86 protein-coding genes and 2 pseudogenes (1 of these 88 cut by a window edge) are annotated in these 92,665 nt (G+C 70.0%); 52 read left to right on the plus strand and 36 right to left on the minus strand.

Features of this window, described 5'->3' with window-relative positions:
- Positions 1–867: the 5' portion of a 4-hydroxybenzoate 3-monooxygenase gene (gene pobA, locus GY170_RS15380; RefSeq protein WP_163895185.1), read on the minus strand. Its footprint begins 303 nt before the window's first position; only the first 867 of its 1,170 coding nucleotides appear in the window; the start codon lies at positions 865–867; its stop codon lies beyond the left edge, outside the window.
- An 83-nt stretch (positions 868–950) separates the two neighbouring features.
- Here pobA and GY170_RS15385 point away from each other — a divergent pair, with 83 nt between their 5' ends.
- Complete coding sequence (locus GY170_RS15385; protein ID WP_163895187.1) at positions 951–1,802, plus strand: helix-turn-helix domain-containing protein; 852 nt, start codon at positions 951–953, stop codon at positions 1,800–1,802.
- Positions 1,803–1,945: 143 nt separating this feature from the next.
- On the opposite strand, the gene GY170_RS15390 is transcribed toward GY170_RS15385, so the two are convergent.
- The 4 genes from GY170_RS15390 to GY170_RS15405 form a co-directional block, all read right to left on the minus strand.
- Positions 1,946–2,611 carry an SOS response-associated peptidase gene (locus tag GY170_RS15390; RefSeq protein WP_163895189.1) on the minus strand — a complete coding sequence of 222 codons (666 nt, stop codon included), beginning with the start codon at positions 2,609–2,611 and terminating at the stop codon, positions 1,946–1,948.
- Entirely contained in the window at positions 2,611–3,801 is a 1,191-nt protein-coding gene (locus GY170_RS15395; RefSeq protein ID WP_163895191.1) for a class I SAM-dependent methyltransferase, read from the minus strand. Before GY170_RS15395 ends, GY170_RS15390 begins: the two co-directional genes overlap by 1 nt.
- On the minus strand, positions 3,798–4,106 hold the full coding sequence (locus tag GY170_RS15400; protein ID WP_163895193.1) for a DnaJ family domain-containing protein: 309 nt from the start codon (positions 4,104–4,106) through the stop codon (positions 3,798–3,800). The genes GY170_RS15395 and GY170_RS15400 overlap by 4 nt, the downstream gene beginning before the upstream one ends.
- Positions 4,107–4,704: 598 nt before the next feature.
- A complete protein-coding gene (locus GY170_RS15405) occupies positions 4,705–6,270 on the minus strand; it encodes a bifunctional metallophosphatase/5'-nucleotidase (RefSeq protein ID WP_163895195.1) in 1,566 nt (521 codons plus the stop codon).
- 148 nt (positions 6,271–6,418) lie between these two features.
- On the opposite strand from GY170_RS15405, the gene GY170_RS15410 reads away from it, so the two are divergent.
- Both GY170_RS15410 and GY170_RS15415 read left to right on the plus strand, forming a co-directional pair.
- On the plus strand, positions 6,419–6,751 hold the full coding sequence (locus tag GY170_RS15410; RefSeq protein ID WP_163895196.1) for a DUF952 domain-containing protein: 333 nt from the start codon (positions 6,419–6,421) through the stop codon (positions 6,749–6,751).
- 59 nt (positions 6,752–6,810) lie between these two features.
- Entirely contained in the window at positions 6,811–7,854 is a 1,044-nt protein-coding gene (locus GY170_RS15415; protein ID WP_163895396.1) for a quinone-dependent dihydroorotate dehydrogenase, read from the plus strand.
- Here the strand turns inward: GY170_RS15415 and GY170_RS15420 are convergent.
- The 3 genes and pseudogenes from GY170_RS15420 to GY170_RS15430 all read right to left on the minus strand — a co-directional run bounded on the left by GY170_RS15420 (position 7,851) and on the right by GY170_RS15430 (position 10,224).
- A complete protein-coding gene (locus tag GY170_RS15420) occupies positions 7,851–9,203 on the minus strand; it encodes an MATE family efflux transporter (protein WP_163895198.1) in 1,353 nt (450 codons plus the stop codon). The genes GY170_RS15415 and GY170_RS15420 overlap by 4 nt on opposite strands.
- Positions 9,204–9,287: 84 nt before the next feature.
- A pseudogene (locus GY170_RS15425) lies at positions 9,288–9,776 on the minus strand (PaaI family thioesterase); the annotation flags it as partial.
- Position 9,777: 1 nt separating this feature from the next.
- Positions 9,778–10,224: a PaaI family thioesterase gene (locus GY170_RS15430; protein WP_163895202.1), complete on the minus strand. Its 447-nt coding sequence runs from the start codon at positions 10,222–10,224 to the stop codon at positions 9,778–9,780.
- 123 nt (positions 10,225–10,347) lie between these two features.
- Here GY170_RS15430 and GY170_RS15435 point away from each other — a divergent pair, with 123 nt between their 5' ends.
- The 11 genes from GY170_RS15435 (at position 10,348) to GY170_RS15485 (ending at position 20,256) form a co-directional block, all read left to right on the plus strand.
- Complete coding sequence (locus tag GY170_RS15435) at positions 10,348–10,734, plus strand: MerR family transcriptional regulator (RefSeq protein ID WP_163895204.1); 387 nt, start codon at positions 10,348–10,350, stop codon at positions 10,732–10,734.
- A gap of 317 nt (positions 10,735–11,051) precedes the next feature.
- Positions 11,052–11,453 (plus strand): MerR family transcriptional regulator, encoded by a 402-nt coding sequence (locus GY170_RS15440; protein ID WP_163895206.1) that lies wholly within the window; start codon positions 11,052–11,054, stop codon positions 11,451–11,453.
- 31 nt (positions 11,454–11,484) lie between these two features.
- Positions 11,485–13,263 carry an acyl-CoA dehydrogenase C-terminal domain-containing protein gene (locus GY170_RS15445; RefSeq protein ID WP_163895208.1) on the plus strand — a complete coding sequence of 593 codons (1,779 nt, stop codon included), beginning with the start codon at positions 11,485–11,487 and terminating at the stop codon, positions 13,261–13,263.
- 92 nt (positions 13,264–13,355) lie between these two features.
- Positions 13,356–13,568: a hypothetical protein gene (locus GY170_RS15450; protein WP_163895210.1), complete on the plus strand. Its 213-nt coding sequence runs from the start codon at positions 13,356–13,358 to the stop codon at positions 13,566–13,568.
- Positions 13,569–13,861: 293 nt separating this feature from the next.
- The gene (locus GY170_RS15455; RefSeq protein ID WP_163895212.1) at positions 13,862–14,503 is read left to right on the plus strand and encodes a glutathione S-transferase family protein; all 642 of its coding nucleotides are present in this window, start codon (positions 13,862–13,864) and stop codon (positions 14,501–14,503) included.
- 22 nt (positions 14,504–14,525) lie between these two features.
- Positions 14,526–15,737 carry an acetyl-CoA C-acetyltransferase gene (locus GY170_RS15460; RefSeq protein ID WP_163895214.1) on the plus strand — a complete coding sequence of 404 codons (1,212 nt, stop codon included), beginning with the start codon at positions 14,526–14,528 and terminating at the stop codon, positions 15,735–15,737.
- The gene (locus GY170_RS15465) at positions 15,737–16,210 is read left to right on the plus strand and encodes a cupin domain-containing protein (protein ID WP_163895216.1); all 474 of its coding nucleotides are present in this window, start codon (positions 15,737–15,739) and stop codon (positions 16,208–16,210) included. The genes GY170_RS15460 and GY170_RS15465 overlap by 1 nt, the downstream gene beginning before the upstream one ends.
- Positions 16,211–16,214: 4 nt before the next feature.
- Positions 16,215–18,422, plus strand: coding sequence for a 3-hydroxyacyl-CoA dehydrogenase NAD-binding domain-containing protein (locus GY170_RS15470; protein ID WP_163895218.1), 2,208 nt, complete (start codon positions 16,215–16,217; stop codon positions 18,420–18,422).
- Positions 18,423–18,587: 165 nt separating this feature from the next.
- Entirely contained in the window at positions 18,588–19,451 is an 864-nt protein-coding gene (locus GY170_RS15475) for an SDR family NAD(P)-dependent oxidoreductase (protein ID WP_163895220.1), read from the plus strand.
- 29 nt (positions 19,452–19,480) lie between these two features.
- Positions 19,481–19,684 carry a twin transmembrane helix small protein gene (locus GY170_RS15480; RefSeq protein ID WP_163895221.1) on the plus strand — a complete coding sequence of 68 codons (204 nt, stop codon included), beginning with the start codon at positions 19,481–19,483 and terminating at the stop codon, positions 19,682–19,684.
- Positions 19,684–20,256, plus strand: coding sequence for a cob(I)yrinic acid a,c-diamide adenosyltransferase (locus GY170_RS15485; protein WP_163895223.1), 573 nt, complete (start codon positions 19,684–19,686; stop codon positions 20,254–20,256). The genes GY170_RS15480 and GY170_RS15485 overlap by 1 nt, the downstream gene beginning before the upstream one ends.
- Positions 20,257–20,259: 3 nt before the next feature.
- Here GY170_RS15485 and GY170_RS15490 read toward each other — a convergent pair whose 3' ends face one another.
- Positions 20,260–21,921, minus strand: coding sequence for an NAD+ synthase (locus GY170_RS15490; RefSeq protein WP_163895225.1), 1,662 nt, complete (start codon positions 21,919–21,921; stop codon positions 20,260–20,262).
- Between the two features lie 161 nt (positions 21,922–22,082).
- Here GY170_RS15490 and GY170_RS15495 point away from each other — a divergent pair, with 161 nt between their 5' ends.
- From GY170_RS15495 to GY170_RS15505, 3 genes are all read left to right on the plus strand, one after another.
- The gene (locus GY170_RS15495) at positions 22,083–23,618 is read left to right on the plus strand and encodes an MORN repeat-containing protein (protein ID WP_394351497.1); all 1,536 of its coding nucleotides are present in this window, start codon (positions 22,083–22,085) and stop codon (positions 23,616–23,618) included.
- A gap of 282 nt (positions 23,619–23,900) precedes the next feature.
- Positions 23,901–24,554, plus strand: a complete 654-nt coding sequence (locus tag GY170_RS15500; protein ID WP_163895228.1) for an ABC transporter ATP-binding protein — start codon at positions 23,901–23,903, stop codon at positions 24,552–24,554.
- On the plus strand, positions 24,538–26,190 hold the full coding sequence (locus GY170_RS15505; protein WP_163895230.1) for a KpsE/RkpR family capsule polysaccharide export protein: 1,653 nt from the start codon (positions 24,538–24,540) through the stop codon (positions 26,188–26,190). Before GY170_RS15500 ends, GY170_RS15505 begins: the two co-directional genes overlap by 17 nt.
- 437 nt (positions 26,191–26,627) lie before the next feature.
- Here the strand turns inward: GY170_RS15505 and glcF are convergent, their stop codons facing one another.
- From glcF to GY170_RS15520, 3 genes are read right to left on the minus strand one after another with little or no spacing between them, the layout of a single operon-like run.
- Entirely contained in the window at positions 26,628–28,004 is a 1,377-nt protein-coding gene (gene glcF, locus GY170_RS15510; protein WP_163895232.1) for a glycolate oxidase subunit GlcF, read from the minus strand.
- The gene (locus GY170_RS15515; protein WP_163895234.1) at positions 28,004–29,083 is read right to left on the minus strand and encodes an FAD-binding protein; all 1,080 of its coding nucleotides are present in this window, start codon (positions 29,081–29,083) and stop codon (positions 28,004–28,006) included. Before GY170_RS15515 ends, glcF begins: the two co-directional genes overlap by 1 nt.
- Before the next feature lie 11 nt (positions 29,084–29,094).
- A complete protein-coding gene (locus GY170_RS15520; RefSeq protein WP_163895236.1) occupies positions 29,095–30,567 on the minus strand; it encodes an FAD-linked oxidase C-terminal domain-containing protein in 1,473 nt (490 codons plus the stop codon).
- A gap of 129 nt (positions 30,568–30,696) precedes the next feature.
- Between GY170_RS15520 and GY170_RS15525 the strand changes: the two genes are divergently transcribed.
- From GY170_RS15525 to GY170_RS15550, 6 genes are all read left to right on the plus strand, one after another.
- Positions 30,697–31,389: a DUF599 domain-containing protein gene (locus GY170_RS15525; protein WP_163895238.1), complete on the plus strand. Its 693-nt coding sequence runs from the start codon at positions 30,697–30,699 to the stop codon at positions 31,387–31,389.
- A 75-nt stretch (positions 31,390–31,464) separates the two neighbouring features.
- Positions 31,465–31,884 (plus strand): Fur family transcriptional regulator, encoded by a 420-nt coding sequence (locus GY170_RS15530; protein WP_163895400.1) that lies wholly within the window; start codon positions 31,465–31,467, stop codon positions 31,882–31,884.
- Between the two features lie 589 nt (positions 31,885–32,473).
- Entirely contained in the window at positions 32,474–33,673 is a 1,200-nt protein-coding gene (locus tag GY170_RS15535; RefSeq protein WP_163895240.1) for an ABC transporter substrate-binding protein, read from the plus strand.
- Between the two features lie 6 nt (positions 33,674–33,679).
- Positions 33,680–34,519: an ABC transporter permease gene (locus GY170_RS15540; protein ID WP_163895242.1), complete on the plus strand. Its 840-nt coding sequence runs from the start codon at positions 33,680–33,682 to the stop codon at positions 34,517–34,519.
- A 238-nt stretch (positions 34,520–34,757) separates the two neighbouring features.
- Positions 34,758–35,534 carry an ABC transporter permease gene (locus tag GY170_RS15545; protein WP_163895243.1) on the plus strand — a complete coding sequence of 259 codons (777 nt, stop codon included), beginning with the start codon at positions 34,758–34,760 and terminating at the stop codon, positions 35,532–35,534.
- A complete protein-coding gene (locus tag GY170_RS15550; RefSeq protein ID WP_163895245.1) occupies positions 35,531–36,559 on the plus strand; it encodes an ABC transporter ATP-binding protein in 1,029 nt (342 codons plus the stop codon). Before GY170_RS15545 ends, GY170_RS15550 begins: the two co-directional genes overlap by 4 nt.
- A gap of 87 nt (positions 36,560–36,646) precedes the next feature.
- Here GY170_RS15550 and GY170_RS15555 read toward each other — a convergent pair whose 3' ends face one another.
- Together GY170_RS15555 and GY170_RS15560 are read right to left on the minus strand one after the other, a co-directional pair.
- Positions 36,647–37,129 (minus strand): gluconokinase, encoded by a 483-nt coding sequence (locus tag GY170_RS15555; protein WP_163895247.1) that lies wholly within the window; start codon positions 37,127–37,129, stop codon positions 36,647–36,649.
- Positions 37,130–37,879 (minus strand): glucose 1-dehydrogenase, encoded by a 750-nt coding sequence (locus GY170_RS15560; protein ID WP_163895249.1) that lies wholly within the window; start codon positions 37,877–37,879, stop codon positions 37,130–37,132. It lies immediately after the preceding gene.
- Positions 37,880–37,994: 115 nt separating this feature from the next.
- Here GY170_RS15560 and gnd point away from each other — a divergent pair, with 115 nt between their 5' ends.
- Complete coding sequence (gene gnd, locus GY170_RS15565; RefSeq protein WP_163895251.1) at positions 37,995–39,437, plus strand: NADP-dependent phosphogluconate dehydrogenase; 1,443 nt, start codon at positions 37,995–37,997, stop codon at positions 39,435–39,437.
- Positions 39,438–39,894: 457 nt separating this feature from the next.
- Here the strand turns inward: gnd and GY170_RS15570 are convergent, their stop codons facing one another.
- From GY170_RS15570 to GY170_RS15590, 5 genes are all read right to left on the minus strand, one after another.
- Positions 39,895–41,115: a lytic murein transglycosylase gene (locus GY170_RS15570; RefSeq protein WP_163895253.1), complete on the minus strand. Its 1,221-nt coding sequence runs from the start codon at positions 41,113–41,115 to the stop codon at positions 39,895–39,897.
- Between the two features lie 171 nt (positions 41,116–41,286).
- The gene (locus tag GY170_RS15575) at positions 41,287–42,498 is read right to left on the minus strand and encodes an MFS transporter (protein ID WP_167803324.1); all 1,212 of its coding nucleotides are present in this window, start codon (positions 42,496–42,498) and stop codon (positions 41,287–41,289) included.
- Between the two features lie 19 nt (positions 42,499–42,517).
- Positions 42,518–43,552: an NAD(P)-dependent alcohol dehydrogenase gene (locus GY170_RS15580; protein ID WP_163895257.1), complete on the minus strand. Its 1,035-nt coding sequence runs from the start codon at positions 43,550–43,552 to the stop codon at positions 42,518–42,520.
- A 173-nt stretch (positions 43,553–43,725) separates the two neighbouring features.
- The gene (locus GY170_RS15585; protein ID WP_163895259.1) at positions 43,726–44,484 is read right to left on the minus strand and encodes a sugar phosphate isomerase/epimerase family protein; all 759 of its coding nucleotides are present in this window, start codon (positions 44,482–44,484) and stop codon (positions 43,726–43,728) included.
- 9 nt (positions 44,485–44,493) lie between these two features.
- Positions 44,494–45,315, minus strand: a complete 822-nt coding sequence (locus GY170_RS15590; protein WP_163895261.1) for an aldo/keto reductase — start codon at positions 45,313–45,315, stop codon at positions 44,494–44,496.
- 142 nt (positions 45,316–45,457) lie between these two features.
- On the opposite strand from GY170_RS15590, the gene GY170_RS15595 reads away from it, so the two are divergent.
- Positions 45,458–46,282, plus strand: a complete 825-nt coding sequence (locus GY170_RS15595) for an aldo/keto reductase (RefSeq protein ID WP_163895263.1) — start codon at positions 45,458–45,460, stop codon at positions 46,280–46,282.
- Between the two features lie 61 nt (positions 46,283–46,343).
- Here GY170_RS15595 and GY170_RS15600 read toward each other — a convergent pair whose 3' ends face one another.
- From GY170_RS15600 to GY170_RS15615, 4 genes are all read right to left on the minus strand, one after another.
- Positions 46,344–47,411, minus strand: coding sequence for a LysR family transcriptional regulator (locus GY170_RS15600; protein WP_163895265.1), 1,068 nt, complete (start codon positions 47,409–47,411; stop codon positions 46,344–46,346).
- 325 nt (positions 47,412–47,736) lie between these two features.
- Positions 47,737–49,644 carry a pyrroloquinoline quinone-dependent dehydrogenase gene (locus GY170_RS15605; protein WP_163895267.1) on the minus strand — a complete coding sequence of 636 codons (1,908 nt, stop codon included), beginning with the start codon at positions 49,642–49,644 and terminating at the stop codon, positions 47,737–47,739.
- Positions 49,641–49,994, minus strand: coding sequence for a hypothetical protein (locus GY170_RS15610; protein ID WP_163895269.1), 354 nt, complete (start codon positions 49,992–49,994; stop codon positions 49,641–49,643). Before GY170_RS15610 ends, GY170_RS15605 begins: the two co-directional genes overlap by 4 nt.
- 99 nt (positions 49,995–50,093) lie before the next feature.
- Positions 50,094–51,080: a DNA topoisomerase IB gene (locus GY170_RS15615; RefSeq protein WP_163895271.1), complete on the minus strand. Its 987-nt coding sequence runs from the start codon at positions 51,078–51,080 to the stop codon at positions 50,094–50,096.
- Positions 51,081–51,462: 382 nt separating this feature from the next.
- Between GY170_RS15615 and GY170_RS15620 the strand changes: the two genes are divergently transcribed.
- The 4 genes from GY170_RS15620 to GY170_RS15635 all read left to right on the plus strand — a co-directional run bounded on the left by GY170_RS15620 (position 51,463) and on the right by GY170_RS15635 (position 56,929).
- On the plus strand, positions 51,463–52,866 hold the full coding sequence (locus GY170_RS15620; RefSeq protein ID WP_203531327.1) for a hypothetical protein: 1,404 nt from the start codon (positions 51,463–51,465) through the stop codon (positions 52,864–52,866).
- Positions 52,867–53,030: 164 nt separating this feature from the next.
- Entirely contained in the window at positions 53,031–54,389 is a 1,359-nt protein-coding gene (locus tag GY170_RS15625; protein WP_203531328.1) for a hypothetical protein, read from the plus strand.
- A gap of 61 nt (positions 54,390–54,450) precedes the next feature.
- A complete protein-coding gene (locus GY170_RS15630) occupies positions 54,451–55,809 on the plus strand; it encodes a hypothetical protein (RefSeq protein WP_163895273.1) in 1,359 nt (452 codons plus the stop codon).
- 61 nt (positions 55,810–55,870) lie between these two features.
- Entirely contained in the window at positions 55,871–56,929 is a 1,059-nt protein-coding gene (locus tag GY170_RS15635) for an alpha/beta fold hydrolase (protein WP_163895275.1), read from the plus strand.
- A gap of 411 nt (positions 56,930–57,340) precedes the next feature.
- Here the strand turns inward: GY170_RS15635 and GY170_RS15640 are convergent, their stop codons facing one another.
- Positions 57,341–58,288 (minus strand): LysR family transcriptional regulator, encoded by a 948-nt coding sequence (locus GY170_RS15640; RefSeq protein ID WP_163895277.1) that lies wholly within the window; start codon positions 58,286–58,288, stop codon positions 57,341–57,343.
- Between the two features lie 213 nt (positions 58,289–58,501).
- Here GY170_RS15640 and GY170_RS15645 point away from each other — a divergent pair, with 213 nt between their 5' ends.
- From GY170_RS15645 to GY170_RS15660, 4 genes are read left to right on the plus strand one after another with little or no spacing between them, the layout of a single operon-like run.
- Complete coding sequence (locus GY170_RS15645) at positions 58,502–59,389, plus strand: dioxygenase family protein (protein ID WP_163895279.1); 888 nt, start codon at positions 58,502–58,504, stop codon at positions 59,387–59,389.
- Entirely contained in the window at positions 59,386–60,348 is a 963-nt protein-coding gene (locus tag GY170_RS15650) for a VOC family protein (RefSeq protein ID WP_163895281.1), read from the plus strand. The genes GY170_RS15645 and GY170_RS15650 overlap by 4 nt, the downstream gene beginning before the upstream one ends.
- A 9-nt stretch (positions 60,349–60,357) precedes the next feature.
- The gene (locus GY170_RS15655) at positions 60,358–61,002 is read left to right on the plus strand and encodes an alpha/beta hydrolase (RefSeq protein ID WP_163895283.1); all 645 of its coding nucleotides are present in this window, start codon (positions 60,358–60,360) and stop codon (positions 61,000–61,002) included.
- A complete protein-coding gene (locus GY170_RS15660) occupies positions 60,999–62,048 on the plus strand; it encodes a maleylacetate reductase (RefSeq protein ID WP_163895285.1) in 1,050 nt (349 codons plus the stop codon). The genes GY170_RS15655 and GY170_RS15660 overlap by 4 nt, the downstream gene beginning before the upstream one ends.
- A gap of 107 nt (positions 62,049–62,155) precedes the next feature.
- Here the strand turns inward: GY170_RS15660 and GY170_RS15665 are convergent, their stop codons facing one another.
- The 4 genes from GY170_RS15665 to GY170_RS15680 are packed head-to-tail and all read right to left on the minus strand — an operon-like array spanning position 62,156 to position 65,503.
- Positions 62,156–63,118, minus strand: a complete 963-nt coding sequence (locus GY170_RS15665) for a YihY/virulence factor BrkB family protein (RefSeq protein WP_163895287.1) — start codon at positions 63,116–63,118, stop codon at positions 62,156–62,158.
- The gene (locus GY170_RS15670) at positions 63,111–64,502 is read right to left on the minus strand and encodes a DUF3619 family protein (RefSeq protein ID WP_163895288.1); all 1,392 of its coding nucleotides are present in this window, start codon (positions 64,500–64,502) and stop codon (positions 63,111–63,113) included. The genes GY170_RS15665 and GY170_RS15670 overlap by 8 nt, the downstream gene beginning before the upstream one ends.
- Positions 64,489–64,890 carry a phage holin family protein gene (locus GY170_RS15675; protein WP_163895290.1) on the minus strand — a complete coding sequence of 134 codons (402 nt, stop codon included), beginning with the start codon at positions 64,888–64,890 and terminating at the stop codon, positions 64,489–64,491. Before GY170_RS15675 ends, GY170_RS15670 begins: the two co-directional genes overlap by 14 nt.
- 1 nt (position 64,891) lies before the next feature.
- Positions 64,892–65,503, minus strand: a complete 612-nt coding sequence (locus tag GY170_RS15680) for a F0F1 ATP synthase subunit B family protein (RefSeq protein WP_163893878.1) — start codon at positions 65,501–65,503, stop codon at positions 64,892–64,894.
- A gap of 302 nt (positions 65,504–65,805) precedes the next feature.
- Here GY170_RS15680 and GY170_RS15685 point away from each other — a divergent pair, with 302 nt between their 5' ends.
- Positions 65,806–66,588 carry a ZIP family metal transporter gene (locus tag GY170_RS15685; RefSeq protein ID WP_163895292.1) on the plus strand — a complete coding sequence of 261 codons (783 nt, stop codon included), beginning with the start codon at positions 65,806–65,808 and terminating at the stop codon, positions 66,586–66,588.
- Between the two features lie 319 nt (positions 66,589–66,907).
- On the opposite strand, the gene GY170_RS15690 is transcribed toward GY170_RS15685, so the two are convergent.
- Positions 66,908–68,542 carry an amidohydrolase gene (locus GY170_RS15690; RefSeq protein ID WP_163895294.1) on the minus strand — a complete coding sequence of 545 codons (1,635 nt, stop codon included), beginning with the start codon at positions 68,540–68,542 and terminating at the stop codon, positions 66,908–66,910.
- A 173-nt stretch (positions 68,543–68,715) separates the two neighbouring features.
- On the opposite strand from GY170_RS15690, the gene GY170_RS15695 reads away from it, so the two are divergent.
- The 8 genes from GY170_RS15695 (at position 68,716) to GY170_RS15730 (ending at position 75,809) form a co-directional block, all read left to right on the plus strand.
- Complete coding sequence (locus GY170_RS15695) at positions 68,716–69,837, plus strand: ABC transporter substrate-binding protein (RefSeq protein ID WP_163895295.1); 1,122 nt, start codon at positions 68,716–68,718, stop codon at positions 69,835–69,837.
- A 111-nt stretch (positions 69,838–69,948) separates the two neighbouring features.
- The gene (locus tag GY170_RS15700; RefSeq protein ID WP_408003756.1) at positions 69,949–70,827 is read left to right on the plus strand and encodes an ABC transporter permease; all 879 of its coding nucleotides are present in this window, start codon (positions 69,949–69,951) and stop codon (positions 70,825–70,827) included.
- Entirely contained in the window at positions 70,824–71,624 is an 801-nt protein-coding gene (locus tag GY170_RS15705; RefSeq protein WP_163895299.1) for an ABC transporter permease, read from the plus strand. Before GY170_RS15700 ends, GY170_RS15705 begins: the two co-directional genes overlap by 4 nt.
- A gap of 1 nt (position 71,625) precedes the next feature.
- A complete protein-coding gene (locus GY170_RS15710; protein ID WP_163895301.1) occupies positions 71,626–72,726 on the plus strand; it encodes an ABC transporter ATP-binding protein in 1,101 nt (366 codons plus the stop codon).
- Between the two features lie 66 nt (positions 72,727–72,792).
- A complete protein-coding gene (locus GY170_RS15715) occupies positions 72,793–73,149 on the plus strand; it encodes an SPW repeat domain-containing protein (RefSeq protein ID WP_163895303.1) in 357 nt (118 codons plus the stop codon).
- 106 nt (positions 73,150–73,255) lie between these two features.
- Entirely contained in the window at positions 73,256–73,939 is a 684-nt protein-coding gene (locus GY170_RS15720) for a DUF2238 domain-containing protein (protein WP_235924181.1), read from the plus strand.
- Positions 73,936–74,451, plus strand: a complete 516-nt coding sequence (gene idi, locus GY170_RS15725) for an isopentenyl-diphosphate Delta-isomerase (RefSeq protein WP_209316618.1) — start codon at positions 73,936–73,938, stop codon at positions 74,449–74,451. The genes GY170_RS15720 and idi overlap by 4 nt, the downstream gene beginning before the upstream one ends.
- Positions 74,448–75,809 (plus strand): aldehyde dehydrogenase family protein, encoded by a 1,362-nt coding sequence (locus GY170_RS15730; RefSeq protein ID WP_163895307.1) that lies wholly within the window; start codon positions 74,448–74,450, stop codon positions 75,807–75,809. The genes idi and GY170_RS15730 overlap by 4 nt, the downstream gene beginning before the upstream one ends.
- Here GY170_RS15730 and GY170_RS15735 read toward each other — a convergent pair.
- The 4 genes from GY170_RS15735 to crtI are packed head-to-tail and all read right to left on the minus strand — an operon-like array spanning position 75,806 to position 80,814.
- Complete coding sequence (locus GY170_RS15735; RefSeq protein ID WP_209316619.1) at positions 75,806–76,936, minus strand: glycosyltransferase family 2 protein; 1,131 nt, start codon at positions 76,934–76,936, stop codon at positions 75,806–75,808. The genes GY170_RS15730 and GY170_RS15735 overlap by 4 nt on opposite strands.
- Complete coding sequence (locus GY170_RS15740) at positions 76,933–77,730, minus strand: lysophospholipid acyltransferase family protein (protein ID WP_163895308.1); 798 nt, start codon at positions 77,728–77,730, stop codon at positions 76,933–76,935. Before GY170_RS15740 ends, GY170_RS15735 begins: the two co-directional genes overlap by 4 nt.
- Complete coding sequence (locus tag GY170_RS15745) at positions 77,714–79,243, minus strand: phytoene desaturase family protein (protein WP_163895310.1); 1,530 nt, start codon at positions 79,241–79,243, stop codon at positions 77,714–77,716. Before GY170_RS15745 ends, GY170_RS15740 begins: the two co-directional genes overlap by 17 nt.
- On the minus strand, positions 79,240–80,814 hold the full coding sequence (crtI, locus tag GY170_RS15750) for a phytoene desaturase family protein (protein ID WP_163895312.1): 1,575 nt from the start codon (positions 80,812–80,814) through the stop codon (positions 79,240–79,242). Before crtI ends, GY170_RS15745 begins: the two co-directional genes overlap by 4 nt.
- Positions 80,815–80,956: 142 nt before the next feature.
- On the opposite strand from crtI, the gene GY170_RS15755 reads away from it, so the two are divergent.
- From GY170_RS15755 to GY170_RS15765, 3 genes are read left to right on the plus strand one after another with little or no spacing between them, the layout of a single operon-like run.
- The gene (locus GY170_RS15755; RefSeq protein ID WP_163895314.1) at positions 80,957–81,820 is read left to right on the plus strand and encodes a squalene/phytoene synthase family protein; all 864 of its coding nucleotides are present in this window, start codon (positions 80,957–80,959) and stop codon (positions 81,818–81,820) included.
- Complete coding sequence (locus GY170_RS15760) at positions 81,820–82,662, plus strand: squalene/phytoene synthase family protein (protein WP_163895316.1); 843 nt, start codon at positions 81,820–81,822, stop codon at positions 82,660–82,662. The genes GY170_RS15755 and GY170_RS15760 overlap by 1 nt, the downstream gene beginning before the upstream one ends.
- Positions 82,659–83,906 carry a hydroxysqualene dehydroxylase gene (locus GY170_RS15765; protein ID WP_163895318.1) on the plus strand — a complete coding sequence of 416 codons (1,248 nt, stop codon included), beginning with the start codon at positions 82,659–82,661 and terminating at the stop codon, positions 83,904–83,906. The genes GY170_RS15760 and GY170_RS15765 overlap by 4 nt, the downstream gene beginning before the upstream one ends.
- A gap of 1 nt (position 83,907) precedes the next feature.
- On the opposite strand, the gene GY170_RS15770 is transcribed toward GY170_RS15765, so the two are convergent.
- Entirely contained in the window at positions 83,908–84,858 is a 951-nt protein-coding gene (locus GY170_RS15770; protein WP_163895320.1) for a LysR family transcriptional regulator, read from the minus strand.
- Positions 84,859–84,989: 131 nt separating this feature from the next.
- On the opposite strand from GY170_RS15770, the gene GY170_RS15775 reads away from it, so the two are divergent.
- The 5 genes and pseudogenes from GY170_RS15775 to GY170_RS15795 all read left to right on the plus strand — a co-directional run.
- Positions 84,990–85,460, plus strand: a complete 471-nt coding sequence (locus GY170_RS15775; protein ID WP_163895322.1) for a TRAP transporter small permease — start codon at positions 84,990–84,992, stop codon at positions 85,458–85,460.
- Positions 85,457–86,752, plus strand: a complete 1,296-nt coding sequence (locus tag GY170_RS15780; protein ID WP_163895324.1) for a TRAP transporter large permease — start codon at positions 85,457–85,459, stop codon at positions 86,750–86,752. The genes GY170_RS15775 and GY170_RS15780 overlap by 4 nt, the downstream gene beginning before the upstream one ends.
- A gap of 41 nt (positions 86,753–86,793) precedes the next feature.
- The gene (locus GY170_RS15785; protein ID WP_163895326.1) at positions 86,794–87,828 is read left to right on the plus strand and encodes a type 2 periplasmic-binding domain-containing protein; all 1,035 of its coding nucleotides are present in this window, start codon (positions 86,794–86,796) and stop codon (positions 87,826–87,828) included.
- Positions 87,829–87,866: 38 nt separating this feature from the next.
- Positions 87,867–89,498: an alkaline phosphatase family protein gene (locus tag GY170_RS15790; protein ID WP_163895328.1), complete on the plus strand. Its 1,632-nt coding sequence runs from the start codon at positions 87,867–87,869 to the stop codon at positions 89,496–89,498.
- A gap of 163 nt (positions 89,499–89,661) precedes the next feature.
- Positions 89,662–89,922 (plus strand): annotated as a pseudogene (locus GY170_RS15795) (antibiotic biosynthesis monooxygenase family protein); the annotation flags it as partial.
- Between the two features lie 45 nt (positions 89,923–89,967).
- Here the strand turns inward: GY170_RS15795 and GY170_RS15800 are convergent.
- On the minus strand, positions 89,968–90,249 hold the full coding sequence (locus tag GY170_RS15800; RefSeq protein WP_235924182.1) for a winged helix-turn-helix transcriptional regulator: 282 nt from the start codon (positions 90,247–90,249) through the stop codon (positions 89,968–89,970).
- A 126-nt stretch (positions 90,250–90,375) separates the two neighbouring features.
- On the opposite strand from GY170_RS15800, the gene GY170_RS15805 reads away from it, so the two are divergent.
- Both GY170_RS15805 and GY170_RS15810 read left to right on the plus strand, forming a co-directional pair.
- On the plus strand, positions 90,376–91,296 hold the full coding sequence (locus GY170_RS15805; protein WP_163895330.1) for an SMP-30/gluconolactonase/LRE family protein: 921 nt from the start codon (positions 90,376–90,378) through the stop codon (positions 91,294–91,296).
- Complete coding sequence (locus GY170_RS15810) at positions 91,296–91,889, plus strand: DUF1989 domain-containing protein (RefSeq protein ID WP_163895332.1); 594 nt, start codon at positions 91,296–91,298, stop codon at positions 91,887–91,889. Before GY170_RS15805 ends, GY170_RS15810 begins: the two co-directional genes overlap by 1 nt.
- Positions 91,890–92,008: 119 nt before the next feature.
- Here the strand turns inward: GY170_RS15810 and GY170_RS15815 are convergent, their stop codons facing one another.
- Positions 92,009–92,467, minus strand: coding sequence for a DUF2267 domain-containing protein (locus GY170_RS15815; protein ID WP_163895333.1), 459 nt, complete (start codon positions 92,465–92,467; stop codon positions 92,009–92,011).
- Between the last annotated feature and the right edge of the window lie 198 nt (positions 92,468–92,665).

Raw genomic sequence — 92,665 nt, forward strand, 5'->3', positions numbered from 1 at the left:
GATATGGGCGGCGTCCCCGCAGAGGAACAGCCGCCCCCACTGCATCGGCTCGCAGACGAAGCTGCGCAGCGGCGCGATGCTCTTCTCGATGGACGGGCCGGTGACCAGTCGCTCCGCCGCCTCGGCCGGGATGCGGGCACGCAGGGCCTCCCAGAAGCGGTCGTCGGACCACTCCTCCACCCGCTCGCTCATCGGCACCTGCACGTAGTAGCGCGACAGGCTCTGGCTGCGCATGGAGCAGAGGGCGAAGCCGGCGTCGGAGGTGGCGTAGATGAGCTCCTCATGCACCGGCGGCGTCTCGGAGAGGATACCGAGCCAGCCGAAGGGGAAGACCTTCTCGACCTCCCGCCGGCGCTCCTCCGGGATCGCCTGCCGGGACGGCCCGTGGAACCCGTCGCAGCCGGCGACGTAGTCGCAGGTGATGGTCTTCCGCTCCCCCTCGTGGAGGAAGGAGATCTCGGCCGCCGCCCCCTCCAGCCCGCCGATCGCCACCTCGTCCACCTCGAAGAGCGTCGGCAGCCCGGCGCCGTGGCGGGCGCCGTAAAGGTCCCGCGTCACCTCCGTCTGCCCGTAGACGGTGACGCCGTGCCCCGTCAGCCCGGCCAGATCGAGGCGGATCATCTCGGCCCCCGCGCCGATCACGACGCCGCCGTGGCGCTCCCCCTCCCGCTCCAGCCGGTCCGCGACGCCGGCCTCGTGCATGAGGCCGATGAAGCCCCGCTCCAGCACGCCGGCGCGGATGCGGGAGAGGACATGCGCCTCCGTCCGCCGCTCGAGGAGGATCGTGTCGATCCCCTCGCGGTGCAGAAGCTGGCCGAGCAGCAGGCCCGCCGGGCCGCCACCGATGATGCAGACCTGAGTGCGCATGGATGTCCTCCCCGCTGGGAGAATAGGCGCAGCACACCCGCGGATACATGGACGAAGCCCACCGCGGCTGGCATGATCGGCGCATGACAGACGCCGGCGCCCTCATTCCCGCCTACGCCCTCTACGGCGAGAGCCGGGACTTTCCCGACGTCCTCCATTGCGAGCGCCTCCGCGACCGGGCCCGCCCCAACGGCTGGGTCATCGCCCCGCACCGCCATCTCGGCCTGCACCAGGTGTTCCTCATCATCGACGGCGGCGGCGAGATGGAGCTGGATGGCGAGCGTCGCCCGGTGGCGGGCGGCGAGATCATCTCCGTCCCGCGCCTCACCGTCCACGGCTTCACCTTCGAGCCGGGGATCGAGGGCTACGTGGTCTCGGTTCCCAATACCGAGATGGCGCGCCTGACGGAGGGCGAGCCGGAGCTCGCCCGCCTCGCCGATGCCCCCCGCCGCCTGCCCGCGCCGCCGCTGGCCGCGCAGGCCTTCACGACGCTGCACGAGGTGCGCCTCGCCCGCCAGCCGGCGCGCGGCCCGCTGCTGCGCGCGCTCGTCCTGCAGATACTCTGCGCTCTCGCGCAGGCGGAGGAGACGGCCCGCCCGTCCCCCTCTCGCCCCCGCGCCACCATCGCCGGCTTCGAGGCACTGATCCGCGAGGACCCGGAGCACCGCTCCAGCATCGCCGCCTGCGCCGCCGCCCTCGGCCTCTCCACCAGCCAGCTCACCCGCCACTGCCGCAGCGCCACAGGCTACTCGCCGCTGGCCTATGCCCAGCTCCTGCTGATGCAGGAGGCCAAGCGCCTCCTCGCCTACACCCGCGAGGACGTCGCCGAGATCGGCTACCGCCTCGGCTTCGACGACCCCGCCTATTTCAGCCGCGTCTTCCGCCGGGTGACGGGCCAGAGCCCCAGCGCCTTCCGGGCGCCGTTCGTGGCATAGCCCGCACACAGCCCCCGGCCCTTCCCTGTTTTCATCTGGCCCAAAATACCCTCGGGGGGGCCGGGGGGCTGGCCCCCCGGTCCCGCAATCTCAACCCGCACACCGCCCGCCCCGACACACGGAACCCTTGAGATGTCAGGTCGCTACCCCTCCAGCGGCTCCAGCAGCCCCGGCCCTTCCGCCCGGTTGGAGTTCACCGCCCGGTCCACCCGGTAGAGCGTCAGCGTCCCCTCCGGCGGCACCTTCATCAGCGTCGCCGCCCCGTGGCCGGCCTCGCCCAGCCAGAGGGGCCAGTCCTCGGGGGCCAGCACCAGCGGCTGGCGGATGTGGATGCGGGACATCTCCTCCCCCGCCGCCAGCGTCACCACCGCGCAGGTCGTGAGCGGGCCGCCCTCGCCCTGCCACTCCTGCCAGAGCCCGCCGAAGACCATCGGCGCGCCGTCGCTGCGGTGGACGAACCACGGCAGCCGGTTGTCGTCCTCGTCCTTAGACCATTCGTAGAAGCCGCTCGCCGGGATCAGGCAGCGGCGGGAGCGGATCGCCTCACGAAAGGCGGGCTTCTCGGCCACCGTCTCGGCCCTCGCGTTGATCAGCAGCGGCCCGCCGTTCGGCGCCTTGTACCATTTCGGCAGCAGCCCCCAGCGCATCGGCCGCAGCCGGCGCTGGCCCTCGGCGGAGGTCACGGCGTGGATGCTGTCCGTCGGGCAGATGTTGTAGTTCGGCGTCGCCGGCAGGTCGTTTGCGGGCACCGCCTCGAAGAGCGAGACCATCGCCTCCTTCGGCAGGGTCAGCGCCATCCGCCCGCACATCAGCGCAGCCCTTCGGAGTAGTGCAGCGCGCCGATGCCGGTGAAGGCGCCCTCCATCCGCTGCCAGAGCGGCAGCGCCTCGTCCCGGTCCATCCGCGCCTCGGCGAAGACCTCCGATAGCCGCCGCCGCCCGTCGACGGCGGAGATCAGCCGCGCCGCCTTCGGCGGCAGTCGGATGGGCATCTCGATACCCGAGGCATTGATCGGCAACGGCCGGGAATTGGCGAGGAGCTTCGTCACCTGGTCCCGCTGGCCGAGCCGCAGGTGGGGCACCGGGTCCCCCTCCGCCGCCGAGGCCGGGGCACGGCCCTCCCCTCGGGCCACCGCGTAGCCGACGTGGGACTTGATGGTGCCGTGGAGCCGCTCGGCCAGCGCCATGCGCGCCCGCGCCCCCATGCCCTCCGGCAGCTCGCAGAGCGGCGCGGGGTCGTAGAGGGCGGGCTGGGTGAAGGAGACGAGCTCCCAACCGGTCTCGTCCATCAGGCCGAGGAGCGTCTGCACATCCATCGCCACGTCCTGCCCGTGGAGGAGGAGGTCGTAGAAGCCAGCGTCGCCGTTCTCATGATCCTTCAGATGCGGGTTGCGCTTGAAGGGGTGGCCCGCCGGCAGCTTCGCCAGCACCTTGCGCGCCGACGCCACCCGCGCCTTCGGCTCCAGCCCCTCGAAGAGCGCGCCGAAGGCCTCCTGCAGCGGGTAGACGCCGCTGCGCCCGTAGGGCGCGTAGACCATGAAGCCGAGGCCCCCGCCCGGCGCCAGTGCGGCGCGCAGCGCCCGGAATCCCTCCGCCGGCTCGGGGAGGTGATGGAGGACACCGCAGCAATCGATGTAGTCGAAGGTGCCGAGGTCGGCAGCGTCCAGCAGCGAGCCGGTGTGGAACGTCACCTCCAGCCCCCGCGCCTTCGCCCGCGCCTCGGCGATCTTCCGCGAGGCCTCGCTGAGGTCGATGTAATGGATGTCATGCGGCTTGCCGGCGGAGGTAAGCACCTGGGCGAGCTGGATCAGCCCGTCCCCCGTGCCGCCCCCCGCCACCAGCGCCCGGAAGGGCTGCGACCAGTCGCGCTGCCCGCCGAAGAGGAAATGGTCGATCTCCACCGGGTGCGATGGCGAGCCGCCGATGAGGCGCTTCGCCTCGTCCTTGGGGTCCCGCTCCGGGTAGGGGAAGGCCTCGTACTGGGCGCGCACGCCCGTCACGAGCCCCAGGCCCTCCGCGCCAGCGCGATCCGCGCCTCCATCATCGACATGTCCTTGAGGATGTCCTGCCGGCGCAGCGGCTCCCCCGTCGCCGCCATCTCGGCGCGCAGGCCCTCCAGCTTGCGCGACAGGGTGACGAACTCCGGCACCGCGCCGTTTTCCGCCATCAGGCGGTTGAGGAGCACGTTCTCCGGGTCGTCATGGCGGGGCAGAGGCTTGCCGGCGCCGGGGAGGTTGTCGAACTCCCCGTTCCGCTCCGCCTCGGCGATGCGGGCGGAGATCAGATCGATCAGCGGATGGTCCATGGCTCTCCCTCGCGGCCGGCCCGGCGAAGATAAGGCGATGCGGCGGGATCGCCAAGCCGGGCCGTCGCGGGGGCCCTGCCCCCGCACCCCCGAGGTATTTCCGGCCAGATGAAGGGGGCCGGGTCGGGAGCCGCGGGAGAGGCCGCTGCCCTGGCGCGCGGGGAGGGCGGGCGGGAGCGCGTCAGGGCAGCGGCCGGCGGCGCAAATGGACAGCCCCCGCCGATTGTGCGGGGGGGCCCTGCCCTCGCCGGGGTCCTTCCCGCGCTCAACTCCGTTGAGGCGGCCTCCATGCTCACCCTCTGGAGAGCGCGCTGGAAGGGCGGACATGGCTCGTGGGGGAGTTCTCCATCGCCGATATCCTGATGGTGGACATCCCGCGCGTCGTGGAGAGGTTCGACGACCTCTCCCTATCCCGCTGCCGCCGCCTACATGAGGTGCGGCACCTACCGGTCGGCCTTTCAGAAGGCGCGGCAGGACCAGCTGGATCACTTCGCGGCCGGCAACACGGCGGTGGGGGCCTGACAAGAAAACGGCCCCCGCCCGGCAGAGGGGCGGGGGCCGCGATGGCCCTTTGGCGCGGGTTACTCGCTCGCGGCGATCACTCGCTGCCCATCATGGTGATGCGCCCGTCGGTGTAGGGCTCGTAGGGCGTGTTGTCGGCGAGGTATTCCGCCGTCACGTCCGCGAGGTCCGGGCCGTAGTCGTAGGCATTCTCGGCATCGACGAACATCGCGTAGCCGTCACCGCCGTTGCGGACGTAGTTGTTGGAGACCACGCCGTACATCGCCTCGGGGTCGATCGCCTCACCGGCGACCATGACGTCGGAGATGCGGCTGCCCACCTCGGCCGAGGGATCGACGGTGAAGGACATGCCCGCGACCTGCGGGAAGCGGCCGGCCTCTTCCTCGATCTGGCTGACGCCGTTCTCGAGCGCCTCGATCATCGTCTGCCCGCTCACCTGGAAGGTGGAGAGCGTATTCTGGAAGGGCAGCACGGTGAGCACCTCGCCCATCGTCACCTCGCCCTCGTCGATGGAGGCGCGCAGGCCGCCCGAGTTGGCGATGGCGATCTGGATGCCCTGATCAGCGACGCGGTCGAGCATGGCGTCGGCGACGAGGTTGCCCATGGAGCATTCCATCGCGCGGCAGACGGTGCGGTCGCCCTCGATCAGGCCGGAGGCCTCGGCCACCACCTCGTTGCGGATCTCGTCGAGCGGCACCGCCAGCTCGGCGATGCGGTCCAAGGCCGCCTGGTCCTCGACCACGGCGGCGTCCATGATGATCGGCGCGCCGCTGGCGGAGATGACGGTGCCCTCGTCGTCGAAGGTCACGTTCAGCTCGCCGAGGAACTTGCCGTAGGCATAGGCGGAGACGATGGCGGTGTCGCCGACCATGGTCGGGTAGGCGCCCTCGGCCCCTTCCATGTCACCCAGCAGGGTGTTGGTGTGGCCGCCCACGATGACGTCGACGCCCGTGGTGTTCTCGGCGACCATCTGGTCCACGCCGTAGCCGGAGTGGGAGAGGACGATGATCTTGTTGACGCCCTCGGCCGTCAGCTTGTCGACCTCGCCCTGCACCGCCTCGGAGGGGTCGGAGAAGGTGATGTTCGGGCCCGGCGAGGCCAGCTCGTCAGTGTCCTGCGGGGTCAGTCCGATGAGGCCGATGGTCTCGCCGCCCACCTCGATGGTGGTGGATTTCTCCAGCACGTCGGCCAGCAGCTCCTCGCCCGAGACGTCGGCGTTGGACATCAGGACGGGGAAGTCGACGGCATCCATGAAGCCGCGCAGCACTTCCGGCCCATCGTCGAACTCGTGGTTGCCGACGGTCATCGCGTCGTAGCCGAGCTGGTTCATGAACTCGGCCGCCATCTCACCCTTGTAGTAGGTGTAGAACAGCGAACCCTGAAACTGGTCGCCGCCGTCGACGAGGATGGAATTCTCGTGCCGCTCGCGGGCATCGGCGATGGCGGTGACGAGGCGGGCCGTGCCGCCGAAGCACTCGCCGGCCTCGTTGTCCTCGGCCGGGCAGGTCGAATCGAAGGCCGAGATCGGCTCGAAGCGGGCGTGGAAGTCGTTGGTGTGCAGCACGGTCAGATCGAAGTCGGCCTGGGCGGCGCCGGCGACGAGCGCCAAGGTGCCGGCGGTCGCGAGAAGGCGAAGGGTCATCGCGATATCTCCCTGTTTATTGGTTATCGGGCCAGCTTGGGCTTCCTGTGTCCAAGCGTCAACGCCCTGCCCTTGCCTGCCCGCGATGACAGGGCCGTGACGCTGCGGGCGCTTGACCACTGCTGAAAGCACAGGCAGGAGCGAAATCATGCAGATCTACAAAATCTTGCGTGGCCCCGAATGGGACGAGCTGCAGGCGAACGGGGCGACCAGGGGCGCCCCGATCGACGTGGCCGATGGCTACGTGCATTTCTCCACCGCCGCCCAGGTCACCGAGACGGCGGCGAAGCACTTCGCCGGCGAGGAGGGGCTCTGGCTCCTGACGCTCGAGTCGGAGGAGCTGTCGCCGCTGGAGTGGGAGCCGTCGCGCGGCGGCCAGCTCTTCCCGCATCTCTACGGCCCCCTGCGGCTGGATGACGTGAAGGAGGCGGTGCCGCTCACGCTCGAGGGCGGCAGCCACCGCTTCCCGCCGCTGGCATGACCCGCCCCGAGGAGGAGCGCGGTTTCTGGGATGATCTCAGGGCGCGCACCGCGAGCTTCATGGATGGCTACGGGCTCGCCCTCTCCCACCGGATGGAGCCGGAGAGGGCTCACAATCTGGCGCTGCGCGCCCTGCGCCTGGGGCTGGGGCCGAGAACAGGGCCCGTCACCTCCAGCCGGCTGACGACGAGCGTCGGCGGGCTGCTCCTGCCCAACCCGCTCGGCCTCGCCGCCGGGTTCGACAAGAACGGCGAGGCGCTCGACGCGCTCGCCCGCATGCCCTTCGGCTTCGCCGAGATCGGCGCCATCACGCCCCGCCCGCAGCCCGGCAACCCCCGCCCCCGGCTCTTCCGCCTCACGGAGGACCGCGCGGCGATCAACCGCTTCGGCTTCAACAACCGGGGGATGGATGACGTCGCCGCCCGGCTGGCGTGGCGCCCGCCGGGGGTGCTTGGCCTCAACATCGGCGCCAACAAGGACAGCGAGGACCGCGCCGCCGATTTCGCCGCCGTGCTGAGCCGCTGCGGCGACCTCGTCGATTTCGTCACCATCAACATCTCCTCCCCCAACACCGAGCGCCTGCGCGACCTGCAGGGGAAAGACGCGCTGGCGGCGCTGCTGGAGCAGGTGATGACCGCCCGGGCGGAGCTGTCGACCATCGTGCCCGTCTTCCTCAAGATCGCCCCCGACCTAAGCGAGGCGGAGCTGGAGGATATCGCCACGCTGGCCGAGCAGACGCGCCTGAGCGGCCTGATCGCCACCAACACAACGCTCTCCCGCGAGGGGCTGACCTCGCCGCTGGCGAGGGAGGCGGGGGGCCTTTCCGGCGCACCGCTCTTCGAGAAGTCGACACGGGTGCTGGCGCAGCTCTCCGGGATGACCTCGCTGCCGCTGATCGGCGTCGGCGGGGTGGCGAGCGCGCAGGACGCCTACGACAAGATTCAGGCCGGAGCCTCGGCGGTGCAGATGTACACCGGCCTGGTCTTCGGCGGGCTGAATCTGCCGGGGGAGATCCTCGAGGAGCTCGATGCCCTCCTCGCCCGCGACGGCTTCGCCAATGTCCGCGAGGCGGTGGGGACGGATCGGGAGCGCTGGCTGGCCTAGGCGGCCTGCCGCCCCATCTCGGGTGGGGCGCCGATCGTCGCCTCCAGCTTGCGGTAGCGCAGGCCCAGCGTGACGGCGCGGGCGACGTAGAAGATCAGCATCGAGGCCCATAGCCCGTGGTTGCCAAAGAGCGGCACGAGGACGCAGAGGACGGCGACGTAGACGAGCCCCGCCTGGATCATCGCGCCGCGCATGGCGCGTGTCCACGTGGCGCCGATGAAGACGCCGTCGAGCATCCAGCTGGCGATGCCGGCCAGCGGCGCGGCGATGACCCACGGCAGGAAATGGGCGCTCGCCTCCCTCACCCGCGGGGCGGTGGTCATCAACGCGATGATGTCCTGCCCGAAGATCCAGAAGGACAGCGCCAGTGGCACCGACAGGCCGAGCCCCCACCAGCTCGCCATGATCGCGGCACGGCGGAAGCGCAGCCGGTCCCCGGCGCCCAGGGCCGCGCCGACCAGCGCCTCGGCGGCGAAGGCGAAGCCGTCGAGCGCATAGGTGACGATGCTGAGGAACTGCAGCAGCACCTGGTTGGCGGCCAGTACCACGTCCCCCTCCCCCGCGGCGAGGAAGAGGAAGGTGGTGATGCCCGCCTGCAGGATGACGGAGCGGATCATGATGTCGCCGTTGACGCTCATCATCCGCCGCAGGCGCTCCCGGTCGAAGATGCGCGCCCAGTCGCGCCACTGTTCGCCGGTAAAGGCGGCGCGGCAGAGCCAGAGGCCGAGCGCCAGCCCCGACCATTCCGCCATCAGCGTCGCCACCGCGACGCCGCCCACGCCCCAGCCGAGGCCGAGCACGAAGAAGAGGTCGAGCCCGATGTTGAGCCCGTTCATCCACAGCTGCAGCAGGAGCACGCCCCGCGTCTTCTCCATCGCGATGAGCCAGCCGGTGACGGCGTAGATGGCGATGGCGGCGGGGGCGCCCCAGATGCGGATGGCGAGATAGCGGCGCGCCAGCTCCTCCACCTCCGCCGAAGCGGGGGCGAGCTTGAAGGCGGCCCAGAAGACGCCGGCCTGCGCGAGGACGAAGACGAACCCCGCCGCCCCCCCGATCATCAGCGCCCGCATAAGCAGCGCGCCGGTCTCGCCGACGTCTCCGCCGCCCCGCGCCTGCGCGACGAGCCCGGTGGTGCCCATCCTGAGGAAGCCGAAGATCCAGTAGATGGACGACAGGATGATGGCGCCGATGCCCACCGCGCCGATGGGCTGCGGCAGGCCGAGCTGGCCCACGACGCCGGTATCGACGGCGCCGAGGATCGGCACCGTGGCGTTGGACAGCACGATGGGCAGCGCGATGGCAAGGATGCGGCGGTGGGTGAGCGGCCCCTCGGCCTTGGAGTCAGCCATGGGTCAGCCGTCGCTCCCGCCCGGGCCATTGCCGCGGGCATCGAACTCGGGCGCCGGGGGCGCCCCCTCTGCCGGCGGGGCAGCGCCCGGACGGTTGGGCATCAGGAAATGGCCGGTGCCCTGCGCGATCAGCCGGGCGCGGTTGTCCTGCCACGCCTCGACATGGACGGAGGCGTAGCGCCGGCCGGAGCGGTTCACCCGCGCCCGCGCATAGGCGTCACGCGGCAGGCCGGCGCGCAGGTAATCGGTCGTGAAGTCGATGGTCTTCGGCAGCCGCGGCGGCGGTGCATCCTCTGCCGTGCTGCCGGCCTCCATCTCCTCCCAGGCGAAGGCCCAGGCCAGCTCGATGATCGCCGTCACCTCTAGGAACGCCGCCGTCACGCCGCCATGCAGCGCCGGCAGCATGGGGTTGCCGATCATCATCTCCTGGTAAGGCAGCACCGCCGTCAGCTCGTCCCCCCGCCGGTCGAAGCGGATGCCGAGGAAGCGCAGGTAGGGCACGCCGGTGACCAGCCGGCCCAGCGCCGCGTCGCGCCGCGCCTTGACGATCTGGACGGGCTCGGGCGAGCGCATCTCAGCCCCGCTCCACGGTGAAGGCGGCTGTGGCGGCGGCGACGGGATCGTCGGCATCCTCGTCGCAGGCCTCGGCCCGCACGAAGGCGACGGTGCGGGTGATGTGGTAGCAGGTGGCCTTCGCCACGATGGGCTGCCCGGGCGTCGCCGAGCGCATGTAGTCGATCCTGAGGTCGAGCGTCGCGGTGCCAGACGGGCAGTCGGGATGCGCCATGACCGCGGCGCCCGCCGTCGTGTCCATCAGGGCGGAGACGGCGCCGCCATGGATGACGCCAGTCGACGGGTCCCCCACGAGGTTTTCGTGCCAGGGCATGACGATCTCCGCCGTGCCGGCGCCGATGGCGCGCATCTTCAGCCCCAGCGCCCGCCCGTGCGGCAGCCCCTCGATGAAGGCCCGCGCAACGCGCTCCCGCCGCGCCTGACCCTCGCTGTCGCCTGTCTCGCTCATGAGGCACTCCTTCGCGCCTGCGACCGTCCTCCATCCCTCGCGCCCCTGCAAGAGCCGCCGACGCGTCGGGGGGCTTGTTGCCGCCGCGACAGGGCGGGGTTAACATTCTCTCGGAGGTGCAGCATGCCCGATGATGACGTCCCCGTCCGCCTGTCGTTCAAGGAGATGTGCGCGCGGTTCGATGTGACCCCGCGCACGCTGCGATATTACGAGTATATCGAACTCCTGTCGCCGGAGCGCGAGGGACGCTCGCGCTACTACGGCCCGAAGGAGGTGGCGCGCATGACGCTGATCCTCCGCGGCCGGCGCTTCGGCTTTTCGCTGGAGGACATCCGCCAGTGGCTGCTCATCTACGAGCACGAGGGCACCGAGGCACAGATGCGCCGGTGGCTGGAGCTGGCGGACAGGCAACTGGAGGAGCTGGCCCAGCAGCGCGCCCAGCTCGACGAGACGATCGACGAGCTGCAGAGCCTGCGAGAGGAAACCTCCCGCTCCCTGCCTGACAGCTGACCCTGCGGCAGGGGGCGGTCACTACTGCCCAGCCCCGGCCCCCCGCGCAAGCAATTGGCGGCACTTTAGGGCGGGACGAATGGTCGCATGCGCTTGGTTCCGCGCGCGCCGGGCGCCGTCAGCCCTGTTTCGCTGACTCGGCGGAAACCTCGAAATTTCAGACGGTTATAACGGCGCTTCGCCGGACGGCCGATTCGTGACCTGAGGTTATGGCCTCCGGAGGGGCCTCCGCTGTTTACGTTCGCGTCAGGCAGCCACTATCTTCCGCCTCAAAAGGTTGTAGACGGGCGACTTTCCGCTGCAATCGAGAAACGGACATGACGGAAGACACCATGACCATCCGCGAGATGTGCGAGGCGTTCGACGTAACACCCCGCACCTTGCGGTTCTACGAATCCAAGGAGCTGCTCGGCCCCATCCGGCAGGGCACAAGACGCCTCTACACCCGCCGCGAGCGGGCCCGGCTGACGCTGATCCTGCGCGGCAAGCGCTTCGGCTTCTCGCTGGAGGAGATCCGCCAGCTTCTGGAGCTCTACTACCTCGGCGACGGCGGCCGCACGCAGACCGCCCAAGCCCTGCAATCCGCGCGCGAGCACCACGCCCGCATGGTGCACCAGCGCGACGAACTGGCCGCGGCCATCGAGGACCTCGAAAGCCTGATCCAACAAGGCGAGAAGGACCTGGAGGGCAAGGGGCCGCCCATCGCCCAGGCCGGCTGAGCCGGCCACGCCTCGCTACGGAGACACACATATGCCGAGCTACAACGCGCCCATCGACGACATGCAGTTCGTCCTCCACGATCTGCTGAAGATCACGGAGAGGGACGTGCCCGGCTATGCCGAGCTCGATCGTGACTTCACCGCCGCCATCCTCGAAGAGGCCGGCAAGGTGGCCCGGGATGTCCTCGCCCCCCTCAACATGGTGGGCGACAGCCAGGGCTGCCGGCTGGAGAACGGCGTGGTGCGCACGCCGGACGGCTTCCGCGAGGCGTTCGACACGGTGCGCGAGGGTGGCTGGACGGCCATCGACGCCGGCGAGGAGTTCGGCGGGCAGGGCCTGCCCTACGTCATGCACACAGCGGTCAACGAGCCGTTCGTTTCCGCCAACATGGCGTTCAACATGTACCAGGGCCTGACGCACGGCGCCTACACGGCGATCCTCGCCCATGGCTCCGAGGCGCAGAAGGCGCTCTACCTGCCGCGCCTCGCCTCCTGCGAATGGACGGGCACCATGAACCTGACGGAGCCTCATTGCGGCACCGACCTCGGCCTCATGCGCACCAAGGCCGAGCCGCAGGACGACGGCTCCTACAAGATCACCGGCCAGAAGATCTTCATCTCCTCCGGCGATCACGACATGGCGGACAACATCGTCCACCTCGTGCTCGCGAAGATCCCCGGCGGCCCCGAGGGCACCAAGGGCATTTCGCTCTTCATCGTGCCCAAGGTTCTGCATGACGAGGAGGGCAAGCTCGGCGCCCGCAACGCTGTCTCCGTCGGCAAGCTCGAAGAGAAGATGGGCATCCACGGTAACTCGACCTGCGTGATGAATTACGACGGGGCGACGGGCTGGCTGCTCGGCGAGGCACACAAGGGCATGCGCGCCATGTTCACCATGATGAACGAGGCCCGCATGGGCGTTGGCCTGCAGGGCTTCGCCCAGGGCGAGGCCGCCTACCAGGCCGCGCTCGCCTACGCCAAGGACCGCCTGCAGGGCCGCGCCGTGACTGGCCCGGCGAACCCCGAGGGCCCGGCCGATCCGCTGATCGTCCACCCCGACATCCGCCGCAACCTCATGGACATGAAGTCCTTCGCCGAGGGCGCCCGGGCGCTCACCTACTGGGGCGCCACGCTCATCGACGCCTCGCACCGGAGCGGCGACGCCGACTCCGAGGCGCTGGTCTCGCTGCTGACCCCTGTCATCAAGGGCTTCCTGACAGACAAGGGTTTCGAGATGGCGACGGCCGCCCAGCAGGTCTACGGCGGGCACGGCTACATCGAGGAATGGGGCATGTCGCAATTCGCGCGCGATGCCCGCATCACCATGATCTACGAGGGCGCCAACGGTATCCAGGCGCTCGATCTCGTCGGCCGCAAGCTCGCCGCGAACGGCGGCAAGACGGTCATGGGCTTCTTCGAGATGGTCAAAACCTTCTGCGCCGAGAACAAGGAGAACGAGACGCTCTCCTCCGGCTTCATCGAGCCGCTGAAAGCCGCGTCGAAGGATCTTCAGGCCGCCGGCATGTTCTTCATGCAGAACGGCATGAAGACCCCCAATGCCGCGCTCGCCGGCTCCTACGACTTCATGCACATGATGGGCCATGTCACGCTCGGCCTGATGTGGGCGCAGATGGCCAAAGCCGCGGCGGAAGCGCTGGAGGCCGGCACCGGCAACCGCGACTTCTACGAGGCGAAGATCGCCACGGGCCGCTACTACATGGCCCGCCACCTGCCGGCGACGAAGATGCACCTCGCCCGCATCGAGAGCGGCGCCGAGCCGGTCATGGCGCTGGCCGAAGAGGCGTTCTAAGCTCTGCCCCGACCCCGTGGACGGGGGCGGACCGCGCCGCCCCTGCCCCAGCCGGGCGGCTCGCCCGCCCGCCAGAGAGCCGGAGCCCGCCGATGCCCAAACGCCTGCGCCTCACCCGCCGCTTCCCCGTCGCCATGACGGAAGACGGCTACCGCCGCCTCAAGCGCTTCGCCCGCGAGGCGGGGCTGGACGAGGGCGAGGCGCTGTCCTTCCTCTTCGAGAACTTCGACAGCGTGATGGACGAGGAGAAGCTCCCCCACCGCCTGCGGCTGTTCAACATAGAGCTGGAAGACCGGAAGCGGTGACCGCTCGCGATCCACTCCCGGCGTCATCGTGGGTGGAGACGTCGGAGCCTCCGGCGGGGAATATTTGAAGAAAAGCGAGAAACAAGGGTGCGCTCAGGCCGCCCCGTTTACTCCAGAGGAGATCAGGGACGGCCCTCGCTTTTCACGGTCATCGGCTTCCCAGCCTGTACCGTAGGACCAGTTTCCCTCAGGTTGGTTTACAGGCGGTAAACGCGGCCCTCGCTTTTCTTCAAATATTCCTCCGGGGGTGCGGGGGTGGAAAACCCCCGCTGTTGAAACAGGAGCCAAACAGCATGACGGCACAGCTCTACTGCTTCGGTGAAAGCGGCCATTCCTACAAGGCGGCCCTGTCGATGACGCTCGCCGGCATTCCGTGGGAGCCGGTCTTCGTCGACTTCTTCAATGGCGAGACCCGCTCCCCCACCTTTCGCGACACCGTCAACGTCATGGGCGAGTGCCCGGTGCTCGTCGACGGCGAGACCCGGCTCAGCCAGTCCGCCCTTATCCAGCTGCGCGTCGTGGAGCAGGCCGGCAAGCTCGGCTGGGCGGACGAGGCGGAGCACCAGGAGGTGCTGCGCTGGCTTTTCTGGGACAATCACAAGATGTCCTCGCAGGCCGGCGCGCTCCGCTACTTCATGAACTTCCTCCCCGAGGAGCATCGCAATGCCGACGTGATCGCCTGGCTTCAGGGCCGGGTTCGCGCCGCGCTGCAGGTGCTGGAGGCAGCGCTGGAGGGGCGGACGTGGATCGCAACGTCACGAGAGGTTTCCATCGCGGATCTGAGCTGTTGCTCCTATCTCTTCTACCCGGAACCGTTCGGCTTCGACCGGGCGGACTGGCCGAATATCGACGCTTGGCTCGACCGGATCGCCGCACTTCCCGGATGGGCGCACCCGTATGAGCTGATGCCCGGCAACCCCTCCGACAGGGCGTGAGCCGGGCGCGAAGGAGGACATGATGACCGACGCCTATATCTACGATTCCGTCCGCACCCCGCGCGGCAAGGGCCGCAAGGACGGGGCCCTGCAGGAGGTCACCTCCGTCCGCCTCTCCGCCGGCGTGCTCGATGCGCTCAAGGAGCGGTCGGGGCTCGAGGGCCATGCGGTGGAGGACGTGATCTGGGGCAACGCCACGCAGGTCGCCGAGCAAGGCGGCTGCCTCGCCCGCACCGCCGTCCTCGCCTCGAAGCTCGACCAGTCGATCCCGGGCCTGTCCATCAATCGCTTCTGCGCCTCCGGGCTGGAGGCGGTGAACCTCGCCGCCAACCAGGTGAAGGGCGGCGCCGGCGCCGGCTACATCGCCGGCGGGGTGGAGATGATGGGCCGCGTGCCGATGAGCTCCGACGGGGCCGCCATCGCCGTCGACCCGAGTGTGGCGATGGGCACCTACTTCGTCCCGCAGGGCATCTCGGCGGACATCATCGCCACCGAGTACGGCATCACCCGCGAGGAGGCCGACGCCTACGCTGTGCAGAGCCAAAAGCGAGCGGCGGAGGCGTGGGCGGAGAAGCGCTTCGCCGGGTCCATCGTGCCGGTGACGGATCAGAACGGCCTGACCATCCTCGACCATGACGAGTACATGCGCCCCGACACGACCGTCGAGGCGCTGGGCAACCTCAAGGCCTCCTTCCGCGAGATGGGAGAGGTCATGCCCGGCTTCGACAAGGTGGCGCTGATGAAGTACCCCCACCTCGAGGAGATCAACCATATCCACCACGCCGGCAACTCCTCCGGCATCGTGGACGGGGCGGCGGGCCTGCTCATCGGCTCCAAGGAATTCGGCGAGGCCCACGGGCTGAAACCCCGCGCCCGCATCCGCGCCACCGCCAAGATCGGCACCGATCCGACCATCATGCTCACCGGCCCCGTCCCGGTGACCGAGAAGATCCTCGCCGACAGCGGCATGTCCATCGGTGACATCGATCTCTTCGAGGTCAACGAGGCCTTCGCCGCCGTCGTCCTGCGGTTCCTGCAGGCCTTCCAGCTCGATCAGAGCAAGGTCAACGTCAACGGCGGCGCCATCGCCATGGGCCACCCGCTCGGCGCCTCGGGGGCCATCATCCTCGGCACCCTGCTTGATGAGATGGAGCGGCGCGACCTCTCCACCGGCCTCGCCACGCTCTGCGTCGCCTCCGGCATGGGGGCCGCCACGATCATCGAGCGGGTCTGATGGCCGTCTTTCGCAACGGCAGTGGCACGCCGGTCACGCCCGGCCCCGCCTACCCCGCGCCCTACACCATGCCGGGCGGTGCGCTGACCTACACGCATCTCTCCGATCCCGGCGGGCTCACCCAGTTCGGCATCGCGCTCGAAACCCTGCATCCCGGCGGGCAATCGAGCCAGATGCACTGGGAGAGCCATGAAGACGAGTTCTGCTACCTGCTGCAGGGCGAGCTGACCGTCGTGGAAGACGACGAAGAGATCATCATCCACCCCGGCGACTGGGTCTGCTGGAAGGCCGGCGAGCCGGTGGCGCATTGCCTGCGCAACCACACCGAGGCGCCCGCGACCTACCTGATCCTGGGGTCGCGCGACGAGCGCAACATCTGCACCTATCCCGGGCTCGACATGCTCGGCACGGCCAATGGCCACACCCATCTCGACGGCACGCCCTACCCGCGGCAGCCGAAACCGGAGGAGTAACCTCATGAGCGATTTCAACTACGAGGTCGATGAGAGCGGCGTTGCCGTCATCACCTGGGACGTCCCTAACAAGAGTATGAACGTGCTTTCGCTGGAGGGCGTCGACGAGCTCTCGGGCCTGATCGACAAGGCGCATGGCGACGCGGCGGTGAAGGGCATCGTCATCACCTCCGGCAAGAAAGACTTCGCCGGCGGGATGGATCTCAACGTCATCGCGAAGATGAAGGACAGCGCCGGCGACACCCCTGCGCAGGGGCTCTTCGACGGCATCATGGGCTTTCACCGGCTGGAGCGGAAGATCGAGCTCGCCGGCATGGACCCCAAGACCAGGAAGGGCGGCAAGCCCACCGTCGCCGCCCTGCCCGGCACCGCGCTCGGCATCGGGCTGGAGATCCCGCTCTCCTGCCACCGCCGCATCCTCGCCGACAACCCGAAGGCCAAGATCGGCCTGCCGGAGATCAAGGTCGGCATCTTCCCGGGCGCCGGCGGCACCACCCGCCTGGTGCGCATGATGGGCGCCATGGGCGCCTCGCCCTTCCTGCTGCAAGGCAAGCTCAGCGACCCCAAGGCCGCCAAGTCTGCGGGCCTCGTGGACGAGGTCGTGCCCGCCGATGAGCTGCTCTCCCGCGCCAAGGAGTGGGTGCTGAACGCCACCGAGGCCGATTGCGTGAAGCCATGGGACCAGAAGGGCTACAAGCTGCCCGGCGGCGCTCCCTTCCACCCGGCGGGCTTTCAAACCTTCGTTGGCGCCTCCGCCATGGTCAACGGGCAGACCTGGGGCGCCTTCCCGGCGGCCAAGGCCATGCTCTCGGCCATCTATGAAGGCGCGATGGTGGACTTCGACACCGCCCTGCGCATCGAGGCGCGCTGGTTCACCAACGTTCTGATGAACCCCTCCAGCAGCGCCATGATCCGTTCGCTCTTCATCAACAAGGAGGCGCTGGAGAAGGGCGCCAACCGCCCCGAGGCGCCCGACCAGAAGGTCGCCAAGCTCGGCGTCCTCGGCGCCGGCATGATGGGCGCGGGCATCGCCTATGTCGCCGCCAATGCGGGCATCGAGGTGGTGCTGATCGACCAGGAGCAGGCCTCCGCCGACCGTGGCAAGGCCCATGCCGAGGGCATCCTCGACAAGGGCATCAGCCGCAAGAAGGTCACGCCCGAGGGCAAGGCCGAGGTGCTCGGCCGCATCAACGCCACGACGGAGCTTGAGGCGCTGGCGGGCTGCGACCTGATCGTCGAGGCCGTCTTCGAAGACCCGGGCGTGAAGGCCGAGATCACCCAGAAGGTGCAGAAGATCATCGGGCCGGAGTGCATCTTCGCCACCAACACCTCCACCCTGCCGATCACCCAGCTGGCGGGCGCCTTCGAGCGGCCCGAGGATTTCATCGGCATCCACTTCTTCTCGCCGGTCGACAAGATGCTGCTGGTGGAGATCATCAAGGGCGAGAAGACGGGCGACCGCGCCGTCGCCAAGGCGCTCGATTTCGTCCGCCAGATCCGCAAGACGCCGATCGTGGTGAATGATGCGCGCTTCTTCTACGCCAACCGCTGCATCATCCCCTACCTCAACGAGGGCGCCCGGATGGTGACGGAAGGCGTGGCCCCCGCGCTGGTGGAACACGCCGCGCAGCTGGTCGGCATGCCGCTCGGCCCCCTGCAGCTGATCGACGAGACCTCCATCGACCTCGCCGTGAAGATCTCCAAGGCCACCAAGGCCGGCATGGGCGATGGGTACCCGGCCGACATGGCGCCGGTGGATGACCTGATGTTCTGGCTCGCCGATGAGGGCCGCCTCGGCCGCAAGGCGAAGGCCGGCTTTTACGCGTATGACGAGAAGGGCAAGCGCACCGGCCTCTGGGACGGGCTCGCCGCCCGCCACCCCGTGGCCGGCGATCAGCCCGAGGTCACCGAGGTGCAGCACCGCCTGCTGATGGCCCAGGTGCTGGAGGCGGTGCGGGCGCTGGAAGAGGGCGTGCTCACCGACATCCGCGAAGGCGATGTCGGCGCCATCCTCGGCTGGGGCTTCGCGCCATGGTCCGGGGGCCCGTTCTCGTGGCTCGACATCCTCGGTGCGGAGAAGGCCGTCGCGATCTGCGACCAGCTCACCGCCGAGCACGGCCCACGTTTCGAAGCCCCCGCCCTCCTGCGCGAGATGGCCCAGAAGAGCCAGAGCTTCTACGGTCGGTTCGGCCCGGAAGCCAAAGCGGCCTGACCCCGAAAGCCGGAGCAGGCAGCCACCGCCCCTCTTGCTCTCGCCCTTTTACAAATACCTCTCGGGGGGGCGCGGGGGGCAGACAGCCCCCCGCTCCTGCCCTCGCCCCCGGACGCCACCGCCCGCCCCCTTGCCGTTCCCCGCGTCGGCCCCCAGAAAGGGCGCATGGAAAAGACCCTCCTCATCACCGGCTGCTCTTCCGGCATCGGCTATGACGCCGCCCGCGGGATGCGGGACCGGGGCTGGCGGGTCTTCGCCTCCTGCCGGAAGGAGGAGGATTGCGCCCGCCTGCGGGACGAGGGCTTCGAATCCCCACGCATCGACTACACCGACGAGGCGAGCATCCGCTCCGGTCTCGCCGAGGTTCTCAAGGCGACGGGCGGCACGCTCGACGCGCTCTTCAACAACGGCGCCTACGGCCTGCCCGCGGCGTCGGAGGATCTGCCCCGCGACGCGCTGCGGGCGATCTTCGAGACCAACGTCTTCGGCTGGCATGATCTGACGCGTCAGGTCATCCCGGTCATGCGCCGGCAGGGCCATGGGCGGATCGTGCACAATTCCTCGATCCTCGGCCTGATCCCCTACGAATGGCGCGGCGCCTACTCGGCCACCAAGTATGCCATCGAGGGTCTGGCGGATGTCTCGCGGCTGGAGCTGCGCTCCGCCAATATCGACGTCGTGCTGATCGAGCCCGGCCCGGTGACGAGCGAGATCCGCCGCAATTCCGTGCCGCATTTCGAGAAGTGGATCGACTGGCAGCGCTCCGCCCGCGCCGCCGATTACCTCGTCCTGCGCAGCCGCCTCTACTCGGAGAACCCCGCGAAGGACTCCTTCGAGCTGCCGCCCTCGGCGGTGACGAAGGTCCTCGCCCGGGCGCTGGAGGCGCGCCGCCCCCGCGCCCGCTACACCGTCACCCTGCCCGCCTTCGTCGCCTCCGTCGGGCGGCGCTTCCTGCCCGCCCGCTGGGTCGACGGCATCATCCTCTACGTCAACCGGCCGAGGCCGGCCCGCCCCCGCCGCGCGGCCTGAGCGCGGCCCTTAACCGGGAGGAGACCCCCATGCTCCGAGACGATCCCCTCTTGCTTCTGCCGCTCGGCGCCGTGCTGCTGGTGGCCGGTGTCCTGCTCTTCGGCATCGGCACCTTCGGCCGGGGCGGGGAGTTCAACAAGCGCAACGCCAACAGGATCATGCGCTGGCGCGTCGGCACGCAGGCCTTCGCCATCGCGATGATCCTCCTTTACGTCTGGCTGAGGTCCAACTGATGGTCGTACTTTCCAAGCTCTACACCCGCACCGGCGATGACGGCACGACGGCGCTGTCCGACGGCAGCCGCGTCAAGAAGCACGCCTCCCGCGTCGCCGCCTACGGCACGGTGGACGAGGCGAATGCCGCGCTCGGCCTCGCCAGCCTCTCGGCGGAGGGCGACGTGGCCGATGCCATTGCCCGCATCCAGAACGATCTGTTCGATCTCGGCGCCGATCTCTCCCGCCCGAACCCGGAGGCGGATGCCGAGGCGCCCCACCCCGTGCTGCGCATCACCGAGGCGCAGGTCACCCGGCTGGAGGCGGAGATCGACGCCATGACGGACGAGCTGGAGCCGCTGCGCAGCTTCATCCTGCCCGGCGGCACCCCGCTCGCCGCCCATCTGCACCTCGCGCGCACCGTGACGCGCCGCGCCGAGCGGCTGGCGATGGAGCTGGCGGAGGACGAGGCGGTCAACGACGCCGCCCTGCGCTACCTCAACCGCCTGTCCGACTGGCTCTTCGCCGCGTCGCGCATGGCGAACGACGGCGGCCGGGCGGACATCCTCTGGGTGCCCGGCAAGGGGCAGTAGCCCTCAGCTCGGGTCCCGCCAGCGGTTGGCGATGGGGTAGCGCCGGTCGAGCCAGAAGGCCCGGTTCGACAGGCGCGTGCCCGGCGCGGACTGGAAGCGCTTGTACTCGCTGATGTAGATCAGGTGCTCGATGCGCTTGACCACCTCGCGGTCGAAACCCGCCGCCACGCAATCGGCGACGCTGGCCTCCCGGTCGACGAGCATCTCGAGGATGCCGTCGAGCACGTCGTAGGGCGGCAGCGAATCCTCGTCCTTCTGATCGGCGCGCAGCTCCGCCGAGGGCGGCTTGTCGATGATCCGCACGGGGATCACCTCGCCCGCCGGGGCCTTCATCCACGGGCGGTGATGGGCGTTGCGCCAGCGGCAAACCTCGAAGACGCGGGTCTTGTAGAGATCCTTCAAGGGGTTGTAGCCGCCGTTCATGTCTCCGTAGATCGTGGCGTAGCCCACCGCGACCTCCGACTTGTTGCCGGTGGTCAGCAGCATCTCCCCGAACTTGTTGGAGAGCGCCATGAGCAGCAGGCCCCGCAGGCGCGACTGGATGTTCTCCTCCGTCACATCCGGCTCGCGCCCCTCGAAGAGCGGCGCCAGCGTGTTGGTGATCGCGTCCCGCCCCTCGGTGATCGGCACGAAATCGTAGCGGCAGCCCAGCCGCTCGGCGGCGAGCTTGGCATCCTCCAGCGAATGCCCGGAGGTGTATTCGGAGGGCAGCATCACCGCGCGCAGGTTCTCGGGCCCCAGCGCATCCGCGGCGATGGCCGCCGTCAGCGCGCTGTCCACCCCGCCGGAGAGGCCGAGCAGCGCGGTCTTGAAGCCGCACTTGCGCATGTAGTCGCCGAGCGAGAGCACCATGGCGCGGTAATCCTGCTCCAGCGTGCCGGGGTGGACGGCCTTCTCGCCCTCTTCGGCGACCCAGCCCTCCGGCCCCTCGTGGAAGTCGACGTGGGAGATCATCTCCTCGAAGACAGGCATCTGCAGCGCCAGCGCGCCCTTGCGGTTGAGCACAAAGGAGCCGCCGTCGAAGACCTGGTCGTCCTGCCCGGCGACCTGGTTGAGGTAGACGAGCGGCAGCCCCGTCTCCACCACCCGGGCCACCATGTGATGCATCCGTACGCCGAACTTGTCGCGCCGGTAGGGGGAGCCGTTGGGCACGACGAGGATGTCGGCGCCGCTCTCGGCCATCGCCTCGGCCACGTCGGGGAACCACGCATCCTCGCAGATCGGCAGGCCGATGCGCAGCGGCCCGGCATCGAAGGGGCCGGAGAGCGGGCCGGAGGCGAAGACGCGCTTCTCGTCGAAGACGTTGTAGTTGGGCAGCTCCGTCTTCAGCTTGCGGTAGTGCACCTGCCCGGCCTTCAGGACGGCGTAGGCGTTGTAGAGCAGCCCCGTCTCCGCGACATAGGGCGCGCCGATGCCCAGCATGGGGCCGTCCGCACACTCCCGCGCGAGAGCCTCGACCGCCGCCATCGCATCATGCGCGAAGGCCGGCTTCATCACGAGGTCCTGCGGCTGGTAGCCGGTCAAGAACATCTCGGGCAGCACCACGAAGTCGGCGCCGGCATCGCGCCCGGCCTCCCAGGCCGCCTTCGCCTGCGCGGCATTGCCGGCGATGTCGCCCATCACCGGGTTGAGCTGCGCCAGGGTGAGGCGGAAGCGGTCGGGCATCGCCGGCTCCTCGTTTCAAGGTTCCACCCCCCATAAACGGAGCGTGAGGCGAGGAAAAGCGCCCCGGCCCCGCAGTTGTCAGCCTCCCTGCACGCGGCTAGGCTGGCGCCCGCGAGGATCGCCGCCGGAAGAACGATCAGGGAGTGGGGCAGATGACGAACATGCGCGGGATCGACCGCCTGATCCGGGCGGGGCTGATGGCGGCCGCCCTCGCCGGCCCCTTCGCGGGTGCGGCGATGGCCCAGTCCGTCACCACCAAGCAATACGAGGATGGCGGCGTCTACGAGGGCCAGTTCCTCAATGGCAAGCAGCACGGGCAGGGGACGTATCGCCTGCCGAACGGCTACGAGTATTCCGGCGAGTGGTTCGAGGGAGAGATCCGCGGACAGGGCACCGCCACCTACCCCAACGGCTCCGTCTACGAGGGCCAGTTCGCCGCCGGCAAGCCGAACGGCGTCGGCCAGATCACCTTCGCCGACGGCGGCACCTACGAGGGCGAGTGGCAAGACGGCAAGATCACCGGGCAGGGCGTCGCCACCTATGCCAACGGCGTGCGCTACGAGGGCGAGTTCCGCAATGCCATGCACCACGGGCAGGGCGAGATGACGACGCCGTCGGGCTACGTCTACTCCGGCACCTGGGTCAACGGCGTGAAGGAAGGCGAGGGCACGATCACCTACGCCGACGGCTCGGTCTACACCGGCACCCTCACCAACGGTGAGCGCGACGGGGAGGGCACGCTGACGATGCCCGACGGGCTCACCTACGAGGGCCAGTGGGTCGAGGGCCAGATGCAGGGCACCGGCACGCTCACCCAGCCGGGCGGAGACGTCTACGAGGGCGATCTTGTCGCCGGCCGGCGCGAGGGGACGGGCCGCGTCACCTATGCCAACGGCGACGTCTACGAGGGCGGCTTCCAGGAGGATCGCCGCCACGGGCAGGGCACCTTCACCGCACAGGACGGCTACAAGTACGTCGGCGCGTGGGAGGCCGGCCAGATCGAGGGGATCGGCGAGGTCACCTACCCCGACGGCTCCGTCTATTCCGGCGAATTCGCCGACGATCTCGCCAACGGGCAGGGCCTCATCACCTATGCCGACGGCTCGACCTACGAGGGCGGCTGGGTCAATGGCGTGATCGAGGGCGAGGGCGTGGCCACTTATGCCAACGGGCTGGTCTACGAGGGCTCCTTCGTCGGCGGCCGCAACGAGGGACAGGGCACGATGACCTACCCCGACGGCTACAGCTACACGGGCGGCTGGTCGGGTGGCCAGCGCGAGGGCGAGGGCACGGCGACCTATGCCGACGGCACCGTCTATGTCGGCGAGTTCCAGGGCGGGCAGCGCCACGGCACCGGCACGATCACCATGCCCGACGGCTTCACCTACGAGGGCCAGTGGGTCGACGGCGAGATCTCCGGCGAGGGCGTGGCCACCTACGCCAACGGCGACGTCTACGAAGGCAGCTTCGAGGGCGGCCGCCGGCAGGGCGAAGGCACGATGCGCTACGCCTCCGGCGAGGTCGCCTCGGGCGACTGGCGCGACGGCGCGCTGACCGAAGGCTCCGTCGCCGAACCGGGCGAGGCGCCGCAAATGCCTGAGGTGGACGATGCGCCCGCCACGGCGGAGGCCCCGGACGAGGCTGGCGCAGAGGACGACTCCGAGATCGTCCTCGACGGCGAGATCGAGATCGAATAGCGCGATCCGCCCGCCTCTCCCCACGCTCACCGCGCCGCGGCAGGCCCCGGCGCGCCGGGGTGGGCGGGCGGGAGGCGGGCCGGGGCCTGACGCCCCCGCCGCCGTCTCCCCGCCCGCCATGGCGCGCCCCGGCGCCGGCCGTTCACCTCAAATCCATGGCTGCGTCCCAGAATCCCGGGCAGCCGGGCGCTCTTTTGCCATATTCTGCGTCTATCCCGCCCTGGCAAATGTAAGGTAAATTGTCTCTACCGGGCCTGCCCCGGCAGCGGCGGACGGATCGGGATGCTCGAATTCATCAATGTCAGCAAGAGCTTCTGGACGGGCAAGCGCCGCAAGGTGATCCTCGACCGCGCCTCCTTCCGGGTGGAGCTGGGCCAGTCGCTCGGCATCCTCGCCCCCAACGGCACCGGCAAGACGACGCTGATCAACATGATGGCGGGGCTGGAGAAACCCGACGAGGGCAAGATCGTCCGCGACTGCCGCGTCTCCTTCCCCTTGGGCTTCATGGGCGGGGTGAACAACAAGCATTCGGCGCGCGAGAACTCCCGCTACATCGCCCGGCTCTACGGGCTCGACCCCGATTACGTCGAGGCGTTCTGCCGCTGGCTGACCGGGATCGAGGAATACTTCGACATGCCTGTCGGCACCTATTCCGCCGGGATGCGCAGCCGCTTCACCTTCTCGCTGCTGCTGGCGCTGGATTTCGACATCTACCTGATCGACGAGGGCATGCCGCAGACGACCGACGCCGCCTTCAACCAGAAGGCCGGCGACATCCTGCGCGAGCGGCTGGAGACGACCACCGTCGTCATCGTCTCGCACCTGCCCGACGTGCTGGAGCGCTTCGCGCGCACCGCCGCCGTGCTGAAAGACGGGCGCCTGACCATGTTCGACACGCTGGAAGAGGCCAGGGAGCTCTATGACTACCAAGCCTAAGGTCCGCAAGTTCCGCCTCCGCCGCGCCGCGCCACTCACCATCGGCTCCACCGCGCTGAGCACGGAGGTGACGACGCAAGCGCCCGCCCCCTCCAGCGCCGCCGAGGCGATCGACGCCATCCGCGCCGAGGGGCTGACCGGCCGCCAGCTACGCATGGCCCGCCGCGTCGCGCAGAAGCACGGGCTTGCCGTCACCTCCGATTTCGATGCCGTCCGCCAGCTCCGAGCGAAGGGCATCGACCCCTTCCAGCGCTCCAACATCCTCGAGCTCGTCGTCCCCGGCGAGAGCGAGGCGGGTGAAGAGCCCGCCGCCGCGCCCGAGGAGGCAGCCCCAGAACCGGCGCCGGAGGCCCTGCCCGCCACCACGCCCCGCAAGGGCGGCGAGCTGAAGGCGAAGGCCCGGGTGCAGCTGCCGCAGACGGTGCCCGAGAGGAAGACGCTCCCCTCCACCGAGCGGGTGGAGCCGAAGAAAACGGCCGCCGCCGCCGGCTTCGCCGAGGTCCAGCAGATCCAGCGGGACATGGCGCGCCGCCGCCGCCGGCGCATGGTCCTGCTCACGCTGCGCCTCGCGGTGCTCGTGGCGCTGCCGACGCTGCTTGCCGGGATCTATTTCACCCGAATCGCCACGCCGATGTACGCGACCCACTCGGAGTTCGTCATCCAGCAGGCCGAACCGGCCTCCGCCGGCGCCGGGCTCGGCGGGCTGCTGCAGGGCACCTCGATGGCCACGCAGCAGGATTCCATCACCGTGCAATCCTACCTCTCCAGCCGCGCCGCCTTCCGCCGGCTGAACGAGGAGCACGACTTCCGCGACATCTACTCCGCCCCCGCCATCGACGCGATCCAGCGGCTCGACCCGGAGGCGACCAACGAGGAGGCCTACCGGACCTACCAGGATCACGTGAAGATCAGCTACGACCCGACCGAAGGCATCGTGAAGATGGAGGTCATCGCCCCCGACCCGGCGGTGAGCCAGAATTTCTCCGAAGCGCTGATCGACTACGCCGAGGAGCAGGTCGACCAGCTCACCTCGCGCCTGCGCGCCGATTCCATGGCCGGCGCCCAGGAGGCCTACGAGCAGGCCGAGGCGCGCCGCGCCACCGCGCTGGAGGACTGGCTGACCATCCAGGAGGCGGCGCAGCAGATCGACCCCATCGGCGAGACGGCGGCCCGCACCCAGCAGATCTCGCAGCTGGAGACCCAGCGCCAGCAGCTCCAGCTGGAGCTGCAGACCCGCCTCAACGTCGCCCGCCCCAACGCCGCACAGGTGGAGGCGCTGCAGGGCCAGATCGCCGGCATCGAGGAGCTGATCGCCGGTTTGCGCTCGGAAATGACGGACGAGGCGACGCAAGGCGGCTCGCTGGCCGCGCGCAACACCGAGCTGCGCACGGCGGAGGAGAACTACACCTTCCAGACGCTCATGGTGCAGCAGGCCCTGCAGGCGATGGAGGTGGCGCGGCAGGAGGCCAACCGACAGGTCCGCTACCTCTCCCTCGGCGTCGAGCCCGTCGCCCCCGACGAGCCCAGCTACCCCCGCGCCTTCGAGAACACGCTGCTGGCCTTCCTCCTCTTCGCCGGCATCTACCTGATGATCTCCCTCACCGCCTCGATCCTCCGCGAACAGATCGCGTCCTAGGCGGGAGTGCCCGCAGGGCGGGCTTCAGCCCGCCACCCCCGAGGCGCGCGCCGCCTGCCAGCGGACTCGGCAGGGCGCCCCTCGCCCCACGCCGCCTCCACCCGCGCGCACCATCGCAGGCGCAGGGCGAGCGCCGGCCCGTGGGGTGGCGCCCCGACGGGTCCGCTCCTTATGGTGCCATCACCTCCTCGCTGAGACCTCCGCGCCCAGCCCAACCAGAGCGCCAGCCCGCGGGGCGAGCCGGCGCGCGCCCTGCGCCTTAGGCGCGCACCGGGCGGGGGAATGAGCGGCGGAGATGTCGCGCCGGTGGGTTAGAAACCCACCCTACGAGGTGCCGGCACCGGGCGGGGGATGGCGGAAACGTGGGGATCGGTGGGTTGAAAACCCACCCTACGAAGTGGCGTCAGCGGAGAGGCCCGTCCCCGTAGTGTGGGTTTTCAACCCACCAAACCACCCGCCACCGCCCCGTCCATCGCCCGCGGCTTCGGCCCCCCGGCCGCCCAGTCGAGCAGCTCCACGGTGTGCACGATCGGCACGCCCGCGGCTTGCCCGATCTGCATCATGCAGCCGATGTTGCCGGCGGCGATCACGTCCGGCGCTGTCGCCCGCAAGGTCTCCACCTTCCGCGCCTTCAGCTCGGCGGAAATCTCCGGCTGCATGAGGTTGTACGTCCCCGCCGACCCGCAGCAGAGATGGCTGTCGGCCGGCTCCACCACGCGGAAACCGGCGGCACGCAGCAGCGCCTTCGGCGCCGCCTTCACCTTCTGCCCGTGCTGCAGCGAGCAGGCGGCGTGGTAGGCGACCGTCAGCCCCTCGGGCCCGACGGCGCGCGGCTCCCGCCCCTCCAGCCCCGCCACGCCCTGCTTCGCCGGCTGCGCGGTGGCGGCATCGGCGGTCGGCATCAGCTCCGCCAGCAGCTCGGAGACATCCATGGCCAGCGCCGAGACGCGCGCCGCCGGCTCCGCCAGGTCGCTCTGGCGGAACATGTGGCCGTAATCCTTCACCGTCGTCCCGCAGCCGGAGGTGTTGATGACGATGGCGTCGAGCCCCTCGCCCGCCATCTCCGCCTCCCACGCCCGGATGTTGCGCCCGGCGCTGCCATGCGCCTCGCGCTCCTTGCCCATGTGGTGGGTCAGCGCCCCGCAGCACCCCGCCCCTTTTGCCACGACGACCTCGCAGCCCAGCCGCCGCAGCAGCCGGATCGTCGCGTCGTTGATATCGGTGTTCAGCGCCTTCTGCGCGCAGCCCGTCATCAGCGCGACGCGCTTCTTCCGGTCCCCGATGGCCGGAAAGACCTGCGCATCGTCATTGCGGCTGACGGGGGGCAGGCGCTTCGGCGCCATCTCCACCATCGCTCTCAGCCGCTTGTCGGGCAGGAGCCCCCGCACCGGCCGCGCCAGCTTCGCCGCCGCCAGCGCCGCGCGGAAGCGCATCGGGTGGGGCAGGATGCGGGCCAGCATCCAGCGCAGCGCCCGGTCAGCGAGGGGGCGCTCGTAGCGCTCCTCGATATAGGCGCGGGCATGGTCGACGAGGTGCATGTAATGGACGCCCGACGGGCAGGTCGTCATGCAGGCGAGGCAGGAGAGGCAGCGGTCGATATGGGTGACCGTCCGGGCATCCGGCACCCGCTCGTTCTCCAGCATGTCCTTCATCAGGTAGATGCGCCCGCGGGGGGAATCGAGCTCGTCGCCCAGTACCTGGTAGGTCGGGCAGGTCGCGGTGCAAAAGCCGCAATGGACACAGGCGCGCAGGATCTCGTTGGCCCGCGCGGTGCCAAGATCCTCCAGCTGCTCGGCCGTGAAGTTCGTCTGCATCAGCCTGCTCCCGCAAAGATCCCGCGCGGATCGAAGGCGCGCGTCAGCCCGCCCGTCAGCCGCGCCACGCCGGCCGGCTCCGGCTGCAGCGCCGGCACTCCGGCCGGCACCCCGCCCCGCCGCACCAGCGTCGCGTGGCCGCCGAGCCGCTCGACGGCCGCCCGCACCTCTTCGGCGCGACCGTCGCCGCCGACCAGCAGCCAGACGAGCCCGCCGCCCCAGTCGACCACCGCCTCCTCGCCCAGCGCCTCCAGCAGCTCCGGCGCCCGCCCCGGCCGCACCGCGACGCGCCACACCGCGCCCTCTTTCCCGTGGAACGGCGCCACGTCGCGCACGCCCCGCCAGAGCGCGGCGCTCGCCTCGCCCTCGAGGACCTCCCAGTCCCCGCCGAGCCGCGCCGCCAGCGCGCCCTGCCGATAGGCGACGCTCTCCGCCAGCCCCTCCAGCCGGATCAGCGTCCGCCCGCCCGAGACGGCGGCCCCCGTCACCTCGAAGGGCGAGCCCAGCGCCGCCGCAAGCACAGGCACGCCGCCCTCCCCGGCCAGCGTCACCTCCGTCTCCGGCACCGGCAGCACCTTGAGCGACACCTCGGTGATCACCCCCAGCCGCCCTCGGCTGCCGGCCATCAGCTTGACGAGGTCATAGCCGGTGACGTTCTTCATCACCCGGCCGCCGTTCTTCACGACGTGCCCCCGCCCGTCCACGAAGCGCACGCCGAGGCAGAAATCCCGTGCCGCCCCCGCGACCACGCGCCTCGGGCCGGAGACGTTTCCGGCCACCACCCCGCCGATCGTCGGCTGCCCGGAGGTCCCCAGAAGCCCCCGATGATCCATCGGCTCGAAGGCCAGCCGCTGCCCCTCCGCCGCCAGCGCCGCCTCCACCTCGGCGAGCGGCGTGCCCGCCCCCGCCACCAGCGTCAGCGCCCCCGGCTCGTAGAGGCGGATGCCGGTCAGACCCGCCGCCGACAGCCGCTCGCCCTCACCCGTCATCCCGCGCGTGAACCCGCCGCCCACGCTCAGCGGCGCGTTCCGCCCGGCCAGCAGCTCCGCCAGCTCCTCTTCGCTACCAATCTCTCGCATCTCGCTTTTCTTCAAATATCCCGGGGGGAGTCGCCAACGGCGACGGGGGGCTGGCCCCCCTGCCGACGCCGCTCGCTCGCGCCCAGCGGGAACACCTTGGCGGGGTTCAGCAGCCAGTGCGGGTCGAAGACGTCCTTCACGGCCATCTGCGCCTCCAGATCCGCCTCGCCGTACTGCACGGCCATCAGGTCCCGCTTCTCCACGCCGACGCCGTGCTCACCGGTCAGGCAGCCGCCGGCCTCGACGCAGAGCGTCAGGATCTCCGCGCCCAGCGCCTCGGCCTCCTCCAGCTGTCCCGGCGCGTTGGCATCGAAGATGATGAGCGGATGCATGTTGCCGTCCCCGGCGTGGAAGACGTTCGCCACCTTCAGCCCCCGCGCCGCCGCCAGCTCTCCGATCCGGCGGAGGACCATGGGCAGCTCGCTGACCGGGATGGTGCCGTCGAGGCAGATGTAGTCGCCCATCTGCCCCATCGCCCCGAAGGCGCTCTTGCGGCCCATCCAGATGCGCGCCGCCTCGTCGGCATCCGCCGCCTCGCGCAGCTCCACCGGGTCGAAGCTGCGGGCGATGGCGCCGATGCGGGCCAGCTGCGCGTCGATCTCCGCCGGGCTGCCCTCGACCTCGACGATGAGCAGCGCTTCGCACATCGGGTAGCCGGCGCCGGAGAAGGCCTCTGTCGCCTCGATGCAGGGCCGGTCCATGAACTCGATGGCGACGGGCAGGAGCCCGGCGCGGATGATGGCGGAAACGCAGGCGCCCGCCGTCTCGGAGCTGTCGAAGCCGATCAGCACGGGGCGCGCGCCCTCGGGCTTGGGCAGGATGCGCAGCCACGCCTCCGTCACCACGCCGAGCTGCCCTTCGGAGCCGCAGATGACGCCGAGCAGGTCCAGCCCCGGCGCATCCATCCACGGCCCGCCGATCTCCACCACCTCGCCCTCCATCGTGACCATCGTCAGCCCTAGCAGGTTGTTCGTCGTCACCCCGTATTTCAGGCAATGCGCGCCGCCGGAATTCATCGCGATGTTGCCGGCGATGGCGCAGGCGAGCTGGCTCGACGGGTCGGGGGCGTAGAAGAAGCCCGCCTCCTCCACCGCGCCGGTGACGGAGAGGTTGGTGCGCCCCGTCTCCAGCCGGATCACCCGGTCGGCGTAGTCCACCTCCAGCACGCGGGTCATGCGGGCGAGGCCGAGGATGACGCTGTCCGCCGTCGGCAGCGACCCGCCCGCGAGCGAGGTGCCGGCGCCGCGGGGGACGACGGGCACGCCCTCCTCCGAGCAGATGCGCATCGCGGCGGCGACCTCCGCCGTCGTCCGCGGCAGGACGGCGGCGAGCGGCGGGCAGCGGTAGGCGGTGAGGGCGTCGCATTCGTAGGCGCGCAGCTCGACAGGGTCGGAGATGACGGCGCCGGGCAGGGCCGCCTCCAGCCGGGCGACGACCTGCGCTGTCTTCGCCAGCACGGCGGCGTCGGGCACAGGCATCTGCATGGGGGCGGTCCTCCTTGGGGCGAAAGGCTAGGCCCCGGGCGCGGGAGGGGCAAGGGACGACCCGCACCGCCCCGCGCCGCCGGCGAAGGGAGATTGCGCCCGCCCGCGCCCGGCCCCATGCTCGGGCCCATGCAGGTCGACCACCTCCTCGCCGTCATCTCGCCATGGGACATCGCCGCGCTGGCGCTCCTCCTCTGCGCCTGGCTGCTGATCGGCTGGCGGATCGAGCACCCGGGGCGCACGCCCTCCGTCACCGTGCTGATGGCCGGCTACCGGCGCGAATGGATGCGGCAATATGTCCGCCGCGAGAACCGCATCTTCGACGCCCAGCTCCTCGGCACGCTGCGGCAGGGGACGAGCTTCTTCGCCTCCACCTCGCTGCTCTCCATCGGCGCCGTGCTGGCGCTGGTCGGCAACACGGCCCCGCTGGAGAACGTCGCGCAGGAGCTGGGGCAGGACACGGCGCCGGCGCTCCTCTGGCAGGTGAAGCTCCTCGTGGTGGCGCTCTTCCTCGCCCAGGCCTTCCTGCGCTTCGTCTGGTCGCACCGGCTCTTCGGCTACTGCGCCGTCGTCATGGGCGCCGTGCCGGCCGAGCCGGGCGCCGCGGGGGCGGAAGAGCGGGCGGCGCAGGCGGCGGAGCTGAACATCCGCGCGGCGTGGAACTTCAACCGCGGGCTGCGCGCGATGTACTTCTCGCTCGGCGCGCTCGCGTGGCTCCTCGGCCCCGCGGCGCTGGCGCTGGCGGCGGCAGTGGTGACGTGGGTCCTGTGGAGCCGGGAGTTCGCCTCCGCCTCCCGCAAGGTGCTGCAGGACGCGCCCTGAGCGCCGTGAAACCGGCGTCACCAACGGGCCACGAACCGGTGGCACGCGCCGGCCGCGAAGTTTATCATGGGGCTCATGTCACACCCGGCCCGCATCGAAGAGCATGACGACGCCCTGCGGGCCGCGGGCCTGCGCGTCACGCGCCAGCGCCGCGCCATCCTGCAGGTGCTGACGCAGGCGGACGATCACCCCGACGTGCCCGAGCTGCATCGCCGCGTGCAGGCGGAGGAGCCGGCCGTCTCGCTGGCCACCGTCTACCGGACCCTTGCGGCCCTCTCCGAGAAGGGCGTCGTGCAGAAGCTCGCCTTCGAGGGCGCGCCCGCCCGGTTTGAGACGTCGGACGCGCCGCATCACGACCATATCGTCGATCTCGACACCGGCGAGGTGATCGAGTTCGTCTCCGCCGAGATCGAGCGCCTGCAGCGCGAGGTCGCCCGGCGGCACGGCTACGAGATCGTCAGCCACAAGCTGGAGCTCTACTGCCGCAAGCGCTGAACGGGCCGCGGCGAGCAGTCCCGGGATCTCGCGGGCCGGTTCTCTCCGTCATGGCGATCTACGCCCGACCCTCCACGAGAAACCCCTGCGCACCGCCAGTCGAGGCCGTCCGCGCGTGCTGGCGCGGGGTGTTTCCCGTCGCGCGCTTGATCGGCAAGGCCGCGCCAGAGAGCTTCGCCGGCATCGCCGAAGCGGCGGGCAAGGCGTGCTCCTCCCCGCGGTCGCCGGCGTCGTCCCGCTGTCAAAGGCGATCCCAGCGCCTGTCGCCCTCGAGTCGACGGGCGCCCCCAAGGGAAAGCTCGTCATTGGGCCCATGCAGTGCGGGAGACCGAGCTGTGGGGTTCCGCCACCACTGACGTGAAGGTGTCTCGGCAACACTGGCATCGCCGCGGGCGGCGACCCACACTCCCCGCATGACGCCCCAATCGACACTTGGCAGAGGCCTGCCCTCAGCCGGAGACAAGCTGCAGGCACGGTATACCTCGCCGGCCCCGGGGTGCCGATCCGGCCTCTCGGGCTCTCCCCGCCCCTTGCGCCCGGCCCCGCTCCATGTGTCTGTGGGCCCACGACATTTGCCAAAGGTACCGCCATGAGATCCATCGCCCTCGCCCTCGCCCTGCTGCCCGCATCCGCCGGCGCACAGGACCTGCTCGATCTCTCCTGGGAGGAGGTCGTGGAAGAGGCGCGCGGCGGCGAGGTGAACTTCTTCCTCTGGGGCGGGGCCGACAACATCAACCGCTATGTCAGCGAGTATCTCGGCGGCCTCCTGAAGCCCTACGAGATCACCCTCAACCGCGTCGGCGTGGCGGATACAACCGAGGCGGTGAACCTCGTCCTCGGCGAGAAGGCCGCCGGCAATGACAACGAGGGCGCCGTCGACCTCATCTGGATCAACGGCGAGAACTTCCGCACCATGATGGAGGCCGATCTCGCCTATTGCGGCTACACCGATCTGCTGCCCAACGCCGAGTATGTCGACTGGCAGAGCCCCGCCATCGCCTACGATTTCGGGCTGGCCACGGAGGGCTGCGAGGTGCCGTGGTCGGGCGCGCAATTCGCCTTTGCCTATGACAGCGCGCGGATGGACGAGCCGCCCCGCTCCATCGAGGCGATCCTCGATTTCGCCCGTGAAAACCCCGGCCAGTTCACCTACCCCGCCCCGCCCGATTTCAACGGCGCCGCCTTCGTGCGCCATGTCTTCTACGAGGTCGCCGGCGGGCCGGACCGGCTGCTCGGCGATTTCGACCAGCAGGTGTTCGACGAGGTGGCCGGCGAGACGTGGGAGCTGCTCAACGAGCTCGAGCCCAGCCTCTGGCGCGAGGGGGCGACCTATCCCACCTCGATCACCCAGCTGCAGCAGCTCTTCGCCAATGGCGAGGTGGCCCTCAGCTTCGAGTACAACCCCAGCCAGTTCGGTGCCGGGGTCGAGGCGGGCCAGTTCCCCGAGACGGTGCGCAGCTACGGGCTGGACGGCGGCACGCTGGCGAACACCAACTACACGCTGATCCCCTACAACGCGGCCAACAAGGCCGCGGCGCTGGTGCTGCAGAACCTCATCCTCTCGCCCGAGGCGCAGCTGGAGAAGGCGCGCCCCGAGGTCTGGGGCGCCGCCTCGGTGCTGGTGGAGGATCGCCTGCCCTCGGACGTGCAGGAGAGCTTCGCCGCCCTGCCCTCCCACCCCTCCGTCGTGTCCCCGGCCGAGCTGGCCGGCGCGGCGCTGCCGGAGCTGTCGGCGGACTGGATCGCCGCCATCGAGGCGGGGTGGATCGAGACCGTCGGCACCCGGTAGCGGCGCATGCGCCGCGCCCCCACCCTGCTGCTCCTCGCGCCGGTGCTGCTGGTGCTGGTGCCGCTCTTCGGCGGGGCGCTGCTTTTCGGCGCCGCCCGCAGCCTCGGCCACATGCCGGAGATCGGGATGGACGGCTGGTCGCTCGCCCCGTGGCGGGAGGTGCTGACCGACCCGCAGACATGGCGCGCCCTCGCCCTGTCGCTCTGGATCGCCGCCGCCGCCACCGCCCTGTCGCTGGTGGCGGGGACGGCGCTGGCCCTCGGCCTCGCCCGCCCGTTCCGCGGCGCCGGGCTGGCGCGGCTCCTCGTGCAGGTGAACCTGACGGTGCCGCACCTGCTCGCCGGGGCGGGGGTGCTGCTGCTCCTCTCCCAGTCGGGCCTCGCCGCTCGGGGGGCGGCGGCCTTCGGCTGGATCGACGCGCCCGCGGAGTTCCCGGCGCTGGTCTGGGACAGGGCGGCGGCCGGCACCATCGCGGCCTACGTGGTCAAGGAAGTCCCCTTCGTCACGCTCCTCGCCCTCTCCACCCTCGCCAGCCTCGGCCCCGGCCCGGTGGAGGCGGCGCGCACCACCGGCGCCAGCCGCTGGCAGGCCCTGCGCTTCGTCACCCTGCCCGCCCTCGCCCCGACCCTCTCCGCCGCCGGCGCCATCACCTTCGCCTTCGCCTTCGGCGCCTACGAGCTGCCGGCGCTCCTCGGCGCCTCCCACCCGCTCGCCCTGCCAGTGCTGGCCTGGCAGAAGGAGACGGCGACCTCGCTGACGGAGCGGCCGGAGGCGATGGCCCTCGCGCTGATGACGGCGGCGGTGGCGGCGGGGCTGGTCGGGCTCGTGGCGCGGGCGCGGCGATGACCGGGCCGGGGCGCAGGTGGAGAGACCCGGGGCTCTGCCCCGGACCCCGCGGCATTTTCGGCCAGATGAAAACCGAGACGGACCCGGCCGGTCACCCCACCCTTCACCGGTCTGCCCCCGGGCGGGCCGGCCTGCCACCCCGCCCCCCTTTCATCTGGCCGAAAATACCGCGGGGGTCCGGGGGCTGGCCCCCGGTCCTCCCGGCGCCACAAGCGCGCCGCCGGTACGGAGCGGCCCGATGAGACCCGCCCTCGTCTGGCTCGCCGCGGCCCTGCTGCTCCTGCCGCTCCTGCCGCTTATCCCCTGGGCCTTCGCCCGCGGCTGGTTCTTCCCCGACCTGCTGCCCTCTCGCTGGAGCCTCGCCGCCTGGGACTACGCGCTCTCCCCCGCCGGCGGACTGCTGCCGGCGCTCGGGGTGACGACGCTGATCGCCGCCCTCGCCGCCACCGTCTCCCTTGCCCTCGCCCTGCCCGCCGCCCGGGCGCTGGGGCAGCGGAGCTTTCCGGGCAAGGGCGCGATGATGCTGCTCGTCCTCGCGCCCGTGCTGGTGCCGGGGCTGGCGGTGACGATGGGGCTGCAGGGGCTGATGACGCGGGCAGAGCTGACGGGGACGCTCGCCGGCGTGACGCTCGTCCACCTCATCCCCGTGCTGCCCTACGCCACGCTCCTGCTCGCGGCGCTCTTCTCCGGGCTCGACCCGGACGAGGAGGCGCAGGCGCGCTCGCTCGGCGCCTCGCCCGCCGCCGCCTTCGCCCGCGTCACCCTTCCCGCCCTCTCCCCCGGGCTCGCCGCCGCCTGGGCGCTCGGCTTCCTCGTCTCGTGGAGCCAGTACGCCCCCACCCTCGTCGCCGGCGCCGGGCAGGTGCAGACGCTGCCGCTGCTGCTCTTCGCCTTCCTCTCCTCCGGGCGGCACGACATCGCCGGCGCCATCGGGCTGGTCTACCTCGTCCCCGGCCTCCTCGTGCTCGCCCTCGCCTCGCGCACCCTCGGCCGCGGCCTGGGGGCGAGCCGATGAGCCGGCTGGAGCTGGAGGGGCTGAGCCATGGCTACGGGGAGACGCCGGTCCTGCAGGGGCTGACGCTCGCCGCCGAGGCGGGGGCGCTGACGGCCCTCCTCGGCCCCTCCGGCTGCGGCAAGAGCACGGCGCTGCGCATCGCCGCCGGCCTGCTGGCGCCGGCCTCGGGCACCGTGCGGATCGGCGGGCGGGATGTCACGCGCATCCCGCCGGAGCGTCGCGGGGCGGTGATGGTCTTCCAGTCGCCCCACCTCTTCCCCAAGATGAGCGTGGCGGAGAACGTCGGCTTCGGCCTCAGGATGCGCCGGCGCCCGGCGGCGGAGACGGCGCGGCAGGTGGCGGCGATGCTGGAACGCACCGGCCTCGAGGGCCTCGGCGCGCGGCGGCCCGCGGAGCTCTCCGGTGGGCAGGCGCAGCGCGCCGCCCTCGCCCGGGCGCTGGTGCTGGAGCCGCAGGTGCTGCTGCTCGACGAGCCGCTCTCCAGCCTCGACGCGGGCCTGCGCTCGGGGATGCGGGCGCTGATCCGCGAGCTGCAGCGCGAGACGGGCACGACCACGCTCGTCGTCACCCATGACCAGGCGGAGGCGGCGGCTCTCGCCTCCCACGTGGCGCTGATGCTTGGCGGGCGCATCGCGCAGGAGGGCCCGCCGGAGGAGATCTACGCCCGCCCCGTCAGCGCAGAAGTCGCCCGTTTCTTCGGCGCCGAAACCTTCCTGCCCGGCCATGGCCGCGGCACGAGCTTCTCCAGCCCCGTCGGCCCGCTCGCCCTCTCCGCGCCCGCCATCGGCCCCGGCACCCTGACGATCCGGCCAGAGGCGATCCGCCCCGGCGCGGGCCAGAACACCCTCTCCGCCCGGCTGGTGGAGGCGGAATTCCTCGGCACCGCGACGCGGCTGCAGCTCGACGTCTCCGGCACGATCCTCACGGCCCTTTGGCGCCCGGCGGAGGCGGCGGGCCTCTCCCCGGGGGACATCGTGCAGATCCACCTGCCGGCAGAGAACCTCTGGCGTCTGCCCTCCGCCTGAGCCCCCGGCCCCGCCGCGAGAGGCCGCTGCCCCGGCACGCGGGGTGGGTGGGCGGGGAGCGTGCCGGGGCAGCGGCCGGGGCCGCCCCTACTGGCCGAGCTGCCTCAGCGCCTCGGCCAGCAGCGCCTCCCGCCCCTCCGAGATGTCGAGGCGGACCGCCTCCCCGGGGCCCGGCGGTTCCAGCGCCTCGAACTGGCTCTGAAGCAGCGACGTCGGCATGTAGTGCCCCTTCCGCAGCGCCATGCGCCCGACGATCAGCTCGTAGGAGCCGTCCATCCAGAGGAACGTCAGCGGCCCCGCCCCGGCGCGCAGCCGGTCGCGGTAGGCCCGCTTCAGTGCCGAGCAGGCGGCGATCACCGGCGGCTCCTCCGACGCCAGCACCCCGGCGACCCTGTCGAGCCACGGCCAGCGATCCTCGTCCGTCAACGGGATGCCGGCCGCCATCTTCGCCCGGTTGGCTTCGGGGTGCAGCGCGTCGCCCTCGATGAAGCGCCCGCCCAGCAACTGCGCCAGATCCGCGCCCAGCGTCGACTTCCCGCAGCCGGAGACGCCCATGACCACGACGCGCATCTAGACGCTCGCCGTCAGGCCGCCGTCGACGTAGAGCGTCAGGCCGTTGACGTAGCTCGCGGCGTCGGAGGCGAGGAAGATGCAGGCGCCGGCCAGCTCGTCCACCTGTCCCCAGCGGCCCTGCGGCACGCGCCCCTGCAGCCAGCCGTGGAACTCCGGATCGTCCCGCAGGGCGCGGTTCAGCTCGGTCTCGAAATAGCCCGGCGCGATGGCATTGCAGTTGAGGCCGCGGCGCCCCCAGTCCGTCGCCATGCCTTTGGTAAGGTTCGCCACCGCCCCCTTCGTCGCCGTGTAGGGCGCGATGGTGGGCCGGGCGAGCATCGAGTTGACGGAGGCGACGTTGATGATCCGCCCCCGCCCGCGCGCCAGCATATGCGGCGCCACGCATTGCGAGACGTTGAAGACCCCGGTCACGTTGATTTCCATCAGCCGGGCGAACTCCTCCGGCGGGAAGGCCTCCAGCGGCGCCCGGTGCTGCACGCCGGCGTTGTTGACGAGGATGTCGATCGCGCCGACCTCCTCCTCGAAGAGCGTCACGGCGGCGGAGACGGCGGCGCGATCGGCCACGTCGAAGGCCAGCGTGCGCGCGCCGGGGATGGCGGCCGCCGCCTCCTCCAGCGCCGCCTCGTTGCGGCCGTTGAGCACCACCTCGGCGCCAGCCGCGGCCAGCCCCTTGGCGAGCGCATGCCCGATGCCGCGGCTGGCGCCGGTGATCAGCGCGCGGCGGCCGGTCAGGTCGAACAGGTCCATGGCATCCTCCCTCTGTCGCGGAGGAGCCGACAGCCCCCGCCCCCCGGTGTCAAGCCGGTCGGGCGTTGCCTGTTCCCGCCTTTGGCCCCATCTAGGGGGCAAAAGGAGCGCCCACATGGACAGACAAGCAGATATCGGCCTCGTCGGCCTCGGCACGATGGGCGCGGCCCTCAGCCTGAACATCGCCGAGAAGGGCTTCGACATCGCGGTCTGGAACCGCAAGTCAGACCGGCCCCACGAGTTCCGCAAGCAGGCCGGAGAGCTCGGCGCCCGCATCCATCCCGCCGATACGCTGGAGGATCTGGTCGCCTCGCTGAGCACGCCGCGCGCCATCATCCTGATGATCCCGTCGGGAGACCCGGTGGACGACATGATCGCGAAGCTCCGCCCGCTGCTGGACGCGGACGACCTGATCATCGACGCCGGCAACGCCAATTTCCACGACACCATCCGGCGCACCGCCGATTCGGGCGGCCCCTTCCTCGGCATGGGCGTCTCCGGCGGCGAGGAGGGCGCGCGCCACGGGCCCTCCATCATGGGCGGCGGCAAGCGCGAGCACTGGGACCGCGTCGCGCCGATCCTCGAGGCGATCTCCGCCAAGTACGAGGGCGCCCCCTGCGCAGCGTGGATGGGCGAATCCGGCGCGGGCCACTTCGTGAAGACCGTCCACAACGGCATCGAGTATGCCGACATGCAGATGATCGCCGAGACCTACGGCATCCTGCGCGACGGCCACGGCATGTCCGCCCCGGACATCGCCCCCGTCTTCGCCGGCTGGAACGAGGGGGTGCTGCAGAGCTACCTCGTCGAGATCTCCGCCAAGGTCGCCGCCGCGACCGACGCCGCGACGGGCGGCCCGCTCCTCGAGGTCATCGTCGACGCCGCGGGGCAGAAGGGCACCGGCCGCTGGACGGTGATCGAGGCGCAGCACCTCGCCGCGCCCGTCCCCGCCATCGAGGCGGCCGTGGTCGCCCGCAACCTCTCCGCCCGGCGGGAGGAGCGCGCGACGGGCGAGAGCCTCTTCGGCGCCGCCCCCAAGCCGCTGCCCGAGGGCGCGCTGGAGCCGGCGCTGTTGGAGGAGGCGCTGATCTGCGGCAAGATCATGTGCTATGCGCAGGGCTTCACGATGATCGCCGCCGCCGCCCGCCAGTTCGGCTGGACGCTGGACCTGCCGGCCATCGCCCGCGTATGGCGCGAGGGCTGCATCATCCGCTCGGCGATGCTCAACGACATGGCCGACGCCCTGGCGGAGGACCCGGACCGCAACCTGCTCTTCGCGCCCTTCTTCGCGGCGCACGTCAAGCGGACGCAGCACGCCCTGCGCGAGGTCGTCTCGATGGCCACCGCCCATGGCCTCGCGGTGCCGGCCCTCTCCTCCGGCCTCGCCTATTTCGACCAGATGCGCACGGCGCGCGGCACGGCGAACATGATCCAGGGCCAGCGCGATTTCTTCGGCCTGCACGGCTTCGCCCGCCTCGACGACGGCACCACCGGCCAGCACGGCCCCTGGGCCGACGCCGCCGCCAACCCCGACGACACCTCCGGCAAGCAGGGCTGACCGGGCTCGCGCTTTATGTGAGGTACCTTCCGGGGGGCAGACAGCCCCCCGGAACGGGGCCTGCCCTTGCCCTGCCCTTCGGCGCGGAAAGGGCGGAACCGGTCGCCCTCGTAGGGGGTGTTTCCAACCCACCTTCCCCTCCGAACCCCACGCACCGCCCGCACGCAGGGCGAGCGCCGGCCCGTGGGGTGGCGCTCCGGTGTCCGAGCCGACGCGCATTATGGCGGCCACCACCTCTCCGGCCCCCGCTGAGCACCAAGTCCAAACACAGCGCCAGCCCGCGGGACGGGCCGGCGCTCGCCCTGCGCCCTTGGCGCGTACCGGGCGGGGGAGCAGCTCAAGCCAGTCACCCTCGTAGGGTGGGTTTCGAACCCACCTCCGCGCCTAACCGCCGCGCACCACCCGCACGCAGAGCGAGCACCAGGCGGGGGAGCAGCTCGGGCGTTGCGCCCGCCTCCTACCGCCGCAGTCGCGCCAGAAGCGCCGGGGTCGCCCGGCCGTCCGCCAGCAGCCCCTCGGCCGTCTGGTAGGCCCGCACCGCCGCCTCGGTGTCGCCGCCCATCATCCCGTCCACGCCGCCGGTGTCGTAGCCCCGCGCAGTCAGCCGCTCCTGCAGCTCGCGCAGCTCGGGCGGGCTGAGGATCTCCTCGGCCCCGGGGAACTGCACCCGCAGCCCTCCCGCCCCCGCCAGCCGGTCGGAGAGATGCCCGACCGCCAGCGCGTAGATATCGGCGTTGTTGTAGCGCTTGATGACGTCGAAGTTGCGGAAGACGAGGAACGCCGGCCCCTCGGCCCCCGTCGGCAGGAAGAGCCGCCCCTCCGGCAGCCCCCCGAGCGCCCCGCCATCGGCGCGCGCCACGCCCAGCGCCGCCCAGTCGCCGGCACTCCGCGCCCCGGTCGGGCCGGCGTAGCCGGAGGGCAGACGCACCTCGAGCCCCCAGGGCTCGCCCGTGCGCCAGCCGCTGCGGGCGAGGTAGTTGGCGGTGGAGGCGAGCGCATCCGTCGGGTCGTCGCCCCATATGTCGCGCCGCCCGTCGCCGGTGCCGTCCACCGCCAGCGACAGGTAGGAGGAAGGGATGAACTGCGTGTGCCCCATCGCGCCGGCCCAAGAGCCGAGCATCCGCTCCGGGCTCACCTCTCCGGCGGCGATGATGCGCAGCGCGTCAATGAGCTGCCCCTCGAAGAAGGCCCCCCGACGGCCGTCATGGGCCAGCGTGGCGAGGGCGGAGACGACGGGGAAGTCGCCGCGCCGCGTGCCGTAGGCGCTCTCCATCCCCCAGATGGCGGCGACGACGCCCGCCGGCACGCCGTATTGCGCCTCCAGCCCCCGGAAGGCCGCCTCACGGGCGCGCAGCGCCGCCCGCCCGTTGGCGACGCGCTCCTCGCTGACGATGCGGGCGAAGTAGGCGGCGTAGGTGAGGTTGCTCTCCGCCTGGTTGCGGTCCTTCTCGATCACCTCGGGGATGTAGCCGGCGCCGCCGAGCGCCCGCGACACCACGGGCTCCGGCAGGCCCGCGGCGAGGGCGCGGGGGCGGAAGCCGGTGAGCCAGGCGTCGAAGGCGGCATTCTGAACGATCTCGACGCCTCCCCCCGATGTCGTCTCGGCTGGCCGCGCGGACATCCCGCAGCCGGCCAGAGCCACGATGGTGGCCAGCACGGCCAAAGACAAGTCACGCATCAAAAGCACCCCTTATGTCCCGGACAGACGTAGCGGGCGCGCCGGCCGCGGACCTACACGAGCGCGTCAACGGCCCGTGATCGGCACGTGAACGCCGGCAGGTGGGGGAGAGGAGCCCCCGCCGGGCGCCCGGGGTGGGCGGGCGGGAGCGCGGCCGGCGGGGGTGCGCCCTCAGCCGGGCGCGGCGGCGGGGCTGTCCTCGCTACGCTGCAGACGAAAGCTGGCCAGCACCATCGGCACCACCAGCGCGCAGGCCAGCGCGCTGCCGAGGAAGGCGCTCGCCCCGAAGGCCTGGTAGAGCAGGCCGAAACCCGCGACGATCATCACCGAGCCGCCCTGCTGCATCACGCCGAAGAGGCTCTGCGCCTCCGCCGCCACCCGCTCGTCGGTGCGGTTGGCGATGAAGTAGAGGCAACCGAGCAGAGAGCCGGTGAAGGTGATGCTCTGCAACAGCTGCAGCGGCACCAGCACCCAGACCGGCGGCGCGAAGGCCATGACCGCCCAGCGCAGCACCGACGTCAACGCCGCGAGGAGGATGAGCGTGCGTGCGGAGAAGCGCTTCTCCAGCCCCGCCCAGGCGAGCATCGTCACGGCCTCCGCCCCGGCGCCCAGCGCCACGAGCGCACCGATCGTCTCTTCGGGGATGCCCTGCTGCTTCCAGACGAGGGCGGAATAGGCGTTCATCACCATGTGCGTGGCGAAGATCACCGCCCCGCCGATCAGCGGCAGCAGGATCCACAGCTTCAGCTGCCCGATCAGCTCCGCCGAGAGGAGCCCGCCCTTGCCGGTGGGCCGCTCCGCCCCCGCCTCGCGCATCCTCGGCAGGCGGGCGGAGTGCAAAAAGCGCAGCGCTCCGGCGACCAGCAGCAGCCAGAGGAAGGCGTCATCCCCCCAGCGCGACGCCGCCCAGCCGGTGACGAGGCAGATGGAGAGGAAGCCCACCGTCCCCAGCCCCCGCACCACGCCGAAGGAGAAGCCCTTGCGGCGCGACAGGCGGATCGAGGCGGCGTCCCCCACCGGGCCCACGAGGCCGGCCGGTACGGTCGTCAGCATCCATAGCGCCAGCAGCGGCCAGAGGCTCCACCCCGCGGCGAAGAAGAGCGGCACGGTGGCTGCGAAGGCGAGCCCGTGGCCGAGGACGATGGCCCGCTTCCAGTCGCGCGCCCTATCGGCGAGCCGGCCGAAGAAGACGGCGGTGAGCAGCATTGCCAGCATGGGCAGGGCGGTGAAATAGCCGATCTGGCTGTCGCTGAGGCCGCGGTTCTCCAGCCAGATCGGCAGGTAGGTCGCGACGACCGCCGGCACCATGTAGAGCGTGATGTAAAAGCGGGCGACGGCCCGATGCTCCGGCCCGATGCGCAGGCGCTCCGCCAGGGAGGCCATCACGGGCGCCGCCCCGCTCTCACAGCTTGATCTGCAGCTTGACGTCGCTCGCCCGCCCCTCCGCCGCCCGCTCGAAGGCAGAAACGCTCTCCTCGAAGGGGAAGGTGGCGGAGATCAGCGGCGTCAGGTCCACCTTGCCGGAGGCGATGAGCGCCACGGCCCGGTCGAAGACGTTGGCATAGCGGAAGACGGTGCGGATCGTCGCCTCGCGCGCGATGGCGGCGTTGGTGTCGAAGGGCACCGGCTCCACCGGCAGGCCGACGAGCACCGCCGTGCCGCCGGGGCGCAGGCTGTCGAACATGGTCGCATAGGCCGGCGGGGCGCCGGCGCATTCGAAGACGATATCCGCCCCCCAGCCACCGGTCGCCTCGGCCACGGTCTCCGCCAGCGGCCGCTCGCGGATATCCACCGTCTCTATCCCGTCGTAGGCGGCGGCGATGGCCAGCTTCTCGGCCGAAAGGTCCGCCACGATCACCCGCGCGCAGCCGCCGGCGAGGGCCGCGAGGGCCACCATGATGCCGATGGGCCCGGCGCCGATGACGGCGGCGGTGTCGCCCGGCGTGATCCCCGCCTTCGCCGCCGCCTGCATGCCGATGGCGAAGGGCTCGACCATCGCGCCCTCGGCGAAGCTGACGTGATCCGGCAGCTTGAAGCAGTACTCGGCCGGGTGCGTCACGCGTGGCGTCAGCAAGCCGTGGATCGGCGGGGTGGCCCAGAAGGTGACGGCGGGGTCGACGTTGTACATGCCCAGCCGGCTCGCCCGGCTGCGCGGGTCGGGCACGCCCGGCTCCATGCAGACGCGGTCACCCACGGAGAGGCCCGTCACGCCCTCGCCCAGGGCGGAGACGGTGCCGGCGGCCTCGTGCCCCAGCACCATCGGAGCCTCGACGACGAAATGGCCGATACGGCCGTGGGTGTAGTAATGCACGTCGCTGCCGCAGATGCCGACGGTGTCGATGTCGATCGCCACCTCGCCGGGGCCCGGCTCGACCTTCAGCTCGATCTCGCGCAGGGCCAGCCGCCCCTTCTCTTCCAGCACCAGCGCCCGCGCCATGGCCACACCTCTTCTCTCAGCAATTCGGTTGATCCGCCCGGCAATCCCCGCGGGGTTGTCAGACAATCCCTCTTAGCCCTGCCCCACGCCGCCCTCAATGCGGGCGGCGTGGGCGCGGGGCCGGAGGGCAGACCCGGGGCGGGCACCGGTCATGGAGCCCGCCCCGGCCCGTCTCAGAGCGACTTGCCGGCCTCGATGGAGAGGCGGGCGAAGCGGTCGTCGTCGGCGGGGTTGTCATGCTCCATGACGAACCAGCGGGCGTTGGTCCGGGTCTTGAGCGCCTGCATGAGCGAGGGCCAGTTGAGGGTGCCGTGGCCGACATCGGCCCAGCCATCCTCGTCGGGCGCCGAGCCGGGGGGAGCGATGTCCTTGACGTGGGCCGCGACGATCCGGTCGCCGTACTTGGCGATCCACGTCTCCGGGTCCTCGCCCGAGACCGCCACCCAGGCCACGTCCATCTCCAGCGCCAGCCGGTCATCGGCGGCCAGGATCAGGTCCAGCGGCTTCTCCGCCCCTTCGATATCGGCGAACTCGAAGGCGTGGTTGTGCCAGCCGAAGGTGAGCCCGGCGTCCCAGTAGGGCTTGCCCGCCTCCGCCAGCTCGCGCCCGAAGGCGGCCCAGCCGGCGGCGTCCTTGACCCGCTCGTCGGCGGGGATGGCGGGCACGACGACCGCCTCCATCCCCGTCTGCTTCACGATGTCCAGCACCCGGCCCGAATCGTCGCGTACCTGCGTGAAGCCGAAATGCCCCGTCGGCATGGAGAGCCCGGTGTCGCCGAGAAGACGCATCAGCTCGTCGGTCTTGTCCTTGTCGGCGTAGAGGCCGCCGTAGCCCTCGACGCCCTTGTAGCCATAGGCGGCGAGCATCTTGAGCGTCTCGCCCAGCGGGCCGAAATTGCGGGAAGAATAAAGCTGGTAGTTATAGTCTGTCATGTCTGCCTCTTAATCGAATTCTGGGGCCCAGGAGCCGCTCACAAGCCGGCGGCCCTCGTCGAGGCCCCGGATATCTTCCATCTCCGCCTCTGTCAGGCTGAGGTCCAGCGCGCGCAGGTTGGCGGCGATATGCTCCGGCTTCGACGACGTGGGGATGACGACGTGCCCTTCCGCCAGAAGGAAGGCGAGCGTCACCTGCGCGACGGTCGCGTCATGCGCCCCGGCGATCTGCTCCATCACCGCGTTGCCCATGACCTCGCCGCGGGCGAGCGGGCAATAGGCGGTGTTGGGGATGCCGAGCGCGCGGCAGTGCTCGACGATGGGCCGGTTCTGCATCAAAGGATGGATCTCCACCTGGTTGGTGGCGATGTTCTCCGCCCCGAGAATCTCCACCGCCCGGTCCATGTGCCGCTTGGTGAAGTTGGAGACGCCGATATGCGTCGTCAGCCCCGCCTCCTTCACCGCGGCGAACTGGCCGAGGTAATCCTCGATGGCGTACTCGTCGCCGACGGAGGGCCAGTGGACGAGCAGCAGGTCCACCCGCTCCAGCCCCAGCCGCTCCAGCGAGGCCTCGGCGGCCGGGCGCACCTGCCCCGGGCCCAGATGCTCGGGCTTGACCTTGGTGGTGACGAAGAGCGCGTCGCGGGCGAGGCCGCTCTCCTTGATGGCGGTGCCCACGGACTCCTCGTTGCCGTAGCCCTCCGCCGTGTCGATGTGGCGATAGCCGGCCTCGAGCGCCGCGCTGGTGCAGGCGCGGGCCTCGTCGCCGTTGCGCTGCCAGGTGCCGTAGCCGATGCGTGGCAGCACCCCGATACGATCCGTCGCGGTCATGTCCCCTCCCCTATTGTCTGACAATACTTGCCGGGCAAGCTAACCTCGCGCTCCGGGATGTCCAGCCGCCCCCTGCGGTGGACAGGCCCGGTGGACAGGCCCGCCCGCCGGGCCACCTGAGGCGGAAGAAGGAGACAAGCACATGGTCAAGACGCTACCCGGCCCCGCCGGCATCCCCGCCCTCGGCTTCGGCACCGTGCGACGCAAGGGCGAGGACGGCATCGCCCCGATCCTTGCCGCCATCGAGTCCGGCTGCCGGCACATCGACACGGCGCAGGCCTATGGCACCGAGGCGGAGGTGGGCGAGGCCGTCCGCCGCAGCGGGCTGCCGCGCGATGAGCTCTTCGTGGTGACGAAGATCGACCCGGCCAATTTCGGCGAGGGCAAGCTGATCCCGTCGCTGGAGGAGAGCCTGCGCCAGCTGGAGATGGAGGCGGTCGACCTGACGCTGATCCACTGGCCGTCGCCCAATGGCGAGGTGCCGCTGGAGGTCTACCTCCGCCAGCTGGCAGAGGCGAAGGCGCGGGGGCTGACGCGGCACATCGGCGTGTCGAACTTCCCCATCGCCCTACTGAAGGAGGCGACCGCCATCCTCGGCGAGGGGGAGATCGCCTGCAACCAGGTGGAGCTGAACCCGCTCTTCAAGAACCGGACGCTCGCCGACTGGTGCCAGGACGCCGGGATCGGCGTCGTCTGCTACCAGCCCATCGCCGGCGGGCGCATGGGCGAGGATGCCGAGATCACCGCCATCGCCGAGGCGCGCGGCGCCACCCCGGCGCAGGTGGCGCTCGCGTGGGAGCTGGCGAAGGGGTATTGCGCCATCCCCACCACCTCGAAGCCCGAGCGGGCGCGCGAGAACATGGGGGCGCTGGAGCTCTCCCTGACGGAGGACGAGATCGCCACCATCGACTCCATCCCGGATGTCGGCCGGCGGATCGACCCGGAGACAGCGCCCGAGTGGGACTGAGCGGGCGGCGCAGTCCATGTGGACTGCGCAAGCGGAAACCCTATGGTTTCCGCCCCCCGGCCTACTCCGCCGCGTGAGAGGCCGCCCCCGCCGCGCCGCCATCGATGAGCGGGCAGACCGGGGCGGCGCCCGTCTCCGCCATCGTGCGCGACAGCTCCGTCTGGCAGAAATCGACGATGCCGCGGAAGATGCGGGCATAGGTGCCGTGGGTCAGCAGGTGCTTGCGCATGGCGATCACCACCTTCCGCGACATCCCCGGCAGCACGTAGAGCCGCATCTGCTGGCGCATCGTGGCGGGCAGGTGCGCGGCGGTGGAGATGGGCAGGTGCGCCGTCGCCAGCCCCTCGGCGACGAAGCTCGCAGCCACGGTGAAGCTCGGCGCCCCGAAGCTGCCCATCGCCGCCGGCAGGTGCGTCCGGTACCACTCGTCGGAGGGGGCGCGCGTCGGCACCGAGCCGTCGATCTCCACGTAGCGCAGCAGCTCGGGGCGGATGCGATCGGGCTCGGCGCCGGGAGAGAAGGCGTAGCGCAGGTCGTCCTCGCTCACCGTGGCGGGCACGGCGAGGGCGATATGATCCTCGTAGAGCTGGTCGACCGCGAAGGAGGAGGCCTCGGCCCCCAGCACCTCGGAGGCGAGGATGGCGACGTTGACCTTGTGCATCCTGAGCTGCTCGAAGAGCGCGGAGGAGTTGAGGTCGTAGACCACCTCGAACTTGGCGAAATCCGTCTCCCGCATGGCGATCTTGGCGGCGGCCATCACGAAGGTGCCGCGCATCGCCGGCGTGATCCCCATGCGCAGCACGACGGAGCCGTTGCGGAAGCGCTGCTCATGCTCGCGCAGCACCGACTGCATCTCGCGCAGCATGTCTTCGGCGTGGCGGAACCAGAATTCCCCCGCCGGCGTCAGCGCCACGGTGCCGGTGCGGTTGCGCTCGATCAGGCGGGCCCCCAGCGTCTCCTCCAGCTTGGCGAGCTGCTGGCTGATGGAGGGCTGGCTGAGGCCGATGCGCTGCGAGGCACGGGTGATCGTGCCGGCGACGACGACGCCGTAGAAGATCTCCAGCTGGCGGAACTTGATGTCGACGCTGCTGGCGGTGCCCGGGCGCAGGCCGGTTGTGAGGTTGCTCATAAGGGGTTTCCCTCCCCCGGGCCCTGTCCAGGCATGGGGAGGGCCGGGCTCGCCGGCGGTGGCTGGAGCGAGGTCGTCGGGTAAACGCGTAACGGGCCCACGTAGCGACTGCGGCACAGGGCCGCAACGCGGGGGCGTTGCAACATCATCGAGGTCACGGCCAATCCTCCCCTATTGGCAGCAAGGGAGCGGATCTGTCTTCCCGCTCCTGCCGCATAGAAGATCACAATCCGTCGCATAGGGGAACATGGTGCGACCGCAGGTCGCAGCAAGGGCCCGGCAGCGCCTCCGCCGCCGGGCCCCTGCGCCTCAATTCCGGGGCGGCTCAGTCGTCGTCCAGCGGCAGGGCGTAGACCGCGATCTGATCCCCCACCTCGGGCGAGAGGATGGTGTTGCCGCCGGCGACGAAGGCCACGTACTGGCGCCCCTCGTAGGTGTAGACCGCCGGGTTGGCGACCGAGGGTGCCTCCACGTGATCCGACCACAGCTCCGTGCCGTCCCGCGGGTCGATGGCGTGGACGCGCGCATCCATCGTCGAGCCGATGAAGAGGACACCGCCGGCCGTGATCACCGGGGCGCCGATGTTGGGCGAGCCCCAGCCGGCCGGCCCGAAGAAACCCCACTTCTTGGAGCGGCCGAGCGGCACCTCCCAGAGCATCTCTCCGGTTTTGAGGTCATAGGCCAGCAGCGTGCCGTAGGGCGGCTTCCAGCAGGGAAGGCCGTTGTCCGTCACCCAGTTGAGCAGGCGGAAGCCGTAGGGCGAGCCGATCTGCGGGTAGAGGCCCTGCTCGTTGCCCGAGCCGCCCTGCAGCTCGTCATACTCCTCGCGGGGGATGAGCGTGAGCGTCTGCACAACCTTGGAGGTGTTGACGTAGTAGCGGTTCGTCTCGGGGTCGAGCGCGCCGCCGCCCCACTGCATCCCGCCGGCCGTACCGGGATAGACGATCGTCCCCTCCAGCGAGGGCGGGGTGAAGAGCCCCTCGTACCGCATCCCATCGATCATGTCGGCGCACTGGCCGAAGGAGACGAGGTTCGCCAGCGTCGACATCTCGGGATAGCTCTCGAAGTCATGGCTCGGCGGCGGCGTCATGAAGAAGGGCTGCGTCGGCGCGGCCTCCTCCCCCTCGATGTCGCTGGCGGGGACAGGGCGCTCCTCGTAATCGAAGATCGGCTCCCCCGTCTCGCGGTTGAGGACGTAGAGCATCGACTGCTTGGTCGATTGCACGAGCGCCGGCACCGTCTCGCCGTTCACCTGCAGGTCCACCAGCGTCGGGGCGGAGCCGGTGTCGTAATCCCAGATGTCGTGGTGGACGAGCTGGCGGGACCAGATGATCTCACCCGTCTCGGTGTCGACGGCGGTGACGGAGGTAGCCAGCTCGATGGGCTCGGTGCGCATGCCGCCGTAGTAGTTCGGGCTGGGGGAGGAGACGGGCAGGTAGAGGATGCCCCGCTCCTCGTCGACGCTCATCGAAGCCCAGACGTTGGCGGTGCCGGTGCGGTCACGGATCTCGCGGGGGATGAAATCCACCTGCCAGTTGCGCTCGCCGGTGCGGGCGTCGATGGCGAAGACGGTGCCGGGGGAGGCGACGGAATACTCCCAGTCGGCCCCCGCCCATCCAACGAAGAGCTGATCGCCATAGGCCGTCGGCGGCTGGAGGAGCGAGAGCGGCCACTCGGCGTTGACGTCGTTCCACTTGTTCACGAGCAGGATGCCGTCGTCACCGAAATCGGTGCAGAGCTCGCCCGTGTCGGCGTCGAGCGCGTGGAGCTCGGAATCCATCGTCCCCATGTAGACGCGCTTCTGGCAAGGCTCCCCCTCCACCGGGGTCTCCGCCTCCCAGTAGGTCACGCCCCGGCTCTTCAGCGCCGGCTGCGTCAGCGCCTCCAGCGTCGAGTCGGTGTTGTAGGACCAGCGGACCTCCCCCGTGCCCGGGTCGAGCGCGAAGACGCGGTAGAAGGGCGTGCCGAGGTAGAGCGTGTCGTTGGCGAGGATCGGCGTCGCCGACCAGACGGAGGTGGGCAGCTCGCCCGACCCGTCGGAGACGTCGCCCGTCTCGAATTCCCACGCCAGCTCCAGGTCGCCGACGTTCTCCGGCGTGATCTGGGTGGCGGGGGAGTATTTCTGCGCGGCGAGGTTGCCGTTGAAGGTGGGCCAGTCGCCCTCCTGCGCGAGGAGCGGGGCGGCCGGCGCGAGGGCGGCGAGGGCGACGGCGGCAAACGTGAGGCGGGTCATGCGCGGCTCTCCTGGCGGTGCGTCTGCTGATAGGCCAGCAGGAAGAGGAAGCCGGCGGCGGAGACGACGAGGGCGATGGCCACCTCGGCGTGCATCATGAAGACGGCCGCCACGGCCGAGAGGATCAGCGCCAGCGCTGTCAGGATGATGAGAAGGACGCGCCAGCCCCCGTGCGTCAGCCGCGCGAGGATGAAGGTCACGATCAGGATGCAGAGCGCCCCGAAGCCGGTGAGCAGCGGCGCGGGTGTATCGCTCACCCCGCTCAAAGGCTCGAAATAAAGATAGATGCACAGGGCCAGCGCGACGAGCGCACCCCCTGCCATCAGCACAATCGCAATGGTGCGTGACATGCGTTCCGTTCCCCTACCTGCCGGCCTTAGAAGGTCGAACGAGCGGCAGGCGCCGCAAGTTCCCCTCAAACTTGCATGACGCTGCGCTGCAGCGTCGCCTCACTCCCGTTCGAGGAAGGCGAGGAGGCGGCGCTCGGCGGCGTGCAGCCCAGTCAGCTCCACCTCCGGCGGGAACGTGACCCGCTCCTCCGCCAGCGACAGGACGTCGGGGTGGATGTAGCTGTTGCGGGCGATGGTGGGCGTGTTGCCCAGCTCATCCGCCGCGGCCTCCGCCATCAGCTTGATGCTCAACCGCTCCGCCCCTTCGGCCGCCTCGAAGGCGGCGCGGGTGCCGGCCCATGTGCGGAAGGTCTTCGCCGTCACGCCCGTCACCCCGTGCGAGGCGTCGGCGAGATAGGCGTTGAGCTCGGCAGAGCCGACGCGGTGCCGCTCGCCATGCTTGTCCACCCAGACGAGCAGCTCGGCGCCCGGCAGGTCCCGCGCCCGCTCCAGCACCCGCTGCAGCTTGCGGTCCGACACGCGGCGGCGGACCTTCTTGCCCCCCTTCGCGGTGAAGGAGATGTGCAGCCCGTCGTCCTTCAGCCGCACGTGCTGGCGTTTCAGCGTCAGCGCCCCGTAGGAGCCGTTGGCCTTCAGGTAGGCATCGTTGCCGACGCGCAGCGCGAGCCTGTCGATCAGCAGCGCGGCGGCGGCGAGGGCGAAATCCCTGTCGCCCGCCTCGTGGCTGAGGTCACGGGTGATGCGGCGGCGGATCGCGGGCAGCGCCCGGCCGAACTCCGCCAAGGCGCCGAACTTCGTCTCCGAGCGCGCGGCGGACCAGTCGGGGTGGTAGCGGTACTGCTTGCGCTTGCGCACATCCATTCCCGTCGCCTGCAGGTGCCCGTTGTGGAGCGGGCTGATCCAGACGTTCTCGTAGGCCGGCGGGACGGCGAGCTTCTGCAGGCGCGCCCGCTCGGTGCCGCGGTCGATCCGCGTGCCATCGGGGCCGATGTAGGAAAAGCCCCGCCCGCACCGCTTGCGGCGGATCCCCGGCTGATCATCCGGGTAGTAGACGAGGTCCGGGGGGAGGGTCTCTGGGGCGGTCATGGTGCGTCTCAACGCGGAGCCGGCCCCCTTGTTCCGGCGCCGGTGCCGCGCCGCCGCACACGCCGACTCACGCTCTCGCGATCTTTCGCACCGCGAAAAACTGCCAATTATTCAGGGGCTTGAAGTAATCCCCGGCGGGTTTCAGAGGGTCTGCATCAACTTTCGATATAATGACCCTGCCGATGATTATACTCCCCCCCACCTTGCCCATGCATCCTTTTCGGCGGGAGGAGCAGCACCGATCGCGAAGCCACCTGGCGCCGGTATGCCGGCGACGGGAGCGCCCCGGGGAGGGGGCGCGCCGGTGACGCGTCGGTGTTGCCAAGAACTGACCGAGCCGCAGGTTCCCGCGGCCCGGCCGTTGCATGCAAGGGAGGATACCATGCGACATCTGAGGACCCGGATTGCGACATCCGTGCTGGCCGTGGCCGGCGCGCTGACGCTGAGCCCCGCACTTGCCCAGGACAACCCGCAGATCGACTTCGAGAGCGTCGGCCGCGGCGCGCCGCTGGCCGCCGACATTCGCGACTACGAGATCGTCGGCCCCGGCAGCGGCTTCGTCAGCCGCCGCAACGTCGAGGGCGAGAATCTCGAGATCATGGCCTCCGCCCCCGGTGAAGGCCCGCCCGAGGGTGTCGAGCCGCTGGAGACGGATGTCTTCACCACCGACAACTTCTACGACGACGAAGAGCTCTGGGACGACCCGCGCTACTACCGCTGCAACGCCGCCCTGATGCTCGAAGCCTCGCGTGGCGCCTACGGCAACCCGATGATGATCGACGATGACCCGTCGACCGCGGCCTGGGGCAATTGCGACGCCGACTATCCGGTCGAGGGCATCGTCAGCCCCTACGAGTTCACCACCGCGCAGGCGCATTACGAAGCCCTGATGGCGGAGACGGAGGAGCGCGGCGGCCCGACCGAGCACACCTACGAGACGGTGCCGGGCGAGTGGACGGGCTACTACCAGTCGCCGCTCGGACAGGAGAACACCGACAGCTGGTTCTGGATGCGCGTTAACCAGATCCCGACGATCCTGTCGCTGCTGACCGACGAGTACAAAACCCGCATGGTCCGCGAGCAATTCCACCAGGCGAACACGAACGTGCCCCAGTGGCAGTCGCAGTTCTGCTGGCCGGAAGGCTTCATGCGCCGCTTCCACCAGTATTCGGTGCGCGGCCACCAGGTCATCGTTGCGCCCGACGTGATGCAGGTGCTCACCGGCGTCGCCGACAACTTCCTGACGCAGGTGAACATCGGCGCCGAGTTCAAGATGGACGGCGTGGTGCCGCGCCTCGGGCAGGACGTGCCGCGCTGGTACGGCGAGACCGTCGGCTTCTGGGACGGCGAGTCGCTTATCACCTGGACGTCGAACATCCAGGGCTGGAAGGTGCACAACGCCTTCGAGTTCTCGAACAAGATGCAGACCATCGAGATCTACTCGTCGCGCTACGATGACGAGGGCAACTTCGAAGGCATCGACCACGAGGCGATCTTCTACGACGAAGACGCCCTGCTGCAGCCGGTGCGCATCGTTCGCAACCTCGAGAAGATCGGCGAGTTCAGCGAAGTGGGTCCCGAGATCGACCCCTACATCTTCGTCGAGTGCATCCAGACGCTCTTCCCCGATGAGCGCGGCGCCGCGTCGCCCGTCTCGCCGGGCACCACCATCGAGTACACCGTGCCGGACATGTACGGCCGCCCCTGGGCGCAGACCTGGGACGAGGTGGAACGCTCCATGGGGATCGAGCCGCCCGCGCAGGAAGGTCTGTTCGGCTTCGATTGACGGCCGGCCCCGAGATTCCGGGGGGCGGTGCACCGCCCCCCGGCACGTTGCCCAGGCCGGGGCCAAGCCCGACGGGCCGGGGCTGGAGACGGACGGCCGAGGAGGCGGGAGCCTTTCAGAGGCTCCCGGGTCGTCCGTCACTCATCTTGGGAGGAGGTTCCCCGATGCGACTTTCGATCACGACCGGCAGCGCCGCCATCGCCGCGCTGTTCTGCACGACCGCCCTGCCCGCCCTGGCGCAGGACGAGGCCGAAAGCGTCGGCCGCGGCTGGGAGGTCCAGAAAACCAGCCCCGTCTTCGGCGCCGGCAGCTACATCGGCAATCGAGGTGCGGAGCCCCAGCGCCAGCCGCCCGAGGGCGTCGAGCCGCTGGAGGTCGATCTTTTCACCACCGACGATTTCTACGCCGACCGCGAGAGCTGGAGCGACCCGCGCTACTTCCGCTGCAACTCGCCGATGGTCATCGAGAACCTCTGGGGCGCCTATCCCAACACCTCGCCCGTCAACAACGAGAACCCGCCGGAGTCGCCCTGGGGCGATTGCGACGCGGATTTCCCCCGCGAGGAGATCGTCAGCCCCTACGGCTTCGCCACGGCGCAGGAGCATTACGAGGCCCTGATGGCCGAGACGGAGGAGGCCGGCGGCCCCACCGAGTACAGCCGCGAGAACCTGCCGCCCGACTGGAACGGCCGCTACTCGCTCAACGATTACGGCAATCTCTTCGAGACCGGCGAGGGCTACGACGGGCGCGTGCTGTGGTACAACATGCACGTCAACCAGGTCCCCACCATCCTGTCGCTGCTGACGGAGGAGTACCAGACCCGCTACGTCCAGCAGCTCTACCACATCGGCGTCACCAACGCGCACCAGTGGCCGGCGGCCTATTGCTGGCCGGAAGGCATCATGCGGATGTGGCACTGGCCGGCGATGACGTCCCATGACTTCATGGTGGCGCCCGAGCAGGTGACGGTGCTGGGCGGCGTGGCCGACAACTTCCTCTTCCAGGTCCAGATGGACCGCGAGTTCACCATCGACGGCAACGGCCCGCCGCGCCTCGGCGCCGCCGTGCCGCGCTGGTACGGCGAGACGGTCGGCTTCTGGGATGACGACGCCCTCATCTCGTGGACGTCCAACATTCAGGGCTACTCGGTGCACAGCGCGCCGGAGTATTCCAACAGCCTGCAGATCATCAACATCTACTCCCCATGGGAGGAAGACGGCGAGTTCCGCGGCCTGATGCAGGAGACGATCCTCTACGATGAGGAAGCGCTGGTGGAGCCGGTGCGCCTCGTTCGCGCGATCCAGAAGACCGGCGATCTCAACGAGGTCGACCCTTACGTCTTCATCGAGTGTGTGCCGACGATCTTCCCGGTCGACGGCTTCCAGCAGAACATCCAGCCCGGCGCCACCTTCGAATACCAGCTGCCCGACGCGTTCGGCCGGCCCTGGGCCGCGATCTGGGAGCAGTATTTCGAGGAAGGCATGGAGCCGCCCGAGGCCGAGGGCCTCTTCGGCTTCGACTGAGACGACAACCCCGGGCCCGCCCCCGCGGCGGGCCCGCAGCCCCGACAACAGGACAGACCTCATGCTTCAGCTCAGATCCGTGACCGCCCTCGCCCTTGCCGCCGCAGGCGCCCTGCCCGCCATGGCTCAGGATCAGGATCAGGAGAGCGTCGGCCGCGGATGGCCCGTCACGCCGCTGAGCGGCGAGGTCGTCGGCGCCTATTCCATCTACGGCGGCGCCGATGTCGCCGGCGCGCCCGCTGGCGAGACGCCGGAGGGGGTGGAGCCGCTGGAGGTGGATCTTTTCACGACGGACGATTTCTACGCCGACCGGGAGCTGTGGAGCGACCCGCTCTACTGGCGCTGCAACTCGTCGGTCGCCATCGAGGATCACTGGGGCGCCTACCCGGGTTCCTCTCCCAAGAACAACGAAGACCCGGCCCAGGCCCCGTGGGGCCGCTGCGACGTGGATTACCCGCGCGAGGCCATCGTCTCCCCCTACCCCTTCGCCACCGCGCAGGAGCATTACGAGGCCCTGCTGGCGGAGACGGAAGAGGCCGGCGGCCCGACCGAGCATGACCGCATGTCGCTGCCCTACTGGGACGGCCGCTACGGCATCACCGGCGAGACCCTCTTCCAGAACGGGCAGTCCATCGGCGGCCGCGGCCAGTGGTATTACATGCACATGAACCAGGTGCCGACGATCCTGTCGCTCCTGACGGAAGAGTACCAGACCCGCTTCGTCCAGCAGGCCTACCACACGGGCGTCACCAACGCGCACCAATGGCCGGCGAGCTACTGCTACCCCGAAGGCTTCATGCGCTTCTTCCACTGGCCGGCGATGTTCACCGTGGACGTGATGATGACGCCGACGCAGGTGCAGATCCTCGGCGGCACGGCGGACAACTTTCTCCGCCAGTTCCAGATCGGCGCCGAGATGATCGTCGAGGAGGGCAGCGTGCCGCGCCTCGGCGCGCCGGTGCCGCGCTGGTACGGCGAGAGCGTCGCCTTCTGGGATGACGAGGCGCTGATCAGCTGGACGTCGAACATCCAGGGCTACACGGTGCACTCCGCCTACGAGTTCTCCAACCAGCTGCAGACGGTGGAAATCTTCACCCCGCGCACGGACGAGGCCGGCGAGTTCAACGGCCTGGTGCACGAGGCGATCTTCTACGACCCCGAGGCGCTGGTGGAGCCGGTGCGCATGGTGCGCGAACTCGACTGGCAGGCCCCGCTCAACGAGGTGGAGCCCTACGTCTACATCGAGTGCATCCCCACGATTTTCCCGGTGGACGGCTACCAGCAGAACGTCCAGCCGGGCGCGACCTTCGACTACACGGTGCCCGATGCCTTCGGTCGCCCGTGGGCGCAGGTCTGGGAGGACTATCACGAAGAGGGCATGACGCCGCCCGAGGCCGAGGCGCTCTTCGGATTCGACTGATGACCCGCCGGTGCGCCACTCGTGCCGGCACAACCTTGAACACCACGGGAGGAGTTCACCAATGAAGACCACACTTCTGACCAGCCTCATGGCCGGCGCCGCGCTGACGGCGCTGCCGGCCCTGGCCCAGGACGACATGGCCGATGGCCCCGGCGGCGAAGCCGGCGTGCTGGAACTGCGCGACATCGGCTTCATGGTCATGGGCGGCGACACGTCGGAGCCCGACGAGAACGGCGCCGTGACCGTCGAGAACCAGATGTTCGTCGAGTATTACCTGCCGGCGAACCCCGAGCATGACGTGCCGATCGTGCTCGTGCATGGCGGCGGCGGCCAGTCCTCCGACTGGTACGGCACCCCCGATGGCCGCGACGGCGTGCGCGACTACCTGCTCGCCGACGGCTGGGAGGTCTATGCCGCCGACCGCCCGGGCCACGGCCGCTCGCCGGCCAGCCCGAACTACGGCAACGGCCAGCTCGGCCAGGCCAACTCGGGCATCATCTCGTGGCTCGCCACCTCCGAGAACTGGCCGGGCGGTGAGCCGACGCCGGACAACGAGAACGTCATCAACTGGCTGAAGCTCTCGGCCACCACGCCCTACGGCGGCGACGTCCTCTCCGCCGAGAAGATCTCCGAGCTGCTCGACGAGATCGGCCCGGCGATCCTGATGCCGCACTCGGCCGGTGGCCGCTCGGCCTTCCTCGCCGCGCAGATGAACCCCGAGAACGTCGTGGGCATCGTCGCGATCGAGGCGGCGGGCTCCAACCCGTTCCAGGACGAGGTGATGCGCAGCAACCTGACGTGGGAGCCGGCGCTGGCCGAAGGCTCCATGCCCGAAGAGGGCGCGGACTGCCCGATGCAGGCCGAGGGCGAAGCCAGCACCCTGCCGGGCCTCAGCGACATCCCGATCAAGATGGTCGCCTCCGGCATCTTCCACACCTCCGAGCAGCTCGACTGCTTCGCGAGCGTCTGGGAGCAGGCCGGCGTGTCGGTCGACAAGATCCTGCTGTCGGATGACTTCCCCGGCGTCGGCCACTTCTTCACGGCCGAGACGAACAACGGCGAGACCGTTCAGGTCCTCATCGATGCCGCGGCGGACCTCGCGGACGGTTCGTCCGAGTAAGAGTTGCGGGGCCGGCCCTTTCGGGGGCCGGCCCTCCATGGTGGTTTATGCTCCCACCCTACGTAGGGTGGGTTTGTAACCCACCTCCCACGCGGCCGGGCTCCACCCTTGCTCCGCCTCCACCTCTCCCGACATCCAACCTCGGCACCGCCACCCGTCCGGTCCTGGCGACCAGGTCGCACGCCGGCCCGTGGGATGGCGCTGCCACGATGCCTCCAGCGCGCTTTATGCCAGCCGAGCCCCTCCCCGCCCCCCGCGAAGCACCAAGCCCAGACAGAGCGCCAGCCCGCCGGGACGGGCCGGCGCTCGCGCGGCGGCCTGAAGGCCTTGATTCCGCGCTTGGGGAAGCAGCGGCAACGGCACCAAGGTTGATCGCCCAACCCGTAGGGTGGGGTTTCAACCCACCTCCCCCTACCCCCACACGATCGTCCGCTCGTGGCGCTCGATCGCCTCTGCCATCGACGCGAATTCCTGCTGGATATGATCCGCCATCCGCTTCACCGCTGGCGCCATCGGGGCCCCGGCGGCCGTGAGGATGCCGATCACCCGCTTCGGCTGCGGCACGTCCAGCGGTACCACGCCCACCTTGTTCTCGTGCCGCATCGCGAACACGACGGAGTGCGGCAGGATGGCCAGCGCATCCGTCTCCGAGAGGTAGTTGATCACGCTCATCAGCGAGCCGCCCGAGTAACGGATCGCCAGCTCGTTGGAGCCGAGCGTGAGCAGGATCCAGTGCAGGTCCAGCAGCAATGGCGAGCCGGGCAGCGGCGCCACCCAGGGGAACTTGGTGACATCGCTCGCCGACAGCACGCTCTTCTGCATCAGCGGGTGGTGCTTGCGCGCCGCGATGACGTTGCGCGCCCGCAAAAGTGGGATGAACTCGAAGCCGTCGGGCGGTGTCGACTGCCCCAGCGGCGTCAGAGCGAGGTCGAGGAAATCCGCCTCCAGCTGCCCGGTCAGCTCACCGAGGTTGCCGTAGCTCTGGTCGACCCGCACGTCGGGGTGGCGCGAGTTGTAGGTGGCGATGGTGCGCGAGATGATTGCGTCGAGGAAGAAGGGCACCCCGCCGAGCCGCACCACGCCGGCATTGCCCTGCCGGTAGCTCGTCACCGCGTCGGAAACCTTGCGCGAGGCGGTGAGGATCGACAGCCCGTGCTGGGCGACGATCTCTCCCAGCGGCGTCGGCGTCAGCGGACGGCGGCCCTTGACGAAGAGCGGCTCACCGAGGCGCTGCTCGAGCTGCGCCACGGTGCGCGAGATCGAGGGTTGCGAGACGCCCAGCGCCTTCGCCGCCTCCGTCGCCGAGCCATGTTTCACGATGGCCGCGATCTGCACCAGCTGTCGCTCGTCGAACTTCATAACGAATGCGCATGTAACTCCCTGCCTTCTTCATATGCGATGATGTTCGGCCGGGTCCATCCTCTGCGTCGCCGTTGCGTCACCGTATCCTCGCTGGCGGCGGCGCACATGCGGGTGACACATGCGGTCATAGCAAATTGGTATGCTGAGAGCGCACAAAATCATGTCATGGCGGGACGAGGGCGATATGGTGGTCTCAACGGGGGGAGAGTCATGGACCAGCGACAGGTCGACACGACGGACATGATGCCAGCGGCCGCCTTCGCGGCGCGGGCCTCCGGCGCGGCCGATCAGCGGCTGGCCCTGCTCGTCTCCACCCTCGTCGCCGACCTGGCTCGCCTCGCGGAAGAGCACCGCCTCGGCCGCGACGAGCTGCGCCGGGTGATCGGCTTCCTCTCCGAGGTGGGCGAGGCCTGCTCCGACCAGCGGCAGGAATGGGTCCTCCTCGCCGATGCGCTGGGGCTGACGAGCACCGTCGAGCGCCTCGTCACCCGGCGCCCGGCTCCCGCGACGCCCAACACCCTGATCGGCCCCTTCTACCGCAAGGGCGCCCCGGAGCGCGCCGATGGCGAGAGCATCTGCCTCGACGGCGCCGGCGAGCCGCTCCTCTTCACCGCCGAGGTGGTGGATCTGGACGAGGCCCCGCTGCCCGGCGCGCTCGTCGAAGTCTGGCATGCCAATGCCGACGGGCTCTACGAGAACCAGGCCCCCGATGCCCAGCCGGAGTACAACCTGCGCGGCGCCTACCGCAGCGGGCCCGACGGCACGGTGCGCATCCGCACCATCCGCCCCGGCGGCTACAGCATCCCCGATGACGGGCCGGTCGGGCACCTTCTGGCGCAGCTGGGGATGAGCCCCGAGCGCCCCGCGCACCTGCATTTCCGCGTCTCCGCGCCCGGCTACCAGACGCTGACGACGCACCTGTTCGACAAGAGCGACCCCGCCATCGGCAGCGACCCGCTCTTTGCCGTGCATCCGGCCCTCGTGGCCGAGATGTCCCCCCATCCGGAGGGCGGCCTCGCCGCTTCGTTCCGTTTCGTCCTGGCCCGGCAGATGCCGGCGGCAGGACATGACCAAACCCAAGGAGGAGTTAGAACATGAAGGTCAACGGTTACCACCACCTCACGATGAGCACCGACGGCGCCCAGGAGGATTTCGATTTCTTCACGAAGGATCTCGGCCTCTATTCCGTCAAGCGCACGGTGCTGTTCGACGGCGTGCTGCCCGTCTACCACCTCTACTACGGCTCGAAGAACGGCGATGAATCGACGATCATCACCACCTTCCCTTTCCGCAAGCCGGGCGTCTACGGCCGCCGCGGCACCAACCAGTCGAAGTTCGTCCAGCAGGCGATCCCCGTCGGCGCCTCCGACTTCTGGGTGAACCGTCTGGGCGAGCGGGGCCACAAGGCCGTCAAGACCAACCGCTTCGGCATCGACCGTGTCGAGTTCTCGCACCCCTCGGGCATCGAGATGCAGCTGGTCGAGAACCCCGAAGACCCGCGTGACCCGATCGTCAACGAAGAGATGGGCATCGGCAAAGAGCATGCCATCAAGGGCATCTACGGCGGCGTCATCGCCGTGACCGACCGCAACGCCATGGACGACTTCATGACCATCGCGCTGCCGCTCACCAAGATGGCCGATGACGAGAACGGCATGGCCTACAAGGTGCCGACGAACAACGGCATGTCCTCGGTCGTCGAGGTCACCGAGATCAAGGACCAGCCGCAGGGCACGTGGACGCTCTCGGGCGGCACCATCCACCACTTCGCGCTGAACACCGGCGACGAGGACAGCCAGCTCAAGCTGCGCGCCCATATCGAGGGCCTCGGTTTCACCGACATCTCCGAGCAGAAGGACCGCAACTACTTCAAGTCCTGCTACGTCCGCTCCCCGGGCGGCGCCCTGTTCGAGCTGGCGTGGACGACGGCCGAAGGCTGGGCCAAGGACGAGCCGGCCGATGCCATCGGCCAGACCCTCGTCTTTCCGCCGTGGTTCGAGGATCGCCGCGAAGAGCTCATGGAAGGGCTGGAACCCGCCGCCTTCCAGGACGCGTAAGGAGAGCCCGTGCCGCAGGTTCAGACGTACGGCACCCCTGTCGGGGAGGCGCAGGCACTCTGCGTCTTCCTGCACGGGAGGGGCCAGAGCACGGCCGACATGGTCGACATGGTGTGCGGCCGGCTCGATGCGCCGGGCGTGCACTTCATCCTTCCCAAGAGCCCGCGCCCCGCGTGGTACGACGCCAAGGCGGTGGACCCGCTGACGGGGGAGGCGACGGCGCAGCTCGAGGAGGGCCTGCAGATCGTGCGCGGGCTGATGGACGAGGCGCGCGAGGCGGCGGACGGCCGCCCGCTGCTCATCGGCGGCTTCAGCCAGGGCGCCTGCATGACGACGGAGTACCTGATGCGCGGCGGCAAGGCAGACGCGGCCATTGCGCTGACCGGCTGCCGCGTGGGCGCCGTGCAGGACGATCTGCCACAGGCGAATCTCTCCGGCCTGCCGATCTATGCGACCGACAGCGACGACGACCCGTGGATCCCGCTCTGGGCCTTCCAGAAATCCGTCCACGACTTCGCCAAGGGCGGCGCGCGCCTGCGGATGGATATCGTCCCCGGCCGTGAACACGGCGTGGCCGATTGCGAGATCGCTGCCCTCTCCGAAATGCTGCGCGACGTGATGTCGGGCACCGCGCCCTTCGGAGGCACGACATGAGGGGCTTCACCTTCCCCGGCATCCACAGCCGCGTCGTCTTCGGCGCCGGCACGCTGGACAAGGTGGGCGAGGAGGTGGCGGCGCTCGGCCATGGCCGCGCGCTCGTCCTCTCCACCGCCAATCAGGCCGACCAGGCGGAGGATCTGGCCAAGCGCCTCGGCTCCGCCGCCGCCGGCACCTTCACCGAGGCGGCGATGCACACGCCCGTCGAGGTGACGGAGCGGGCGATGGAGGCCTTCTCCGCCGCCGGCGCCGATTGCCTCGTCTCCATCGGCGGCGGCTCGACCATCGGCCTCGGCAAGGCCATCGCCACCCGCACGGGGGCCGACCACGTCGCCGTGCCGACAACCTATGCCGGCTCGGAGATGACCGACATCCTCGGCGAGACGAAGGACGGCGCCAAGACGACGCGCCGCGATGTCTCCATCCGGCCCGAGGTGGTGGTCTACGACGTCGACCTGACGCTGACGCTGCCGGCGGACCTCACCGTCACCTCGGCACTCAACGCCATCGCCCACGGGGTCGAGGCGCTCTACGCGCCCGACGCCAACCCGGTGCTGTCGCTGATGTCGCTGGAGGCGATGCGCCGCTTCAAGGAGGGGCTGCCGGTGGTGGCCCGCGAGCCCGGCAACCGTGAGGCCCGGGCCAAGGTGCTGGAGGGTGCGTGGTACTGCTCCACCGCGCTCGGCTACATCACCATGGCGCTGCATCACAAACTGGCCCACGTGCTCGGCGGCTCCTTCGGGACGCCGCATGCCGAGACGCATGCCATCCTCATCCCCCACACCGCCGCCTTCAACGCCGAGGGCACCGACGCGCTGGACGGCGTGGCGGAGATCTTCGGCTCCGTCGGGGGCGGGCTGTGGGATTTCGCGAGGGATGCCGGCGCGCCGATGAAGCTCGCCGATCTCGGCATGAGTGAGGCCGATCTCGACAAGGCGGCGGGGATCGCGGTGCAGAACTCCTACTCCAACCCCCGGCCGTTCAATGAGGCGGATATCCGGGAGCTGCTGCAGGCAGCGTGGGAGGGGCGCCGCCCCGCTTGAGCGGGACGGCGCCGCGGGGGCTCTGCCCCCGCACCCCCGAGGTATTTTCGGCCAGATGAAGAGGATTGGGGCGGCCCGGGCCGCGGGGCGCCCTAGTCGGCGGGGCCCTAATCCACGGACGGAGGCGGCGTGTCGGCCTTCACTGCGCCGCGCATGCCCATGGGCATGTCGGGGCCGACGGTCGTGTCATGGAAGGTCTGCTGCTCTGCCTCGGAATTGAGCTCGGCGCCGAGGAGCAGCACGAAGGCACTGATCCAGAGCCACATGAGCAGCACGATGACACCGGCAAGGGCGCCGAAGCTCTCGTTGTAGCTGCCGAAGTTCTCCGCGTAGATGGCAAAGCCGATGGAGGCGAGGAGCCAGAGGACGCAAGCCAGCGCCGCGCCCGGGAGCAGCCAGCTCCAGCGGGGGGCGCTGCGGTCGGGGCCGAAGTGGTAGAGCGTCGACAGGCCGATCACCGTCATCACCAGCAGCACCGCCCAGCGCGCGAGGCCGAGGATCTGCTCCAGCGACGGCGGCAGGTTGAAGAGCGAGAAGACGCTGGGCAGGACGATGGTGGCGGACAGACCGGCGACCATGCCGATGACGAGCATCACGGTCAGCGCCAGCGTCAGCAGCTTCAGCTTGATGAAGCCGCGCGTCTCTGTCTCGTCATAGGCGATGTTCAGCCCCTCGATGAGGCTGCCGACGCCCTTGGAGGCGGAATAGAGCGCGAGGGCGAGGCCGAAGAGCGCGGCCAGCCCGAGCCCGGCATCCTGCGATCCGGCGACCTCGGAGGCCTGCGTCAGCACGATCTCGGCAGCCCGCTCCGGCATGACGCTGGAGAAGTTCTGCATCTGCGCCGTCACCTCTTCGGGAGAGAGGATGAGGCCGCCGATGGCGAAGAAGGCTGTGATGGCGGGGAAGAGGGCGAGGAGGCCGTAGAAGGCCACGCCGGCCGCGATGAGACTGACGTGGTCGGCCTGCATCTCGGCGAAGGCCCGCTTGCCGATCTGGATCCAGCCAGCAGCGGGGATGTCGCGGGGGCGGGGAGCCTCGTGACCGAGGCTCCCCTTCTTCGTCTCAGACATTCGGCTTTCCGAGATTTTCCTTGTCGGCTTCGGATTTCGCGCGGTCCTCGACCCGCTTGGCGGCATCCTTGGCGTCGGACTTGGCCGCTTCCAGCGCGTCCTTCGCGGCGTGGTCGGCTTTCTCGCCTTCCTCGCGCATCACGCTGCCAGCCTCGTCCATCGCGGCGCGGGCAACCCGCTCGGCCTTGGCGCGCTCTTCGTTGAAGATACGCTCGGCCTCGTCACGCAGGTGGTCGGAGGTATCGCCGAACCACTCGTCTTCGCGACGGGTGCGGGGCAGGGCCCCGGCAATGGCGGCACCGACGGCGATCGCGAGAGCACCGGCGACCAGCGGTTGATCTTCAAAGAAGTCCACGGCTTTGTCCTTTCCACGAATGGCGACCTCGCGGCCACGGGCGACGCCGCTGCGCGTGGCGTCCTGGGCATGACGGCGGGCGTCGATGGCGCGGGCACGGGCGGCGATGATCCGCTCGCGGGCGTCGTTCGACAGATCCTCGGTGCCCTCGGCGAGCCGGTCGCGCAGCCGCTTGGCATAATCCTCGCCGGAATGCAGGGCATCCGACACCTTCCAGCGCGCCCGGCGGGCGGCGGCGCGGGCGCTCGCCGCACCGGCGTGCATACGTCCGGAGGCCTGACCGGCGGCATAGCGCGCGCGGTCCCCGGCATCGTGCGCGGCATCGCCGGCCCGGTGCTTCGCGTCCGAGGCGTATTCCCCGGCGCGGTGAGCGGCACCGGAAGCGGCGTCGCCAGCGCGGTGGGCGCTGTCCTTCGCCTGGCCGGTCGCGTCCCGCGCCTTGCTGCGGATCTCGGACTCACGCTCCGCGACCACGGCTTGGTGAGCATGGCCGAATTCGGAGAATTCGCCGGTGCTCTCGGGCGGCAGATCGTCGCCGAGCTCATCATCCGCCGTGTACCAAGAGGGGTAGTGGGCGGCGCGGTCATCGGCCGGGCGGCCGGCATAGCTGGCGCCGGTCGGCTGGCCCGCGTAGGCGGCGGCGCGGATGCGCTCGGCATCCGGGCGGCGCTCGTCTGCGCCAAGCACGTCATCGCGCTCGTAGGTCGATCCGGCCTTCGGCCCGACCGAGCGACCCATTTCCGGGTTGTACTCGGGCAGGGCGTGCGCCGGCTTGGAGCTGCGGTTGTTGCCGAAGATCAGCCACGCAAGGCCGACCCCCGTCACCGCCAGCGCCACCGGATTCTCCTTGACGGAGCGCGCGACGGAGCGGCCGATATCCTCGCCATTGGCGCGAATGGTGCGGGTGACTTCGTTGATCATCGCGTCGGGCGTGAAGCGGCTCTGGATCTCGGACAAGGTGGCCGAAAGCTCCGAGCGCTCCTTCTCGATGCGACGTTCGATCTCGTGCGGTGTCTCATCCTTTGGCATGATGGTTTCCTGTCACGGCTTGGGTATCGCGCTTGATGTTCTCCGCAGTGCGGGTCGGCGCGAGAGAGTTGAGTTTGAGGCTGTTGACGCCGCGGGCCAGAAGCGCCCAGGCGATCAGCGCGAAGACGACGCCGACGATCAGCGCGGCCCAGCCCGGCTCGATCCCCAGTTCGGCCAACCCCGCCGAGATGGCGGCGGCGAGCACGTTGAGGGCCGTCAGGGCGAGCGCGACAGCGGCGATGATCATGCCGATGCCGGCGGCGGCGTGCTTGAGGTTCTCCTGAACTTCGGCGCGCGCCAGATCCACCTCGTTGCGGACAAGCGAGCTGACGTGGCGGAGCACCTCGGAGAAGAGGCCGGATGTGGACTCTGCGGATTTATCTTCCATATCAGAGACCCTCCGAAACCTGGGGATGCACCTTCGGGTCTTCCGGGGCGGCCGTGGTGCGGGCGCCGGTGGTGGAGACGCTGCCCGTCCCGCCAGCGGTGCCAACGCCAGTGCCGGCACGCGCGGTCGGCGACTGCGGAGCAGGGGCCGGCGGCGGCGGAGCGGTGCCGACGGCGGGGCCGACGCGGCTGTCGCGCGACGAGGCCTTGGCGAGGCGCGCACCGGCGAAGCCGAGCAGCGCGGCGCCACCGAGGAAGGCGACGGGGTTGCGGCGGCCGAAGTCGCCGAGATCGGCGACGAAGTCGCCCACGGACTTGCCGCGCACGCTGTCGGCGAAGTCGGCGAGGCCATCGGCCATGTAGCTGAAGACCTGCTCCTGCGGGGAGCCGCCACGCAGTTCGCCGGAGGCATCGCGCAGGGCCTTGCCGACCGACGAGACTTCGTCGGCAACATGGTCCTTCGCGCCTTCGGCACGGCTTTGCGCTTCCTCGGTGACGCGGTCACGCATCTCGGAGGCGCGGTGGACGGCTTCGTCCTTCAGCGACTGCCCGGTCTGCTTGGCATCTTCGAGCGCTTCGGATCGTTGGGTCGGATTGGTGTTATGATCGGTCATTTCGGTTTTCCCTTCCGTCAAGCGACAAGGTTCACGACGGCCAGGACGACGACGACCAGCCCTATGACGTATATAATGGAATGCATGACTAGCCTCCCTCCGTACTGGGTTTGGCGTCATAACGTATCCTTGATGACTATGGTTCCAGCGGGCGCCCCGAACGGCCTGAATGAGGTGGAGGGGCCGGAGCCGCGGCAGGAGGGGCGGCCCCCCTTGCGGGCCGGCGGAGAATGGGCGTTCTATCGGGCCAGCCTATGCCGGCACGCCCGGCATGCCTCTGACGACATGAGAGGATATCGCTCTTGGAGACGCTCTCTCCCCTGCTCCTCGGAGCGCTCGGCAGCCTCGCGGCCGGCCTTCTGACCGCTGTGGGCGCCCTGCCGGTGCTCTTCGGCCGGGTGCCGGGGCCGGCGATGCGCGATGCGCTCCTCGGCTTCGCGGCGGGGGTCATGCTCTCCGCCTCGTTCTTCTCGCTGATCATCCCGGCGCTGGACGCCGGCGAGGAGATGTACGGAGACGGGGCGATCCCGGCGGGCATCGTGGTGGTGGCGATCCTGCTCGGCATGGGGCTGGTCGCGCTGATGAACGAGAAGCTCCCCCACGAGCATTTCCGCTCCGGCCGGGAGGGGCCACAATCGGCGTCGCTGCGGCGGATCTGGCTCTTCATCATCGCCATCACCATCCACAATTTCCCCGAGGGGCTGGCGGTCGGCGTCGGCTTCGGCGCCGGGGGCGTGGAGGGCGGCCTGCCGCTGGCCATCGGCATCGGCCTGCAGAACGCGCCGGAGGGGCTGGCGGTGGCGGTGGCGCTGCTGGGAGAGAGCTACCCCCGCTGGCGCGCCTGGGGCATCGCGGCGCTGACGGGGATGGTGGAGCCGATCGGCGGGCTGATCGGCGCCGGCGTGGTGAGCGTCTCGCAGCCGCTCCTGCCCTGGGGCCTCGCCTTTGCCGCGGGGGCGATGCTCTACGTCATCAGCCACGAGATCATCCCGGAGACGCATCGCCGCGGACACCAGAACAAGGCGACGCTCGGCCTCGCCATCGGCCTGGTGCTGATGCTGTTCCTCGACGTCTGGCTCGGGTGAGGGCGGGGGGCGGCCGGGTCTCTGTAGCCCTCGCCACGAGCGCGCCCCCGTAGGGTGGGTTTTCAACCCACCATCCCCAGCCCGCCACAAGCGCTGCACTCTCACGCCGGTCCGTGGGGTGGCGCTGCAACGGTAGTGCGGCGCGCTTTATGCCGGCAAAACCCGTTGCAGCGGGGAGCTGAGCACCCAGCCCCACCAGAGCGCCAGCCCGCGGGGACGGGCCGGCGCTCGCGCGGCGCCTGCGGCTTGATTCCGCGCGGGGGAAGAGCGGCGGCGGGGTCTCGGAGAGCCAGCGGCGGCTGGTCTCCGAGACCCCCCCTCACACCCCGCCGTGCACCGCCCGCCCGCCGAGCATCGTCATCACCACCTTCGTCTCCCCGATGTCGCGCGGGTCGCAGGCGAAGATGTCCTGATCGAGCACGATCAGATCCGCCTGCTTGCCCGGCGACAGGCTGCCCGTCTCGGCATCCCGCCAGCCCGCGCGGGCGGCGAGCATTGTGTAGCCGGCGACGCATTGCTCGATGGTCAGCGCCTCCTCCGGCAGGAGCGGCTCGACGTCCAGCTCCTCGCGGCCCGGTTTCCGGGTGATCGCCGTCTCGATGATGGCGAAGGGGTTGAGCGTGCTCACCGTCCAGTCCGACGAGAGCACCAGCTCCGCCCGCGCGCGGGTCAGCGCGCCGAAGGCGTAGATGTACTTGCTCCGCTCCGGCCCGACGACGGGGATCGACATCTCCGACACCGGCGCCTCCATCCGCGCCCAGAGAGGCTGGACGTTCGCCACCACCCCCAGCTCGGCGAAGCGCGGGATGTCGGCCGGGTCGATGAACTGGATATGGGCGATCTGGTGGCGGCTCGGCCAGGGGCCGTTTCGCTTTCGCGCCAGCTCCATCCCGTCGAGCGCCGCGCGCACCGCGCCATCGCCGATGCAATGCACGTGGATCTGGAAGCGGGCCGCGTCGAAGGCGGGGAAGAGGGCAGCGATCTCCTCCCCGGGGAACATCACCGGGAAGTTGCCGCCCTCTTCGTCGGAGTAATCCTCGATCATCGCGGCGGTGCGGTTCTCCACCACGCCGTCGAAGAAGAACTTGGCGGAGTGAATGCGGAACATCTCGTACTGCGCCTGCTCGCGCATCCGGCTGAGCCGTGCCACCGCCTCCTCCGCCGGCTCGCCGGGCTTGACCAGCGCGGTCGCCACCACCCGCACCGTCAGCTCGCCGGCCTCGGCCATGGCGGCGTAGATGCGGCGGTGCCGCTCCTCCACCAGCGCATCCAGCACGCCGGTGATGCCGTGCTCGTTGGCATGGGCCTGCGCCCAGAGGACGCCTTCGCGGTACTCCTCGTCGGTCGGCTGCGGGCGCCGGTGGTTCACCCAGGTGACGGCGCGCTCGTGGAGGTAGCCCGTCGGATTGCCCTCGGCGTCTCGCACGAAATGCCCCTCCGGCGGGTCCTCCGTCGCGGCCGTCAGGCCGAGCGCCCGCATTGCCGCCGTGTTGATGCAGGCGTTGTGCGCATCCGCCGCCGTCACCATCGCCGGCCGGTCCGGCACGGCGCGATCCAGCACGGCGGCGGAGAGATTTTTCTCCGTCAGCAAAGCCGAGTTGTAGAAGGAGCCGAAGACCCAGGGCCGGTCGTGCGTGCCCGCGAAGGCGGCCATCGCCTCCACGATCTCCTCCGCGCTCCCGGCTTCGGTGAGATCGGCGCTCTCCACCGTGTGGTGGCCGCCGTCCTGCAGGTGGATGTGCGTGTCGTGGAAGCCCGGCAGCACCAGCCGCCCGCCGGCATCGAGCACCTCCGCCCCCTCCCCGGCGAGGGCCCGCATCTCGGCCTCGGAGCCGGCGGCGAGGATGCGGCCGCCGGCGATGGCCAGCGCCTCGGCGCGGGGGACGAGCGGGTCCATCGTCCGGATGTCGGCATTGATGAGAAGGGTGTCAGCGGTGATTCGCGGCAGGCTCACGGGGCTCTCCAGGCAAAAGGCGGCGCTGGCGGGATGCTTGGGCCAAGTTTCGGGCAGAGCAAGAGAATTAAACGACGATTCAGTACGGCGATGTCGCTTTCTGTCTACGACGGACTCTCAAACGGAGCGAACATCGCATCGCGGCCGGGGGGCCGTTTTCAGGGAATCCAGTCATGCAACGCCACAAGTTCGTCGACCGAATGTACCAGGGCAAGGTCAGCCGCCGTGAGATGATGAAGGCCGCCGGGGCCTTCGGCGTCGGCACCGCCATGCTGCCGCGGATGGCCACCGCCGCCGACATCCTCACCTGCCTCGAATGGGGCGGCTACGACGACCCGTCCTACTACCAGCCCTTCATGGCCAAGTACGGCGAGGCGCCGAACTTCTCGATCTTCGCGGGCGAGGAAGAGGCGCTCGCCAAGGTGCTCGCCGGCTTCGCCGCCGACGTCATGCACCCCTGCAACTACTCCGTCGGCCGCTTCGTCTCCGCCGGGCTGACGGTGCCGATCGACACCGGCCGCCTGACCCACTGGGACGACATCTTCCCCGTGCTGAAGAGCGCGCAGGGCGTCGTCGTCAACGGCGATGTGGTGATGGCCCCCGCCGATTGGGGCAATTCCTCCATCGCCTACCGGCCCGACCTCGTGGAGCCCGACTTCCTCGAGGACCCGTCGTGGAGCATCCTCTACGACGACCGCTATGCCGGCCGCGTCTCGACCCTCGACAACGAGCTGGTCGTGCAGATCGGCCTCATGGTCGCCGGCCAGAAATACGAGGACGTCTACGACATGACGGGGCCGGAGTTCGAGGCCGCCGCGCAGGAATGGGGCAAGAAGGGCCTCGACACCGCCCGCTTCCTCTGGACGGACGCGACAACGCTGCAGCAGGCCATGGCCTCGGGTGAGATCGTCGCCGCCTACGCGTGGAACGACCTCGTCGGCAACCTGCGCAACGAGGGCGTGCCCATCGCCTATGCCAACCCCAAGGAAGGCATGTTCACCTGGTTCTGCGGGCTGACGCTGCTCAACACCGGCTCCGCCGACGACGCCGCCGCCTATGACTTCCTCGATGCATGGCTGGCGCCGGAGACGGGCAAGCTGCTCATCGACGAAAGCGGCTACGGCCACGCCAACATGAAGAGCTTCGACATCGCCGACCCGGCGGCGGTGGAGAACATGGGCCTGACCGATCCGGTGGCGATGATGGAAACCTCGCTGATCTTCCTCACCCCGCCCGACGCGGTGCAGGAGGAGCAGACCCGCATCTGGGAAGACCTGAAGGCGCTGCAGTTCTAGGCACGTCCAATGGTCGAAGTCGCTGACACAGCGGTGCGCGCGGGCCTCTCCGGCCCGCGCCACCCGGCCGATCCTGCCCGCCGGCGCGAGGCGCGGGCGGGCTATGGCCTCATGTCCCCCGCCCTGCTGCTCATGGTGGCGGTGCTAGCGCTGCCGCTGGCGGCGCTGATCGTCCTGAGTTTCTGGACGCAGTCGGGCTTCACGCTCGACCGCACCTTCACGCTGGCGAATTACTGGCGGCTCATCGCCCCCTCCGACCGGGAGGTGGAGTGGATGGGGCTGACCTTCCGCCTCGCCTACCCGGTGCCGGCGATCCTCATCATCAAGTCGCTGGTGATGTCGCTGACGGCGACCGTCGCCGTCATCCTCCTCGCCTACCCGATGGCCTATTTCCTCGCCTTCCGGGTGCACCGCAACAAGGCCGCGTGGATCATCCTGCTCACCGTCCCGTTCTGGACGAGCTACCTTTTGCGCGTCTTCTCGTGGAAGGTCGTCCTCGGCTACAACGGCGCCATCAACTCCGGCCTCATGTCGCTGGGGATCATCGACGCGCCCTTGGAGTTCCTCCTCTACAACCCCGCGGCGGTGACGATCACGCTGGCGCACAGCTGGGTCTCCTTCATCGTGCTGCCCATCTACGTGAGTCTCGAGAAGATCGACCGCTCGATGCTCGAGGCGGCGAGCGACCTCGGCGACAGCAAGTGGAAGCGCTTCCGCCGCATCACCCTGCCCCTCTCCATGCCCGGCACCATCTCCGCCGCGCTGCTCGTCTTCATCCCCACCGTGGGGGATTACGTGACGCCGGAGCTGGTGGGCGGCCCCGGTGGCACCATGATCGGCTCCCTCGTCCAGCAGCTCTTCACCAAGCAGAACAACGCGCCGCTCGGCGCCGCGGTGAGCCTCGTGATGATGCTGATCATCGGGGCGATGGTGCTGATCTTCCTCACCCTCATCGGCTACTGGCGCATGCGCGCCCGGAGGGCGGCATGACCGGCGGCTGGGGCTTCAAGACCTACGCGATCCTCTTCATCGCCTTCATCTACGGGCCGGTGCTGATGCTGCCGCTCTTCAGCGTCAACGACAGCAACTTCGCCACCTTCCCGCTCGCCGGCTTCACGCTGCGCCACTACGCCGACCTGTGGACCCAGCGCCCGATCCTCGAGGCGCTGGGCAACTCGGTGCGCATCGCCGCGGGCGTCTCGGTGCTGGCGACGGTGGTCGCCATGCCGGCGGCCATCGCCGTCACGCGCTTCCGCTTCGCCGGCAAGGCGCCGGCGCTGGCCTTCATGATGCTGCCGCTCGTCGTGCCCTCCATCGTCATGGCGGTGGCGCTGCTCGTCATCGTGCTGCGCTTCCTCGGCATCCCGCTGTCGCTGTGGACGGTGGCGGCGGGGCACGTCGTCGTCTGCCTGCCCTTCTGCCTCTCCGTCCTCGTCTCCCGCCTCGAAGGCTTCGACGCCAGCCTGGAGGAGGCGAGCCGCGATCTGGGCTGCGCGCCGATGCAGACGTTCTGGCGCCTGACCTTCCCGCTGGCGCTTCCCGGCATCATCTCCTCGCTGCTGCTGGGCTTCATCATCTCGTTCGACGAGTTCGTCATCGCCTTCTTCCTGACGGGGACGGAGAACACCCTGCCCGTCTATCTCTACAGCCAGCTGCGCTTTCCCAATTCGCTGCCGGGCACGCTGGCGCTCGGCTCGCTGATCCTCATCGCCTCGACCCTGCTCGTGGTGCTGGCAGAGGTGATCCGCCGCCGCGGCGTGACCTCGGACAACCCCGGAGACATCTGACATGACCGCCCGTCCGGCCGAGGCCGCGTCCACCACCACTCCCGCCCCGCTCCTGCGCATCGAGCGCATCACCAAGAGCTTCGGCAATGTCGACGCGCTGCGGGATATCGACTTCACCATCGGCCGCGGGGAGTTCTTCTCCCTCCTCGGCGCCTCGGGCTGCGGCAAGACCACGCTGCTGCGCATCCTAGCGGGGATCGAGCAGCCGACGACCGGGCGCCTCGTGATCGACGGGCAGGACATGGCCGGCGTGCCGGCCAACCGGCGGCCGACCAACATGGTCTTCCAGTCCTACGCCATCTTCCCGCACCTCAACGTCGAGGAGAACATCGGCTACGGGCTGAAGAACCTGAAGCTCGGCAAGGAGGAGACTGCCCGCCGCATCGAGGAGGCGCTGGCCCTGGTCAAGCTGGACGGCTTCGCCAAGCGCAACTCCCACGCCCTCTCGGGCGGGCAGCGCCAGCGGGTGGCCCTCGCCCGGGCGCTGGTGATGCGCCCCAAGGTGCTGCTCCTCGACGAGCCGCTCTCGGCGCTCGACAAGAAGCTGCGCGAAGAGATGCAGCTGGAGCTGCGCGCCATGCAGCGCACGCTCGGCATCACCTTCGTCTTCGTCACCCATGACCAGGAGGAGGCGATGACCCTGTCGGACCGCATCGCCATCGTCTCCGCCGGCCGCATCCTGCAGATCGGCAGCCCGCAGGATCTCTACGAGCGCCCCGCCGGCCGCGAGGTTGCGGAGTTTCTCGGCTCGATGAACCTCCTGCCCGTCACCGTCAGCGGCCCCGCCTCGGTCGATGCCGGCCCGCTCGGCCCCCTCTCGGCCCCCGTGAAGGGCCTGCCCGACGGCACCCCCGCCCAGCTGGCCCTCCGCCCCGAGCGCCTGTCGCTGGTCGAGGGCGAGGGCCCCGCCGGCAACCGCCTCTCCGGCGCGGTGGCGGAGGCGGTCTACCTCGGCGACCGCATCCACTACCTCGTCGACATTCCCGGCCTCGCCCGCCCGCTGCGCGTCGTCGCCCCCAACTCCGTCGCCCCCGTGCTTGCTCTCGGCTCCCCCGTGGCGGTCACCTGGCCCGACGAGGCGGGCCTCGTCCTCGGCGACTGAAGGCGGCTTTCCCCAGCGGAACTTTTGCTCCCTGCTTCGGTTGACGGCCAAAGCAGGGAGAGACCCATGATACCCATCCGCGCCCACGCCATCCTCGACTACGTCGTCGGTGTCCTCCTCATCCTCGCGCCCTTCGCCCTCGGCTTCGCCAACGGCGGCGCGGCGATGTACGTGCCGGTCCTCCTCGGCGCCGCGCTGCTGATCTACAGCGCCCTGACGCGCTACCCCCTGTCGCTGCTCAAGGCGATCCCCCTCGGCATCCACCTCGGCCTCGACCTCTTCATCGGCATCATCCTCGCCCTGTCGCCGTGGTTCTTCAGCTTCTTCGAGCTGGTCTGGTGGCCCCACGTCGTGGTCGGCGTCACCGCGATCGTCGTCGTCCTCCTGACGGACCGCAAACCGGTGCGCGACGAGCCGAAGTGACCCGGCGGGCCCAGAACGGCACGTGACACCAAGGGCGTGCGTCCTATACTCCATCGCCATGCCCGCGCCTCCGCGACCACGACGGCTCCCTTCTCGGCTTGCGCGCATGGCGGCGCTGGCGCTCTGGGCCGTGGCGGTGGCGCTCGTCGTGCTCGGCCTCGTGACCGGCCAGACCGTGATGTGGATCGGCAGCGCCGGCGCCATCGCCCTCGCGCTGCTCCTGCCCCTCTACACCCGCGTCTCGGGTATCGAGATGCCACCCGGCCTCGCCACCGGGGTGCTCGTCTTCTCGCTCTGCGCCTTCGTCCTCGGCGAACATGCCGGCGCCTACACCACCCTCGGCTGGTGGGACATCGTGCTCCACCTCCTCGCCTCGGCGGTGCTCGCCCTCGTCGGCCTCGCGCTCGTCCTGCTCAACACCGAGGGCGCCCCGCCCCGCACCGGCCTGTGGATCGGCGCCGTCCTCGGCGTCGGCTTCGCCGCCCTCGTCGGCGGGGCGTGGGAGCTGCTGGAGTTCTCCATCGACGCCATCTTCGGCACCAACGCCCAGCGCTCCGGCCTGCCGGACACGATGGGCGATGTCCTGACCAACCTCGCCGGCGCCACTTACGGCGCCGTGGCCGGCCGCCTCGTGCTGCGGCGCGGGCTGCGGCTGCCGCTCTCGGGGCTGCTCGTCGCCTTCTGCGCGCGCAATCCGGTGATCTACGGCGCCTGGCCGGGCGTACCATTCCAGAAGGCGGGCCGGCAGCCCGCCGCGACGACCGAGGCCCCGCTGATGGAGACGACGTGACACAGATGATCCCCGCATGGCGCGAGGGCCGGCTGCAACCGGTGGAGAAGCTGCAGGTCCACCGCGAGGGGCTGCGCCACCTCGCCGTCTCCGTCTTCGTCAATCACCGGGAGACGACGCTCATCCAGCGCCGGGCCGACGGCAAGTACCACACCCCCGGCTGCTGGGCGAACGCCTGCTGCACCCACCCCGCCTGGGGCGAGGCGCCGGAGGATTGCGCCCGCCGCCGTGTCGGGGAAGAGCTGGGGCTGAAGGTCGGCCCGCTGCGCCACCGCGGGCAGGTCACCTACCGCGCCGATGTCGGCGGCGGGCTCATCGAGCACGAGGTGGTGGAGATCTTCTCGGCCGAACTGCCCGAGCCCGTCGAGCCCCGCCCCGACCCCGACGAGGTCTCGCAGACCCGCTGGATCACATGGGACGCGCTGGAGGGGGAGATCGCCGCGGCGCCCGAGCGCTTCGTCCCCTGGCTGCGCATCTACCTCGCCGACCATCGCGCCCTGCTGACCGGATGAGCGTGGAGGAGCTGCAGCGCGCCGCCGAGGCCCTCGGCGGCCACTGGCCCGCCCCCTCCCGCGCCGAGCGGGCCGCCCACCTCTCCGCCCTCGCGCGGGAGGTGAAGGCGGCGGCGGAGGAGATCGCCACCACGGTCAGCGCCGATTTCGGCCATCGCCCCCGGCCCGAGACGCTGCTGACCGAGGTCGCGATGATCCTGCAGGCCGTGCGCCACGCGAAGCGCAACCTCCGCCGCTGGATGCGCCCGCTCCGCGCCCCGCTGCCGCCGCACCTCTGGCCCTCGACGGGGCGGGTCTATCGCGAGCCGCTCGGCCTCGTCGGCATCCACGCGCCGTGGAACTACCCGGTGCAGCTCTCGCTCGCCCCCCTCGTCGCGGCCCTCGCCGGGGGCAACCGGGCGATCCTGCACCCGTCGGAACATGCGCCCCGCACGGCGGAGTTGTTGAAACGGCTGGTGGAGGCCGCGGTGCCCGGCCGGGCGCGCGTCGTCACCGGCGGGCCGGAGGTGGCGCAGGCGCTCTCCGCCCTGCCGCTGGACGGGCTGTTCTTCACCGGCTCCACCGCCACCGGCCGTCGCGTGATGGCGGCGGCAGCGGAGAACCTCGTGCCGGTGGTGCTGGAGCTTGGCGGCAAGTCCCCCGCCCTGATCCTGCCCGAGGTGGATCTCGACGCCGCCGCCCGCTCCATCATGGCCGGCAAGCTGCTCAATGCCGGGCAGACCTGCATCGCGCCCGATTACGTCCTCGTCCCCCGCCCGATGATGGAGCCGCTGCTGGAGGCGCTCCGCCGGGCCACCGCCGCCCTCTACCCCGACCCGGCGGGGGAGGATTACGCCACCATCCTGCGAGGGGCCGATCTCGCCCGCCTCACCGCCCTACGCGAGGGCGCCGACGCCCGGCCGCTGATGGCGCAGATGCCGCCACCCCCCCGCCTCGGCGCCTGGGTCCTCGTCGACCCGCCCGCCGATCACCCGGCCCTGCGGGAGGAGATCTTCGGCCCCGTCCTGCCGCTCGTCCCCTACGAGGGGGCGGAGGCGGCGCGCGCCTATGTCAACGGCCGCCCCACCCCACTGGCGCTCTACGTCTACGGGCGGGATGTGAGAGCGGCGCGAGCGGAGGTGGAGGCGATCCGCTCCGGCGGGGCGATGATCAACGAGGCGGTGCAGCACGTCGCCGTGCAGTCGATGCCCTTTGGCGGCGCGGGGGCCTCGGGCCTCGGGGCCTATCACGGCGACGAGGGCTTCCGCTCGCTGAGCCGGCCGCGCAGCGTCATCGTCTCCCGCCCCTCGCTGGCCCGCATGGTGCGCCCGCCCTACGGCCAGCGGATGGAGCGGATCCTCGCCTCGCTGATGCGCTAGGCGCCGCCGCGGCCGTAGCTGCGCCCCCGCCACTCCGTCTGCCCGCCGCGCCGGGCTGAGACGAGGGCGGAGAACTGGATGGCGAGCACGACCAGCACCCCGAGCGGATGCAGCAGCACCGACAGCCACGATTGCCGCAGCCGCACCGCCATGGCCGCGCGGGCGGCATAGACGAGCGCCACGGCCAGCGCCGAGAGCCCCGCCGCCCAGGGCGCGCCCGCGATGAGCGCGGCGAGGAGCGTCAAGATCGGCAGGACGTGCCCGCCGAAGAGCAGCAGTGTCCAGACGGGCAGCGCCCTTGGCGTCGCCATCCCCTCCGTCGCGTTCTTGGAGAAGCCCCGCCAGATGTCGCCGGGCGTGTCGTACATCCGGCAGGTGGCCAGCGGGGTGGCGTCGGTCAGGTCCGTGCGCCCGCCCGCCTTCCGGACATTGCGGGGGATCAGCAGCCCGTCATGCATCCGCCCGCTGAAGGCAGCGTGGCCGCCGGCGGCTTCATAGGCGGCGCGGCGCACCGCCATGAGCTGCCCGCAGCCGGCACCGAAGGACGGCTCCGGCGAGCGGCGCGCCATCGGCAGCGGCAGGTAGCCGAGCAGCGTCGTGAAGATCTGCGGGATCACCACCTTCTCGGCCAGCGTCCCCGTGATCTGACGGGGGAAGCCGGAGAGGCAATCGAGCCCCGCCCGCTCCATCTGACCCGCCAGCCGCGCGGCGGCATCGGGCGCGAGGCGCACGTCGGCATCGACAAAGAGCAGGATCGGGTGGCGCGCCGCCTGCCCCAGCTGCCAGCAGGCATGGGTCTTGCCGATCCAGCCCTCCGGCATCGCGGCCCCGTGGAGCAGCCGCACGCGCGGGTCCGCCCCGGCGCGGGCCGCCACGATCTCTGCCGTCCCATCGGTCGAGCCGTCGTCAAGCACGACCACCTCGATCTCCACGCCCTGCTGCGCCAGCGCGCCGTCCAGCGCCGCGCCGATGTTCTCCGCCTCGTCCCGCGCGGGGATGAGGAGGGAGACGGCCGGCAGAGCGCCCTCCGCCCGGGGCGGCGGCTGCAGGGCGGCTAGGTTGGCGGCGACCATCCCGGCGAAGAGCGCCGCCAGCGCCAGCCCGAGGAGCGTCAGCGCGAGGATCACCGCTCCGCCTCCGGCGCATGATCCGGCGAATACCGCTCGCCCTTCAGCGCCGCCCGCCCCCGCTGCCAGAGCCCGTAGACGCCGCCGGTGCCCCTCGCCCCTCCGATGAGCGTCTCGAACGGCGCCGCGTCGCGCGCCATCGCCAGCTCGGCGAGCGCGTCCGCCGTCTCCGTCAGCGCCGCCTCCATGCGGGGGGCGAGGGCGGCGGGGCGCTCTCCAGGGGCGGCCTCGACGGGGGCGCCGAAGCGGACCAGCGCCTCGGGCTTCTTCTCCGACCAGAACGGATACTCGATGGCCATCGGCACCGCGATCAACCCCGGCGCCCGCGCCACCAGATGTGCCGCGCCGGGGCGAAGGGCCAGCGGCCGGGCGCGCGGGTCGGCGAAGCGCCCCTGCGCGGTGATCCAGAGCACGCGGTCGGGCTTCGCGACGATCCCCCTTGCCTGCCGGAGGAACTCCGCCGCGCCGCGCCGGCTGTCCTGCGCCACGCCGAAGAGGCCGATCCGGGCCATGAAGGGGTAGCGCTCCAGCATCGCCCCGTCGATCGGGCCAAAGCCGATGCGGCCGGGGAAGAGCGCGCCCTGCAGCGCGATGAACAGCGCCGGGTCCCACCACGAGGGGTGGTTGGCGTAGATCATCACCGGCCGCCCCTCCGGCAGCTCCGGCAGGCCGGGCCGGGCGAGCCGCACCGCGCGGAAGTTGCCTGCCAGCTGCCGCCTCATCACCCGCATGAAGAAGCGCACGGCGACCTCGGAGCGCAGCGCCTCGGGGCCGGCGTTACTCCGCGGCGACATCCGGCTTCCGTGTCTCCCCGCCGGCATCCTGATCGAGCGTATCCGCGGCGATCCAGCCCGACATCAGCGCCATGGGCATGCCCGGCCCCGGATGGGCGGAGCCGCCGGCGAGGTAGAGCCCCGGCACCTGCCGCGAGCGGTTGCCCGGCTTGAAGGCGCCCAGCACCTTGCCGTGGCTGGCAAGGCCGTAGATGGCGCCGTTGAGCACGCGGTAGCGGTCGTGAATGTCCTGCGGGGTGAGCGTGCGCTCGACCTCGATGCGCTCCTCGATATCTTCCATCCCCGCCGTGCGCTTCAGCTTGTCGAGGATGGTCTGCCGATAGCCGGGCAGCATCTGCGACCAGTCCTGCCCCTCGCGGAGGTAGGGCGTGTGCACGAGCACGTAGAGCGCCTCGCCGCCCTCGGGCGCCACGCCCGGCTCCGTCCGCGCGGGGGCGGCGAGATAGGCGGTGGGGTCGGGCGCGGGGATGCCACGATCATAGATCGCGTTGAACTCCTCCTCGGGGTCGCGGGAGAAGACGAAGTTGTGGTGGGCGATGTGGTCGTAGGCCTTTTTCAGGCCCAGATAGAGCACCACGCCCGAACAGGCCGCCTCGCGCTTGCGGGACTTGCGGAACTGCTCCCACGCCTCGCCCCCGACCAGCTCACGGTAGGTGCGCACGCTGTCCATGTTGGAGACGACGCGGTCGACCGAGACGCGCTCGCCGGCCTCTGTCACCACGGCGCTGGCGCGGCCCTTCTCCAGCTCGATCTTCGAGATGCCGCAGCCGGTGCGGATCTCGACGCCGAGCTCGCCGGCCAGCTTCTCCAGCGCCACGGGCACGGCGCGGGTGCCGCCCATCGGGTACCAGACACCCTCGCCCTGCTGCATCTGCGCGATGCCGCAGAGGACGGCGGGGGAGGCGAGGGGGGAGGAGCCGACATACTGGATGAAATGCTCCAGCATTTGCGTGACGCGCTTGTCGCGCACGTTGCGCTTGATCTCGCCCGCCACGGTGCGGTGCATGCGCAGCGCCAGCACGTCCGACAGGGTGGAGAGGTTCATGTTGGCCTTCATGTCCATCGTGTCGCGAAGATCCTCGACCGATTTCCAGAAGAAGAACTTGTCGGACACGTCGGAGAGGCGGCGCGCCACGGCCATGAACTTCTCGAACCCCTCGCGATCCTGCGGCGAGAGCTTGGCGATCTCCTCGCCCGCGAGCTTGGGATCGTCGCGCAGGTCAAGCACCGAGCCGTCGTCGTAGAAGCAGCGCCATTGCGGGTCGAGCCGGCGGAGGTCGAGCTCGGCGTGCAGGTCGCGCCTGGCCTCGCCGAAGATGCGCTCCAGCACGCGCGGCATGGTCAGGATGGTCGGCCCCATGTCGAAGCGGTAGCCGCCTTCCTCGAGCACCGCGGCCTTGCCGCCGAGCCACTCGTTCTTCTCGAAGAGGATGACCTTGTGGCCCCGCGCCGCAAGGGTGCAGGCCGAGGCGAGCCCGCCGAGGCCGCCTCCGATAACTGCTGTCACGCTCATTCGGCAGCCTCCTTCGGCATTCTGGTGGTCAGCTCGTCCGCATCGGGGAGCTTGAGGTCGTCGGCGCAGAGCCGGCTGGCGATCCGCGCGCTTTCAAAGATGGTCGGCAGGCCCGAGCCCGGATGCGTGCCGCCGCCGGTCAGATAGACGCCATCGATATCCTCGAAGCGGTTGCGCGGGCGGAAGTTGAGCATCTGCCCGAGGTTATGCGCAAGGTTGAAGGTGGCGCCCTCGTAGACCGACATCTTCGATTGCCAGTCGTCGGGGGTGAACATCACCTCGGTGCGGATGTCGGGGCGAATGTCGCGGCCCGCGAGCTTACTCACGCGGGTAAGCATCTTCTCGCGGAAGGCGGGGGCGATGGCTTGCCAGTCCACCCCTCCGGTGAGGTTCCCCACGGGCGCCAGCACGTAAAGCGCCGAATGCCCCTCGGGGGCGAGCGTCGGGTCCGTCGCGCTGCCGTTCTGGATGTAGATCGTCGGGTCTTCCGGGGCCTGGCCCGCGTCGATCTCTTCGACGTTGCGGGCGTAGTCGCCCGAGAAGGCGATGGTGTGGTGGGCCATGTTGGGCAGGCTGCCCTCGATCCCGAGGTAGAGCATGAAGGTGGAACAGGAGTAGCTCTTGGAGGCGAGCTTCTTGTCCGTCCATTTCTTCCGGGCGCTGTCAGGGACGAGCGTCGTCATCGCGTGGGCGAAATCGGCGTTCATGACCACCGCATCGGCGTCGTACTGCCCCTGCGCCGTCACAGCGCCGGTCGCGCGCCGCCCGTCGAGCACCAGCCGCTCGACCGGCTCGCTGAGCCGGATGTCCACGCCCATCTCCCCTGCCACCCGCGCCATCGCCGCGGTGATGGCGTTACAGCCGCCGCGCGGATGCCAGACGCCGAAGCCATACTCGATATGGGCGATGATCGTGTAGAGCGACGGGCACTTGAACGGCGACATGCCGAGGTATTTGCTCTGAAAGGAAAACGCGACGCGCACGTCGGGATGCTGGAACCAGCGGTTCAGCTCGGTATCCACCGTCGCCCAAGGGCGCAGCTTGGGCAGGGCGCGCAGCATGTCGGGGCGCACCAGATCGGCGGGCGACAGGAACGGCCGCTGCAGGATGGGGCGAAACGTCTCGAACTTGCGGCGGTTTTCCTCGAGATAGGCGGGCACGTTGGCCGCGTCCTTCGCATCGATTCGCGCCACCTGCTCCACGAGGCGGTCCACGTCGGCGGTCGCGTCGATCCGGCGGCCGTCCTCGAACTGCAGGCGGTACATCGGATCGAGCCGGATGAGATCCACTTCGGCATCGAAGTCGTATCCACAGGCGGAGAAGATCTCTCGGGGGATCTCGGGGTAGAGAAAGAAGGTCGGTCCGATGTCGAAGGTGAACCCGCCCTGCCTCAGCGCTCCCGTCCGTCCTCCGGGCGCCGCCTCCTTCTCCAGCACCGTCACCTCGGCGCCGGCCGATTGCAGCAGCATGGCGGAGGCGAGGCCCCCCGGCCCGGCGCCGATCACCAGCACGCGGGGGCGGGGCCTGAGCGGCAGGGGGCTCGCCAGGCGGGCCGACGTGTCGTCCTTCATGCCTGCCGCCCCCGCCACGCCGCGTCACCCAGAACTCGGAGAATTGCCATCGCCCGTTCTCTCCTTACCATTGCCCCGTTCCCGGCGCTCCTGCCACACCGCCGGGTGCGGGAGGATAGCTAGCGCGCCGATGGACCACGGCTTGAAAAATATCACGGCCCCGCAGGGCGGCTCGCCGACCGTCCCCTCGCGGGGCGCGGATGGCGAGAACTTCCCGGTGGCGTCGCTTCTCCTTCCGGCAGCCCTACGCCCGGCCGTTCGCTCTTTCTACGATGTCGTGCGCGCGGCGGATGACTTTGCCGACGATCCCTCCCTCTCCGCGGAGGAGAAGGCCCGGCAGCTCGACAGGATGGACGCCGGCCTGACCGGCGATCCACAAGGCGATCCGCGCGCCCGCCGCCTCGTCGCGGTGCTGGAAGAGACCGGCCGCCCGGGCGCGGAGCGGCACGCGCGGCGGATGGTCGCGGCGTTCCGCGAGGATATCGCCGCCACCCCCTGCCGGACGTGGGAGGACCTGCTGCGCTCCTGCCGCGGCTCGGCCGATCCGGTGGGCCGCTTCCTCCTCGATCTGCATGGCGAGGGGCCCCAGGGCCACGCCGCCTCCGACGCGCTCTGCACGTCGCTGCAGATCCTCAACCACCTGCAGGACATGGGGGAGGACAGGCGCCGCCTCGGCCGCGTCTACCTGCCCGTGGGCTGGATCGAGGAGGCCGGCGGCAGCCTCGCCGATCTCGAAGCGCCCGCGCTCACCCCCGCCCTCCGCGCGGCGATGGACAGGGCGCTGGCCGGCACGGCGGCCCTTCTGCGGGAGGCCTCGGCCCTCCCCCGCCTCCTCCGCTCCCGCCGTCTCGCCGCGGAGACCTCGGCGATCCTCAGCCTCGCCCGCGCGCTCCATGCGCGGCTGCAGCGGGGCGATCCCCTGGCCCGCCGCATCGCGCCGACGCGCGGCGATGCCGGGCGGGCGGCGCTCGCGGGGGCGCTGCGGCTCGCGGGTGTGGGCCGCTGATGGCGCTCGATACCGACATGCAGCGCCCGGCGGAGGCCATCGTCGAGTCGGCGGGCAGCTCCTTCACCGCCGGCATGCGGCTCCTGCCGAAGGACCGGCGGCGCGCGATCTTCGCGATCTACGCCTTCTGCCGCGCCGTCGACGACATCGCCGATGGCGACGGCACCGGCCCGGACAAGGCGCTCCGTCTCGACGCCTGGCAGCGGGAGCTGGACCGAGCGCGCGCCGGCCACGCCGCCACGCCGGTCGGCGCCGAGCTGAGCTGGGCCATCGGCCATTACGACCTCCCCGAGGAGGAGCTGGAGCTCATCATCGAAGGCATGCGCATGGACGTCGACGGCATGGTCGCGCCCGAGCGCCCGACGCTCGACGCCTACGTCCGCCGCGTCGCCGGCTCCGTCGGGCTGCTGTCGATGCACATCTTCGGCGCGTGGCGGGGGGAGAGCTCGCGCCGCTTCGCCCTGTCGCTGGCCCGGGCGCTGCAGCTCACCAACATCCTCCGCGACATCGAGGAGGACGCCGCCATGGGCCGCGTCTACCTGCCGCGTGACCTCTTGGCAGAGGCCGGCGCCGCCGCCGACCCGGCCCTCGTCGCCGACGATCCCCACCTGCCGCAGGTGCGCGCCCGGCTGGCGAGAGAGGCGCGCGCCGCCTTCACCGAGGCCGAGGCGGAGATCGCCGCCCACCCGCGCCTGCGCCTGATGCCGGCGCTCCTGATGATGGGCCCCTACGAGCGCATCCTGCGGCAGATCGAGCGCGACCCGACGCGCCGCCCGCCGGACAGGGGCCAGCTCGGCAAGGTCTGGGATGGCGCCCGCTGCCTCGCGCGCGGGCGGCGGTGAGGCGTGTCCATGTCGTCGGCGCCGGCCTCGCCGGCCTCGCCGCCGCGCTCGACCTCGCCGAGGACGGAGGCGTGGAGGTGCACCTGCACGAGGCCACCGGCCGCGCCGGCGGACGCTGCTGGAGCTTTCATGACAGCCGGCTGGACCGGCTGATCGACAACGGCAACCACCTCGTCCTCTCCGGCAACGCCGCCGTCCTGAACCATTGCCGCCGCATCGGCACCCATGCGTCGCTGGACATCGCCCCGGCGGCGGAGCTGCCCTTCCACGACCTCGCGGACGGCACCTCCTGGACGCTCCGCATCCCCGACGGCCCCGCCGACCTGCTACGCGGAAACGTCGCCCTGCCCCCCGGTGTCCGCCCCGGCGCCGCGGCGGCGGACATGCTGCGCCTCCTCGCCGCCGGCCCGGCGCGCACGGTCGGGGGCGCCCTTCCCGGCCGCGCCGCCGCCTGGCAGCGCCTGTGGGAGCCGCTCAGCCTCGCCGTCCTCAACGCCCCGCCGGAGGGGGGCGCGGCCCGCCCCCTCGCGGCCGTCCTGCGCAAGAGCCTGCTGAAGGGCGGCCGCGCCTGCCGCCCGGTGACGATGCCCCACGGCCTCGGCCCGACGCTGGTCGACCCCGCGCTCCGCCGCCTCCGCGACCTCGGCGCCCACATCGCCTTCCGCACGCCGCTGCGGGCCATCGCCTTCGGCCCGACCCGGGTGCAGGCGCTGGAGTTCGACGCCCGGACGATCCCGCTGGGCGAGGACGACACCGTCATCCTTGCCGTCCCGGCCGAAGCGGCGGGGCGCCTGCTCTCCCGCCCCGCGCCGCTCGCCGGCCTCTCCATCCTCAACGCGCATTTCCTCGTCCACCCCGAGACGGCCCTCCGCGCCCCGCCCCTCCTGGGCTTCCTCTCAGCCGAGGCGCAGTGGGCCTTCACCCGCGGCGACGTCATCTCTGTCACCGTTTCGGCCGCGCGACCCGGGCCCGACGACGCGGGCATCCTCTCCCGCCTCTGGTCCGACATCGCCCGCGCGCTCGGCACCTCCGAGGCACCCCTCGCCTCCCGCCTCCTGCGCGAGAAGGCCGCGACCTTCGCCGCGACGCCGGAGAGCCTCACCCGCCGCCTGCCGCTCCGCCCCGGCCCTCGCAACCTGCTGCTGGCCGGTGACCACGTCGCCGCGCCCCTGCCCTCGACGCTGGAGGGCGCGCTCCTCTCCGGCCACGCCGCCGCCGCAGCGGCCCTCCGCCCCGCGCGCTGACCTACCGCTGCTCCGCCAGATGCTGCGCCACCTCCGCCTCCATGGCGCGGAAGCGGGCGGCGGCGAAGGCCTCGAAATTGGCGAGCAGCGGGCTGCCGGCGGAGGCGTGGTGGGTGATCGTGCCGAGGGAGACCACCGGCAGATCCTCCGGCGCGCCGATCACCCGCACCTCGCCGGCGCGCAGCTCGTTCAGCGCCGTGATCACCGGCAGGATGGCGAAGGATTCCACCAGCTTCAGCATGTTGAGCAACGCCTTGCCGGATTCGCTGGAGGCGAAGCTGCGCATGTGCATGACGCCGAGCTGCGCCAGCACCCGCTCCGCATAGCCGTGCATGATGGAGTTCTCCGCGTGGCCGATCCACAGCCCCGCCTCCAGCGTCTCGACGAGGGAGAGCGCCGGGTCGGCGCGAAAGCCCGCCCTCACGAAGACGGCGTGCTCGGCATCGGCGATGCGGCGCTGCACGAGGCCGGTGGCATTGTCGGCGCTCTCCATCGGCACCAGCGCGATGTCGAGCCGCCGCTCCGTCACCCGGCCCCGCAGCTCCGGCCCGTAGGCGGAGCAAAGCTCGAAGCGCACGCCGGGGTTCTCCAGGTGATACTCCGCCACGATGCGCGCCATGACATCCTCGCAGAAGAACGGCGGCGCGCCGATGCGGATGGTGCCGACCTGCCCGTCCGCCATCTGCCCCGCCGCCTGCCCCGCCTCGCGGATGATGGCGCGCAATTGCGTGCCCCTCAGCGCCAGCTCGCGACCCAGCTCCGTCGGCTCCAGCGGCTGGCGGCGGCGCGACAGCAGGCTCTGCCCCACGCGCCCCTCCAGCTGCGCCACCGCCTTGCTCAGCGCCGGCTGCGCCATGCCCAGCGCCTCGGCGGCGCGGGTGAAGGAGCGCTCCTCCACCACGCGGGAGAAGAGCATCAGGGCGCGTGGATCGAGCGACAGCACCTTGGCCATGGGCCCTCCCTTTCATGCCCTCAGGGAATGAACATGTGCCGAGACATTATTTGAAAGCAAATAGCACACAAGGCAAGCTGCCCTCGTCCGCCTCGGGGAGGAGGCGCGCACCAAGGGGCTGGGAGGGCTCTATGGAACGCCGCACCGCGCTGGTGCCGGGGGATCTCTGGGCCCTCCGTGCCATCACAGCGCTTCTGCTCTTTGCCATGATGGCCCTGACCTTCGTTGATGTGCTCGGGCGCTATCTCTTCAACGCGCCGGTCTATGGCGCGGCAGAGATGATCCAGATCCTGCTCGCCGCCACGATCTTCTCCGGCTTCGGCCTCGTCTCGGATGCCGACAGCCATATCACCGTCGATCTGTTCGAGGCGCCGCTTGCGAAGGCCTTTGGCCGGCCGCGGCGCATCTTCATCGGCCTCGTTTCCGCCGCCGGGCTCCTGCTGATCGGCTATGAGCTGGCGCGCACCGGCCAGAAGGCCATCGAGACGGCGCGCGAGACGCTGGTGCTGGAATGGCCGCAGGCGTGGCTGTCGCTGCCGGGTGCGATTTTCTGCGTCATCGCCGCGGCGCTGCAGGTGAACAGGAGCTTGCGCCAGTCATGATCGCCGCCCTCATCGCCTTCGCCATCGTCCTCGCGCTCTGCTTCTTCGGCATCCGCATCGGCTTCGCCACGCTCTTCGTCGGCTTCCTCGGCTTCGCTCTCGAGCGCGGGATCGGCCCCGCCTTCTCCCTCATGGGCGCGCAGGTGCTGGAGACGGCGACGAGTTACTCCCTCTCCGTCATCCCGCTCTTCGTGCTGATGGGCGTGTTCATCTACCGCTCCGACATCTCGGGCGATCTCTACCGCGCCGCCCATGCCCGGCTCGGACACTACCGGGGCGGGCTCGCCCATTCCACGGTGCTCGCCTGCGCCGGCTTCTCCGCCGTCTGCGGCTCATCGCTCGCCACCGCCGCCACCATGACCCGCGTCGCCCTGCCGCCGATGCGCACGCACCATTACTCCGACCGGCTCGCCACGGGCACCATCGCCGCCGGCGGCACGCTGGGGATCATGATCCCGCCCTCGGTGCCCTTGATGATCTACGGCATCATCGCCGAGCAGGACATCGGCCGCCTCTTCATCGCCGGCATCCTGCCAGGTGCGATCCTCGTTCTGTCCTTCATGGCCGCCATCGTCGTCTGGTCGGGCCTCAAGCCAGAGATGGCCCCGCCCGGCGAGAAGCTGGAGCGCAAGGAGGGGGCCAGCGCCGTGCGCGCAGTTCTGCCGGTGCTGGCCCTCTTCGTGCTCGTGCTTGGCGGCATCTACGGGCGCATCTTCACGCCGACGGAAGCTGCCGGCATCGGCGCCACGGGCGCCGCGCTCATCGCCATGACGCGCGGCCATCTGTGGAGCTTTCGCGAATGGGTCGAGGCGCTCGTGGAAGCCTCGATGACCACCGCCTCGCTCTTCATGGTCGTCTTCGGCACGATGGTCTTCGCTCAGTACATCAATCTCTCGGGCATGCCGTTCGACCTGATGTTCATGCTGCAGGACATGCAGCTGACGCCCACCGGGCTGGTCGTCGGCATCTGCGTGATCGCGCTGCTGCTCGGGATGGTCTTCGAGTCCCTCGGCATCCTGCTGCTCCTCGTGCCGGTCTTCATGCCGGCCCTTCTGGCGGCGCAGGTGGATCTCATCTGGTTCGGCATCGTCATCGTGCTGGTGACGGAGCTGGGGCTCATCACGCCCCCCATCGGCATGAACGTCTTCGTCGTGCGCAGCGTGGTGGACGATGTGCGCATGGCCGACATCTTCGTGGGCGTTCTGCCCTTCGCACTGGCGATGCTGGCGGTGCTGGCGCTGATCCTGGCGCTGCCCGGCATCGCGACATGGCTGCCCGGGCTGTCCGGGTGAACGGGGCCGGCGGGGAGGCCGGCCCGATTGGGAGGATCCACATGAGCTACCATTTCAAGACCGCCCTCGCGGCAACCGGCCTCGCGCTGACCCTCGGCGCCCCGGCCCACGCGCAGAGCACCCGCGTGCTGGTGAACTGCTTCTTCCCGCCGCAGCACTTCGTCTGCACTGACGTGCTCGGCACATGGGCGCAGGACGTGAGCGCGGCGACGGAGGGCCGCGTGCAGGTCGCCATCCTGCCCAGCAACATGGCGCCCCCGCCCGAGCAGCTGACCTCCACCCGCGACGGGGTCTTCGACGCCGCCCTGCAGATGAACGTCTTCATCGCCAACGAGGTGACCGGCATCCAGCTCGGCATGCTGCCCTTCACCGGCACCGCCGATTCCCGCGCCAACTCGCTGGCCCTCTGGAGCACTTACGAGGAATACTTCGCCGAGGCGGACGAGTACGAGGGTGTCGAGCTTCTCTCCGTCTACGTGGCCCCGGGAGCGGATTTCTACTCGCTCGACGGCACGCCGATCCTCTCGGTGCAGGACCTCGCCGACAAGAAGATGTGGGCCGCCGCCGGCCTCGTGGCGGAAGAGCTGAAGGACCTCGGCTCCCCCGTCGTCTCCGGCCCCGCCGTCCAGATGACGGAGTTGATCCAGCGCGGCGTCGTCGACGGCTTCGTCGGCATCCCGGCCACCGACGCGCAGGTCTTCAACGTCCTGCCGCCGGCGGAATCGATCACGGTGACGGATCGCAAGATCTCCACCCCCGCCTTCTCCTTCTTCATCAACTCCGATGTCTGGGCGGAGATTTCCCCCGAGGATCAGGAGGCCATCCGCGCCCTCTCCGGCGCCGCCTGGGCGGAGAAGGTGGGCACCATCTTCACCGAGGTCGAGGCCGGCGTGCATGAGGAGATCGCCGGGATGATGGAGGTCCACGAGGCCTCGCCCGAGTTCGAGCAGGCCCTGATCGACGCCGCCCAGCCCTACATTGACGCCTGGATCGAGGAGGCGAGTGCCAAGGGCATCGACGGGCAGGCGGCGCTCGACTTCTACATGGCCGAGATCCAGCGGCTGACGGCCGAATGACAGGCCGGCCAGGCGGACGAGGAGAGAGGGAGAGCAGCATGAGCAAGCCGAAGAACGTGCTCTGGATCATGGCCGATCAGCTGAGGTTCGACTACCTCAGCTGCTACGGCCATCCCCACCTGCACACCCCCAATATCGACCGCCTGGCCGCACGCGGCGTGCGCTTCACCAACGCCTACGTCCAGTCGCCCATCTGCGGCCCCTCCCGCATGTCGAGCTACACGGGCCGCTACACCCGCTCCCACGGCGCCACCTGGAACGGCTTCCCGCTCCGAGTCGGCGAGCCGACCCTCGGCGACCATCTCCGCGAGATCGGCGTGCGCCCGGTGATCGTCGGCAAGACCCACATGGTCGCCGACACCAAGGGGATGGAATGGCTCGGCATCGACCCCGGCTCCACCATCGGCATCTCCATCTCCGAATGCGGCTTCGAGCCCTACGAGCGCGACGACGGGATGCATCCCTACGGCCCCTACGACCCCGACCCCGCCTACAATCGCGCCCTGCAGGAGGCGGGCGTCGAGGGCGACAACCCGTGGGAAGAGCACGCCAACTCCGCCGCCGGCGACGACGGCGAGCGCCTCTCCGGCTGGCTGCTCAAGTATGCCAACCTCCCGGCCGACGTGCCCGAGGAGCTCTCCGAGACGCCCTACATGACCCGCCGGGCCATGCAGTTCATGGAGGAGGCCGGCGACGCGCCCTGGCTCTGCCACCTCTCCTTCATCAAGCCGCACTGGCCCTATATCGTCCCCGCGCCCTACCACGACATGTACGGGCCGGAGCACATCCTGCCCCCCGTGCGCGCCGAGGCGGAGAAGGTGACGGACCATCCCGTCTTCCGCGCCTTCATCGAAAGCCGCATCTGCCGCAGCTTCGCCCGTGACGAGGTCCGCGAGCGGGTGATCCCCGCCTACATGGGCCTGATCAAGCAGATCGACGACCAGATGGGCGTGCTCTTGGGTTGGATGGAGGAGCGCGGGCTCTTCGAGACCACGATGATCGTCTTCACCTCCGACCATGGCGATTACCTTGGCGATCACTGGATGGGCGAGAAGGATCTCTTCCACGAGCCCTCCGTGAAGGTGCCGCTGATCGTCTACGACCCCCGCCCCGAAGCCGACGACACCCGCGGCACGGTCCGCTCCGAGCTGGTCGAGGCCATCGACCTCGCCCCCACCTTCCTCAGCTATTTCGGCGGGCCGGCGAAGCCGCATATCCTCGAGGGGCGCGGGCTGGAGCCGCTGCTCCACAATCGCGCCAAGCCCGCCGAATGGCGGCAATACGCGGTGTCGGAATACGATTACGCCACCCGTCCCGCCCGCCAGGCCATCGGCAACGCTCAGGAGGAGGCCCGGCTCGTCATGCTCCGCGACGGGCGGTGGAAATACGTCCACGCCGAAGGCTTCCGCCCGATGCTCTTCGACCTGCAGACCGACCCCGACGAGCTCCACGACCTCGGCGCCAGCCGCGCCCCCGAGCACGCCGCCGTCCGCGCCCGCATGATGGTCGCCCTCGGCCGCTGGTCCCGCCGGCACCACAATCGCATCACGCTCTCCCCCGAGCAGATCGAGGCGATGACGGGCAAGGAGCCGCCCGGCATCCTCATCGGCTTCTGGGACGAGGCGGAATACGAGGCGGAATTCGGCAAGCCCTTCGCCGAGCGCCCCTGACCGGCTGAGACGCGGCCCCCGGCCCCGCCGCCTTGCCCTCGCAGAGCAGCCCCTCACTCCGAAGGCGTGGCGAATCTATCGGTCACGGAATCGGCGCACGCAGAGGCGGCCAAACGGTAGTCTTTCGAGGCGCTGGAGCGGCATCTGCGCCGTTCCAGCGCCCGGGTTCGTCAATGAGCGCTTCCAGTCCCTCGCCGACCCGGACCGCATGCTGTCACTGTCCTTCTGGCGGGACGAGGCCGCGATCCGCGCCTGGCGACAGCTCGAGACACACCGGGCGGCGCAGAGTGCCGGGCGGAGGTCGGTCTTTCGCGACTATCGCCTGCGGGTCGCCGAGGTGCTGCGCGACTACGGGATGACGGCCCGCGATCAGGCTCCGCCGGACTCGCGCGCTCATCATAAGGCCGGGAGTGATGCGGCATGAGGGGCGACTCTCTTGCCGCCGCTCGGGCCCTGAAGGCCCCCGTGCTCAGTCCTGAGCGTTCAGATGTCTCGCCCATTCCTTGCTGAAGTCCCCCAGCGGGCGGAGCTGCCCGTAGAGGCGCAAGCCCAGCTCGGTCGGCGCGTATCCATCCTCTACGCGATGGACGAAGCCCGCCGCCTGAAGCTCCTTCAGGCGAGTGTTCAGCGCCGCGGGTGAGATGGATTCGCAGTCTTCCTGCAGCTTGCGAAAGGTGCAGGGGCCGATTTCGCTCAGCGTCCAGAGCACTCCCATGGCCCAGTGACGCCCCAGAAGATCGAAGAGCGCCATGATGGGCGCCCCGCTCCTCGAGCCTCTCACGGGCTGCCCCGGCATCGGAATCTTGGTCACTTGCTATGCTTTCTGTAGCGCTCTAAGTTGCTACATAATTTGTAGCACCTCAGAACGGGATCGCCAATGACCAGGACCGACACCTACGAAATCCGTGACGACCGGTTCAAACGCAGCATCAAGCTCGACGAGCCTGTCGAACGACTGTGGACCGGCGGGAAGTGGACGGAAGGGCCTGTCTACTCTGCGGCCTTCAGATGCCTGATCTGGAGCGACATTCCCAATGACCGGCGCCTGCGCTGGGATGAGCTGACCGGCGCGGTCGGCGACATCCGGTCTGGCCTTGGGTGCTACACCAATGGATCCACGCTCGATCGGCAGGGGCGGATCGTGGCCTGCGAGCACGGGACGCGCAGCGTGACCCGGATCGAGCATGACGGGTCGGTCACGACGCTGGCCAGCCACTTCGATGGCAAGCGGTTCAACAGCCCCAACGATGTCGTGGTGCGATCCGATGACACGATCTGGTTCAGTGACCCGGCATACGGGATCGAGTCGGACTACGAAGGCTTTCAGGCTGAACCGGAGCTCGGCGGCGAACATGTCTATCGGCTCGACCCGGCGACGGGCGACATCACGCAGGTGACGAGCGACTTCGCCAGTCCGAACGGGCTCGCCTTCTCCCTCGACGAGCGGATTCTCTACATCGCTGACAGCGGCGGGACGCGCTATGCCAGCGGGGAGCATCATATCCGCGCGTTTTCAGTCAACTCCGACGGGTCCCTGGCGGGCGGAGATGTCTTCGCGGAGTGCGAGGCCGGGGCGTTTGACGGCTTCCGGCTCGATACCCAGGGCCGCATCTGGACGAGCGCGAAGGACGGCGTTCACTGCTATCACCCGGATGGCACCCTTCTCGGCAAGATCTTCGTCCCCGAAGAAGTCTCGAATGTCTGTTTCGGCGGGCCGAAGCGGAATCGCCTGTTCATAACCGCCTCCACCAGCGTCTACGCCGTCCTTCTGCCGACCACGGGGGCCCTGCTGCTCTGATGGCCGGGACCTTCATCCTGCGGGCCCGCACCGGCCGGGCGTTTCATCTGCGCCGAGGCGCGACGCTGAGGATCACCAATACCTTCGGCTCTCAGGTGGTCGATACATGGGCGTTCAAGGCGGATGACATCGCCGAGTTCATGTCGATGGAGCATACGCGCGTCCATTCCTCGACCGCGTCGCCGGTCAAGGGCACGATCTTTCGATCGAACCGCAGGTCTCCCATGCTGGACTTCGTGGAAGACACCTCACCCGGCGTCCACGACTGGTTCTTCGCCGCCTGCGATCAGTCCCGCTACGAGATGCTCGGCTCCGAGGCCGCGCATGACAATTGCAGCGACAATCTCAAACAGGCGATGAGGGAGATCGGCCATTCGATCACTCATGTTCCCTGCCCGTTGAACCTGTTCGAGAACGCGCCCCTTCTCGCCGGAGACACCGCTATACATCCGCCCGTGAGCAGACCCGGCGACTTCGTCGCGTTCACGGCGCTGGCCGATCTGATCATATGCCTGTCAGCCTGCCCGCAGGATATGGCGGACACGAACGGAACAGGGCGCGAACCGAGAGACGTCGACGTCGAGGTCACCTGACAGGGGCGTCTGCGTCGTTCGTTTGAAATGGGTGGCCGGAGTCACAAAGAAAGCTGCCGTTCAGGCAGCACGCGGCGAACGGCAGCTCGGAGCCCGGAGTGACAGATGCTGCAAAGAAGCTAGATGATCCTTTGCTCTAGCTCGGCAGGATCGGCGACATCTACTTGCCAAAAGTCGCGCACTTCGGCCGGTAGCTTAGCTAACACTCGCTCGAAGTCTCTCCGGTTGGTGGTTCGCCGAACCGCCCATGCCGTTGCCTCAATGGCATTGTCCGGCGTTAGGTTGTGGTTCACCCTCACCGCTTTGACCTCGGAAACGAGCTTTTCGCGGTCATAAAATTCAGCGCGGGGTTCCGTAACATCCCAGTTGTTCACGAAAATCGCACGAAGAACGCTCGGCAGGACACTTGCGAATTCCAAACCCTCTTGAGTGTTCAAACGACGCCGAAACACCTGTAGGACCGCATCGACCGCCGTGTACGCCATGTTGTCGGACTCAAGGGACATGCGCTCTTTCACACCATCGAGGAAAGCGCGCCATTCCTTGGAAGCGTGTCGATAAGTCCATGGCATCGGCATGGGTAGCTGGTTCCCTTCAACAGCATCGTTTCCACACCGATATCGAAATTCACGAGATATGTCGAATAAACGAATGACCGTTTCGTCCGCTCTCTTTGGTTGTAGGATGCCACGTCGCGCGTCAGGATACCGACGGGACAACCGCCTGAAAGGCAGGATGCATGTATCTTCTGACCGTTGCCGGAATCTGGGCCATCG

The organism is Pseudoroseicyclus tamaricis (assembly GCF_012070395.1).
GTDB classification, from domain to species: domain Bacteria; phylum Pseudomonadota; class Alphaproteobacteria; order Rhodobacterales; family Rhodobacteraceae; genus Pseudoroseicyclus_A; species Pseudoroseicyclus_A tamaricis.

Excerpts from the sequence above, each read along its gene's own strand:
- GY170_RS15470 (WP_163895218.1), top strand. The coding sequence starts at position 16,215 with ATGAGCGATTTCAACTACGAGGTCGATGAGAGCGGCGTTGCCGTCATC.
- GY170_RS15590 (WP_163895261.1), bottom strand. The coding sequence starts at position 45,315 with ATGACCGCGACGGATCGTATCGGGGTGCTGCCACGCATCGGCTACGGC.
- GY170_RS15475 (WP_163895220.1), top strand. The coding sequence starts at position 18,588 with ATGGAAAAGACCCTCCTCATCACCGGCTGCTCTTCCGGCATCGGCTAT.
- GY170_RS15440 (WP_163895206.1), top strand. The coding sequence starts at position 11,052 with ATGACGGAAGACACCATGACCATCCGCGAGATGTGCGAGGCGTTCGAC.
- GY170_RS15420 (WP_163895198.1), bottom strand. The coding sequence starts at position 9,203 with ATGGCTGACTCCAAGGCCGAGGGGCCGCTCACCCACCGCCGCATCCTT.
- GY170_RS15485 (WP_163895223.1), top strand. The coding sequence starts at position 19,684 with ATGGTCGTACTTTCCAAGCTCTACACCCGCACCGGCGATGACGGCACG.
- GY170_RS15625 (WP_203531328.1), top strand. The coding sequence starts at position 53,031 with ATGCGACTTTCGATCACGACCGGCAGCGCCGCCATCGCCGCGCTGTTC.
- GY170_RS15760 (WP_163895316.1), top strand. The coding sequence starts at position 81,820 with ATGGCGCTCGATACCGACATGCAGCGCCCGGCGGAGGCCATCGTCGAG.
- GY170_RS15745 (WP_163895310.1), bottom strand. The coding sequence starts at position 79,243 with ATGAGCGTGACAGCAGTTATCGGAGGCGGCCTCGGCGGGCTCGCCTCG.
- GY170_RS15575 (WP_167803324.1), bottom strand. The coding sequence starts at position 42,498 with ATGGCCTCCCTGGCGGAGCGCCTGCGCATCGGGCCGGAGCATCGGGCC.
- GY170_RS15540 (WP_163895242.1), top strand. The coding sequence starts at position 33,680 with ATGCGCCGCGCCCCCACCCTGCTGCTCCTCGCGCCGGTGCTGCTGGTG.
- GY170_RS15405 (WP_163895195.1), bottom strand. The coding sequence starts at position 6,270 with ATGACCCTTCGCCTTCTCGCGACCGCCGGCACCTTGGCGCTCGTCGCC.
- GY170_RS15520 (WP_163895236.1), bottom strand. The coding sequence starts at position 30,567 with ATGCAGATGCCTGTGCCCGACGCCGCCGTGCTGGCGAAGACAGCGCAG.
- GY170_RS15780 (WP_163895324.1), top strand. The coding sequence starts at position 85,457 with ATGATCGCCGCCCTCATCGCCTTCGCCATCGTCCTCGCGCTCTGCTTC.
- GY170_RS15640 (WP_163895277.1), bottom strand. The coding sequence starts at position 58,288 with ATGAAGTTCGACGAGCGACAGCTGGTGCAGATCGCGGCCATCGTGAAA.
- GY170_RS15715 (WP_163895303.1), top strand. The coding sequence starts at position 72,793 with ATGATACCCATCCGCGCCCACGCCATCCTCGACTACGTCGTCGGTGTC.
- gnd (WP_163895251.1), top strand. The coding sequence starts at position 37,995 with ATGGACAGACAAGCAGATATCGGCCTCGTCGGCCTCGGCACGATGGGC.
- GY170_RS15465 (WP_163895216.1), top strand. The coding sequence starts at position 15,737 with ATGGCCGTCTTTCGCAACGGCAGTGGCACGCCGGTCACGCCCGGCCCC.
- GY170_RS15530 (WP_163895400.1), top strand. The coding sequence starts at position 31,465 with ATGTCACACCCGGCCCGCATCGAAGAGCATGACGACGCCCTGCGGGCC.
- GY170_RS15810 (WP_163895332.1), top strand. The coding sequence starts at position 91,296 with ATGGCCGGGACCTTCATCCTGCGGGCCCGCACCGGCCGGGCGTTTCAT.
- GY170_RS15545 (WP_163895243.1), top strand. The coding sequence starts at position 34,758 with ATGAGACCCGCCCTCGTCTGGCTCGCCGCGGCCCTGCTGCTCCTGCCG.
- GY170_RS15770 (WP_163895320.1), bottom strand. The coding sequence starts at position 84,858 with ATGGCCAAGGTGCTGTCGCTCGATCCACGCGCCCTGATGCTCTTCTCC.
- GY170_RS15665 (WP_163895287.1), bottom strand. The coding sequence starts at position 63,118 with ATGTCTGAGACGAAGAAGGGGAGCCTCGGTCACGAGGCTCCCCGCCCC.
- GY170_RS15570 (WP_163895253.1), bottom strand. The coding sequence starts at position 41,115 with ATGCGTGACTTGTCTTTGGCCGTGCTGGCCACCATCGTGGCTCTGGCC.
- GY170_RS15525 (WP_163895238.1), top strand. The coding sequence starts at position 30,697 with ATGCAGGTCGACCACCTCCTCGCCGTCATCTCGCCATGGGACATCGCC.
- GY170_RS15480 (WP_163895221.1), top strand. The coding sequence starts at position 19,481 with ATGCTCCGAGACGATCCCCTCTTGCTTCTGCCGCTCGGCGCCGTGCTG.
- GY170_RS15490 (WP_163895225.1), bottom strand. The coding sequence starts at position 21,921 with ATGCCCGACCGCTTCCGCCTCACCCTGGCGCAGCTCAACCCGGTGATG.
- GY170_RS15415 (WP_163895396.1), top strand. The coding sequence starts at position 6,811 with ATGGATGGCTACGGGCTCGCCCTCTCCCACCGGATGGAGCCGGAGAGG.
- GY170_RS15800 (WP_235924182.1), bottom strand. The coding sequence starts at position 90,249 with ATGGCGCTCTTCGATCTTCTGGGGCGTCACTGGGCCATGGGAGTGCTC.
- GY170_RS15385 (WP_163895187.1), top strand. The coding sequence starts at position 951 with ATGACAGACGCCGGCGCCCTCATTCCCGCCTACGCCCTCTACGGCGAG.
- crtI (WP_163895312.1), bottom strand. The coding sequence starts at position 80,814 with ATGAAGGACGACACGTCGGCCCGCCTGGCGAGCCCCCTGCCGCTCAGG.
- GY170_RS15390 (WP_163895189.1), bottom strand. The coding sequence starts at position 2,611 with ATGTGCGGGCGGATGGCGCTGACCCTGCCGAAGGAGGCGATGGTCTCG.
- GY170_RS15680 (WP_163893878.1), bottom strand. The coding sequence starts at position 65,503 with ATGACCGATCATAACACCAATCCGACCCAACGATCCGAAGCGCTCGAA.
- GY170_RS15630 (WP_163895273.1), top strand. The coding sequence starts at position 54,451 with ATGCTTCAGCTCAGATCCGTGACCGCCCTCGCCCTTGCCGCCGCAGGC.
- GY170_RS15620 (WP_203531327.1), top strand. The coding sequence starts at position 51,463 with ATGCGACATCTGAGGACCCGGATTGCGACATCCGTGCTGGCCGTGGCC.
- GY170_RS15675 (WP_163895290.1), bottom strand. The coding sequence starts at position 64,890 with ATGGAAGATAAATCCGCAGAGTCCACATCCGGCCTCTTCTCCGAGGTG.
- GY170_RS15445 (WP_163895208.1), top strand. The coding sequence starts at position 11,485 with ATGCCGAGCTACAACGCGCCCATCGACGACATGCAGTTCGTCCTCCAC.
- GY170_RS15555 (WP_163895247.1), bottom strand. The coding sequence starts at position 37,129 with ATGCGCGTCGTGGTCATGGGCGTCTCCGGCTGCGGGAAGTCGACGCTG.
- GY170_RS15585 (WP_163895259.1), bottom strand. The coding sequence starts at position 44,484 with ATGACAGACTATAACTACCAGCTTTATTCTTCCCGCAATTTCGGCCCG.
- GY170_RS15605 (WP_163895267.1), bottom strand. The coding sequence starts at position 49,644 with ATGACCCGCCTCACGTTTGCCGCCGTCGCCCTCGCCGCCCTCGCGCCG.
- GY170_RS15595 (WP_163895263.1), top strand. The coding sequence starts at position 45,458 with ATGGTCAAGACGCTACCCGGCCCCGCCGGCATCCCCGCCCTCGGCTTC.
- GY170_RS15500 (WP_163895228.1), top strand. The coding sequence starts at position 23,901 with ATGCTCGAATTCATCAATGTCAGCAAGAGCTTCTGGACGGGCAAGCGC.
- GY170_RS15560 (WP_163895249.1), bottom strand. The coding sequence starts at position 37,879 with ATGGACCTGTTCGACCTGACCGGCCGCCGCGCGCTGATCACCGGCGCC.
- GY170_RS15700 (WP_408003756.1), top strand. The coding sequence starts at position 69,949 with ATGTCCCCCGCCCTGCTGCTCATGGTGGCGGTGCTAGCGCTGCCGCTG.
- GY170_RS15790 (WP_163895328.1), top strand. The coding sequence starts at position 87,867 with ATGAGCAAGCCGAAGAACGTGCTCTGGATCATGGCCGATCAGCTGAGG.
- GY170_RS15505 (WP_163895230.1), top strand. The coding sequence starts at position 24,538 with ATGACTACCAAGCCTAAGGTCCGCAAGTTCCGCCTCCGCCGCGCCGCG.
- GY170_RS15600 (WP_163895265.1), bottom strand. The coding sequence starts at position 47,411 with ATGAGCAACCTCACAACCGGCCTGCGCCCGGGCACCGCCAGCAGCGTC.
- glcF (WP_163895232.1), bottom strand. The coding sequence starts at position 28,004 with ATGCAGACGAACTTCACGGCCGAGCAGCTGGAGGATCTTGGCACCGCG.
- GY170_RS15535 (WP_163895240.1), top strand. The coding sequence starts at position 32,474 with ATGAGATCCATCGCCCTCGCCCTCGCCCTGCTGCCCGCATCCGCCGGC.
- GY170_RS15670 (WP_163895288.1), bottom strand. The coding sequence starts at position 64,502 with ATGCCAAAGGATGAGACACCGCACGAGATCGAACGTCGCATCGAGAAG.
- GY170_RS15815 (WP_163895333.1), bottom strand. The coding sequence starts at position 92,467 with ATGCCGATGCCATGGACTTATCGACACGCTTCCAAGGAATGGCGCGCT.
- GY170_RS15730 (WP_163895307.1), top strand. The coding sequence starts at position 74,448 with ATGAGCGTGGAGGAGCTGCAGCGCGCCGCCGAGGCCCTCGGCGGCCAC.
- GY170_RS15645 (WP_163895279.1), top strand. The coding sequence starts at position 58,502 with ATGGACCAGCGACAGGTCGACACGACGGACATGATGCCAGCGGCCGCC.
- GY170_RS15515 (WP_163895234.1), bottom strand. The coding sequence starts at position 29,083 with ATGCGAGAGATTGGTAGCGAAGAGGAGCTGGCGGAGCTGCTGGCCGGG.
- GY170_RS15705 (WP_163895299.1), top strand. The coding sequence starts at position 70,824 with ATGACCGGCGGCTGGGGCTTCAAGACCTACGCGATCCTCTTCATCGCC.
- GY170_RS15775 (WP_163895322.1), top strand. The coding sequence starts at position 84,990 with ATGGAACGCCGCACCGCGCTGGTGCCGGGGGATCTCTGGGCCCTCCGT.
- GY170_RS15495 (WP_394351497.1), top strand. The coding sequence starts at position 22,083 with ATGCGCGGGATCGACCGCCTGATCCGGGCGGGGCTGATGGCGGCCGCC.
- GY170_RS15650 (WP_163895281.1), top strand. The coding sequence starts at position 59,386 with ATGAAGGTCAACGGTTACCACCACCTCACGATGAGCACCGACGGCGCC.
- GY170_RS15435 (WP_163895204.1), top strand. The coding sequence starts at position 10,348 with ATGCCCGATGATGACGTCCCCGTCCGCCTGTCGTTCAAGGAGATGTGC.
- GY170_RS15660 (WP_163895285.1), top strand. The coding sequence starts at position 60,999 with ATGAGGGGCTTCACCTTCCCCGGCATCCACAGCCGCGTCGTCTTCGGC.
- GY170_RS15430 (WP_163895202.1), bottom strand. The coding sequence starts at position 10,224 with ATGAGCGAGACAGGCGACAGCGAGGGTCAGGCGCGGCGGGAGCGCGTT.
- GY170_RS15550 (WP_163895245.1), top strand. The coding sequence starts at position 35,531 with ATGAGCCGGCTGGAGCTGGAGGGGCTGAGCCATGGCTACGGGGAGACG.
- GY170_RS15450 (WP_163895210.1), top strand. The coding sequence starts at position 13,356 with ATGCCCAAACGCCTGCGCCTCACCCGCCGCTTCCCCGTCGCCATGACG.
- GY170_RS15785 (WP_163895326.1), top strand. The coding sequence starts at position 86,794 with ATGAGCTACCATTTCAAGACCGCCCTCGCGGCAACCGGCCTCGCGCTG.
- GY170_RS15400 (WP_163895193.1), bottom strand. The coding sequence starts at position 4,106 with ATGGACCATCCGCTGATCGATCTGATCTCCGCCCGCATCGCCGAGGCG.
- GY170_RS15740 (WP_163895308.1), bottom strand. The coding sequence starts at position 77,730 with ATGTCGCCGCGGAGTAACGCCGGCCCCGAGGCGCTGCGCTCCGAGGTC.
- GY170_RS15805 (WP_163895330.1), top strand. The coding sequence starts at position 90,376 with ATGACCAGGACCGACACCTACGAAATCCGTGACGACCGGTTCAAACGC.
- GY170_RS15635 (WP_163895275.1), top strand. The coding sequence starts at position 55,871 with ATGAAGACCACACTTCTGACCAGCCTCATGGCCGGCGCCGCGCTGACG.
- GY170_RS15695 (WP_163895295.1), top strand. The coding sequence starts at position 68,716 with ATGCAACGCCACAAGTTCGTCGACCGAATGTACCAGGGCAAGGTCAGC.
- GY170_RS15455 (WP_163895212.1), top strand. The coding sequence starts at position 13,862 with ATGACGGCACAGCTCTACTGCTTCGGTGAAAGCGGCCATTCCTACAAG.
- GY170_RS15720 (WP_235924181.1), top strand. The coding sequence starts at position 73,256 with ATGGCGGCGCTGGCGCTCTGGGCCGTGGCGGTGGCGCTCGTCGTGCTC.
- GY170_RS15710 (WP_163895301.1), top strand. The coding sequence starts at position 71,626 with ATGACCGCCCGTCCGGCCGAGGCCGCGTCCACCACCACTCCCGCCCCG.
- GY170_RS15410 (WP_163895196.1), top strand. The coding sequence starts at position 6,419 with ATGCAGATCTACAAAATCTTGCGTGGCCCCGAATGGGACGAGCTGCAG.
- GY170_RS15460 (WP_163895214.1), top strand. The coding sequence starts at position 14,526 with ATGACCGACGCCTATATCTACGATTCCGTCCGCACCCCGCGCGGCAAG.
- GY170_RS15580 (WP_163895257.1), bottom strand. The coding sequence starts at position 43,552 with ATGGCGCGGGCGCTGGTGCTGGAAGAGAAGGGGCGGCTGGCCCTGCGC.
- GY170_RS15610 (WP_163895269.1), bottom strand. The coding sequence starts at position 49,994 with ATGTCACGCACCATTGCGATTGTGCTGATGGCAGGGGGTGCGCTCGTC.
- GY170_RS15615 (WP_163895271.1), bottom strand. The coding sequence starts at position 51,080 with ATGACCGCCCCAGAGACCCTCCCCCCGGACCTCGTCTACTACCCGGAT.